Raw genomic sequence first — 115343 nt, 5'->3', positions numbered from 1 at the left:
GGTCCCGAGGGCGCGGACGATGCCTTCGATGACGCGCAGATCCGCGAGGCCTTCCTCGCCATCGGGCTCGGGCTCCCGGTCATCAAGGATGCAGGACGAGAAGTACTTCAGTTCGCCGCCGAAATGGTCGGTGTTCTTGAAGCTGGCGTGGCTCTTGTCCTCGCCGATGGTGACCGTGTGCTCCAGGGACTTGCCGTACATGTAGGCCGGGTTGACCTCGACGCTGCCCTTGGTGCCGACGACCGAATAGCTGTCGAGGGTATTGCCGTAATAGGACAGCACGAACTGCGCGATGCGGTCCTGCGGAAACCGGAGCGTCACCGCGACGGTATCGTCGAAATCGCCCAAGCCGGCTTCCGGGTGACGGATGCCCACGGCCGAGACCACCTCCGTCGGCTCGTCGCCGAAGATGTAGCGGGCGGCGTTGATCGGATACGGACCCATATCGAAGATCGGGCCCGCCTCGATGCCGCTCGTCGCCCGGTGGTTCTCGGGCGAGACCATCTGGGTGAAGGTCGAGGAGAAGGTCAGCAGCTCGCCGAGCTGGCCTGACCGGATCAGGTCGATGGTCGCCAGGGTGCAGGGCTCGAAATGCAGCCGGTAGGCCACCATGAGCTTGGCGCCCGAGGCCTTCTGCGCCGCGATGATCTCTCCGGACTTCTCCGCCGAGATTTCCAGCGGCTTCTCCACGAGGACATGGATGCCGGCCTTCAGGGCGGGGACCGCGAATTCGGCGTGGCGCCAGTTCGGGGTGGCGAGATAGATCGCATCGATCGTACCCGAGGCCAGCAGGGCGTCGAACTCCTCGTAGCCGTAGGTGTCGGTGACGCCGTATTGCGCGCCGACGCCGCGCGCCTTCTCCGGATCGCCGGTGACGAAGGCGACGATCTCCGAATTGCCGGTGTGCTCCACCCCCGGGCAGCATGGCTTCCTGCGTGATGTCGCCGAGGGCGACGAAGGCGTAGCGGACCTTTTTCGACGATGTCAGGCCGAGGGCGGAGGCGATGCTCATGCGGATGTCCGTGCGGTTGTGCGTGTCGTGCGGCTTTGGCCGGCATGGAAGGGCGGGCCAGATGGGGGCTGCCGGGAGGCCGGGCGAGGCGGTCCGCGCGACGGGAGAAGGCCCGGCCGAGCGCCGGGTCGGCCGCGCGCCGGTGTTCATGAGACAGCAACGTTGCACTGCAGCAGAGGTTGCCGCGTCGCCCGGTCGCGCCCGCCGGGCGGACCCTCGGCCTCAGCGCGAGACGGCGAGCCGCAGGATGCGCGACAGGTCGGCCACCGAATAGGGTTTGCGCAGGAGTTCGAACCCGTGGCTGCCCTCCTCGGCGAGGACGTGGCTGTAGCCGGAGGTGAGCACGACGGGCAGATCGGGCCATTCGCGGCCGATGGCGTGGCCGAGATCGATGCCGTTCATGCCCGGCATCACCACGTCGGAGAAGACCACCTCGAAGCCGGCGGGGGCGCGGGTCAGGGCGTCGAGGGCCTGCTGCGCATCCGTCACCCAATGCGTGACGTAGCCGAGTTCCTGCAGGGCCTGGGTGGCGAAGGCGCCGACCTCCGCGTTGTCCTCCACCACGAGGACGCGGGTGCCGTGCCGCTCGGCCAGGGGCGCGGGCTCCTGCACCGGCTCGGCCGCTACGGCCTCCCCCGCCGCGCGCGGCAGATAGAGGGTGAAGGTCGTCCCTTGGCCGAGGCGGCTCTCCACCACGACCTCGCCGCCCGATTGCTTGGCGAAACCGAAGACCTGGCTGAGGCCGAGGCCGGTGCCCTGCCCCACGCCCTTGGTGGTGAAGAACGGCTCGAAGATCCGGTCCAGCGTCTCCGGGGCGATCCCCGAGCCGGTATCGGAGACCGAGACGGCGACGAAATCGCCCCGGATGCGGGGATGCGCCCGGACGGGCGGGATGATCGAGGCGCGCCGGACCCGGATGGTCAGCTTGCCTTCCCCGTCCATGGCGTCGCGCGCATTGACGACCATGTTGACGAGGGCCGTGTCGAACTGGCTCGGATCGGCATCGATGAGGCAGGCCAGCGGCTGCCCCTCCGCGTCCCGGCCGGTCTCGATCTGGGTCACCACCTGGATACGGGCGCCGGTGAGGGTGCCGACCATGTCGGCCACGGAGGCCACGCCCTTGGCGACGTCGAAGACTTCGGGCGTCAGGGATTGCCGCCGGGCGAAGGCCAGGAGTTGGCCGGTGAGCTTGGCCGCACGCGTCACCGTGTCGGAGATGGCGTCGACATAGCGCCGCCGGCGTTCCTCGGGCAGGTCGGGGCGGCGCAGGAGGTCGGTGGAGGACCGGATCACGGTCAGGAGGTTGTTGAAGTCGTGCGCGACGCCGCCCGTGAGCTGGCCCACGGCTTCGAGCTTCTGCGACTGGCGCAGCTGGTCCTCTAGGGCCTTTCGCTCGGTGACGTCGCGGCCGGCGGCATAGAAATGATCGCCCTGCGGGATCGCGTTCCACGAGATCCAGCGCTCGCCGCCATCCGCCGCCAAATGCCGGATGTCGAGGTTGTCGAGGATCGCGCCGCTCCGCAGGCGGTCCATGGCCTCCTCGGCCGCCTTCCGGTCCTCGGGATGCACGAAGGCGTCGAACCGCGCGCCGACGAGGGCGTCGGCGGGCCAGCCCAGCATCTCCCGCCAGGCCGGATTGACCGACCGGTAGATCCCGTCGAAGCCGCAGATCACGAGGAGGTCGCGGCTCGCGCGCCAGACGAGATCGCGCTCCGTGGTGCGCTCGCGGGCCGTGGTCATCAGCACGGTCTCGGCCTCGCGCCGGTCGGTGATGTCGTTGAACAGGATGGCGACGCGCCGCTGGACCGGCTCCCCGATGCGCAGGGCGTGCACGTCGAACCAGCGCCCCAGCGTCACCGCCCCGCTCTCGAACCGGACGGGTTCACCGGTCAGGGCGACCTCGCCGTAGACGTCGAGCCAGCGCGGCTCGATGCCGGGAATGACCTCGCTGACCCAGCGGCCCTCGACGTCCCCGAGGCCGGCCTGCCGCGCGAAGGCCGGATTGACCTCGACGAAGCGGTAGTCGATGGCGCGGCCCGTGGCGTCGAACCGCATCTCGACGATGCAGAAGCCGGCGTCGATGGCGTCGAACAGCGTCCGGTATCGGGCCTCGCTCTCGGCGAGCTTGCCCTCCTCGGTGCGAAACCGGGTGATGTCGAGCTGGCTGCCGAAGAAGTAGCGCAGGTGCCCGTCCCGGTCGAAGACGGGACTGACATAGAGTTCGTTGCGGAACGTCGTCCCGTCGCGGTGGTAGTTGATGATCTCGACCACCACGTCGCGCCGCGCGGCGATGGCGTCGCGCAGGCGCGCCACGTCGGCCGGGTCGGTTCCCGGCCCCTGCAGGAACCGGCAATTGTGCCCGACGAGTTCCTCCGCCGAGTAGCCGCACAGGTCCTGAAAGGCGCGGTTGGCGAAGACGATGGGATTGTCGGGCAGGTTCGGGTCGGTGATGATCTGCGGCATGCGGGTCTTCTCCGCCGCCGTGAACAGCAGGTCCGGCCCCGCCGCGGAGGTCTTCTGGCCCCTGTCCGGCGCACGGATGGCGGATGCGATCTCCGCTTTCAGCCGCGCGACCTCGGCTTCGAGGTCGGCCTCGCGCCGCCGCAACCGGTCGATCTCGTCCTCCATACCGCCCGTTCCCATCCGGCCGCCGCGTTCACTCGAACTCGAACGTGCCCAACGGTCGAGACGGCGGTCGGCTCCCTAACCCATGATGGGGCGGCTGTCGCGTATCCGATGAGGCCCGGTCCGCCCTCACGATCGGGCGTCGCTCGCGATGGAGTGCTGGAGCAGCCTGTCCGGTGACGCCATCGCGCGGACCGACGCAGCGGAGGTCCGGGGCGGGGCCGCGATCAGCCGATGACGTCGTCGTCCCATTCCACCCGGGGATAGGAGACCGGCGGTTCGCGCAGCGCCCAGAGCCCCAGGCATCCCACGGTGCAGACGGAAGCGCTGATGTAGAGGATGAGGTCGAGCACGAACGAGGCCCTCGCAGCAGGGTAGTAAGCCCGCATTCTCCGATGGCACGGCTAAGAAAGCCTGAACGCCCGCGAGACGACGGCCCATGCCGCCCGCTCGCCGTGTCGAAGCGGCCAGGGCCCATCTGCGTGGATGTGCGCCGGCGCAACCCGCCGGCCCGCTTTCGGGCGTAGAGCCCTCCCCTCTCCCCCGAGAAGGAAAAGGGCGATGGCCGCCAAATGGGTCCTTGCGTTGACGGTCCTGGTCTTCCTGACCACCGGCCGGGCGCCGGGAATGCGCGAGTTGAGAAATCCCGACGCCGAATCCGGCCATTCCCGCATCGTCCACATGGTCAAGCGCGTGTCCGAGTGAGGAAGCGCGGTCTGCCGTCCGCCACGCCGTGCCGGCGCGGCTCGGTCCCCGGACCGCCGCGCTACGGCGCGCTGGCGCGCCGGGTGGCGGCGAGCGCCGCCGCCTTGCCCCCGGCCGCGTAGAGGTCGAGGCGGGAATACAGGCCGAAGACCGAGCCGTCGTCGAGGAAGCCGCCGGCCGGACCGAGGGTGTCGGTGAGGATGGCGTTGGCCTCGGCGAGGGTCAGGGCCGGAAACGCGGCGGTGAGGAGATGGCCCGCCTCCGGCGCGGTTGTCGCCACATCCACCGCCTGGCCCGACCGGCCCTGATGCACCACCGGCAGGCCGTAGGTCTGGGTGGAGGCGTAGAAGGCCGCGTTGGCGGCGCCATCCTTGAACCGGCTCCGGTCGGCGGCGGCGCAGGCGGCCACCGCCTCGCCGCAGCGCTCGCGAAGGAAGGCCTGGAGTTCCGCGCGCGCCGCCTTCAGGGCCTCCGGATAGTCGGTGATGGTCACCGCGTCGTCGGTGGCGCGGCTCATCTCGTTGACGATGGCCGGGTTCGCGCGGGTCTGTCCGACATAGGCCGGGTCGTTGGCGAGCAGATGGGCGACGGCGTGGAGGGCCACCGCCCTGCCCCCGAGCACGTCCATGGCGTAATGGGCGCCGACGACGATGCGGTTGTTGCCGTACTCGGCCCCGCGCGCGACCATCTGCTGGTAGCGCTCGGGCACCAGCAGGGCGAGGAGGAGCGATTCCGTGTAGCCGTAGGTGGTGTGGCCGCTCGGATAGGACGGGCTGTCCGTCAGGTTCTGTTTCGGGCCGCGCAGCCAGTCCATGCTGTGCGAGGCGGCGCCGAAGTAATCCTTGCCCCGATACGAGAGGACACTCGGTTCGGTCTGGAACGGACGGGAATTGCCGAAGGCGTCGGCACCGGGCGTTCCGGCTGGGCGGCCATAGGCCTTGCCGAAGACATCCGTCGTGCCGCCGATCCGGGTGAGGATGGCGCGGGCGGGTTCGGAGACGGGCGCCTCGCCATTCGTCGTCGCATTGGCGAAGAAATACTTCCCCGCATTCGAATCCGACTTGGTGATGTTGTTGGTATAGCCGATCAGCCGCGCGAGGCTGCCGGAGACGCTGGTGAAGGTCTTGAAATCCTCGTAGCGCGCTTTGGCCTGGTAGGCCTCCCCGAGGGACGTGCCGAGGCCGTCGGCGAGCTGGGTGGCATTGCCGTCGGTGATGAAGCAGTCGCGCAGGGCGAGTTGCTGCTGCTCGGCGAAGGACAGCAGCAGGGGCTGGTCGTGCCGTCCCATCTGGATGTCGCCGGTGACCTTGAGGTTCGCCGCCAGCGCGGCCTGGCCTTCCGGCGTCGTCGCCAGGGCGCTCACCGGCGCCAGCCCGCGCAGGGCTTCGAGATTCGTCGCCGACTGGGCCTGCGCGTGAGCGGGCGCGAGGGCGAGGAAGGCGATGAGCCCGAGCGTGCGGGCCGCGTTCGTGCGTGGTCTGGTCATGGCACCGGAATCAGGCTGTCGTGGCGGTGACGCAGGCTAGCAGAGTGCTCGTCCAATCGCCGCCGGTTTTCGCGGCGGACCACGCGCACCGTTCCGTGACGCCCGCGTGACCGTTCTCCGGCGGCCGGTCGAGGACCGCCCCTCGCGGCATGTTCCTCGGAGACAGATCCGCGCTTGGCTCCGATGGTGCATCTCGGCCCCGACCGAGCCACAGCCCACCGGGACCGATGACCGCCCACCCTCTGCCTTTCTCGCACGCTCGCCCGATCCTTCGCCTTGCCGGACCGCATCCGGCTCCCGGACGCGGGGACCGGGCGTGAGCGAACTCGACGCCTGGGCCGAGCGCCGCCGCATCGCCGAACAGGCGCGCGGCGAGCGCGCATGGTCCCTGTGGGGGCCGTATCTCGCCGAGCGCCAATGGGGGACGGTGCGGGAGGATTACAGCCGCGACGGCAATGCCTGGCGCTCGCTGCCGCATCAGGAGGCCCGCTCGCGCGCCTATCGCTGGGGCGAGGACGGGCTCGCCGGCCTCTGCGACGAACGCGGGCAGATGTGCCTGTCCCTCGCCCTGTGGAACGGCCGCGACGACATCCTCAAGGAGCGGCTCTTCGGCCTCACCAACGAGGAGGGCAACCACGGCGAGGACGTCAAGGAGGTCTATCACTACCTCGACGCGACCCCGAGCCATGCCTACCTGAAGTTCCTCTATCGCTATCCGCAGGCGGCCTATCCCTATGACGAACTCGTCCGCGAGGGACTGCGCCGGGGGCGCGACCAGCCGGAATACGAGATCGAGGAGACGGGCGCCTTCGCCGAGGACCGCTTCTTCGACGTCACCGTGGAATACGCCAAGGAGGAGATCGACGACATCCATGCGGTGATCACGGCGACCAACCGTGGCCCCGAGGCGGCGGATCTGCGCCTGGTGCCGCAGCTCTGGTACCGTAACATCTGGTCGTGGCGCGAGGGACCGGCGGAATCGCGCCCCAGGATGGCGGTCCAGCCCGATGGCAGCATCGCCTGCGAGCATCCGCGCCTCGGCCGGTACCGGCTCTCCTATGACGGCGAACCGGAGGTCCTGTTCTGCGAGAACGACACCAACCTGCGCCTCCATGGCTGCCAGCCCGACGCCCCCGGCCCGTTCAAGGACGGGCTCCACGCGGCCATCGTCGGGGGCGACGAATCCGCCGTGCGGCGGGATGGCGGGACCAAGCTCGGCCTGCACTACGCCCTTCGCCTCGCGCCCGGAGAGTCGAAGCGGGTCACCCTGCGGCTGTCGGCCGGCGCGCGGCCCCGCCCCGTCGACCGCGAGGGCGCCATCCTGCTGCGCCGGATCGCCGAGGCGGACGCCTTCTACGACGCCCTTCAGGACGGCATCCCCGACGCGGATTCGCGCGCCATCTTCCGCCAGGCCGCCGCCGGGCTGATCTGGTCGAAGCAGCTCTACTGTTACGACGTGCGGCTCTGGCTGAAGGGCGACCCGCTCCAGCCGGCCCCGCCGCGCGAGCGCGACGGCGGACGCAACGTCCACTGGCGCCACTTCGCCGGGGCCGACGTGCTCTCCATGCCCGACACATGGGAATATCCCTGGTTCGCGGCCTGGGACCTCGCCTTCCACTGCATCCCGCTGGCGCTCCTCGACCCGGATTTCGCCAAGAAGCAGCTGCTGCTCCTCACCCGCGAATGGTATATGCACCCCAACGGCCAGCTTCCGGCCTACGAGTGGGAGTTCGGCGACGCCAACCCGCCGGTCCATGCCTGGGCGACCTACCGGGTGTTCGAGATCGACCGCGACCGGCGCGGCGGGCGCGGCGACCTCGCCTTCCTGGAGGGCGTCTTCCACAAGCTCCTCATCAACTTCACCTGGTGGGTGAACCGCAAGGATGCGGAGGGCCGCAACGTCTTCCAGGGCGGCTTCCTCGGCCTCGACAATGTCGGCGTGTTCGACCGGTCGCGCCCGCCCCCCGGCTTCGGCCGCATCCATCAGGCCGACGGCACCGCCTGGATGGCGATGTATTCCCTCAACATGATGCGCATCGCCCTCGAACTCGCGCTCCACAACGACGTCTACGAGAGCACCGCCTCGAAGTTCTTCGAGCATTTCCTGCTCATCGCCGAGGCGATGACCGACATGGGCGGCGAGGGCTTCGGCCTGTGGGACGAGGAGGACGAGTTCTACTACGACGAGGTCGACATCCCCGGCGGCGGCATGCTCCCCTTGCGCGTCCGCTCCGTGGTGGGGCTGGTGCCGCTCTTCGCCGTGGAGGTGATCGAGCCCTCGATGCTGCAGCGGCTGCCGGACTTCGCCCGCCGCCTGAACTGGCTCCTCGAGAACCGCCCCCATCTCGCCCGCCTCGTCTCGCGCTGGGACGAAGGCGGCGTCGGCGACCGCAAGCTCCTGTCGCTCCTGCGCGGGCACCGGATGAAGGCGCTGCTGCGGCGCATGCTCGACGAGGCCGAGTTCCTCTCGGACCACGGCGTGCGCTCCCTGTCGAAGGCGCATCTCGACCGGCCCTATTCCCTGAACGGGTTCGGCGACGCGTTCACCGTGCGCTACGACCCGGCCGATTCCACCTCGAACATGTTCGGCGGCAATTCGAACTGGCGCGGCCCGGTGTGGATGCCGGTCAACTACCTCGTGGTGGAGGCGCTGCGGCGGTTCCACTCCTATTACGGGGACGACTTCCTGGTGGAGTATCCCACCGGATCGGGCACGTTCCTCACCCTGAACGCCATCGCCGACGCCCTCACCGATCGCCTGATCGCCCTCTTCGCCAAGGGCGAGGACGGACGCCGGCCGGCCCTCGGGGACCGCCCGCCCATCGCCTCGGCCCCCGGCGCCGAGGAGGCCCTGCTGTTCCACGAGTTCTTCGACGGCGATACCGGCCGCGGCCTCGGCGCCTCCCACCAGACCGGCTGGACGGCGCTGATCCTCAACCTGCTGCACCAGAAGGCACATCGAACGAATCCGGATGGGACTGGAGCGGCGGAGTGACGGGCGACGCCGGGGCGAACCGTGGTTCTCGAGCCGCCCGGAAACCCGTTCGCCCGGGTTCGGGACGTAGATTGCCGTGGGCAATCGTCCGATCGGCCTAAGCGACGTGCAACTCCATTTCGGAACGGAGTGGGATCTCCCTTGGGGTTCGGGTTTGATCTTGAACGGCTCTGTCCTCCACACGGGGCGGCAGCTCGTCGATACGGCTAACGCCCAGGCCCTGCCGGATTGGGCGCGTCGCGATCTCGGACTCCGCTACTCGACCCTGTTGGAATGGCGCCGGACGACGTTCCGCGCCAACGTTATGAACTTAACAGGGACGAATTACTGGACCGGCGTGGCGTCGTTCGGCACGTTCTTCTAGGAGGCGCCGCGCACCTAGCGGTAAGTGCTTCAGAGTTCAGGCGCTTTTAACTCGGCTTCCCAAGCTTGAAGTGCTTTGCGCAAAAGCTTGAACACCTCTCGTTGTGTTCCATCGTTAAGAATGACGGCCAAACCTTCGTAGGGCGTGAGTGGTCCATTTGATAGGGTATGGTCTGCGAAGAACCCGAAGTCCGTCGTTGGCTCCAATCTACCCTCGGCCATGCCTTTCGGATTGTTTACAGCCGACTTTCGCGCAAGCTTGCCGTGTTTGTGGCAGTCGTGAGAGCCGTGACTGTCCCAAAAACGGGCCATTTCCGTCGTAGTAGTCGCGATACTTGCCAGCTTCACCGCGTTTCACCTCCGTACGATCAGGGGGCAACTTGTACGCGGTGACCGCCTCGGCGAGGTTGTCGATTTGGGAGATGGCATTTGCTGCCAAGTGCTTCTCAAGCCGGTGCTCGCTATAGTGCTAGAGCGCGGGCCAAACGTACTCGCCCATGAACTCACGAGGACGGATGGACGATAAGACAGCCTCTCTAACGATCGTAGTATTTGCCGCCGGTGCTGATGCCATACAGCGTTGAGGAGTAGGGCAGTCGGGCAATGATGGTTGCTTGGTTCGCTACCCTACCGGCGACCATACCTCGGCATAGGAGGTTCACACTCCCCATTTCACGCTCGCAGAATGCATCCGGGCTGTCGATAAAGTTCAGCTTCGTCAGCCGTGAGATGAGGATGGTTCGCCCTTCCGGAATGGCGCCGATAGGCTGGACGACGAAGATCGTCACGAACTGTGCGGCAATGACAAGCGCGACAGCCATAATAGCGAGGATGGCTAACGCTTTCTTCAAGAGACCGCTCCTCGAAGTATGGTCTCCAGGTCCTCACGGTTTTTGAACTTGATCGTTCGACCATTGACGATTGCCACCACGCCACCGTCTGGCTCGTTCCGATAAGGCGTGCTTCCGATTACTCCATCAGCCGCGAAATCTACTGCCGACTCACGCACAGGGGTGAACCCCTTGCTGGCCAATTCAAGGGCTTTTTGCTTGTTAGCCTCTTCGCTCCCCTCGGCGGGTTTCATGATGAGCGCGTGAGGCAACGCAACAATAAAAAGGGCGGCGCCGTAGATCCACCACAGCCCGAACGAGTGCCCCTTTTTCTGGGCGATGAAAGCCGGGATCAACCCAATCAGAGCTGCGATAACGAGGACTTCCACTTTCTACCCCTGACTGCCTTTATCAGCATTCTACCGAAGGTGGTGGCATCTGCTAGGTACAAAGGCAAACGGACGACGTGAGGGCCAATCGCTTGTGGTATTAATGTCATATTGTCTCGGCTCTCGTGTCGATGTCGATCGACCTGTGATCCGCGACGGTGCGTTCCGCGCGCGTTCCTAATCGAGCGAGAAACGAAAGCCCGTTCCCATGCTCCGACAACTTGCCGGACGAGCCGAGCGCTGTCAGGCGTATCCCATGCCGGACACCTCCCCCGCCCGTCGCCCCGTCTCCGCCCTGCGCAACGCCCTCCGGAGCGAGGCCACCGGCGGGGTGATCCTGATGGCGAGCGCCGTGCTCGCCCTGATCGTCGCCAATTCGCCCCTCGCGCCGGGCTATTTCGCGGTGCTGGGGGCCCATGTCGGCGGCCTCTCCGTCCTGCACTGGGTCAATGACGGCCTGATGGCCCTGTTCTTCCTGCTCGTCGGCCTGGAGATCAAGCGCGAGGTGCTCGACGGGCGCCTGCGCACCTGGCCGGACCGTGTCCTGCCGGGGGTGGCGGCGTTGGGGGGCATGGTCGCCCCGGCGCTGATCTACGTCCTCGTCAACCGCTCCTCGCCCGAGACCCTGCGGGGCTGGGCGATCCCCACCGCCACCGATATCGCCTTCGCCCTCGGAATCCTCGCCCTGCTCGGATCGCGCGTTCCGGTCTCGCTGAAGGTGTTCCTCACCGCGCTCGCCATCCTCGACGATCTCGGCGCGGTGCTCATCATCGCCGCCTTCTACACCGCCGACCTGTCCCTGCCGAGCCTGGCGGGGGCGGGCGTCACCGTCGCGATCCTGTTCGGGCTCAACCGGGCGGGCGTCAGCCGCCTCCCGCCCTACCTCGCCCTCGGGGCGGTCCTGTGGTTCCTCGTCCTGACATCGGGCATCCACGCCACCATCGCGGGGGTGCTCCTGGCTCTCGCCATTCCCCTGCGCCCGAGCCCCGCCAGGCCGGACGATCCGGCCTCGCCGCTCCACAGGCTGGAACATGCGCTCCACCCCTGGTCGGCCTATCTCGTCCTGCCGGTCTTCGGATTCGCCAATGCCGGCGTCTCGCTCGCCGGCATGTCGCCGGGGATGCTGTCCGATCCGGTGACGCTGGGCGTGGCGCTCGGCCTCTTCGCCGGCAAGCCGGTCGGCGTGTTCGGCGCCGTCGCCGCCGCCGTGAAGCTCGGCCTCGCCCAGCGCCCGGCGCATGCCGGCTGGTGGCAGGTCTACGGCCTGTCGCTCCTCTGCGGCGTCGGCTTCACCATGAGCCTGTTCATCGGCCTCCTCGCGTTCGCGGACAATCCCGACCTCGGCACGCAGACCAAAATCGGCGTGCTCCTCGGATCCGTGACCTCCATGATCGCCGGGGGGCTCGTCCTGATTCTCGCGCCCCGTCCGGCTCGGGAGAGTGGTCCCGCGGCGTGAGGACGCGCCCCGTTCAAAATCATGTGACACAAGATAATCTTAATCGGAGCCCCCAACCCTCGGCAGTCGGAGAGCAGGATGACACGGAAGGCGGGCGCGGCGTTCGGTAAGGCGGCATTGACGGTTTTCGTCGCGGCAGCGGTCGGCGGGAGCCTGTTCGCCACCCGTGGCATGACCGACGACGCCGAAGCGTGGCGCAGCGCCTTCGCGCGACCGGCCGAGTTGCCCGCGCCCGAGGGCGGTCCCGATACGGAGGCGCAGGTCGATCTCGGCCGGACGCTGTTCTTCGATCCGATCCTCTCGCGATCCCGTACCATCGCCTGCGCGTCATGCCACGACCCGTCGCGCCACTGGGGCGACGGGCGCATGCGGGGCATCGGCGAGCCCGGGATCGAACTGAAGCTGCGCACACCCACCCTGCTCAACGTCGGATGGATCGCTCCGCTCGGCTGGGACGGCAAGTTCCCGGATCTCGAATCCGTCGCCTTCACGCCGATCACCGGCCCCAACCTGATGAATCTGCCGGAGGACGAACTCATCGCCCGCCTGCGCGCCGATCCGGATTACGTCGCCGCCTTCGCGGCGACCTTCGCGGATCGCGAGATCACGCGGGGCGGGATCGAGCGGGCGCTGGCCGCGTTCCAGCGCACCATCGTCTCGGGCAGCGCGCCGTTCGACCGCTGGCGCGAGGGCGACGCCACGGCGGTGGGAGCCTCCGCGAAGGCGGGATTCGCGCTCTTCAACGGCAAGGCCGGGTGCCACGAATGCCATGGCGGCTGGGCGTTCACCGACGGGTCATTCCACGATATCGGCGTCGGCCGGGGCGACGATATCGGGCGGGGACGCCTGTTCCCGACGTCGAAGGGTCTGCAATACGCCTTCAAGACCCCCACCCTGCGCGACGTCGCGCAGCGCGGCCCCTACATGCATGACGGTTCGGTGGCGACCCTGCGCGACGTGATCGATCTCTACGATCGCGGCGGCATCGACCGCCCGAGCCGGTCGCCCAAGATCAGGCCGCTCCACCTCTCCGAGACCGAGAAGGCCGATCTCCTGGCTTTCCTGGACACGTTGACGGCCGAGGAGCCCAAGGGGAAGGCCGCATCGCGTTAAGTCTTGGGCACGGGCTCCGCAGTCCCGAAGCCCGTCGCTGAAGTCGCTGCCGACTGCGCCGACAGGTTACCGTACGGTTCTGCTTCGGTTTCAGCGAAACAGCGTCAGGCCGACGCCGGCGAGCGACAGGCCGACGATCATCAGCGATCCGCCCCAGGTCTCGTAGATCGCGGCCCGCGCCGCCACCCGCGTCGAAGCATAGGCGAAGCTACCGCCTGCGATCAGGATCGACAGACTGAGTGCTGTAATCACGCGAGAGCCTTTCTGCTTGATGCGAAGGGAGGGCTTGGGCGCCACCCTTCCATGAAGATCAGCGTTTGCCGGATTATCCCGTCGATCGTCTCGACGAACGGTTACGCGGTTGCTCGGGGTTGACTTTGCCGTCCCTCGTCCACCCCCACGCATACGCCGATCGCCCGTCATCCGCGAGCGTCCGCTGGCGGCGGGCGCCGGAATCACGACCGGGGCGCCGAACGGCCGAACGCGTTAACGATGCTTAAAATTCATTAACGAAATCCTTCCAGGATCACTCAAAACTACGTAGAACGATGTCGCTGCCGCCGTCCGTCGGCGTTTCAGCTTTCGCCGAGGCTTCATCACATGAGTCTGCGTAGTCAGTTGCCCGGCCCCGGTGCATTGTCTGCCGCCCTGTTCGTGCTCGTCGCGGGCTCCACCGGGGCGAGCGCTCACGTCAAATGGTTCTGTGCTTTCGACGTCGCTGGCTCGCCGGTCGGCCTTGCCGAGGTATTGTGCGACAGCTTCGAGCAGCTCGTCATGGTCTCGTTCCTGGCCCTGTTCGTCGGCGCGTTGCTCGAGCGGACGATCCTCGGCGAGGCGATGATGCGGTCCCTCGACCGGGTCACCGCCTGGGCGCGGGAGAACACCGAGCTGATGTTCCGGGCCGTCTGCGGCGGCTTCTTCGTGTCGCTCTGGACGCTCGGCGGTATCATCCTCACACCCGAACTCACCACCACCAGCACCGTCCTGCCCTGGTTCCAGCTGGCGATCGCCGCCGGGTTCCTGTGGCGGCAGACGATGCCGCTCTCGGCCCTGGGCATCGTCATCCTGTTCGGGATCGCGGTGGCGAATTACGGCGTCTTTCATCTGGCGGATTATCCCGTCTTCCTCGGCGTCGCCGCCTATCTCGTCCTCACGGGGCTCCGGCGGGACCTGTTCGGCATCCGTCCCCTCGACATCGTCCGTTACTCCGCCGCTGTGACGCTGATGTGGGCCTCGGTGGAGAAATGGGCCTTTCCGCAATGGTCGTTCCCGCTCTTCATCGACCGCCCGGAACTGACCATGGGCTTCGACGGCGCCTTCTTCATGAAGGCCGCCGGGGCGGTGGAGTTCGCCCTCGCCTTCGCGCTGCTCTGCACGCCGCTGGTCCGCCGCGTCTCGGCGATCATGCTCGCGGCCGCCTTCGTCTCGGCGATCTTCGAGTTCGGCAAGGTCGACGCGATCGGCCATGCACCGATCATCGTGGCGATGGTCGCCATCGCCGCCGACGATGTCAGGGTTCCCCTGCGGGTGCGCCAGCTGGCCGCGCTGCCCCTGGGATACGGGGCCGCCCTCGCGAGCTTCATCGGACTCTATTACGGCGCCCATTCCGTCCTGTCCGCGGCCGGCGCCCTGTAGGGCCCCGGCGGGGCGCTCAATTGCCGTCGACGCGGACGGCCAGCTTCATCTTGGGATGGATGCCGCACAGGACCGCGAAGGTTCCGCTCACGGGGAAGACGATCTCGGCCTTGCCGCCCGGCTCCTGATCGCCCGAATCGTAGCGGAACGTCGGCGAGTCGACATAGGCGTGATGCAGGAGATCGCCGTCGTCGTTGACGATCTGCACGGTCTCGCCTTTCTTGATCACCAGCGCGCTCGGTTGGAACGCCCGGCCCTTCTGCGAGATTCGATAGACCTGTCCCGCTGCGGAAGCATGGAGGGCGAAGGCGGCCACACCGGTTGCGACGACGGCGAACGCGAGACCGAGTGAAGTGATGCGTCTCATGCAACCAGCCAGTACGATCCCGCCCGATCTGATCCTCGCCGCGGCAAGTAAACAGCTTGTTAATGGGATAAAATTTGTGAAGATTTCAAGCCCAGCTTAACTATTGCAGGCGAACCATTTACGATGGGCTGGATGAGACGGACTGGATGACTTCTATCCACGGTTGGAAAACCGCAAAGGCAGGCGAGAGGAGGTGGTCGAAGCCGGTCGCCGCGGCTGTCTCCTTCGCCGGCACCATCCGCGGTCGGATTCTGATCGCCTTTCTCATCATGAGCGCCATCACGGGCATCCTCGGCCTGTCGGCGGCGTCAGGGATTCGCCGGGCCGACGAACTCGTGAGCCGGACCTTCGACCAATCGCTCATGTCGATCAACTACGCGCGGGCCGCCGCCGCCGATTTCGCCAACATGCGCTCCCTGGAGGCCCGGCGGCGGATGAGCACCGATCCCGTCGCGAAGGGGGAGCTCGAAAGCCGGCTGGATAGCCTTCGCCATGTCTTCGCCGAGGATCTCGCCGTGGCGGTCGAGCGCGCCCAGTCCGGCCGTGCGACCCAGGCGGCGCAGGCCGTGGAGCGGGCGGTGAAGGATTGGGACGCCGCCCGCTCGGTCCTCGCCGGTCGCGAGTCCACGGATGCGGATTGGGACGCCGTGGACCGGCATGCCGGCGCCGTCGAGGAGCATCTCGACCTTTTCATCAACCACACCGCCGGCGACGGTTTCATCTACCGGCAGCAGGCCAGGGCCGTCGTCGCCCGCGAGACCCAGATCAACCTCTTCGGCACCCTGCTCGCCCTGCTCATGTCCGCCTCCGTCGCCTTCCTGCTGGCGCGCCGCATCATCAGGCCGGTGGCGGATGCCTCCATGGTCGCGTCGCGGATCGCGGCCGGCGACCTCAGCGTGACGATCCCCTCCGGCAGCGCGGACGAACTCGGCGCCCTCCTCGCCTCCATGGGCGTCATGCGCGACAACATCCGCCGGGCGATGGAGCAGGAGGTCGCCCAGCGCATCTCGGCGGAGGCCCACCTCGCCGACGCCCTCGAGACCTCCCTCGAAGGCATCGTCGTGGTCGACGAATCCGGCCGGATCGCCCTCATCAACGGGCAGGCGGAGGATTTCCTCGGGTTCGGTCGCGAGCCCCTGCCGCGGGACACGTCGATGGCCCGCGTCGCCGTTGAGGGCAACGCCCTTGCCCGCACCCTCCTGTCCGAGGACGACGACTGGACGACGCCGCGCGAGACGCAGCTCTCCGACGGGCGCTGGCTCCGGATCAGCCGCAGCAGGACGCGCAGCGGCGGCTTCATTGCGGTCTGCAGCGACATCACCCTGCTCAAGGTCCAGAAGGCCCATCTCCAATCCACCAACCTCCGCCTCGACACCGCCCTCGACAACATGTCCCAGGGCCTGTGCCTGTTCGATGCCGAGGGGCACCTCACCGTCGTCAACCGGCGCTATTGCGAGCTGTTCGACCTCGCGCCGGAAGACCTGCCGCTCGGCACGCCCTACGAGGACGTGGCCGCGCTCTACCTGGCCTCGGCGGAGGAGGGCACGGTCTTCGAGATCGAGGGACGGCAGATCTCGGCCGCCGGTTCCGGGTTCCGCCAGATGGGCAACGGACGCGTCCTGGCCGTCACGCACAAGCCGGTGGCCGGGGGCGGCATGGTCTCCACCTACGAGGACGTCACCGACCGGCGCCAGGCCGATGCCCGGATCGCCTTCATGGCCCGCCACGACGTCCTGACCGGCCTGCCCAACCGCGCCATGTTCGGCGAGCGGATCGAGGAGGCCCTGGCCCATCTCGGGCGCGGCGGCATGTTCGCCGTACTCTGCCTCGACCTCGACCGGTTCAAGGAGGTCAACGACACCCTCGGTCACCCGGTGGGAGACGAACTCCTGAAAGCGGTGGGCAACCGCCTCACCGCCTGCCTGCGCGAGGTCGACACCGTGGCCCGGCTCGGTGGCGACGAATTCGCCATCATCCTCGCGGGCGTGACCTACCCGGAAGAGGCCACCATCCTGGCGCGGCGGATCGTGGACGTGGTCAGCAACACCTACGAGCTCGACGGCCAGCAGGTCGCCGTCGGCGTCAGCATCGGCATCTGCCTCGCCCCCGGCGACGGCACGAGCTGCGACAAGCTCCTGAAGAACGCCGACGTCGCCCTCTACCGCGCCAAGGCCGACGGGCGTGGCACCTGGCGCTTCTTCGAGGTGGAGATGGACATCCGGCTCCAGGCCCGCCGCGCCCTCGAACTCGACCTGCGCGAGGCCGTGGCCGAGGGCGCGTTCGAGATGTTCTACCAGCCGATCTACGATTTTCGCGGCCGCCGCGTCTGCGGGTTCGAGGCGTTGATGCGGTGGCGCCATCCGGAGCGCGGGCTCGTCTCGCCCGCCGAATTCATCACGGTCGCCGAGGAGATCGGCCTGATCGTGCCGCTGGGCGACTGGGCCCTGCGCACCGCCTGCATCGAGGCCATGCGCTGGCCCGACGGGATCCGGGTCGCGGTCAACGTCTCGGTGGCCCAGTTCCGGGACGGCATCGTGATCCAGTCCGTCAAGGACGCGCTGAGCGCCAGCCGCCTCCCCGCCGCGCGCCTGGAGCTCGAGATCACGGAATCGGTCCTGCTCAAGGACAACGCCGCGACCCTCGCCACCCTGCACGCCCTGCGTCGCCTCGGCGTGAGGATCGCCATGGACGATTTCGGCACGGGCTACTCGTCGTTGAGCTACCTGCGCAGCTTCCCCTTCGACAAGATCAAGATCGACCAGTCCTTCGTCCGCGACATCACGGCGGCGGACGAATCCGCCTTCATCGTCCGCGCCGTCATCGGCCTCGGCCTCAGCCTGAACATGCGCACCACCGGTGAGGGGATCGAGACCGAGATCCAGTTCGAGCGCCTGCGCCAGGAAGGCTGCGACGAGGGCCAGGGCTATTATATCGGCCGCCCCGAGGGCGCCGGGAGCATCCCCGAGGTGCTGGGCCGCTGGTCGGGACGGCGCGGCCTCGCCAAGCACGCCGTCGCCTGAGGGACTTGGCGACGACCTCGCCGACGCCTCTCACCGTTGATGGGGAAAGAACGTCGTCCTCCCCCTTGCCGGGAGGCGACGTGAGCCCGTCGGGGCGACGGTGAAGGGGGGGGTTCGGGGGAGGCCCGTTCGGCCGAGCCCCCTCACGGTCAGCTGCCGCCCCGCTGCGCCGTCGCGGCCCTCTCCCCGCGGACGGGGAGAGGGGATTGCGCACCGATCCCTATTGCGGAGCGGGGGTCGGCGCGGGGGCGGCGGGTGCGGGGTCTGCGGGTGCGGGGTCTGCGGGCGCGGGGTCCGCCGCGCTCGCCGTCTCGGTGGACTTCGCCAGTTCCGGATAGGCCTGGATCATCGTGGCGCCGTTGAGGGGCTTGCTCTGGCCGTTATGGCAGGTGGTGCAGTTGACCTTGGGCACGTCCCCGAGTTCCCCGAGGCGGGCCGTGGGGAAGGTCGAGGTCAGCGGCTCGAGGAAGTTGCCGTTGAGGTCCCGGACCATGCGGATGCCGTGCCAGGCGGTGGTGCGCTGGGGCGTGCTCTGCGACCAGTTCGAGATCGCCCTGGTGTTGTGGCAGAAGGTGCAGTTCACTCCCAGACCTTCCGACATGTGGATCATCAGGCCGTAGGTCTTCTCGGCATCCTGGATCGGCTTGCCCTTGGTGGTGGGGAGCGCCGTGGTGGCGTTCACCCGGATGGCGTTGTTGTCGATGTTCTTATCGGCGAGGTATTCCGTCAGGGTGTCGTAGGGCAGCGAGGCGAGGCCCACAGAGGCCTTGGCCAGGTTCTGCCCGTTGTTGCGGGGGGTGAAGCCGCCGGGCCGGTTCGGGCCGGGATCGGTGAACCAGACGTTGGCCGGCACCGGCTGGCCGCGGTGGCAGGTGAAGCAGGTGACGCCGGTGCCCCCCACATGGTTGTCCTTCCAGCTCTCGTTGATGTGCTGGGTCATCTGCAGCATCCGGCGGGCGACCTTCTTCTGGTAGAGGCTGTCGTCGGCCATGTTCTCGGTGTTGTGGCAGTAGGTGCAGCCCTGTTCCGGGCTGACCCATTCGGTCATCGAGACCATCAGGCGGTTGAACTCGTTGACGCTGACGTTCTTGAGGACCTGGACGTTCTCGTAGGTGGCGCCGGCGAGATCCTCGCCGGGCTCGGCCGGGTCGGCCGGCGCCGGGGCGACGTTGGCCGCCTTCGTCTCGGCCACCCCGTCGCGGGTATGGATCTGGTCCATCCCCGTGCCGCGAAAACCGTTCTGGGTGGCCTGGAGCGGCGGCCGGTCCCAGCCGGACGTGCCGAACATCGCGATGGTGAGGAAGAAGGCGATCGAGCCGCCGAGAACAGTGAAGAACGTCTTCATGGGACCGCCCCCGGCATGTTCAAGGGATCGACGACCGGCGCATAGACCTGCGGATAGGACGGGGCGACGCCGTGCTTGACCGCCCAGAGGTACCAGTTGTCGACCACCGTGCCGGTGAGCAGGATGCCGATGCCGCCGGTGAGGGTGGTCAGCACCGCGAACCACCACGCCCAGCGATGGATCGATTCCATCGTGGCGTTGAAGCCCATGGTCCAGCGCCAGAACAGGGCGGCGCGCTCGGTGGCGGTGCCGCGATCGACGATCTGGTCGATCTCACGCTCGCCGCCGAAACGGCTCACCGCCAGGATGGTGGCGCCATGCATCGCGAAGAGCAGCGTCGACCCGTAGAGGAAGACGATCGAGAGCATGTGGAACGGGTTGTAGAAGAGGTTGCCGTAGCGGAGCGAGAAGGCGGCGGTCCAGTCGAGATGCGGGAAGATGCCGAAGGGGACCGCCTCGCTCCACGACCCCATCAGGATCGGCCGGATGAAGCCGAGGACCAGGTAGAGCCAGATGGCGGAGGCGAAGGCCCAGGGCACGTGGGTGCCGAGGCCGAGCGCCCGGGCGCGGCGATAGAGCCGGACCCACCACAGCAGGATCGAGGCGGTGAGGAAGAAGCCGGCGATCAGCCACCATCCGCCTTCCTGCAGGGGCGGCAGGATCTTGAGCCCGTATTGCGGTCGCGGCGGCTCGAGGGCGAGCCAGGGCAATTGGCGCACGAACTGGACCGGATCCCAGTTCACGCTCGCCAGCATGTTGAGGCCGACGATCTCGAAGGCGATGAGGAAGCACACGCCCGAGAGGGCGCCGAGATAGCCGATGTAGATCGGACCGACCTGGGCGTTGCCGAACAGGCCGAACAGGTAGCTGTGGAACGGCTTGCCCCAGCGCCGGTCGACATCGACGGGAACGCCGAGTTCCGGAATGGTGGAGCGGACTTGGACCTCGGTGAAGATGTTCTGATAATAGGCCATGGTCGTGCCCCCCTCTAGCGCCAGACCGGGAGATTGAGCCACCAGCCCCACCATTCCGGCCAGCCACGGGTCCAGAACGGGCCGCTGATGATGATGCAGACGGCGCTCCAGAAGCCCGCCGACAGGGCGAGGAACAGGCCGAGCCGGTGGATGCCCAGCGTGCCGATGGAGTAGCCGATCGTGTCGCGGAAGAAGGTGTCCTCGTGCTCGGGCGTCTTCACCACCTGGCCCTTGCCGGGATTGGTGGCCGAGAGGATCAGGGCGCCGTGCAGGGACAGGGCGAAGGTCGTCGTGAAGAAGAACGACACCGCCAGCATGTGCGCCGGGTTGTAGTGGAAGTGCAGGTACTGGTAGCCGGTGTTCGAGACCCAATCGAGATGGGAGAGGATGCCGTAGGGGAAGCCGTAGCCCCAGGCGCCCATCAGGAACGGCCGGATCACCACCAGCGAGACATAGGCGAAGATCGCCACCGAGAAGGCGAAGGGCACGTGGTAGCCGATGCCGAGCTTGCGGCAGATCTCGACCTCGCGCAGGGCCCAGGACGAGAAGGCCCCCACCGCGCAGAAGGTGATGATCTGCCAGAGGCCGCCCTCCTTGAGGGGGGCGAGGGCGAGCCCGTATTTGAGGTCGGGCGGCGCGATGTTGATCTGCCAGATGTTCCAGGTCGGCCCGAGCGCGGCGCCGTAGATGATCAGCGCGGTGCCGAGCACCGAGAAGAACAGCGTCGTGACGCCGAAGAACCCGACATAGAACGGCCCGACCCAGAAATCGAACAGGTCTCCGCCGAGGAGCGTGCCGCCGCGGACACGGTATTTTCGTTCGAAACTCAGCATCGCCATCGCGAATACCTCCCGGCCTCGTAGTCACGGTTCTTGCACTGTTCTTGATCGATCCGCGCATCCGCGCTTTCAGGCAGACGGCGTCCCTCCCCCCTAGTGGGGAGAGGTGAGGAGTGGGGGTGGCTCGCTCGCCTGCGCAGGCGTCGACCCTTGCGCAGGTGATCCCTCGTCAAAGCCGAGGGTCGCCCAGCCACCCCCACCTCCAGCTCCTCCCCGCAGGCGCGACGGATCTCGGGCGGGCCCGGGATCCGCCGGGGAGGAGGGGGGCCATCCCGCCGGTCAGGCGGGCATCGTCGGCAGGACCAGCGTCTGCGCATTGGCAGCGCGCGGGGCCTTGGGGCCTTCCAGCCAGTTGAACCGGTCGGTGCTGAGCAAGATGAAGTGGATCAGCAGCGCCAGAATGAACAGGAAGGTGAAGAGCGCCACCAGCGTGCGGCGCGGATCGAAGAGAAGCCAGACCTTGTGCATGGGTGCGTTCCTCCTCAGGAGATCATCGAGACGAGGCCGTGCGCGGCGCTCGTGACGGTGTCGAGGGCGGCGTAGCCCTTGGGGCCGGGCAGCCACGGGCGCCACATCCAGACGAGGATGTGTGCCACCACGGCGATGGCCGTGAAGATGATGAAGCTCGTCAGGAAGATCGCGTGGAACTCCTTAGCTTCGGGTTCGGTCAGCCCGGACAGGCTGCTCGCTTTCTCGATTCCACTGGACATGGTGTGAGCCTCCGCTTTCGTCTGGCCGTGCGTGCTCCACGCGCGGCGGGTGAGGTCGCGGGGGCCGGCAACGGCGCTCGCGACGGTCGTTCCCCCCTCGTCGGACGGGAGGTCGTTCGGGGTCCGGATCGGGCGGGCATCGGCCCGGGGCGATCCGGCCCCGGAAAGGGTCAGCCCATGAAGACGAAGGGGATCGCCGACACGGCCATGGCCTTGGCCTCGCCGAACACCGAGCGCCGGGCGATGAGGCCGTGACCGGCCGGAGCCCGTGCCGGGACGAGGCGCTGGAGCGCCGCCGCCGCGAGGAAGAAGGGGTAGGTCGCCACCAGGAGGAGGCGGAACTGCAGCTCGTGCCGCTGCAGGCGCGTCATCGGACGCGACGGGGCGGGACGGGATTGGATCGTGGGGGACATGATCGAAGACTGCATGGCGGAAAACTCCTGTCCGCAATCCGCGGCGGTCGGCCTCGCGAGGAGGCCGGTTCTCGACGGAAACGGCGCCGCGCCGCTCCAGCCGGAAAGAGGGTGCGGGGCGGGGGCGCTCACGCCGCCGCTCCGAGGGTCAGGTCCGCATGGGCGCGCTCGACCTCGGCCGGGCCGACCCGCTCCTGCCCGGCATTCCGCGTGGCCCGTTCGGCCGCGTCGCGCAGGCGCTTGGCCACCGAGATCCGCACGAGGACCGGATGGGCCTCGACGAGGTCGTCGAGGAGGGTGCGGGCGGCCTCGTCCCAGGGCAGTTCGCGATGGATCCGCGCCGGCGTCGCCTCGACCCGGTCCATGTCGCGGGCGAGCGGCAGGATGTGGAAGAGCATGTCGAACAGGGCGTTGCAGACCTCCTGGATGAGGTAGGTCGCGCCCGAGAAGCCCATAAACGGCGTGCCGGTATGGCGCCGGATGATGGCGCCCGGGAAGGAGGCCGGCACGAACACCGCCCGCGATCCGCATTCGGCCGCGTACATGCGCTCGTTGAACGAGCCGAACAGGACGAGGGGCGGGTTGGCCTTGATCGCCTCGCGCACCGCCGCGTTGTCGGTCTTGGCGCCGGGTCGGCGCGAGATCGCGAAGGTGCAGGGCAGGCCCATCTCGTCTTCGAGGAAGCGGCGGACGCCCCGCGCATAGGTGTCGGAGGCGACGATGCCGAAGCTCGCCGTGCCGAAGAAGTCCTGGGTCACCGAGCGCCACAGGTCCCAGACCGGCTTGATCGTGGTGTGGCGCTCGCGCTCGATGAAGGGCTCCGGATCGAGGCCGAGGATCTCGCCGAGCTTGCGCAGGAACTTGGTGGTGGCGTGCAGGCCGATCGGCGCCTGCAGGTAGGGCCGCTCGAGGGCTTCGCAGAGGAGGCGGCCGAACTCGCGGTAGAGGCAGATATTGGCGTCCGCGTTCACGAGCTTGGGCACGTCGGCGAGATGCGAGCCCAGCGGGAAGGCGAGGTTCACCTCGGCCCCGATCCCCTCCACCAGGCGGCGGATCTCGGCCAGATCCGAGGGCATGTTGAAGGTGCCGTAGGCCGGGCCGATGATGTTGACGCGGGGGCGCTCGCCCTCCTTGCGGGGCGGCCGGGCGGGGATGCCCTTCTTGGCGAATTTCCGCGCGCCGTATTCCTGCCAGAGCCAGGACATCGCCCGGTCGGCGGTCTGCCACTGGTCCTCGTCGATGGTGCGGGGCAGGAAGCGCTGGAGGTTGGTGCCCTCCGGCGTCACGCCGCCGCCGATCATCTCGGCGATGGAGCCGGTGACGACCACGCTCGGCATCCCCGGATCGAGGGTGGCGTGCGCCCGCTTCATCGCGGCCTCGGTGCCGTGGCGGCCGAGTTCCTCTTCGGCCAGCCCGGTGACCACGATGGGCAGTTCGTGCGGCGGCAGGGCGTCGGTGTAGTGGAGCACCGAGGTGACCGGCAGGTTCTCGCAGCCGACGGGACCGTCGATGACGACCTGCAATCCCTTGATGGCGGTGAAGACGTAGACGGCGCCCCAGTAGCCGCCGGCCCGGTCGTGATCGAGGACGAGCATCAGGCCATCTCCCCGATCGGGTTGTGGGAGGGTTTCTCGCGCTTGGGCGAGGCGACGTTCTGGCGGGTTTTCGGCACCTCTTCCCAGATGCCGGCGGCATGGCCCTCGCCGACCCCGTCGAAGAAGTCCCGCATGGCGTCGAACCGGTGCCGGTTGCCGAGGGCCGTGTTGATGACCTTGGCCAGCGACCCGGCTCCGGCGACGCCCATGAGCGGGCGGGCCGAGATCAGGTTGGTGAAGTAGAGGGCGGGGATCGCCCGCTCCTTGGCGGCCTGCACCACCGGCGTGGTGCCGATGGCGAGATCCGGGCGGAACTCGCGCATGGCGGAGAGGTCGTCTTCCAGCGAGGCGCGGAAGCGGACCATGACGCCGCGTGACTCGAGCCAGTCGCGGTCGGCGTCCGAATAGGGCGTGCGCGGGCAGGCGGTGCCGACGTAGCGGAGGTCGGCCCCGCTCTCGGCGAGGAGACGGCCCACCAGGAGTTCCGACCCCTCGTAGCCCGAGAGCGTGATCCGGCCCGTGATCGGTGTGGCGGCCAGCGCCCCCTTGATCATCGGCAGGTGCCGGTTCTTGGCGGCCTCCACCGTGGCGCGGGGCACGGCGCAGGCCTCGCCGATCCGGTCGAGCCAGTCGGCGGTGCCGTCATGACCCACGGGGGCCGAGCCGACGATCGGCCGGCCGGCGAGTTCGAATTCGCGGATCGAGGCGGTGTAGAACGGGTGGATCGCCGCCACCGCCGCGCCGTCGAGGGCCGCGTAGAGTTCGCGCCATTCGCGGGTCGGCACCACCGGGCCGGCGCTGAGGCCCAGGGGCTCCAGCAGGCCGCCGATCACCACCGGGTCGGCCGGGAACATCTCGCCCAGCAGCGTGACGCTGGGGCGCTCGGAGCGGCCGAGGCGCGGCGCCTGGACCGGACCCTGCTCGGCTTCCGAACGGGCGAATTTCAGCATGGCCCCGGCGAGCACGTCCTTGGCTTCCGCATGGGTCGGCACGCCGAAGCCGGGCACGTCGATGCCGATGATGCGGACGCCGTCGATCTCCTTCGGCAGCAGCCGCAGGGGCACGCCGGAGGCGGTGGGGACGCAGAGGTTGATGACGACGACCGCGTCGTAATCGGCGGGCTTGGCCACGTCGAACACCGCCTCGCGGATGTCCTCGAACAGCTTGCCGGTGACGAGGGTCTCGGAATTGAACGGGACGTAGCCGACCGAGCGCTTGGCCCCGTAGAAATGCGAGGTGAAGGTGAGGCCGTAGACGCAGCAGGCCGAGCCCGACAGGATCGTCGCCGTGCGCCGCATGCGCAGGCCGACGCGCAAGCTGCCGAAGGCCGGGCACATGCTCTGGGGCTGGTCGTGCGGCCCTTGGGGATAGTCCTGTCTGAGCTGCTCCAGCGTCTCCGACATTCCCGCGGCTTCGGCGGCCGCCCGCATCGCGTCCTTGCCGGAATGGCAGCCGAGCCCGTCGGATTGGGTGGCGGCGAGATTGACCGCCTCCGCAGGCGATGCGGCGGAGGCCAGGGTCGAGGCGGGGCGCTCCTTGCGGGCGCGCAGATCGGCGATGTCGAGGGAGACGGCCATGCGCGTCAGACCTCGTCGTAGACGACTTCGAGGGACGGCTTCACGATCTGGGTCGTGCCGCACATATCCTCGAAGGTGGCGGGGACCAGGGTCACGCCCCGGCCGACGGCCTCGCCCTTGAACAGGCCGAGCAACCCGTCCTGGGAGAGCGGCGTCGGGTGGTTGGCCGCCGCGTCGTGGACGTTCTGGGCCAGATCCGCGAAGAGCGAGCCCCAGGGGCTCTCGGGCCGGCCGATGATCTCGTAATTCGCGCTCTTCTTGCGGATGTCGTCATCGGCCGGGATCGAGGCCAGGACCGGGATGCCCACCGCGGCGGCAAAAGCCTGCGCCTCGCCGGTGCCGTCATCCTTGTTGATGACGAGGCCGCCCACACCGACATTGCCGCCGAGCTTGCGGAAGTATTCCACCGCCGAGCAGACGTTGTTGGCCACGTAGAGCGACTGCAGGTCGTTCGAGCCGACGACGATGACTTTCTGGCACATGTCGCGGGCGATCGGCAGGCCGAAGCCGCCGCAGACCACGTCGCCGAGGAAGTCGAGCAGGACGTAGTCGAAGCCCCATTCGTGGAAGCCGAGTTTTTCGAGGAGCTCGAAGCCGTGGATGATGCCGCGCCCGCCGCAGCCGCGCCCGACTTCCGGCCCGCCGAGCTCCATGGCGTAGACGCCGTCGCGCTTGAAGCAGACGTCGCCGATGGCGACCTGCTCGCCGGCGAGCTTCTTCTTGGTGGAGGTCTCGATGATGGTCGGGCAGGCGCGGCCGCCGAACAGGAGCGAGGTGGTGTCGCTCTTGGGGTCGCAGCCGATGAGCAGGACCTTCTTGCCCTGCTGGGCCATCATGTAGCTGAGATTGGCCAGGGTGAACGACTTGCCGATGCCGCCCTTGCCGTAGATCGCGATGATCTGAGTCTCCTTGGTGGCGGAGACGGGGGCCGCATCCGGCTCGATGGCGGCTTCGGCGCGCAGGAGTGCGGCTCCGTTCAGCTGCATGTTCATGAAGCGGCTCTCCAATCGAGGATCATCTTCAGGCACTCGGGCTCGCCGAACGCCGTGCGATAGGCAGACGGCGCGTGCGCCGCCGGTTCACGATGGGTGATCAGGCCGTCGAGGGAGAGACGCCCCCCCTCGATGAGGGTCAGGATCGCGGCGAGATCCTCCGGCCGCCACTGGGCGGCGACGCGGATGCGGGCCTCGCGCAGGAAGGCCGGCGGGAAGGCGAAGGAGAGCGGCGCCTCGTAGAAGCCGGCGAGCACGATCTCGCCGCCGGGCCTGAGCCGCCCGATCAGCGTGTCGAGGATCGCGGCGTCGCCGCTGACATCGGTGATGGAGCCGTAATCGCGGGTCTCGTCCGCATCGGGATGCAGGACGTCGTAGCCGTGGGTGCCCGCGGCCCGGATCGCGTTCGTCTCCCACACCACCGGCTCGCCGCCGGCGATGCGCGTGAGCCTCGCCAGCAGGCGCCCGAGCACCCCATGGCCGACGATGAGCGAGCGGCCTTCGGGACGCGCCGCGAGCGCGTGGTAGGCGGTGGCCGCCAGGGCGATGAGGATGCCGTGTTCGCGCAGGGCCGCATCGATGGGAACGAGGCGCGCGCCTTCGCTCACCAGGCGGGAGGCCGCGCCGCCGAACAGGCCGCGCACCGGCCCGAAACAGCGTGCGCCGGGCACGAAGACCCTCTGCCCCACGGCGAGACCGGAAGCGGGGCCGGCTTCCACCACTTCGCCCACCGATTCGTAGCCGGGGACCAGGGGATAGCCCATGCCCGGGAAGGGCGGCATCCGGCCCGACCAGAGCAGGCGCTCCGTGCCGGTGCTGATGCCGCTCCACAGGGTCTCGACCACCGCGTCGGCCGCGCCCGGAGCATCGATGGCGAGCTCGGCGAGAGACAGCTGTTCGGGGCGTTCGAGGAGGACGGCGAGTGCGTGCATCTTAATCGACCCTCCCCTGTCCCGTGCCTCGACCCGATGGCGGCGGGCTTGGCGCTTGTTCGATGTGTCATCCTAGATTGACACTTCTATTCGTCAAGCCTTACTTACGCTGCAGCGTGTCAATTCGTTGGCACACCAGCAATCGGGTCAGCAGCGGCCGCCGGGTCGGGATCTCGCGGCACCGGCCGAAGCCGGCCTCGTGGAGGAGCGCGGTGAGTTCGGCGGGGCGGCGGCAGCGCCCGCTCCCCATCGCCAGCAGGTAGAAGCCGAAATAGGCGTCGGTGACCGGCTCGGCCCCCGCCGTCCCCGCCATCGGCTCGGCCACCAGAAGGGTGCCGCCCTGGCAAAGCGCGTCGTGGGCGGCGCGCAGGAGCAGGCGGACGGTGTCGTCGTCATGGTCGTGGACGACCCGGACGAGGGAGATGGCGTCGGCGCCCGTCGGCAGGGGCGCGGTGCGGAAGTTGCCGCCGCAGGCCTCGGCGCGGTGGGACAGGCCCTCGGCCGCGAAACGCCCGGCGGCGCGGGCGGCCACCGCCGGCAGGTCGAACAGCCGAACGGCGAGGCCGGGCGTCGCCCGCATGACCGCGCGGAGGAAGGCCCCCTCGCCGCCCCCCACATCCATGAGCAGGCGGTGCCGGCGCATGGGATAGGCGTCGAGGATGTCCTCGGCGATGAGGGATTGGGAGGCGGCCATGAGGGCCGAGTATTCCGCCACCGCCTCGGCCGGGATCGCCGCGTCGCCGGCCGGTCCGGCATAGGGCCAGTAGGCGGCGAGGCGGCTCGTGCCCCCCTCCCCGCGCAGGAGCGCCACCGGGTCGCGCAGGTCCTCGTAGAGGAGCGCATGGTGTTCGATCATCGCGGCGACGGACGGATTGCCGATCAGCGCCGCGCCGAGATCGGCCAGGGCGAAGCGCCCGTCAGCGAGGCGCCGGACCAGGTTCAGGGAGGCGGCGGCGTCCAGCAGGCGCAGGGCCCGTTCCGGCCTCAGGCAGGTTCGCTCGGCCAGGGTTGCGACGCTGAGCGGGCCGGGGGCGAGGATCGCGAAGAGGTCGAGCCTGATGCAGGCGAACAGGGTCTGCGAATAGACGAAGCCGGCGCAGAGATCGAACAGCGCGCGGGTGTTCCGCCGGGCGATTCCCCGCGTCGGCGGAAACGCGGCGGCCCAGCGCTGGAAGCGCGGGCTGGCGATGGTGCGGTTGCGGAAGGACAGCCAGCGCTCCCGCCACGGCAGGGCGTGTTTCCCTCCCCCCGCACTACGTCGGGCCTGCCCGACTTGGCCAGCCAAAGACGGATCTCGGGCAAGCCCGAGGTCCGTGGGGGGAGGGTTTATGATCGGCGTCGCGTCAGGCGCGGAATCTGCCCGCAACATCGGGGCAGGCCCCGCTCACGCCAATTCCCGCGCGAGGCTCGCCGGCAGGAACAGGCGCGTCTGCGCCTCGATCTCGGCGCGGAGCTGGTCGGCGCCGGGGCAGGCCGGGATCACCTCCACGGCTTCGCGCACGAGGCGCTTGAGCCGGGAGAGCGCGCCGGCCATGCCGAGCAGGGCGGCGGCGTTGGGCCGGCCCAACGTGGCGTCGCGGCCCACCGGCTTGCCTACCTCTTCCTGCCGGCAGGCCACGTCGCGCAGGTCGTCGGCGACCTGATAGGCCTCGCCGAGGCATTCCCCGAGCAGCCGCCACGGCAGGGCCTGAGCCCCCGCCGCCGCCGCCCCGGTGACCGTGGCCGCCGCGAACAGCGCGCCGGTCTTGGCCTGCTGATACTCGGTGAGCCCCACATGGCGCTCCGATTCCCAGGCCTGCCCGGCGGCGATGCCGTTGGGCGAGCCGGCCGCGCGGGCGACGAGGCCGACGAGGGCGGCGAGCCGGGCCGGCGAGCGCGCCGCGCCCCGCGCCAGGGTCTCGAAGGCGGAGACGATGAGCGCGTCCCCGGTGAGCACCGCCAGGGGCTGGCCGAAGGCGGCATGGACCGAGGGTTTCTGCCGGCGCATCGGCGCATCGTCGAAACAAGGCAGGTCGTCATGGACCAGGGAGGCGCAATGCAGGAGTTCGATCGCCGCCGCCGCCGCGTCGGAGGCCGCCGGATCGTCGTCGCCGCAGGCCCGTGCCACCGAGAGGCAGAGGCGGGGCCGGATGCGGTGGCCGCCGGGAAAGACCGCGTAGCGGATGGCCTCGGCCAGGAGCGGCGGCGCGCCGGGCGCCTCCGCATGGGCGACGGCAGCGTCGAGAGCCTGCTCGATCCGGCGGTTGGCATCCATGGCGCCACTCCCTCATGTCTTTTGGACTTGCCATTTCAAAGTGTCAGATAATATTGACACTCGTCAAGGCGGAAACGGGTGACATGGCGGGTGCGCAGCGGGTTGCGGTGATCGGGGCGGGGATCGGCGGGCTGGTGGCGGCCCTGCGCCTCGCCCATGCGGGGCTCGACGTCACCGTGCTCGAGCGCGGCTCGGCGCCCGGCGGCAAGATGCGCAGCGTTCCGGCGGACGGGGCGCGGGTGGAGGCCGGCCCCACCGTCTTCACCATGCGCTGGGTCTTCGAGGAGATCTTTTCGGAATGCGGTGCCGACCTGTCGGACCGCGTGGCGCTGAGCCCGGCCTCCATCCTCGCCCGCCATGCCTGGGGGGCGGACCAGCGCCTCGACCTGTTCGCCGATCCCGAGGCCTCGGCGGCCGCGATCCGCGCCTTCGCCGGTGCCCGCGAGGAGGACGGCTATCGCCGCTTCTGCGCCCGCGCGGCGGAGGTCTACGGCACCCTGGAGGGACCGTTCATCCGGGGCGACCGGCCGAGCCCTATCGATCTCGGCCGCCGCGTCGGCCTGTCGGGGCTCGGCGGGCTGCTGCGCATCCAGCCCTTCACCACCCTGTGGGGGGCGCTCGGAGACTATTTCCGCGATCCGCGCCTGCGCCAATTGTTCGGGCGCTACGCCACCTATTGCGGCTCCTCCCCCTTCGAGGCCCCGGCGACGCTGATGCTGGTGGCGCATGTGGAGAGCCAGGGCGTCTGGCATGTGGAGGGCGGTCTCAGCCGCCTCGCCGCCGTCGTGGCCGACCTGGCGCAGGAGCACGGCGCCCGCATCCGCTATCGCGCGCCGGTGGCCGCCATCGCGGTGGAGAACGGGCGCGGCATCGTCGGCCTCGACCTCGCCGACGGCGAGCGGATCGCGGCCGATCTCGTAGTGGCCAATGCCGATGCGGCGGCCCTCGGCGCGGGCCTGTTCGGCGCGCGGGCGGCGCGGGCGGTGGAGGCGGTGCCGGCCGGCGCCCGCTCGCTCTCGGCGGTGACGCTCTGCGCCAGGGCCCGGACCTCGGGCTTCCCGCTGGTGCGGCACAACGTGTTCTTCTCGGGCGACTACGCCGCCGAATTCGCCGATCTCCGCGCCGGCCGGCTGCCCGAGGATCCCACGATCTATGTCTGCGCGCAGGACCGTGCCGACGACGATTCGGCCCTCGCGGCGCCCGAGCGCCTGCTCTGCCTCGTCAACGCCCCGGCCCTCGGCCTGGAACGTCCCCTCGCCCCCACGGAGATCGCCACATGCGAGACCACCCTGCGTCGCAAGCTGACGGAATGCGGGCTGACGATCGAGGCGACGCCCGGGACGGTGACCACCGATCCGGCGGGGTTCGAGGGGCTGTTTCCGGCGACGGGGGGCGCCCTCTACGGCCGGGCCTCGCACGGCTGGATGGCCTCGTTCAAGCGGCCGGGCGCGCGGACGGCGCTGCCGGGGCTCTATCTGGCGGGGGGCAGCGTCCATCCGGGGCCGGGGGTGCCGATGGCGGCGCAATCGGGGCGGATCGCGGCGGACAGCCTGCTGGCCGATCTCGGCGCGAAGGGCCGCGCTTCGACACGCCGGTGGCACGCGACGGTTACGTCTGGTGGTATGTCGACGCCCTGAGCGAGGACGGGCGCCAGGGCCTCACCATCATCGCCTTCATCGGCAGCGTGTTCTCGCCCTACTACGCCCTGGACCTCGGCCGCGACCCGTTCAACCACTGCACCATGAACGTCGTGTTCTACGGCGAGCGCGCCAACCGCTTCTGCATGACCGAGCGCGGCCGGGATTCCTTAAGCCGGGACGCGTCGCAGATCCGGATCGGCCCGAGCGGTCTGGCCTGGGACGGCACCACCCTCACCATCACCCTCGACGAGGTGACGGCGCCGATCCCCTCGCGGGTGCGCGGTACGATCCGCCTGCGCCCCAACGGCTTCACCGGCCAGACCTTCACCCTCGACGCCGAGGGCCGGCACCGCTGGTGGCCGATGGCGCCCTCCTCCCCCGTGGAGGTGACCCTCGACGCCCCGAGCCTGTCCTGGCGCGGCACGGCCTATTTCGACACCAACCACGGCGACACCGCGCTCGGCCGGTCCTTCAGCGACTGGACCTGGTGCCGGGCCGACCTCAAGGACGGATCGGCGATCCTCTACGACGTGCGCCGCCGCGACGGCAGCATCCAGAACCTGTCCCTGCGCTTTGCCGCCGACGGCACGCGCCGCGACATCCGCCCGCCGCTCCCCGCCGCGCTGCCGTCGACGCGGTTCTGGCGCATGCCCCGCTCCACGCGGAGCGACGACGGGGGGGCTAGCGTCGTCCGCACCTTCGAGGACACGCCGTTCTACGCCCGCTCGCTCCTCGCCTCGACCCTCGACGGCGAGCCCGTGCGCCCGGTCCACGAGAGCCTGTCCCTCACCCGCTTCGGCCACCCGCTGGTGCAGTTCATGCTGCCGTTCCGGATGCCGCGGCGGGCGGGGTGACGGGAATGCGGTGCCCCGTCCGCGTGCTTAAGGGAACATGCCCGTACCGGATGATTCCTACGGGCGATCGAAGGCCGCCGTCGAATCGGCTGCCGGCGGTGCGACGAGGGCCCTGTCCTGTCCGCTTTCGGCCAAGCCCTTCTCCACCAGCCCCGAGCGCTTGGCCTCCTCGATGAAGTCCATGAGGAACAGGAGGCCCGCTGGTCGGGCGGGGGCCATGCACATCGCCTGGTCGATGGCTGTGAACCGGCCTTCGATCACCCGCAACCCCTCGTCGTCGCGCGCGATCCGTTCGAGGGGCTGCCGGACGCCGGCCGCGGCGTCCAATCCGTGGCCGAGAAAGAGATCGACCGCCGCCGCCGAGGTCGGCGCCCGCACCAGTTCGGCATGCCGCAGGGTTCGAGTGAGGAACAGGTCGTAGGCGGCGTTCAAGCCCACGGCGATTCGGGTTCCGGCCCGGTCGAAATCCTCGATCCCACGCAGAGGTGAGCCGACGCGGACCAGGTAGGTCCCTTCGATGTTCACGTAGGGCGCCGTGAACGCGACCTCGGCGGCGCGTTCGGGCTCGCGGGCGAGGAATGCGACATCGGCCTCGCCTTCCTTCACAGCCTCGAACGCCTTTCCGGCCGCTTCGAAGAGCCGGAACTCGACCGGAACCTCGAGCCGACGCGCCAACTCCGTGGCAAGGACCACCGAGACGCCACGGGGCTCGCCCGAGACGGGGTCCCTCTGGGCCAGGACCGGATTGCCGAAATTGATGGCGGCCCGCAGGACGCCGCTCGGCGAGAGATCGGCCCGCGCATCCGTGAGATCGTTCGTGTCCATGCTGTTCCCAAAAACCTGCCCCGGGCCCATCCGGGATATCGGGCGGTCACCGGCGTCGACGCGGTACGTCCTGAAACGGTTCAACCAGCCGTCGTGACGTCGTTTTCATCGGCCTGTCGTCCAAAACAGCCTGCGCGGCGCATCGACCAGAACGACGCGGCGATCATTCGGATCCGGCACCCAGGCGTCCAACTCGCTCCGCACGCGGGCGTAGCTCGTCGCCGTCTCGAATTGGGTGTTCGGCCAGTCGCTCCCCCAAACGAGATGATCGAGACCGAAGTTCTCCCGCAGCCGTGGCATCGCCGCCGCCGGTAGGCCGGCGCCGTTGCGGTACGAGCCGGAGATCTTCACCCAGACGCGGCCCGTGTTCCCCGCGGCCAGCAATTGCCGGAAGCCCGGATCGTCGATGCCGAGCTTGGGGTCGGGCTTGCCGAAATGGTCCGCCACGACCTTCACGCCGCTCCGCAGCAAGAGGGGGAGCAGTTCCGGCCATCGACGGGCCTCCGCCTGGACCTCGACCTGCCAGTCGAGATCGGAAAGGCGCTTCAGGAACATCGGCCAGGGATCGGCATCGAGCGGCGGGGTCTGCGCGCCGATCAGGTTGAGACGGATTCCGACCACCCCGGCGGCGGCGAGCTCGCGCAAGGCCTCCCGTTGCATGTCGGGCTCCACCACGGCGATGCCGCGGAAACGGTCCGGGTAACTTCTCAGCGCCTCCAGCAGGTAGCTGTTGTCGGTTCCGAGGAAACTCGGCTGAACGAGGACGCCATCCGACAGGCCGTTGGCGTCCAGGTTCCGGATGTAATCCTCCGGCGTCGCATCGTAGTCGGGCGCGTACCGGCTCTTGGCGGCCAACGGCAGGCCGCGCCGGAAGACATGCGCGTGGGCGTCGACGGCCCTCATCGTGGCGTCCTGGGCCGTGCCGTGCCGCGGCCAGGCATTTGTCGTAGCCAGGCCCACGAGGGTGCCATGGAACATGCGTCGCGTGATCATCGCCGCTTCCTCGCGATCCCGGTTTCCATGCCAAGTCCCTGCCGCGTCCGGAAACCCGTCGGCACGGGCATTCATCGGGAGGGCGTCCGCGTTCCTTCGAAGCCGCACCACCACGGCGTCTTCGAAGGTGGGGACTATGGAGCGGCGGCCGGAGCGGGAGCGGCGGCCCGCGCACGCGAGCCGCGTCCGAGGATCAGGGTCATGATCGCGCCCGAACCGGTCAGGACGACGAGCGGCAGCAGCGCGAGGGGGAAGCTGCCGGTCTGGTCCTTGATCGCGCCGAGCAGCCACGAGGCGATGCCGGTGCCGAGATGCGAGAGCGTGTTGATCGCCGCGATCCCGGCGGCGGCCGTGCCCACCGAGAGCCATTCCGTCGCCATCGCCCAGAACGGGCCCTTGATCGCGTAGTTGCCCATCAGCACGAGGCTCAGCAGGACCGTCGTCACCGTGAGCGAGGAGGTGAAGTTGGTGGCGAACAGGCACAGGCAGGTCGCCGCCAGGGGCAGCGCCGTGCTCCACACCCGCTCGCCGGTCCGGTCGGCGCGCAGGCCCCAGAAGATCATGAACACCGAGGCGATGCCGAACGGGATCATGTTCAGGAGGCCGGTCTCCAGGTTGGACAGGCCGAACGCCTTGAGGATCTGCGGCTGCCACAGGGAGAGCGCGTTGCTGGTGGCCGACGACCCCGAGTAGATCAGTGCCAGTGCCCAGACGTACTTGTTCGTCAGCACCTTGTGCAGCGGCAGGTGGTGCGCGACCGGGGAAATTCCTGAGCGATCCGCCGCGAGTTGATCCTGCAGCCAGGCCCGCTCCTCGGGGGCGAGCCACTTGGCCTCCGCCGGCCGGCTCGGCAGCATGAACAGGGCGCCGAGCCCGAGCAGGACCGCCGGGATCGCCTCGACGATGAAGAGCCACTGCCAGCCGTGCAGCCCTGCTGCCCCTTCGAGCTGGAGAAGGGAGGCCGAGATCGGAGAGCCGAGGAAACTGGAGATCGGGATCGCGACCATGAACATGGCGACGATGCGGGCACGGTACGCCTTCGGGAACCAGTAGGTCAGGTACAGGAGCGCGCCGGGGAAGAACCCCGCCTCGGCCGCGCCCAGCAGGAACCGGCACAGATAGAAGCTGTAGGGGCCCACGATGAACGCCATCGCGATGCCGACCATGCCCCAGGTGATCATGATGCGCGCGATCCAGAGCCGCGCGCCGAACCTCTCCATCGCGATGTTGCTCGGCACCTCGAACAGCACGTAGGCGACGAAGAACAGGCCGCCACCGATGCCGAACATGGCCTGCGACAGGCCGAGATCCTTGTTCATGGTGAGGGCGGCGAAACCCGCGTTCACCCGATCGACGTAGGCGATGAAGTAACAGAGCACCAGGAACGGGACGATCCGCCATCCCACGCGCCGCATGACGGCGGCTCCGTCGACGGATCGATCTGGCAGTGCCGGTGTGGCGTCCATATCGGGTCTCCCACCATGATCGGATTTTTTTCTTGGTCTACTCCATACCGCCGATGTGAACCGTCTTGGAACCGTCGGTCGCGCTTTTCAGGATCGATACTCGAAAGTTGTAAGAGCCTGGTCGTGCGCGCGTTCGATCCGCCCGGGCATGGGTGTCCACGGATCGGCGAACCTCCGTCCGCCCTCGTCGAGGCCGCGCCTTGGCGACTGTCGGAGACGCGGCGTTCCCTGACGCGACGATCTCGACTGATTCCGGCCCCATGACGCTCCGAAGCGGAGGGACTGTTTCCCCCCGCCGGACACGCCATCGCGGGCGCTCGGAAATCAGCGCTTGCCTCCACGATTTTTCGCCTGATAGTGTCAGCTTATGTTGACACTCAGCGATGTGCCGACCTCCTCGTCCCGGCCGGCCCGGCGCCCCCATGCGGTGGTGATCGGCAGCGGATTCGGGGGGCTGGCCGCCGCCATCCGCCTCGGGGCGCGGGGCTACCGGGTCACGGTGCTGGAGCGGCTCGAGCAGCCCGGCGGGCGGGCGCGGGTGCATCGCCAGGACGGCTTCACCTTCGATGCCGGGCCGACCATCGTCACCGCGCCGTTCCTGTTCGAGGAGCTCTGGACCCTGTGCGGGCGGCGCATGGAGGACGACGTCGTCCTGGCGCCGATGCTGCCGTTCTACCGCATCCGCTTCGAGGACGGGGCGACCTTCGACTATAGCGGCGATCTCGACGCCATGCGCGCGGAGGTGGCGCGGTTCTCGCCCGGGGATGTGGCCGGCTACGAGCGCTTCATGGAGCGCTCGCGGGCGATCTGCGAGGTGGGGTTCGAGCGGCTCGGCCACGTGCCCTTCACGTCGGTCTCGGACATGCTGCGGATCATGCCCGATCTCGTGCGCCTCGGCGGGCACCGCAGCGTCTACGACGTGGTGGCGAGCCACATCCGCGACGAGCGCCTGCGGACGATCTTCAGCTTCCACCCCCTCCTCATCGGCGGCAGCCCGTTCCGGGCGAGCGCGATCTACTGCCTCATCGCCCATCTCGAACGGCGCTGGGGCGTGCATTTCGCGCTGGGCGGCACCGGCCGCCTGGTGGACGGGCTCGCCGGGCTGATCCGGGGCCAGGGCGGGTCGGTCCGCTGCGGGGCGGAGGTCGCGCGCATCCTCGTGGAGGACGGGGCCGCCACCGGGGTCGCCCTCGCCTCGGGCGAGCGCATCGCCGCCGACATCGTCGTCTCCAACGCCGATTCCGCCTTCACCCACCGCACCCTCCTCCCCGACGGGGTGCGGCGGCGCTGGACCGACCGCCGCCTCGACCGGTCGCATTCCTCCATGGGCCTGTTCGTCTGGTATTTCGGCACGAACCGGACCTTTCCGGACATCGCCCACCACACCATCCTGATGGGACCGCGTTATCGCGGGCTCATCGACGACATTTTTCGGCGCAAGGTTCTGTCGAAGGATTTCAGCCTCTACCTGCATCGCCCCACGGCCACCGATCCGCTGCTGGCGCCGCCGGGCTGCGATGCGTTTTACGTGCTCTCCCCGGTGCCCAACCTCGCCGGCGGCCAGGATTGGATGGCAGAGGCGGAGCCCTATCGCCGCGCCATCGAGCGCCATCTCGACGCCACCGTGATGCCAGGCCTGTCGGAGAGCATCGTCACCTCGAAGGTGACGCATCCGGGGGATTTCGCCGCCGATTTCCTGAGCTTTCGCGGCTCCGGCTTCGGCCTCGAACCCGTGCTGACGCAATCGGCCTGGTTCCGGCCCCACAACGCCTCTGAGGACGTGGCGCGGCTCTTCCTCGTGGGAGCCGGCACCCATCCCGGCGCCGGCCTGCCCGGCGTCCTCTCCTCCGCCCGAATTCTCGATACCGTGGTGCCGGATGCGCGCGTCTTCGCCTGACCTCTCCCGCCTCGACGATTCCCGGCCGCCCCTCTGGGCGATCCCCCATGCTGATGCGGCCGACCACGCCACCTGCCGGGCGGCGATCCGCACCGGGTCGCGCAGCTTCTTCGCCGCCTCCGCCCTGCTGCCGCCCTCCATCCGCCGGCCGGCCTACGGGCTCTACGCCTTCTGCCGCCTCTCCGACGACGCGGTGGACGACGTCGCCGAGAGCGGCCGCCGTCCCGCCGTGGCGCGGCTGCGGATGCGCCTCGCCCTCGCCTATGACGGCCGCCCTTGCGACGCCCCGGCGGACCGGGCACTGGCCGACATCGTCGCCGATCACGCCATCCCCCAGGCGCTGCCCGCCGCCTTGATCGAGGGGCTGGCCTGGGATGCCGAAGGCCGCCGCTACGAAACCCTCTCCGACCTCGCCGCCTACGCGGCGCGGGTGGCCGCCTCGGTGGGGGCGATGATGACCCTGGTCATGGGCGTGCGCGATCCCGACGTGCTCGCCCGCGCCTGCGACCTCGGCATCGCCATGCAGCTCACCAACATCGCCCGCGACGTCGGCGAGGATGCTCGGGCGGGCCGGCTCTACCTGCCGCGCGCCTGGCTGAGGGAGGCGGGAATCGACCCGGACCACTTCCTGCGCGCGCCCGGTTTCACCCCCGCCCTCGGCGGCGTCGTGGCGCGCCTGCTGGCGGCGGCGGAGCGCCTCTATGCCCGCTCGGAATCCGGCATCGCCGGCCTGCCCCCCGCCTGCCGCCCGGCGATCCGCGCGGCGCGGCTGATCTATGCCGAGATCGGCCGCGAGGTGGAACGGGCCGGCTACGATTCGGTCTCGCGCCGCGCCCGCGTGGACGGGCGCCGCAAGCTCGCGCTCCTCGCCCGCGCCCTGGTCGCGACGGACGACACGGCGACGTTGCGCGAAACACCCCTGCCGGAGATCCTGTTCCTGATCGAGGCCGTGGCCGCCCGGCCGTCGATGGCCCCCCGGATCCCGCCCTGGTGGAACGTGCCGGCGCAGGTGGCGCAGGTGCTGGACCTGGTGGAGACCCTGCGCGAGCGCGAGGCGCTCGGCCGCGCGCCGGCCCCCTCGTGAGCGACCGGCTCTTTGCCGCCTTCGACATCGGCCTCGTCTTCGCCCTGGCGCTGGGGCTGGCCCTCTGGCAGCTGATCGTCGTCCGGCGCAGCATCCGCAAGGACCGGGACGAGGCCGCCCGCCGCCCCCCGGACGATCCCGCCGCGTGACACCGGACCCCGCCGTCGTCGCCTCACCCCATCCCGCGCGGCGAGATCGCCGCTCTCATCGAAGGTCGCGCCGTCCTGACGATGCACCTGCATCCGCCCGCCGGGCCGATCGAGCCGCGTTTCTGGTTTGGTCGCGGTTTGGGGGCTGACCGGTTCCGACCCTGAGTCGTATGGGACGGTCCGCTCTCAGAACCCACGCTGTGGGCCCGCTTCGACATAGGGCGTTCCCGCTGCCGCGACTGCGGCGGCTTGGAAGCCTCGATCGATGAGACGAAGAAAGATTCGACCGGCGGCCGCGGTGTCCCCGTGCCTGTCAGCCACGTTATAGCCTTCGAAAAACGCCACGCTCCATGTGGCGACGAGCAAGCCCGCCAGGAGATGGGCGTCGGGATCCTCCGCCGGTCGATCGACCGATTCGGCCAGCATCGTTGCCAGAACCCGCGTGAACGCGCTGCACATCTGCCGGGCGCGCGCCTTCAAGGCCTCGCTGGCCAGCGCCGTCGCCACGAACCTCAGCGACGGACCGAACAGCGGCAGGAGCGGGTTCCGGTCCTCGATACAGCGGTCAGCGAGCAAGCGCAGCGCCGCGACCGGGCTCGTTCCGTCGTCCCGACCGTGGATGGCCGCGGACACCAATCCGCGCACCTCGTCCTCGCGGTCGAAGAACATGTCCTCCTTACGGGGAAAATGATTGAACACGGTCATGCGGCCGACATCCGCTGCCTCCGCGATCTGATCGACCGTCACCTGATCGAAGCCGTGCTCCATGAACAGGCGCGTGGCCGAATCGGAGATGGCCTGGCGCGTCGCCAGCCGCTTCCGCGTGCGCCTGTCCGGCGTGGGGCTTGCCTGGTCCTGCATATCAAAGTATACTCGGTATAGACTCGTATCGAGATTATCTTGAGGTGGCAGCATGCCTACGTCAACCATGATGTCAGGTCCGTCCCTTACCGAACCGCGATCCGTGCTCGTCAGCGGCGCGAGTTTCGCCGGCCTGGCGACGGCATTCAGGCTGAACAGACTCGGATACCGCGTCACGGTGATCGACGTCGCGCCGGGCCTCCGGCGTGGCGGGACGCCCGTCGACATCGAGGGCGAGACGATCGCCATTCTCACGCGCATGGGGTTGATGGACGCCGTTCGGGCCAGAACGCTTCCCCCTCGGCGCTTCGCCTTCAAGGATGCGAAAAACACGACACTGGGCGAGATGGGCCACCACCCGGACGACGAGGCGGGGCCGCGATACGAGATCCACCGCGACGACCTGTTGGATGTTCTGTCGGGCGCGATCGAGGGAGATGTGGAACTGCTGTTCAACCGCTCAATCGTGGCGATCGAACAGCGCCCGGAAGCGGTGTCGGCGACGTTCAGCGACGGCAGTCGGCATGAATTCGCACTGATCTTTGGCTGCGATGGAAACCGCTCCAACACGCGCAGGCTGATGTTCGGCGACGGTGAGCCGTTCACCTATTTCATGGGTGGGTATTTTTACCTAAAAGTTGTGCCAGACACCGGATTGCTCCCCCCGAATACGTCGGAGGTTTTCGCCGTTCCGGGACGAATGGCGATGCTGAACGGTTATGACGATCGTACGGATATCGGCTTCGGCTTCCGCACGGCCGGCGAGATCGAATACGATTACCGCGACAAGGATCAGCAACGTCGTCTGATCAAGGACCATTTTTCTGGTCTCGCGTGGAAAGTTCCGGACATGCTCGCCCAGGTGGGCGAGGACAATGACTTCTATTTCGATCGTATCACTCAGATCAGGATGCCGACGTGGTCGAACGGGCGCATCACGCTTGTCGGCGATGCCGGCTATTGCGTGTCGCCGTTCGCAGGCCTCGGTGGCTCGATGGCGATCATCGGCGCGGGACGGCTGGCCGAGGCCCTCGCACGGCACCCGGACGACCACGCCGCTGCATTTCACGACTATGAGGAAGGACTACGGCCGTTCGTGGAGCAGGTGCAGGAACGGGCCGCTATCGACAGCGTACAGATGCTGTTTCCCGGCGACGAGGCCGAAATCGCAGAGCGAGATCGAAAGCTGAGCATCGGAGAGATCGGCGTCTAATCATCATGACCGCGCCGAGCGGAACTGAATGGACGCTTAGCGCCAAGGAACGGGTCTTGGAAAGTACCCACTGACCTTGCCCCCTGGCCGTCCCCTCGTCCGTCACGGCGGAGCCGTTCTACGCAAAGCTGGGGTTCATCTCGGTTCGAGACAGCCACCATGGAGAGGAGCGCACAATTATCATGGAACGTCCGCCCCTAGATGACTCGAAGGACCGCTAGAGCATTTTCTAGCGAGGTGGATGCCGGCTCGCGTGAAGAAAATGCGACCACACAGCAGATTAGAGCATTTTCCGTGATCCGGAGATTACGGAAAATGCTCTAAGGGTGGGGAACAGAGGTTGAGCCCCAAGGGGGTTAGAGACCGCACAGCACGCTGAATCAGCCAGCCTATAGATAGACACTTATGCTGCGACCTAAAGCGCCTCAGCATCTGTCAATAATTTCAAGAAGCTGATAAATTTATCTCTTTCGTAATCGCTGGCGTCATTCATATAGCATTTGACTAACGCTATCATGTGATCCGCCCTTGCTTCCATCAAGGACTTCGATAAGCCTGAGTTGGAATCAGCAATAAAGGCCGATATGGGTACACCAACAGCTTGCGAAACACGCATGAGGGTTTCCCAATTTTTGACTGTAGGGTCGTCAATCCCGCTATTCTTGAATTTGCTTCCCAAAACAAATGCTCGAATTATATATCTCGCGCGCCGGTGAATGATGATTGCGCGAAACGTACTTCGGTTCCAATCAAATTTTTTGCGTAAGGTTTGGAGCGCCTAGCATAGAATTCATCAGGAACAAATCGACCGGCATTGTTATTGTTTTTCGATTTGAATTGCGTTTGGAAGTTGTACGAGAGGGCGGATGCGCGTCAATGCCATAGACGGTTTCTCCAATGATTTGGAGGATTTGCATGCCTCGCTTGAGGCCTCGTGCGTCGTTGGAACGTGGGACTGGGACCACGTCCGTGGGGTGGTAACCTACGACGAAGGAGCGGCACAGCTTCTGACTGGTGATCCCGAACTTGCAGACCGCGAGATCAGCGGAGCGGCCGCTGCCTCGGCCGTCCATCCGATGGATCAAGAGTGGCTGGCTGAGCATATGAGGCGCGCCGCTAAAGCCGGGGGGCTCGTACTGGCTGAGTATCGCGTGCTGGCAGCCAACGGGTCCGTCCGATGGCTCCTTAATCGCGGGCGGACGCATCTTGACGACGTTGGGCGCCCCTTACGATCGCGGGGCATCCTGATCGATATCACAGAAATTCGCGACGGGGGTGAGCGCTACATTCTCAACCAGGCTCCGAAGCTGCATGACCCTCTCATTCGTGCCGCCAATCTTGCCCTTTCGCTCAAGGAGACGCTTGGCACCGATGCGCCGTCCGACGTGAAAATCTTGGCTGATTTGCTGCTGTTCAGCCTAGGACGAGCTCTCGGCCAGCGATAATCGTTCTCAAGCGTCTGCGTTGGGTCGGATGCAGAGTGTCCGCTTCGCGGCAAAAGGTCGGGGCCGGGTGGCCGGCCGCGACAGACCTCGTCCCCGAATTCAAGCCTGAGACATCACCGGCTCGCCATCACGGCGATACACCGGCCCCGATCGCCTCCCCAGCCGCTGGCGCCATCGCCGCAAAGATCACCGCCGCCACCTTCTCCGGCGCCTCCTCATGAGCGAGATGGCCGAGGCCGCGCAGGAGCTCCATGCGGGCGTGGGGCAGGCGCTTCTGCAGGGCGAAGGCGGTGTCGGGGGAGATCGCCTTGTCCTCGCTGCCGACCACGAGGAGCGTCGGCGTGGCGAGGCGGGGGATGGCGCGGTCGAGGCTGGCGAGGTCCCAGTTCGCCATCATGCCGAGCGCCCCGGCCACATGGCCGGGGGTGCGGAACAGGCGGCGGTAGAGGTCGAGCCCCTGCGGGTCGAGGCGGGAGCCGGTGCCGCGAATCAGGCGCTCCACCGCCGGGCGGTCGGCGGTCCAGGCGAAGAGTTTCGGGGTCACCGGGTTGAGGAAGAGCAGCCGCGCCATGCTCGGGAACAGCACCGAGGCGAGGCCGGGGAACGGGGTCAGCGCCCCGTTGAGCGCCACCAGGAGATCGGGGGTGACCCGCCCGTCGAGGCAGAGCCGGACCAGGATCGCCGCCCCCGCCGAATGGCCGACGACCAGGGTCGGGCGGAGGGCGAGGCTGTCGAGGAGGTCGCCCACGGCGCCAGCCATCCCCGGCAGGGAGAGCCGGGCGGCGGGGAGCGGGTCGGTGAAGCCGTGGCCCGGCAGGTCCGGGGCGACGATGCGGAAGCGTGTCGCCAGGAGCGGCATCAGCCCGCGCCAGGAATGCGTGGCGGCCCCCGTGCCGTGGAGGAGGAGCACGGTCGGTGCCCCTTCCTCCCCCATCTCCTGGATGTGCCAGGACAGGCCGGAGGCCGTGACGAAGCGGCTCGCCTCCCGGTGCGGCCAGTCGGCGCCCTCGCGCTCCCATCGGGGTCGTTCGGCGGGCGCGCGCATGCTGGAACCCTCTATTCCCTCGCCGACCGGATCGCGGCGCTCATCACCCCGGCATCGGCATGGGGCAGGGGCAGATAGCGTGCGCCCATGGCGGCGGCGAGGCGGCGCGCCGAATCCTGCGGCCGCTGCGCCGTGTCGATGAGGATGGCGCGGAAGGCCGCCTCGCGGAAGAGGCGGGCGGCGTTGAGCGAATCCTCGCCCGCCCGCTCCCGCCCGGCGATCCCCGACCGGGCGACGTTGGCCCGGCCGTCGGTGAGCATCACCACCACCGGCGTCCCGCCCCCGCGCCTGACCCCGAGGGCCACCTCGCCGGCGGTGTCGATGCCGGTGGCAAGCGGCGTCCCGCCCCCACCCGGCAGGGCGGCGAGCCCGCGCCTCGCCCGCACCAGGGAGCGCGTCGGCGCGAGGACCAGCTCCGCGCCCGCGCCGCGAAAGGCGACGAGGGCGACCTTGTCCCGCCTCGTATAGGCCTCGGCCAGAAGCAGTTCGACGGCCCCCTTGGCCTCGGCCAGCCGCTCCAGGGCGGAGGAGCCCGAGGCGTCGACGGTGAAGATCGTCGTGGTCTCGGTCCGCTGCCGGAACCGGGTGATTCGGATGTCGTCGGGGCGGATCATGAGGCAGGTGCCGCCCCCCTCGGGGCCCCGGCGGAGGCCCTGCCAGGGGGCGGCGGCGCGGAGCGTCGCGATGAGATCGAGGCGGCCCCGTCGCGGATCGCCCGGCCGCGCGCCCATGGGCCGGCCGGAGCGGGCGGAGACGGCCTTCGCCCCGGCCTTGCCGGCCTTCGGCATCCGCAGGCGCGGGCCGTCCCGCAGCAGCATCGCCAGGAGCCCGGCGGGGATCGCGGCGCGCGCGGCCTCGACGATGCGGTCGTCGGGGGGGGACGCGGTGCCCTCCTCCGGATCGGCGCCGGACTCCGCCCGTTCGGGGGGCGACGGGGCGTCCGGTGCGCCCTCGTCCCGTTCTTCGTCCCGCTCGTCCTCCTCGGGGGGAGCCTCGCGTTCGGGCAGGCGGGTGGCGCGGTGGCCGAGGACGAGGCGCGCGGCCTCCCGCGCATCCGCCTCGGCGATCCCGGCACGGCCGTCGAGGCGGGCGAGGAGGCGGGCGACCCGAAGGGCGAGGAGCGGCGCGCGCAAGGAGGCGATGCCGAGCCGGGCCGCGACCTCGCTCAGGTCGGCGACGGGATCGTGGCCGCTCCGCGCACCGCCATCCGACGGCCCTTCGGATTCCGGCGAACGGGCGTCGGATGGCGGTGGAAGCACCGGTCGCGTGGCGCTCGGCGGTACGGTCGTGAGATCGAGATGGAAGGCCAGCCGATCGGTGAGGGCGGCCGGGGCGGCCTCGTCCTCGCCGATCCCCTCGTCGAGGAGGATCAGCCCGAACCGGGCCGGCCGGGTCTCCGCCAGCCCGTCCCGCTCCACCCGCAGGCGCCCGGAATCGAGGGCGGCGGCGAGATGCGCGGCGGTGCCCGGCCCCATCCGCTCCGCCATCGCGGCGACGAGGAGACCCCCATGGGCCTCGGCCAGCAGCCCGGCCTGGGCCACCGGCCGCCCGGCGGAGAGGGTCGCCGCGAGGTCGAGCCCGCCGACGAGGCGGTCCTCGGCGATCCCCGCCGGCATCCGCCGCAGCGGGGTTCCGGGGCTCAGGTTGTTGCGCAGGACGTCGAGCCAGCGGTCGCGCACCGGCCCGGCCCCGGCGCGGACCACCACGCCGCCGCATCCGTGAGGGTCGGCGGCCACGAGCCGGGCGATGCGCAGGGCGTCGTTCCAGGTCGCCGGACCCTCGCTCACGACCCCAGCACCTCCGCCACCGCCCGCGCCACGCGGGCGGTGGAGCCCGATTCGTCGAGGGGGTTGCGGCGCAGGCGGTGGCGCAGGGCGGACGGCGCGACCTGCCGGAGATGGTCGATCCCCACGGTGTCGGCCCCCTCGTAGGCGGCCAGCGCCCGGGCGGTGCGCATCAGGGTCAGCTCGCCGCGCAGGCCGTCGGTGCCCAAGGCGAGGCAGAGCCGGGCGGCGGCCTCCAGGGTCTCGTCAGGGACGTCGAGGGCGGACAGGCGCGCGCGGGCGGCGGTGAGCCGCTTCTGGAGTGCGCGGTCGGCCTTGGCATAGGCGGCGCAGAAGCCCGCGGGGTCGCGCTCGTAGGCGTCGCGCCGGCGCACCACGTCGATGCGGGTGGGGAGATCCGTGGGCGTGGTCACCTCCACCGCGAGGCCGAACCGGTCGAGGAGCTGGGGCCGCAGCTCCCCCTCCTCCGGGTTGCCGCTGCCCACCAGCACGAATTTCGCCGGGTGCCGGACGCTCAACCCCTCGCGCTCCACGGTGTTGATCCCGGAGGCCGCCACATCGAGGAGGAGGTCGACGAGGTGGTCGTCGAGGAGGTTGACCTCGTCGATATAGAGGAAGCCGCGGTTGGCGCGGGCCAGCAGCCCCGGCTCGAACGCCTTCTCGCCGCGGGTGAGCGCCCGTTCGAGGTCGAGGGCGCCCACCACCCGGTCCTCGGTGGCGCCGAGCGGCAGGTCCACCACCGGAACCGGCGCGAGGTGGCTTCGCCGGGTTTCGGGGCGGCCGGAACAATGCGGGCACTCGCCGGCGGCCTTGGCGGGATCGCAGGAATAGGGGCAGCCGATCACCGCCTTCATCGGCGGCAGCAGGGCGGCGAGGCCCCGGATCGCCGTGGACTTGCCGGTACCCCGGTCGCCGAAGACGAGGACGCCGCCCACGGACGGGTCCACCGCCGCGATCATCAGGGCGCGCCGCATCTCGTCCTGGCCGACGATGGCGGAGAAGGGGAAAGTGACGGGCGGGGCCGGGGCCGCGATGGATGCTTCGTCGCCCCCGGGCTTCCGGAGAATTCCCTGGCTCGCGCCGCGCTCCGGTGATCCGGGACGGGGGAGAGGATGGGATGCTGATCCGGGAGACACCGTTCGGGTCGTTCCATTCAGGATCATAGGCCGTCTCCCGGTGTCTCGACAGGGTGTGCGCATCTCCCTCTCCCCATTGCGGGAGAGGGTGGCCCGCGAAGCGGGTCGGGTGAGGGAAGCGCCGGCTCCGGAAACGTCGCCCCCTCTCGCGCCTGCTCCGCAGGCACCCTCCCCCGCGATGGGGGGAGGGCTTCTTGCCATCACTCCGCCGCCGCCTGCTCCACGCCCATCCGCGTCCAGATCGCGGTCAGCGCCCCGACCAGGTGCTCGATATCGGCGTCCGAATGCAGCGGCGACGGGGTGATGCGCAGGCGCTCGGTCCCGCGCGGCACGGTGGGGTAGTTGATCGGCTGGACGTAGATGCCGAACTCGTCGAGGAGCGTGTCGCTGATCGCCTTGCACAGGACCGGGTCGCCGACCATCACGGGCACGATGTGGCTGTCGTTGGGAAGGTAGGGGATGCCGGCGGCGTCGAGGCGGGCGCGGACCTGGGCGACCCGCTCCTGATGCCGGGCGCGCTCGGTGCCGCTGGCCTTCAGGTGCTTGATGCTCGCCGCGGCCCCCGCCGCCACGGCAGGCGGCAGCGAGGTGGTGAAGATGAAGCCCGAGGCGAAGCTGCGGACGAAATCGCAGAGCTTGGCCGAGCCGGTGATGTAGCCCCCATGCACCGCGAAGGCCTTGCCGAGGGTCCCCTCGATGACGTCGAGGCGATGGGCGAGGCCTTCGCGCTCGGAGATGCCGCCGCCGCGCGGGCCGTAGAGTCCCACCGCGTGGACCTCGTCGAGATAGGTGAGCGCGCCGTGAGCGTCCGCCACGTCGCAGATCTCGGCGATGGGGGCGATGTCGCCGTCCATGGAATAGACCGACTCGAAGGCCACCAGCTTCGGCCGCGACGGGTCGATCATGCGCAGCTTGCGGTCGAGGTCTTCCGGGTCGTTGTGGCGGAAGATGTGGCGCTCGGCGCGGGACGCCTTGATGCCCTCGATCATTGAGGCGTGGTTCTCGGCATCCGACAGCACCACGCAACCCGGCAGCTTGCCGGCGAGCGTGCCGAGGGCCGCCCAGTTCGAGACGTAGCCGGAGGTGAAGAGGAGGGCGGCCTCCTTGCGGTGGAGGTCGGCGAGCTCCTGCTCCAGGAGCACGTGGTAATGGTTGGTGCCGGAGATGTTGCGGGTGCCGCCGGCCCCGGCGCCGCAGCGATCGAGCGCCTCGTGCATAGCCTCGAGCACGACCGGGTTCTGGCCCATCCCGAGATAGTCGTTGGAGCACCACACGGTCACCGGGCGCTGCCCGCCCGGGCTGTGGTGGGTGGCGTGGGGAAAGCGGCCGTTCTGACGCTCGAGATCGGTGAAGACGCGGTAGCGGCCCTCGCGGTGCAGACCGGACAAGGCATCGCCGAAGAAGTCTTCGTAGTTCATGGCCGTCCCCTTCCCTGTGGATCGCGATGTTTCGCGTTGGCTGCTTGAGACTCGTTTCACTGGAGCGTCAGAGAGCGGTCCCTCCCCCCTCTGCGGGGGAGGGTGGTCCTCGCGTGAGCGAGGGGCGGGAGAGGGGAATCGTCTCTCCGGAAAAGCCCGTGCCGATCCCTCGCCCGCCCGCTCCGCAGGCCCCCTCCCCCGCATAGGGGGGAGGGTTGGGGGTGCCGGCGGCCTTCGGCAGGCTCCAGGCCCACAGGGCCGCCGAGGGCAGGGGCAGCATCAGGAAGCCGTGCTCCAGGGTCGCCAGCGCCATCAGGGTGGTGACGATGGTGAAGCCGGCCACCTCGTGGGCGTCGACCCCCTCCCCCGTCGCGGCCCGCGCGAGCAGGATCGTCACCAGGGCGGCGACGGCCACGGAGAACGGGAACAGCGGGTTCATACGCCGGTTCCTGAGGAAGCAGGCGAGGTAGCCGAGGCGCTCGGGCAGGAACTCGGCGTTGAGGTTGCGCACGCCGAGGAACATGTTGAGCCGCGCCGAGAGGTTCATTCCCCAGAGGATCAGGTAGGTCCACAGGGCGAACCTGTTGGGCTCGCCCCAGGTCAGGGCGAGGATGCCGGCCATCCCGGCGACGATGGCCGCCTCGTGCCACAGGCTCGTGGCCGCCGCAGCCCGGAACAGGGCGAACCCCGTCGTCGCCGGCGGGCAGCCGGTTTTACGCGGCCCCGCGACGTAGCCCATGTAATAGCTCATCTCCTGCCAGCCCCAGACGAGGAGTGCCGCCGTGAACGCCGTGTAGGCGCCCGCCTCGCTGGTGTCCCCGGCGCTGGTGCCGATGGCGTAGAGCGCGGCCATCAGCACCAGGGTGCCGGCCGCCATGCTCCAGGGATGGGTGTGGCGGGGGCGGTGATCGAGCAGGATGATGAGCCCGGTGGAGAACCACCAGATCAGCACCGCGTAGAGCGCGGGAACGGCGTGGGCGGCCATCCTCCCGCGTCCTACCAGACCGGCTCGAGGCGGATTTCGGCGGGCATCGGGTTGTCGATGGTGGGCAGGGCGTAGAGCCGGGCGAAGTTCACCGCCGAGGCCGCGATCCAGGCGCCCTGTTTCAGCCTCCCCACGATCCCGCCCTGCGCCTTGGCGTCGGCGAGCTTGTTGGAGCAGACGAGGAGCCGGTCGAGGGCCGCCTTGAATTTCGGGTTGTCGAGGTCGAGGGTGAGCGGGAAGGTCTGTTTCGAGATGTCGGAGGTGATCTGGAACACCTTGAAGTCGTAATCGGTCGGATCAACCCCGAGCGCCTTGTGGAAATGCGGCCGGCAATGGTCGCGCACATACATGGTCGCGAAGACGGCGAGCAGGAAGAACTTGATCCAGTAGCGGTTGAGGCCCGTCGTCAGCTTGGGGTTGGCCCGCATCAGCAGCGCGAAGGCCTCGCCGTGGCGGAACTCGTCGTTGCACCACTTCTCGAACCACTTGAAGATCGGGTGGAAGCGCCGGTCCGGGTTGCGTTCCAGCTCCCTGAAGATCGTGATGTAGCGGGCGTAGCCGATCTTCTCGGAGAGATAGGTGGCGTAGAAGATGAACTTCGGCCGGAAGAAGGTGTATTTCTTGGACTTGGTCAGGAAGCCCAGGTCGACGCCGATGCCGAAATCCTTGAGCACGTCGTTGATGAAGCCGGCGTGGCGGGCCTCGTCGCGGCTCATGAAGCCGAACAGCTCGCGGATATCGGGGTTCTTGGCGCGCTTCCTCATCTCCGCGTAGAGCACGCAGCCCGAGAACTCGGCGGTGATCGACGAGACGAGGAAATCCATGAACTCCTTGCGCAGGTCCGGGTCGAGGCCGGACATGTCGAGGTCGAACTCCTCGTTGCGGATGAAGTGGCGCTTGTTCGGATCGGCGCGCAGTTCCGCGATCAGGATGTCCCATTGCTTGCGCACGGGCTCCACATCGGTGCGGTCGAGCTCCTCGAAATCCGTGGTGTAGAAGCGGGGCGAGAGGAAGGTCGTCTCCTGGGCGGCCTTGGTGCCCTCGTTCATGGGCAGCTTCGGCGTGACGGCCTTCGGGGCCTGGTGCTGGATCGAGACGTTCACAGGCGCCTCCTCTCTGAGAAGCTGACTTCGTAGAGTTCGGTGAGCTCGAAATGGCCGGCGAACCGGGTCCAGAGCCGCTCCAGGATGCCGGCACGGGTGACCGTGGCGGTGCGGCGGACCACGAGGCGCTCGCCGTAGGGAACGGAGGTCGGCGCGTCGTGGACCTGGACCTCGTCGCCCGGTTCGATCTCGAACGCGGCGTCCAGGGTCACGTGGGCGTGGAGCGTCTCGGGGGTCTGCTCGATCTCGACGGTGCAGGGCACCTCGACGGTGCGACGTCCGAACGACGCGATCATCGGGCGGCTCCGCTGTCGGCAAGCCTCGTCTCGGGGAGGAGCCTCGTGAAGGCGACGAAGTTCGACGGGCCGAAGGCCCCGAGATTGACGGCGCGGCCCGTCGACGGGTCGGAGAGTTCGAGGCCGCCATCGGCAAAGCGCGTCAGGCGGAAGGGCTGCTCCCGGCCGAGGCCGGCGCGCAGGCGGGCCTGGCCGAAGCCGCGCAGGGTGGCGCGGACGAAATTGTCCTGGCCGGGCTCGATCGTGGCGATGACGTTCTCTGAGCGCGCGTCCCTGATGACGATGGCGCCGTCGGCGCGGTCCTCGGGGTTCAGGTCGACAGAGCGGACGATCCGGGCCGGCGGCATGTGCGAGAGGCCGATCCCCTCGCTGCGGCCGACCCCCACCACGACGGTCACGAACCCCATGAGCCCAAGTGCTCCGATGACCAGCGGTCGCGGAATCCGGGCGGCATCAGCCTTCGCCGTCATCGCGTCTCCTCCCTGAGTTCAACTCGCGTTGGCGAGGCGCGGCGGGCGGACGGGCCGCTGCCGCGCGACCACCATAGGAGTCGCAGTTTCCTCCGTTGTGTCAAGTGCACTTGACAGTGCGCGGGCAAGGATTTCGGCGGCGAGCTTCGCATCCGGCACCGATCGCATCATCGGTTCGGGGTTCGTGATGGCCCAGGGACGGGCATGCGGCCAGAGATGGAGGTAGGCCACGCGGTTGCCCCCGCGCAGCCGTAAAGGCAGGTCACCACTCCCGTCCGTAAAGACCTTGCAACCCGCGCCCTCGATCAGGCCGAACGGCAGGTTGAGGGTCATCGGCAGGGCGATGCCGAGGCGCATCACCACCCGGCGGTTGGTGATGGTGTAGGTGGTCGAGCGCGCCGAGAGCCAGCCGAGGAGGCCGAGGAGCGCGACCGCGCCGGCGCCGACGAGGAGGGTCGGACCGGCCACAAGCGCGGCCTGTCCGAAGGCGCCTTCGCCGAGGGGCGGGATCGCCGCCCACAGGGCCAACCCGACGAACCAGAGGCCGACGAGGCGGGCATGCAGCGCCCGCGCCGTGATGCCGAAGGCGCAGGGGCGCCCCTGCCACAGGATGTGCTCGCCGGGCGGCAGCGGTGCGGGCAGGCCCGGCGGCGCGTCGAAGGCGTTGGCGGGTACGCCGAGGGGGGATCTCGCGGCGCCGCTCACAGGAACGGCTCCTGCCGCCCGGCCGTGGCGTAGAGGGTGCCCGCGCCGAAGAAGGCCATGATCCGCTCCTCCTCGTAGAGGGTCACCGAATCAGGGTCTTTTTGGCCGGGAATGTCGGCGAACTGGTGGGCGAGCAGGGCCTCGGTCTTCACCGTGCGCGAGAACCGCCCGGTCCGGCAGAAGGTGTTGGGCATGAGCACCCGGCGCCCGCCCGACCCGAGCTCGACCTCGATGTAGCGGACCATGGATTCGCCGCGGTCGATCCAGAGGTCGGTGACGGTGCCGGCCACCTGCCGGTCGGCGCCGAACACGGTCATGCCGATCGGGTTCGGGCCGTCCTCGTGGACCACGAAATGCTCGGCGACCCGCAGGGGGACGATCCGCTTCTCGTTGTCCCAGGTGCGGTCGTGGTTGTCGTCGCGATCAGCGTAGGAGCCGGGGCCGATGTGGTCGTGCAGGCCGTCGCTGTCCGGCTCCAGGGGCGAGCCGGGCCAGACTTCGCGCTTGTGGCCCTTGTAGTTCCAGGCCGGCTGCATGTCGGTCTGGGGGGCGGTCTTCACCAGGCCGTTGGAGAGCAGGAACTGCTTCGGGCTCGGGATGAGGATCGGGTCGGGGCGCTTGAGCCGGCCGGCCGCCTCACTCTCCAGGGGATAGCCTTCGCGGCGGTCCTCCTGGCGCAGGTAGAAGACGAGGCCGGCGAAGAAGATCCAGAACGCGTAGAGCACGACCTGGGCGACATCGACATAGCCCGTGATTTCACCTCTTGGCATGATCAGGCTCCTTGACCGGGAATGGAGGACGGCAGGAGGGCGCGTGCCTCCCTGTCGCGGGTGGCGGTGTCACGACCGGTGGTGTCGCGGACCAGCGGTCCGATGGCGACGAGGGTCGCGAACAGCAGGGCGATCTCGATGTGGTAGACGATGAGGTAGCCCACGGACGGATCGCTCATGGCCTCGCCGAGCGCCCCGGATGCCGAGAGGCTGGAGCCCACGTCCCGCAGGATGCCGCTCGCGGCGATGGCGATGCCCGCCGCACTGGCCTGGACCGCGCCCCAGGCGCCGAGCGCTAGGCCGGTATCCTCGGGTCCCGCCTTCGCCATGGAGGCGGTGAGCGTGCCGTGGGCGAACAATCCGCCGCCGAGACCGATGAGCGTGACGCCGGTGGTGAAGAGCTGGGCCGACGCGAGGGGGGCCGCGAAGATCACCGCCGAGAAGGCCATGATGCCGACTCCGCTGCCGGCGGCCGCCACCCGGAACGGATCGCCGCCCCGGTTGAGCCAGCGCGCGGCCAGCAGCAGCCCGACCCCGCCGCCGGCCGCGAGCATGGCGGTGAGCGCCGTGGTGGCGGCCACCGGCAGGTGCAGGATCTGGCCACCATAGGGTTCGAGCAGGATGTCCTGCATGGAGAAGGCCGCCGTGCCGAGCCCCGTGGCGACGAGGCGCCGGCGGGCGAGGCCGCTGCCGGCATAGGTGGCCCAGGATTGCGAGAAGTTCGGGCGCGGCAGGTCCGTCGCCGTGCGTCCGGGTTGCCGTGCCTCCTGCTTCCACAGGGCGATGCCGTTGAGCACGATGGTCACCACCGCCGCGCCCTGGATCACCTGGATCAGCCGCAGGGGCGAGAAGTTCGCCAGCAGCAGGCCGAAGGCGATGGCGCTGACCATCATGCCGGCGAGCAGCATGGCGCAGAGGAGCGCCACCACCCGGGGCCGGGCATGGGCGGGGGCGAGATCGGTGGCGAGCGCCAGCCCAACGGTCTGGGTGGTGTGGAGGCCGGCCCCCACCATGACGAAGGCGAGCGCCGCCGCCACATGGCCGGGCCAGACCGGGCCGGTGGTGTCGCCGGACAGGATCAGCAGGGAGAACGGCATGATCGCCAGCCCGCCGAACTGCAGCAGGGTGCCGAACCAGATATAGGGGACGCGGCGCCAGCCGAGCACCGAGCGGTGGGTGTCCGAGCGGAAGCCGACCAGGGCCCGCAGGGGGGCGAAGACCAGGGGCAGCGACAGCATCACCGCCACGATCCAGGCCGGGACTTCGAGCTCGACGATCATCACCCGGTTCAGCGTGCCGATGAGGAGCACGGCGGCCATGCCCACCGTCACCTGGAACAGCGACAGCCGCAGCAGCCGTCCCAGGGGCAGTTCCGGCGTCGCCGCATCGGCGAAGGGCAGGAACGGCATCAGGCCGGGGCCGAGGCGCGTGAGCAGGCGGGCGGTGAGGTCGGCGGGTTTCATGGGGCTGCTCCCGTCTCCCCTCTCCCGGTCGCCCCGCGACCACCCTCCCCCGCAGAGGGGGGAGGGTCGAGGCGCGCCAGCTCGACCGCGTTCGAGAGATAGAACCCGCTGTTGACCCGCCGCGTGCGCCCCACCGCGAACCCGGCGAGCGCGGCCTCCCCGCCGATCCGGCGGCGCAGGCCGCCTTCCGTGATCGGCACGATGGCGGGCGCCCGGTCGCCGCGCGGGAAAAGCCGGCCGGCGGCGTGCATCAGCGTGAGGAGCGCCGTGCGCGGGGCCACGGTGAAGACCAGCGATCCGTCGGTGCGAAGGCCGAGTTCGGCGAGCGCGCGGACGATGTCGCCGGCGCCGTAATGGATCAGCGAATCCATGGCGACCACATGGTCGAAGCGGCCGAGCCGGGGATCGAGCATGTCGCCGACGCGAAAATCGATGCGGTGGCCGCCGAGGAGCTCGGCGCTGCGCTCGCGGGCGAGAGTCACCAGGGTCGGCGAGACGTCGATGGCGACCACCTCCGCCCCGCGGCGGGCGGCCTCGACGCTGAGAGCCCCCGTCCCGCAGCCGGCATCGAGGACGCGCCGGCCGGTGAGGTCGTCGGGGAGCCAGGAGAGCAGGTTCGCCCGCATGGCGTCCCGCCCCGCCCGCACCGTGGCGCGGATCTTCGAGACGGGGGCGTCCGTGGTGAGACGTGCCCAGGCCTCCACCGCCGTGCGGTCGAAATAGGTGGTCAGTTGCGAGCGGCGCGCCGCATAGCTGGTGCTCGTCATGGCGCTTGACCCTCAATCGAACCCGAGGAACTCGAACAGGTCGCGGTCCTTCATCGGCATCGCCGAGAGCGGCTTGCCGCCGGCCCAGAGATGGGCGGCGAGACGCATGTACTCGTCGGTCACCGCGACGAGTTCCGGCGTCGGCTCCATCTCGAACAGGGTCGACTTCTTGAGGCGCGAGCGCCGGACCACGTCGAGGTCGGGGAAATGCGCGATCCGCTCCAGGCCGACGGCCGCGTTGAAGCGGTCGATCTCGTCGGTCTTGGCCGAGCGATTGGCGATGACGCCGCCGAGCCGCACCGGGTAGTTCTTCGACTTCGAATGGATCGCGGCGACGATCCGGTTCATGGCGAAGATCGAATCGAAGTCGTTGGCGGTGACGATCAGCGCCTGGTCCGCATGCTGGAGCGGCGAGGCGAAGCCGCCGCAGACCACGTCGCCGAGGACGTCGAAGATGACCACGTCGGTGTCTTCGAGAAGATGATGCTCTTTCAGGAGCTTCACCGTCTGGCCGACGACGTAGCCGCCGCAGCCGGTGCCGGCCGGCGGGCCGCCGGCCTCGACGCACATCACGCCGTTGTAGCCCTCGGCCACGAAATCCTCGATCCGCAATTCCTCGGAATGGAACTGCACCGCCTCCAGGGCATCGATCACCGTGGGGGCGAGGCGCTTCGTCAGGGTGAAGGTCGAATCGTGCTTCGGATCGCAGCCGATCTGGAGCACGCGTTTCCCGAGCTTCGAGAAGGCCACGGACAGGTTCGACGAGGTCGTCGACTTGCCGATGCCGCCCTTGCCGTAGACGGCGAAGACCTTCGCCGTGCCGATCTTCAGGCCCGGGTCGAGCTCGACCTGGAGGCTGCCTTCCTCGCGGCGCGCGGCCACGGGGTTTCGGATGGCGATGTTCATGCGGCGACCCCTGCGGTGATGCCTTCGAGACGGTCTTCGAGCTCCTCCTCGGCGCGGTCGAGCGCATCGCGCGTGGCCGCGTCGGGAGTCCAGAAACCGCGCTGGTGCGCCTCGATCAGGCGGTGGGCGACCTTGGCCGACGCGGTCGGGTTCAGGGCCGCCAGACGCTCGCGCATCTCCGGATCGAGGAGGTAAGTTTCGGTGATGCGCTGGTAGATCCAGGGCGCGACGGCGTTGGAGGTGGCCGACCAGCCCATGGTGTTGGTGAGATGCGCCTCGATCTGGCGCACGCCCTCGTAGCCGTGGCCGAGCATGCCCTCGGTCCATTTCGGGTTGAGCATGCGGGTCCGGGTCTCCAGGGAGACCTGTTCCGTGAGGGAGCGCACGACGCCCTCCCCCCTGGTCTGGTCGCTGATGAAGATCGGCACGGCCTCGCCCTTGGCGCGGGCCACCGCCCGGCCCATCCCGCCGAGACCGTCGAAGTAATGGTCGACGGAGGTCACCCCGACCTCCACCGAATCGAGGTTCTGGTAGGCGAGATCGACCTTGGCGAGCACGCTGCCCATCAGGGCGCGCTGGGCGGTGGGCCGGCCGTTGCGGCCATAGGCGAAGGACTTGCGCCGCGAGAAGGTCTCGCTGATCTCGTCCTCGTCCTCCCAGCGGCCGGATTCGACGAGGTTGTTGACGTTGGCGCCGTAGGTGCCCTCGGCGTTGGAGAACACCCGCAGGGCGGCGGTCTCCATGTCGATGCCGTGCTCCTCCATGTGGGCGAGGGCATGCTTGCGCACGAAGTTCCCCTCTGCCGGCTCGTCGGCGGTGGCCGCGAGATAGGAGGCTTCCGCCAGCAGCTTGGTCTGGAGGGGGAGCAGATCGCGAAAAATGCCCGACAGGGTCACCACCACGTCGATGCGCGGGCGGCCGAGTTCTTCGAGGGGGATCAGCGTCGCGCCGCAGAGGCGGCCGTAGCCGTCGAAGCGCGGGCTCGCGCCGATCAGGGCCAGGGCCTGGGCGATGGGGCCGCCCTCGCTCTTCAGGTTGTCGGTGCCCCACAGGACCAGGGCGATGCTCTCGGGAAGGGGCGCGCCCTCGTCGCGGTAACGGGCGAGGATGCGGGCGACCTGCCGCGTGCCGTCGGCCACCGCGAAGGCGGAGGGCAGGCGGTAGGGGTCGAAGCCGTGGATGTTGCGTCCCGTGGGCAGGACGGAGGGATTGCGCAGGAGGTCGCCGCCGGCGACCGGCGCGATGAAGCGGCCGTCGAGCGCCCGCAGCAGGGCGGGCAGCTCGTGGTCCACGGCCAGCAGGGCGTCGGTCTCGCGCAGGGTGGCGAAGGCGGCGCGGTGTTCCTCGTCGAGGGGCAGGTTTGCTGCGGCCAGCGCCCGGTCGAGGGGGGCCCCCGCCACCAGGGCCTCGATGCCGGCGCGGTCGGGCTTCAGGCCGCCCGAGGCGTCCGCCAGGGCCAGCAGCAGGTCGATCCGCTCCAGGGGCGGCGTCCCCTCCCCGACCACGTGCATTCCATGGGGGATCAGGGTGTGTTCGAGTTCGCCGAGGGCGCGTCCGAGGGCCAGGACCCTGCCGGACATGTCCCCGGACCAGGCCGGCTCGGCCGATGTCAGGTCGAGGGCGGCCCCCTGCGCCTGGATCATCTGGCCGAGGTCGCGGCGCTCGGCTTCCGCCTCCGGCTCCAGGCCGCGCCAGCGCTCGATGGAGGCCTTGAGGTCGATGAGGCCCCGGTAGAGCCCGGCCTGGGTGAGGCTCGGGGTGAGGTAGCTCACCATGGTCGCGGCCGAGCGGCGCTTGGCGATCATGCCCTCGGAGGGGTTGTTGGCGGCGTAGAGGTAGACGTTGGGCAGCGACCCGATCAGGCGCTCGGGCCAGCACGAATCCGACAGGCCGGTCTGCTTGCCGGGCATGAATTCCAGCGCCCCGTGGGTGCCGAAATGCAGAACGGCGTCGGCCCGGAAATCCTCGCGCAGGTAGCGGTAGAAGGCGGAGAAGGCGTGGGTCGGGGCAAAGCCGCGCTCGAACAGCAGCCGCATCGGGTCGCCCTCGTAGCCGAAGCCCGGCTGCACGCCGACGAAGACGTTGCCGAACTGCGCACCGAGCACGAAGATCTGCGACCCGTTGCTGTTCTGGCGCCCCGGGGCCGGGCCCCATTGCGCCTCGATCTCGGAGAGATGCCGCTCGCGGCGGACATGGTCGTCGGCCGGGATGCGGTGATGGACGTTGGCGCTGGTGCCGAAGCGGGCGGCGTTGCCGGCCAGCACCGCGTTGCGCAGGTCGTCGACGCTGTCGGGCACGGCGACGTCGTAGCCGTCGGCCTTCAGGCCCTTCAGCGTGTTGTGGAGGGACTGGTAGACCGAGAGGAAGGCGGCGGTGCCGATGCTCCCGGCATTGGGCGGGAAGCCGAACAGGACGATGGCCACCTTGCGCGCGGCCCTGTCCTTGCGGCGCAGGGAGACGAGGCGCTCGACGCGGGCGGCGAGCATGTCGGCCCGTTCGGGGTGGACGCTCATGTCGCGGGCATTGGCGCCGGGCGAGCGGCTGGAACGGCCGCCGAACACCATCGGCGCCGTGGCCCCGTCGAGTTCGGGGATCGCCACCATCATCGTGGCCTCCACGGGGGAGAGGCCGCGGTCCGAGGCCTCCCATTGCTCCACGGTCTGGAATTCGAGGGCGTGGGCGGCGAGGTAGGGGACGTCGAGGTCGCGCAGGGTGGTCTCGGCGGCGGGCGCGTCGTTGTAGGCCGGGCCGCCCACCAGAGAGAACCCGGTGAGCGAGACGAGGGCGTCGATGGCGGGCCGGCCGTTGCTCCGGAAGAAGGCGTCCACCGCCGGACGGTTGTCGAGGCCGCTGGCGAAGGCCGGCACGACACTGAGCCCGCGCGCTTCGAGGGCGGCGATGACGCCGTCGTAATGGGCGGTGTTCCCGGCGAGCACGTAGGAGCGCATCACCAGCAGGCCGACGCGGCCCTTCACCCCCGCCGACGGGACCGGCAGCCGCGAGGGATCCTCGCCGATCCGGCCCTTCATGCGCGGATGGTAGAGACCGGTCTCGGGGTAGCTCAGGGGGGCCGGCGCGGCGGCGATCCGGCGCCAGCTCTCGCGCGGCCCGGCGGCGTAGCGGCCGACGAGGAAGCGCACGAGGTTGGCGATGTTCTCGTCCGAGCCCGAGAGCCAGTATTGCAGGGTGAGGAAATAGGCCCTGACATCCTGGGCCGAGCCGGGGATGAAGCGCAGGATCTTGGGCAGCCGGCGGATCATCGCCATCTGGCGGGCGCCGTTGCCCTGGGCGCCGGTCTTGCCGCGCAGCTTCTTCAGGAATTCGAGGGCACCGCGCTTGGTGCCGTCCATGTCGAAGCGGTTGAGGCGGGTGGTCTTGACGATCTCGCTGGCCGAGAGGCAGCCGATCATCGCGTCGCAATGCGGGCGGCGGGCGAGTAGCGCCGGATGGATGGCGCGGACATGCTCGTCCATGAACAGCATGGTGGAGACCACGATGTCGGCGCGGGCGATGTCGGCCTTGCACGCGGCCAAAGCCGCCGGGTCGGTGTCCCATTCCGCCGCCGCGTGGAAGCAGAGCGTGAGCCCCGGCATCTCGTCGCGCAGCCGGTGGCGGGCACGCTCCAGGGCGCTCGCCATGTGATTGTCCATCGTCACGATGACGAGGCTGAGGGCGGGACGCTCAGCGTCCGAAATGCGCTTTGGCATCGTACAGCGTCTCGACGGTGATGAGGGGAAGCGCCCGCTCGCGGGCGAAGCGTTCGGTGTTGGCGCGGGCTTTGCCCCGCACGAAGAACGGGATCTTCTTCAGTTCCTTCTCGGCGTCTGGGGCCCAGGTGCTGTTTGCAGCGCCGGAACTCCCTCCCCCCTCTGCGGGGGAGGGTGCCTGCGGAGCAGGCGGGTGAGGGGGCGACCTCTCCGGACCCGGCGCTCCCCTCTCCCGACCCTCGCTGACGCGAGGGCCACCCTCCCCCGCAGAGGGGGGAGGGACGGGGTGGTGGCCGGGTCCGAGATGGGAGGGCGAGGCGTCGGCGTGGAACTCGGAATCCTCGCGGAACATGCCGAGCAGATGCTCTTCGAGCCCCATCATCAGGGGATGGACCCAGGTGTCGAACAGGACGTTGGCGCCCTCGAATCCCATCTGCGGCGAGTGCCGGGCGGGGAAATCCTGGACGTGGATCGGGGCCGAGATCACCGCGCAGGGCAGGCCCAGACGCTTGGCGATGTGGCGCTCCATCTGCGTGCCCAGAACCAGTTCGGCGGCGCTGGCCTGGATCGCCGCCTCCACGTCGAGGTAATCGTCGGTGATCGTCGCCTCGATGCCGTGGAGCGCCGCCTCGGCCCGGATCTCGCGGGCGAATTCGCGGGCATAGCTGCCGAGACCCACCACCTTGAAGCCGAGTTCGGTGGCGGCGACCCGGGCGGCGGCGAGGGCATGGGTGGCGTCGCCGAAGATGAAGACGCGCTTGCCCGTGAGATAGGTCGAATCGACCGAGCGCGAGTACCAGGGCAGCCGCGAGGGTGCGCCGGACAGGACCGGGGCCGGATCGACGCCGGCGATCGCCGCCACCTCCTCCACGAAGCGGATCGTGGCGGCGACGCCGATCGGCACGGTCTCGACCATCGGCTGGCCGAAGGTCTTTTGGAGGTGCTGCCCGGTGGCGCGCGCGATCTCGGGATAGAGCACCACGTTGAAATCGGCTTCGCCGAGGCGGCCGAGATCGGCGGGACTCGCACCGAGCGGCGCCACCAGGTTCACGTCGATGCCGAGGGCGTCGAGAAGCTTCCGGATCTCGACGAGGTCGTCGCGATGGCGGAAGCCCAGGGCGGTGGGGCCGAGGATGTTGCAGGACGGGCGTCGCCCGGCCTTCCCGACCGCCTCCGCCCTGGGGCCGCACAGAGTCCGGACCAGGCGATAGAAGGTCTCCGAGGCGCCCCAGTTCTCCTTCTTCTGGTAGGCGGGCAGGTCCAGCGGGATGACCGGGATCGGCAGGGCCAGGGCCTTGGCGAGACCGCCGGGATCGTCCTGGATCAGCTCCGCCGTGCAGGAGGCGCCGACGATCATCGCCTCGGGGCGGAATCGCTCGTAGGCGGCCGCGACCGCGTTCTTGAAGATCTCGGCGGTGTCGGAGCCGAGGTCACGTGCCTGGAAGGTGGTGTAGGTCACCGGCGGGCGGGCATCGCGCCGCTCGATCATGGTGAACAGCAGGTCGGCATAGGTGTCGCCCTGGGGGGCGTGCAGCACGTAGTGCAGGCCGCGCATGGCGGTGGCGACGCGCATGGCGCCGATATGGGGCGGTCCCTCGTAGGTCCAGACGGTGAGCTGCATCGGGCTACACCTCCAGCCGGGTACGGCGGACGAGGGGCCGGGCGAACAGCTCGGCGAGGTCGCCGGCCTGGTCGTAGCCCTGGATCGGGGTGAACAGCAGCTCGATCGACCATTTGGTGGCGAGCCCTTCCGCCTCCAGCGGGTTGGCGAGGCCGAGCCCGCAGACGGTGAGGTCGGGCCGGGCCTGCCGGCACCGGTCCATCTGGGCGTCGAGGCTCTGCCCCTCCACGATCCGGGTGCCGCGCGGCAGCAGGGCCATCTCGCGATCGAGATGCCCGCGATGGAGATAGGGGGTGCCGACCTCCACCAGTTCGGCGCCCATCTCCCGCGAGAGGAAGCGCGCCAGGGGGATTTCCAGCTGCGAATCGGGAAAGAAGAAGATCCGGCGTTGCGTCAGCATCGCCCGGTAGGGGGCGAGGGCCTGGTCGGCCCGGCGCAGCCCCGGCGCCGTGGCGGCAGCGAACCGTCCCGCCTCCACGCCGAAGGCATCCGCCGCCGCCTTGAGCCAGCCCGTGGTGCCCTCCGCGCCCAGGGGGAACGGCGCGGCGAGCCGCGTGGCGCCGCGCTCGTCCAGGACCCGCGCCGTGTCCGTCAGGAAGGGCTGGGCCAGGAGGTAGCGGGTGTTCGGTCCCACCGGGGGCATCGCGCCGGCCCGGCGCGCGGGCAGGAACCGAACGGGGCCGATTCCCATCTCCGAGAAGATCCGGGCGAACTGGTCCTCGACGACGTCGGCGAGCGCCCCGACCACGAGGAGCGCGGGCTCGGCCTGCTCCGCCTCGGCCGGCATCTCGGGCACGAGGGAGGCGAGGCAGGCATCCTCCCCTTGCGTGAAGGTGGTCTCGATGCCGCTGCCGGAATAGCTCAGCACCCGCACGTCGGGCGCGAGGCTGCGCGACAGCCTCTGGGCGGCGCGCGACAGGTCGAGCTTGATCACTTCCGAGGGGCACGACCCCACCAGGAACAGGAGCTTGATCTCGGGCCGGCGCGCCACGAGGCGGCCCACCACCGCGTCGAGTTCGTCGTTCATGTCGGCGAGGCCGGCGAGGTCGCGCTCGTCCATGATGGCGGTGGCGAAGCGCGGCTCGGCGAAGATCATCACCCCGGCCGCCGACTGGATGAGATGCGCGCAGGTGCGCGAGCCGACCACGAGGAAGAAGGCGTCCTGGATCTTGCGGTGAAGCCAGACGATGCCGGTGAGCCCGCAGAACACCGCCCGCTGGCCGCGTTCCTGCCGGATCTCGAGTCCGCGCTCGTTCTCGAAGGCCGTGAGGGGAGCGTGGGCATTCATCGTGCGCCCTCCGTGGAGAGGGTGCCGCGGGGCGAGGCCTGCAGCCGGGCGGCCCGCAGCTTCAGCAGGAACTGCGCGGCGTTGACGGCGTAGGAGGCGTAGGCCGCCAGCGCCAGGAGCATCAGCCCCGTCGTGTCGAGGGCGCCCGTGGCGAGCGCCGCGAGATAGGCGGTGTGGAGGGCCAGCACGAGCATGCTGACCATGTCCTCCCAGTAGAAAGCCGGGGCGAACAGGTAGCGCCCGAAGACGTCCTTCTCCCAGATCGAGCCGGTGACCATGATCGCGTAGAGGACGAGGGTCTTGACCACGATGGAGGCGTTGGCGGCCGACGCGCCCTCCCCCGTCGCCAAGGTGCGCAGGACGAGGCCGAGGCTGACGAGGAAGACCAGGAACTGCAGCGGCGCGAGGATGCCCTGCACCAGGGTCCAGGCGGAGGCGTCGCGCCGGGCGCGCTCGGCCGGCGAATAGAGAGGTCGTCTCGGCTGGCCTCCTCTTGCAGGCATCGGCTCCACCCCGTCTCGACCCGGCCCCGCATGGTCGGAGGCCTGTTGAGAGGGAGGTTATGAACCCGCCGGAAGAGTGTCAAGCTAGCTTTACGTCGTTTTCTTTTTACAAACTTGATGCAGAATAATGTGAGAGTCAGGATTGCCAAATCGTTGGTAAGCGGTATCGTCTAGGTCAAGGCCCGCTTGTAACGGTTTTCATGTCGCAGGCAGCGTCAGAGACATAGACAAGTCGATGATGCGAAGTTCGACACTTAAGATCGAGCTGGATCAAGAAGCCGTCAGCAACATTGGGAGGTTCCAATGGATGACGTCAGTTCGCTTCGGGCAGCCTCGATGTTTGAAAGATCGTCCGGCGAGGTCCATCCGCAACGCAATAATGAATTATATCCGGACCGGCCGTTTCTCGATCGGACTCGGGCCTGGAACAGCGATCTCGCCAGCGTGGTCGAAGCCGAGATCATCCCGCGGTTGATGCTGGCCCATCGGGCCGACCCGCGCTCGGAGCGCCCCGGCATCCTGCCGACACCGGACCAGATCGCCGAATTCGCCGCCCTGGTGCTCGAGCCCGATTGCGAGGACGTGGAGGGCCGGATCGTCGTCCTCATCGAGGACGGCCTCGCCCTCGACAGCCTGCTCCTCGACCTCCTCGCCCCCACGGCGCGCCATCTCGGCCACCTGTGGGAGGAGGATCTCTGCGATTTCGCGGAGCTCACCATCGCCATGGGGCGCCTGCAGCGCATTATGCACGACCTCACCGCCCGGTTCCGTTCGGAGCCGGCCCCGGACCCGCACGGGCGCAGCATCTTCCTGATGACCTGCCCGGGCGAGACGCACAGCTTCGGCCTTTCCCTCATCGAGCGCTTCTTCCGCGATGCCGGATGGGACGTCACGTGCGCGGCGCACGATCTCCATCCCGACCCGATCCGGACCGCCCGCACCGGCTGGTTCGACGTGATCGGGGTGTCGCTCGGGTCCGAAACCCTCCTTCCGGCCCTGGCGCGCATGGTGGCGGAGCTGCGGCGCGCCTCGCGCAATCCCTCGGTTCGTGTCATGGTCGGTGGGCCGATCTTCACCGAAAACCCCGATCATTCGGTTCTCGTCGGCGCTGACGCGACGGCGAGCGATGCCCGTGTCGCCATTTCCATCGCCGAGAGCTTGCTTGATCCGCGGGCCAGACCCTGCTGAAAGACCGGCTCGACGTCGTCACACCGTGGTGATCCTTGACCAGTCTGGCACTCCCTGCAGCGGCGGAAACGTTCGCAGCGCTTCGCAAAACCCTCGGTCCCCTCGATGCGGAGGCGGCCGGGCTCCTCGTCGCCGCGGCGACGGACCTCGCGTTGGTCATCGACGCGGATGGGGTGATCCGCGATGCGGCCTTCGGCAATGCCGACTTCACCGACGAGGGCTGCGAGACCTGGCTCGGCCAGCTCTGGATGGACACGGTCAGCGTCGAGAGCCGGCCCAAGATCGCCGCCCTCCTGCGTGACGCGGCCCCCGGCGCGGTCACGCGCTGGCGCCAGGTGAACCATCCCTCCGCCACCGGCATCGACCTGCCCGTCCGCTACTCGGCCCTGCGCCTGGAGACCGGCGGCCCGGTGATCGTCATCGGCCGCAACCTGCGCGCCATGGCGGCGCTGCAGCGCAAGCTCGCCGAGACCCAGCAGGCGCTGGAACGCGACTACCTGCGCCTGCGCGGCGCCGAGACCCGCTACCGCCTGCTGTTCCAGCTCGCCGGCGAGCCGGTCCTGGTGGTGGATGCCGCCACGCGCCGGGTCACCGAGGTGAACCCGGCCGCCGCCCGCCTCATCGGCCGCGCGGAGAAGCGCATCATCGGTCAGGACGTGGTGGACCTGTTCGATGCGGGCAGTACCCGCGAGCTCGAATCGCTCTTCGCCGGCCTGCGCGTGACCGGACAGGCGGGCGATCTCGTCGCCCGGCTCGGCAACGGTCGCGGCGAGACCCGCGTCGCCGCCTCGCTGTTCCGGCAGGAGAACGCCACCAGCGCCCTGCTGCGGCTGTCGGCCGAGCCTTCCGACGCGGCTCCCCCGAGCCGGACGGGGGCCTCGGCCCTCGACGTGATCCAGAGCCTGCCGGAGGGCTTCGTCGTCACCGACCCGCAGCGGCGCATCCTCGCGGCCAACGCCGCATTCCTCGATCTGGTGCAGCTCGCCACCGAGGAGCAGGTGCGCGGCGAACCCCTCGACCGCTGGCTCGGACGCGAGGAGACCGAGGCCGCCGCTCTGTTCTCCACCCTCGGCCACCATGGCTCCGTACGCCACTACGCCACGAGCCTGCGCGGCGAGTACGGGTCGGTGGAGGAGGTCGAGGTCGCCGCCGTGTCGGTCCCCGACGGCGGTCAGCCCTGCCTCGGCTTCACCATCCGCTCCACCCCCCGCCGCACCGCCGCCGCCCCCGGCGGGCGGGAGCTGCCGCGGTCCGTCGAGCAGATGACCGAGCTGGTCGGGCGGGTTTCCATGAAGAACCTCGTGCGCGAATCGACGGATCTGATCGAGCGCCTCTGTATTGAGGCCGCCCTGCGCATCACCCGCGACAACCGCGCCTCGGCCGCCGAGATGCTGGGCCTCAGCCGGCAGGGACTCTACGCCAAGCTGCGCCGCTACGGGATCGGCGATCTCGACGGGCCGGAGGCGGCCGACGACGAATGACCCGGTCCGACCGGCGACCTGCGTCCGACTGTCGCCTTTATTTGTCGGCCTCCGTGTAAATCAAACTTGACACACCGCGACGACGGAACCTAGCTTCGACGTCATGGCAACGTCGGTTTCCCCCGCTTCTTCCGCCATCCGCGGACTGCCCGCCCCCAGCGCCCTGCTGGAGCTGTTGAAGCCGATCACCTGGTTCGCGCCGATGTGGGCCTTCGCCTGCGGGGTGGTCTCCTCAGGGGTGCCGGCGAGCGGGCACTGGCCGGTCATCGTCGCCGGGATCGTTCTCGCCGGCCCCCTGGTCTGCGCCACCTCCCAGGCGGCCAACGACTGGTACGACCGCCATGTCGACGCCATCAACGAACCGAACCGGCCGATCCCGTCCGGCCGCATGCCGGGGCGCTCCGGCCTCTACGTCGCCCTGGCCTGGACCGGGCTGTCGCTCCTCGTGGCGGCGGTCCTCGGCCCCTGGATCCTCGGGGCGGCGATGTTCGGGCTCGTCCTCGCCTGGGTGTACAGCGCGCCGCCCCTGCGGCTGAAGCAGAACGGCTGGTGGGGCAACGCCGCGGTGGGGCTCTGCTACGAGGGCCTGCCCTGGTTCACCGGTGCGGCCGTGATGGCCGGGGCGCTGCCGGACGGCCGCGTCCTGATCCTGGCCCTGCTCTATTCCCTCGGTGCCCACGGCATCATGACCCTCAACGACTTCAAGTCGGTGGAGGGAGACCGGCGCATGGGCCTCGCCTCGCTGCCGGTGCAGCTGGGAACGGATTGGGCGGCCCGCCTCGCCTGCCTGGTGATGGCGCTGCCGCAGGTGGTCGTCATCCTCTGTCTCTCCGCCTGGGACCGGCCCTGGCACGCCACCATGATCGGGCTCCTCCTCATGATGCAGCTCGTCCTGATGGTGCCCCTGCTCCAGAGCCCCCGCGAGAAGGCCGCCTGGTACAACGGCACCGGCACCACCCTCTACGTGCTGGGCATGCTGGTGGCGGCCTTCGCCGTGCGGGCCCTCGCGCAGGCGGGAGCCGCGTGATGGCGTCGACCATGGGCTGGCTCGCCATCGTCCGCCTCGGCCTCGTGCAGACGGCGCTGGGTGCCGTGGTCGTCCTCATGACCTCGACCCTCAACCGGGTCATGGTGGTGGAACTCGCTTTGCCGGCGATGATTCCCGGCGCCCTCGTGACCCTCCATTACGCCGTGCAGGTCCTGCGCCCGCGCTGGGGCTACGGCTCGGATGTGGGCGGGCGCCGCACGCCCTGGATCGTCGGCGGCATGGCCGCGCTCTGCCTCGGCGGCTTCGGCGCGGCGGCGGCGACCGCCCTCATGGAAACCCATCTCTCCGCCGGCATCGCCCTCGCGATCCTGTCCTTCCTCACCGTGGGCATGGGTGCGGGTGCCGCGGGCACTTCCCTCCTCGTGCTCCTGGCGGGCGGCGTCGAGGCGCGCCGCCGGGGGGCTGCGGCGACCATCGTCTGGGTGATGATGATCGCGGGCTTCGCCATCACCGCGCCGATCGCCGGACATTTCCTGGATCCGTTTTCCGGCGCCCGGCTGGTGGCCGTGTCGGGGACGGTCTCGCTCCTCGCCTTCCTCCTGGCCGTGCTCGCGGTCGGCGGCATCGAGCCGGAGCGGGCGCCTCCGGGCCATGCGGAGAGAGCCCCGAAGCGGCCGTTCCGCGAGGTGCTGGCACGGGTTTGGTCCGAGCCGGCCTCGCGCCGCTTCACCGTCTTCATCTTCGTGGCGATGCTGGCCTACAGCGCGCAGGAGCTCATCCTCGAACCCTTCGCCGGCCTCGTCTTCGCGATGACGCCCGGCGTCACCACCAAGCTTTCGGGCCTGCAGCATGGCGGCGTGCTCGCCGGCATGCTCACGGTGGCCGGCCTCACCATGGGGATCGGCGGCCCGTATCTCGGCTCGCTCAAGCTGTGGACCGCCACCGGCTGCGCCGGTTCGGCCCTGGCGCTGGCGGGAATCGCCGGCGGCGGCCTCATCGGGCCGGACTTTCCCCTGCCCGTCGCGGTCTTCGCCCTCGGCCTGTTCAACGGCATGTTCGCCGTGGCCGCCATCGGCTCGATGATGGGTCTGGCGGGGGCCGGCGGCGAGGCCGAGCGCGGCACCCGGATGGGGGTCTGGGGCGCGGCCCAGGGCGTCGCCTTCGGGGCCGGCGGCTTCCTCGGGACCATGGCGGTGGACCTCGCCCGCCTCGTCAGCCCCGAGCCGGTCCATGCCTATGCCGCCGTGTTTTTGGCCGAGGCGGCCCTGTTCCTCGTGGGAGCCCTCCTCGCTCTCAGGATCGAGCACGCGAGCGCCACGCTGTTGCGGCGTGCCGCCCGCCCGCGACGGCCCGTGCTTCAACCCCGCTATCGCTGAGGTGAGTCCCATGCCGGAGCCGGAGACCTTCGACGTCGTGGTGGTGGGGGGCGGCCCGGCCGGGGCCACCGCCGCCACCGATCTCGCCCGGATGGGGCGCCGCGTCCTGCTCCTCGACAAGCCGGGCCGGATCAAGCCCTGCGGCGGCGCGATTCCTCCGCGCCTGATCCGCGACTTCGCGATTCCCGACCATCTGCTCGTCGCCCGCGTGCGCTCGGCGCGGATGGTCTCGCCCAAGGACAAGCGGGTGGACATGCCCATTGGCGACGGCTTCGTCGGGATGGTCGACCGCGAGCATTTCGATCCCTGGCTGCGCGACCGCGCCGCCCTGGCCGGAGCCGACCACCGCCCCGGCAGCTTCACCCGCATCGTCCGCGACGACGACGGCGGGGCGGTGGTGCATTACCGCTCCGGCGATGCGGAGCACCGGGTCCGCACCCGCCTCGTCATCGGCGCGGACGGCGCGAGTTCCGTGGTCGGGCGGGCCGAGATTCCCGGCCACGCGGCGATGAAACAGGTTTTTGCCTATCACGAGATCGTCCGGCGGCCGGCGGATGGGAGCGGCGATGTCGAGGGGACGCGCTGCGACGTCTACTATCAGGGCAAGCTCTCGCCGGACTTCTACGCCTGGGTCTTCCCCCATGGCGACACGATCAGCATCGGCACCGGCAGCGCCCGCAAGGGCTTCTCCCTGCGCGGGGCGATCCGCTCGTTACGCGCCTCCACCGGCCTCGATGCCGGGGAGACCCTGCGCCGCGAGGGCGCGCCGCTGCCGCTGAAACCCTTGAGGCGCTGGGACAATGGCCGCGACGTGCTCCTCACCGGGGACGCCGCCGGCATCGTCGCCCCGGCCTCGGGTGAGGGCATCTACTACGCCATGCTCGGCGGCCGTCTCGCGGCGGAGGCGGCCGACACCTTCCTCGCCACCGGCAAGGCCGCCTCCCTGGCCCTTGCCCGGCGCCGCTTCATGCGCCTGCACGGTCGCGTCTTCCTGATCCTGCGGATGATGCAATGGGTCTGGTATCGCAACGATTCCCTGCGTGAGCGCTTTGTCTCCATCTGTAAGGACAAGGACGTCCAGCAGCTCACCTGGGATTCCTACATGAACAAGGAGCTGGTGCGGGCAAAGCCCGCCGCCCATGTGCGGATCTTCTTCAAGGATCTGGCGCACCTGTTCCGGTGGGTCTCCCCGTGATCGGCGGGTTCGAGACCGGCCCGATCGTGGTCGCGGCGGGTGCGGCCCTCGTCACCGCCCTGGCCGGCGGGCTCCTGACGACGACCGGCCCCTGGTATCACTCCCTGCGGCGTCCGTCATGGAAGCCGCCGGACTGGGCCTTCGGCCCGGTCTGGACCACGATCTTCACCCTCACGGCGATCTCCGCCGTGATCGCCTGGCATGCGGATGCCGGAACCTCGGCGCGCGCCGCCTTGCTGGCCGCCTATGGCGTCAACCTCGTCCTCAACATCGCCTGGAGCGGTCTCTTCTTTCGCCTGCGCCGGCCGGATTGGGCCTATCTCGAGGTGATCGCCCTGTGGCTCTCCATCGTGGCGCTGATCGCGGTGACGGCCCAGGTCTCGGGGATCGCGGCGCTTCTGCTCGCGCCCTACCTCGCCTGGGTCAGCGTCGCGACCCTGCTCAACCGGGCGATCGTGCGGCTGAACGGGCCGTTCGGCGAGGCCCGGCCCGCTCGCGGCATCGGGAGCCGGGCATGATTCCGGATGGGGCGACCATGACGGCTTTGTTCGCCTCCGGGCGGATCATCGACGCCATCCTCGGTCTCGTGGCCCTGGAGGCCGCGACCCTCGTCGCGTGGCGCGTCCACCGGGGAGGCCGCTTCGCCCTCACGCCCCTGATCTGCAGCCTCGCCTCGGGCGCGGCGCTGATGCTGGCGGTCCGCGCCGCGCTGATCGGGTCGGATTGGACGGTGGTGGCGCTCTGCCTCTTTGCCTCTCTGATGGCGCATCTCGGGGAGGTCGCGTGGCGCATGTTCGGGGGGTCGCGTGGCGCATCCGATCCGGCCATGCCCGATCTTCGCCAACCGGGCAGACCGGTCACGAGGCGTGCCTGAACGACAGATGTTCCGTCCTGGGTTTCATGAGTGGAGAACCGGCTTCATGCGTCGCATATCTGCCTTCCTGCTCGGTTCGGCCGGTCTCCTCGCCGCCGCGACCGGTGTCTCCTCCCAAGCATCGGCCCAGGATGCGGAACAGATCAAGCGGGGCGAATACTTGGCGACGGCGGGCGATTGCGTCGCCTGCCATTCCGCGCCGGGCGGCAAGCCCTTTGCCGGGAACTACGTCCTCAACACGCCGATCGGCAAGATCCGCACGCCGAACCTCACACCGGACGATGAGACCGGGCTCGGCAAATGGACCGCCGACGACTTCTACCGCGCCCTGCACGAGGGGATCGACAACGAGGGCAGCTACCTCTACCCGGCCTTCCCCTTTGCTTGGTACACCAAAGTCACGCGCGACGATTCCGATGCGATCTTTGCTTACCTGCGCTCCCTCGAACCGGTGAAGGAGCCACGCAAGCCTTCCGAAATCCCGTTCCCGTTCAATATTCGGACCGCACTCATCACCTGGCGCACCGCGTTCTTCACCGCGGGCGAGTTCAAGCCGGACCCGAACGCCAGCGCCGAGGTCAATCGCGGCGGCTACCTCGTGGAGGGGCTCGGCCATTGCGGCATGTGCCACAACGCCAACAAGATCGTCGGAAACAGCGGGCTGGCCGGAAAACTCGGCGGCGGCGTGATCGACGGCTGGTATGCCCCCAACATCACCCCCGACGACCACACCGGCATCGGCTCCTGGACTGACGAACAAGTGGTCACATACCTCAAAACCGGCGCCGCTCCGGGCAATCAGCCGGGCGTCGCCGCCGGGCCGATGCGTCAGACCATCGAGGAATCCCTCTCCAAGCTGACGGATGCCGACCTGAAGGCGATGGTCGCCTACCTGCGCACGCAGAAAGCCAAGGAAAGCTATAAAGTCAAGGATATTCAGGCCTTTAACCAGGCTGATGCGCCGGGCGCGGCGACCTATCTCAGCTATTGCTCCTCCTGCCACAAGCCGGACGGCAGGGGTGTCGAGGGGGCGATCCCGGCGCTCGCCGGCAACACCTCCGTCCAGGCGGAAGGCCCGGAGACGGTGATCCGCGTCATCCTCGGCGGACTCGCCGCCCAGAACGGCTACGCGCCGATGCCGGCGGTGGGGGCGGGCATGACGGACCAGGAGGTCGCCGACGTGACCGATTACATCCGCAACGCCTGGGGCAACAACGCCCCCGTCATCGCCGAGCGCGGCATCGTCGGCACCGCCCGCGCCGCCACGCAGACCATGCTGGCGGGAACGGCATCCTGCGCCGCCATCGCCCAACCGGATGTGGCCAAGGCCATCGCCGACGCGGGCGCCGCCACGGGCCTGAAGGGGTTGGCGCAGGAGAACTTCATTCCGGTCGTCGACGCTCTGCTCCCCAAGGTGAAGGCCGCGGCCGGAGGCGCCAAGGACGATGACATCGTCAACGGACTGACCACGGCGTTCTGCCAAGCCGCCCGCGACGACCCGGCCTACGGCAAGCCCGGCTGGCACGCGGTGATCGGAAGCTTCTCCAGCGTCGTTTACAGCCAGATCAGGAACCCCGAAAAGCGAGCTGCCCTGCCGGCTCCCGCCGGTGCCGTGCCGACGCCGTGATCGATACGGGGCGTCGGCGTCCTCTTCGGCGCAAATTGAAGACTGCGTGCCTGCCGATGTTGATGATGGCAGAGCGGTCGAAGTGGCCGCAGGTGATAATACAGACAGATAAGTCCTCAGGTGGAATGATGGCTGGCGGCTTTATCGTCCGTCGACTTGATCGTCGAGCTATGGTCTATACGAATGTGACCTTTGGGTAACAGCTGACGTCACGATTAGGAGGCCGAGGGAATGGGATCCGGTGCTGGTGCGTCGATGAAGGAGAGCTTGCTCGAATGCGGCGCTTTCCCTGTCGCGCTCCCGGAAGAGGCACTGGATGATTCACGGTTTCCGCTACGCGACCTCCACGCTTGGTCTCACTCTGTTCGTCGGCATTGGCCTGACGACCGTCGCCTCCGGGCCGGCTCAGGCCGGTTCGGCGGCGCAACCCGGGCAGACGGTCGGCCTTCCCGTCGGCGCCCAGCTCCCCGTCGGCCTGTACTTCGTCAACACGTCGAGCTTCGGCGTCCGTGACACCCGACCGCTCGATTCGGAATCAAACATCAACCTGCCCACCTTCCTCTGGGCGACGCCGTGGAATCTGCTGGGTGCGCGGCTCAACCTTGCGGCGATCCAGCCGGTGGTGGCCTCGAGTCCACGCGGCACGCCATACCAGAGCGGCATCGGCCAGCCCCTGCTTGCAGCCCAGCTCGCTTGGAATCTCGGCAACGATGTCGGGGTGAGCTATCTCTTCGGCGGATACTTGCCGATCGAGACGGATTTTCTAACCCAGAACGCGTCGCTGAGCCACCGTTTTGCCGCGACCTATAGCGGCAACGGCTTTAACCTAACCGCGAACCTGCTCTACGGGATCTTCGTTGATCCCGTGACCGCGCAGGGCGTGGTCTATCCCGACTATCTCAACCTGGATCTCACCGCGACGAAAAAGTTCGGAAAGTGGGAGGTCGGTCCGGTGGCCTTCGCCTCCACCGATCTTCCCACGCGCTTCCCCGGCTATCGCCGTCAGGGCCAGATCGCGGTGGGCGGCCTCGTCGGCTATAACTTCGGGTCTGTGAACGTGCAGGCCTACGTCACCCGGGATGTGGCGGAGCGCAATTACGGCGGAAGGGAAACCCGCGGCTGGCTGCGCTTGATCGTGCCGATCTACAAGGAGAGCACAAACTCGGCGGCGCCCTCCATCCCGCTGAGTGGACGGCAATCCCTGCGGTAGGCATCGTCACGGCGTAATGACGGGAACGTGGCGCGGCCCCGCCACCCCGCGCCGCGGGCAAGGGTGGCACCTTCGAGACACGTCCGGGGGTTACCGTAAACTGCCCATTAATCCGACTCGTCGAAACCTAGTGATCGTGTCCGGGCCGTAGCGGCGTCCGCTGGTCCCCATGCGTGGTTTCAAGGGTAACGGTGTATGCGTAGCGTTCACACGGCGGTCGACAATGTGGTCCCCTTCCGACGCCCCGGCAGGACTCAGCCCCAGGCTCCGGTCGTTTCGCCCTCCCTCGCTGCGAGACGGGTGGATCAGCGCGCACTCATGGATGCGGTCTATGCCAGCGGTACGCTCGCGGTCGCTGCCGGCGACCGCGAGACCAAGCTGATCGCCGCACGCCTGCAGGTCTACGGCTTTCTCACCGTGGAGGAACTGGGAGAAGACGGGGCATTGCGGCGCCTGCGTCCGTCCGAGGCCATCCGTGCCCAGGTCGATCGGCCGTGGCGCCTGTCGAAGGCTGCCTACGGCTCAGGGCTGTCCGTTACGGTCCCGGCCGCCGACGATTTCCTGTTCGATTCGTCCGCCGGCGTCTCGGCCTGATTTCTCCTCGCGAAACCGCGGCTCTCACGGTCCGCCGAGGCAGACTCGTCGGCGCGATCCCGCCGGGGCCGGAACGACGAGCTGGCGAGCGGGCGCGCTCGCTCCAAATGACCTGGGAAAGCATCGCGCCCCCGATCGACGATGCTTTACCGTCAGCCAACCGACCCTGGCGAACTGATCGGACACACGTCATCTGAGCTGGTGTCGTGGCCGGTAACAAAATCATCCTGCACGAGGATGACATCGTCGAAGCTCGAACGGTCTAAAGTGACCTGTTCACGTTCGGCGCCTGGTCATCCTTGAAACGACTGTCCTCACGAGGAACGATGTCACCTGCCCGGCTCGTATTGAGGCGGGTCTTTCGCTCAAGTTTTTCGAAGGCCCGACCCTGTCGAAGCATCGAGCCGGGGGCATGGATCGAACGGGATCATGGAATTGGTCTGAGCCCGGCATCGAACAACTTGCATTGCCGCCCCCCCCCCCTCGCCAGGGCGTGCTCTCAGCGGTCGCGCTTGTCCACCACGGCGCATCCGGTCATTGGTCCTCGGCTTCCGGTCATCACCGAGCAGGTGACAAGGGCTGTCCCCGCGTCAGCATGGCTATGACGGGTGACGACCGCCTGCTCGCGGGCGCGTCGCGCTGCAATCTCGATCGAATCGGCTTCGATGCCGGTGGCGATCCGACCGGCCCGGCCGAATAGACCATAATAGGCATCACCCGGCGTCTCGCCCTTGAACTGTACCCCCACCGCGGAGGGGTCGCCGCAGGCGAGGGTCAGAGTCATCCCATCTGTCGCCGACATCTCGGCAAAATCGACGGTACGGTTGACGAGAGTGGCCTTCGTCTCGGCCACCACGCTGTCGATGAGATCACCACAGGAATCGGCTCGGGCCGACAGGACTGAGAGTGAGAGTACGGTGGCGGTCAGGATGGAGAGGCGCATAACTGGTAAACTAGGCGCACCGCCGCTCCTGTCGAGGTGGTCCATCGCACACGCCGCCAAAGCTATTGAACGGTCGTTCATTGACATGTGAATGAACGTTCAATAGGCATGGATGGACAGGAGGTCGCGATGGGCGAATTCGGTTGGTATGACGATGTCGATGCGCCGCGCGGCTGGGATGCCCGACGCGTCATAACGTCGATCCGCTCCGTCTGGCGGCCGTCCACCCTATTGCCGGGACTGCTGATACTGTTCGGCTGGCTCGCCTTCCTGGGTTGGACCGGTGCGGGCTCCGACGGCTGGCAGGCGCGGGTCTGCGCCGATCACGCCGAGCAATCCTGGTCCTGGCAGCCACGGTCCTGCGGGACGACTCATTCAGACGGCGCGGACGGCAGGTCGGCATCGTGAGCGCCGGTGCCACCATCGAAGTCAGGTCCGGCCCTTCGGCCCGACGCCAGGACATCCTCGATGCCGCCGAGACCTGCTTCGTGCGGAACGGCTTCCATCGTACGACGATGCAGGACCTCGCACGTCAGGCCGGCATGACGGCCGGCAACATCTATCACTATTTCAAGTCGAAGGAGGCCGTGGTGCTCGGGCTCGCCGAGCGTGAGCGCGGGCATGGCATGATCCTCGTCGAGGAGATGGAGCGGGCCGGCGATCGCCGCGGCGCCCTGATGAGCATCCTTGAACGCTACTTCGCCCGAGCTACCCGCGAGAGTGCGGTCCTGCGGGTCGATCTTTGGTCCGAGGCCACCCGCAATCCCGACATCGCCGCCATGATCGATCGGGGCGAGACCGAGGCCCGCCTCTGGTTCGTCGAGACCCTCTCGTCCCTGGCCACCTCGCAGGCCTGCGATGCTGCTACCCTCTATGACGAGACGCTGAACCCGCTAATGAAGGGTATTCTCGTCAACCTGGCCTTGCGGCCGGCCTTCGATCCGGCCCCGGCCGTGGCACATCTGTGCGCCCTGATCGAGGCAGGTCTGGCGGGACGGCTGCCAGCGGTCTTGCTGGAAGCGGAATCCGGCGCCCTTCCCGCTTCCCTAGGTCTTCCATCCCGCTCCGTCCTGGAGAACAGCCGATGAGTGCCGTCCTCAAGGTCGTCCGTCCCGTGGTCCTCGTCTTCGTCCTCGGCTTGGCGTCGGGGACGGCCTTCGCCGAGGTTGCGCCGGCCCCGGCCAGATTGGCGCCGGCGGTGAGCACCGTCGAGGCCCGGCGCCGCGAGATCGTCGAACAGGTCGTCGTCACTGGAACCCTCGTCCCCCGCGATGAGATCCTGGTGACCCCCGAGATCGAAGGTTATCGGGTCACCGAAGTCCTGGTCGAAGAGGGAATGCGCGTGGAGAGCGGTCAGGTTCTAGCACGACTCTCGCGCGACCTGATCGACCGCCAGATCGCCCAGCAGAACGCACTCGTCGACAAGGCCGCCGCCGTCGTGCCTCAGGCTCAGAGCAGCATCGAGCAGGCGGAAGCCGCCGAGATGGAGGCGCGACTCTCCCACGACCGGGCAAAGCAGCTCATGCAGAGCGGCAATGGCACGGCGGTGATCATGGAGGGGCGCACCTCGACCCTGCGTCAGGCCGAAGGCAAGCTCGCCTTCGCCCGCAACGGCCTCATCATCGCCAGGGCCGAACTCGCCCAGGCGAAAGCCTTGCGCGACGAACTCGACCTGCGTCTCGCCCGCACCGACATCCGCGCGCCCGAGGCCGGCATCGTCAGCCGCCGCATCGCCCGCGTGGGCATGGCCGCCACGTCCTCCGCCGAGCCCCTGTTCCGGCTGATCGCCCGCGGAGAGATCGAGCTCGAAGGCGAGGTCATCGAGACCAAGCTGCCTCTGCTGCGCGAGGGTACGCCTGCCTCGATGGAGCTCCCCGATGGCGAGCGCGTGCGGGGCAGCGTGCGCGCAGTCTATCCGGAAGTCGACAAAGCGAGCCGCCTCGGGAAGGTCCGCGTCAGGCTCGATCCCGATCCGCGCCTGCGCATCGGCACCTTCGCCCGCGGCGCCATCGAGATCGCCCGGACGCGCGGCGTGACTGTGCCCCAGGCCTCCGTCCTCTATGGCGGGCCGAAGCGCAGCAGCGTCCTCGTGGTCACGGATGGGGTGGTGGAGGCACGCGAGGTCCGTGCCGGCCTCTCCGACGATGACGACATCGAGATCCGCGCCGGTCTCGCCGAAGGCGAGGCCGTGGTCGCGCGCGCCGGCAGCTTCCTGCGCGACGGCGACCGGGTCCGCGCCGTCCCCGTCGCGCTATCGGCACCGGCCATGGTCACCGCTCCATCGCCCAAGGAGACCGCGGAGGCGGGCCAGCCCTAGGGCTCATCCCGCCTTCCTCCCCTCCCGCACCATCAGAACGGGTTGCCGTGATGCGCCTCAACATCTCCGCCTGGGCGATCCGCAAGCCGATCGGCCCGCTGGTCCTGTTCCTCGTCCTGATCGTGCTCGGCCTCGTGAGCTTCCGGGGGCTGCCGGTCACGCGGATGCCCAATATCGACGTTCCCATCGTCTCTGTGGCGATCACCCAGTCGGGGGCGGCTCCCTCCGAGTTGCAGACCCAGGTGACGAAGTGGGTCGAGGATTCGATCGCCGGCGTGCGTGGGGTGAAGCACATCACCTCCGCCATCACCGAGGGCTCGTCCGTCACCACGGTAGAGTTCCGCCTCGAGGTGAACACCGACCGCGCCGTCAACGACGTGAAGGACGCGGTTTCCAAGATCCGCATCAACCTGCCCCGAACCATCGACGAGCCGGTGATCAGCCGCGTCGAGATCGCCGGCTTGCCGATCCTGATCTACGGTGTGAAGGCGCCGGCCATGACCCCCGCCGAACTGTCCTGGCTGGTGGAGGACAAGATCGCCCGCACCCTCCAGGGGGTGAAGGGCGTCGGCGGCGTCGAGCGAGTGGGCGGTGTCGCCCGCGAGATGCGGGTGGTGCTCCAGCCCGACCGGCTCCTGTCGCTGGGCATCACCGCTGCGGAGGTCAACCGCCAGCTGCGCCTCACCTCCGCCGATATGGCGGGCGGGCGCGGCGAGGTCGGCGGGCGCGAGCAGTCGATCCGGACCCTGGCCGCCTCGCGCACCGTGCGCGATCTCAAGGCGACCTCCATCGTCCTCGCCGGCGGCCGCAAGGTCCGCCTCGACGATTTGGCCCTGGTGCAGGACGCGATCGAGGAGCCGCGCACCTTCGCCCGCTTCAACGGCGAGCCGGTGGTGGCCTTCGCGGTGTCGCGCGGCTTGGGCGCCAGCGACGCCGAGGTGGCGGCGGCGGTCGAGAAGCGGATCGCGGAGTTCCGCCAGACCTATCCCGACCTCGACTTCGAGACGATCGATTCCTCGGTCTCGGCCACCATCGGCAGCTACGATTCCGCCATGCACACGCTGATCGAGGGCGCCGTTCTCGCTGTCATCGTGGTGTTCCTCTTCCTGCGTGACTGGCGCGCCACCCTCATCGCCGCCGTCGCCCTGCCGCTCTCGGTCTTCCCGACCTTCTGGGCCATGGACGCAATGGGTTTCACCCTCAACGGCATAAGCCTCCTCGCCATCACCCTCGTCACCGGCATTCTGGTCGACGACGCCATAGTCGAGATCGAGAACATCGTCCGGCACATGCGAATGGGAAAATCCGCTTACCGCGCCGCCCTCGAAGGCGCCGACGAGATCGGGCTCGCCGTCATCGCCATCACCGCGACCCTCATTGCTGTGTTCGCTCCGGTCTCCTTCATGGGCGGTATCGCCGGGCGCTACTTCATGCAGTTCGGTCTCACCATTGCGGTCTCGGTGTTCATGTCGCTGCTGGTGGCGCGCCTGATCACGCCGATGCTCGCCGCCTACTTCCTGCGCGACCACGGCCACCATGACGAACGTGAGGGATGGGTGATGCGCGCCTATGGCCGGCTGGTGGGCTGGTCCGTGCGCCACCGGGTGATCACGCTGATCGTCGGCCTCGCGCTCTTCGCCGCGTCGCTGGCCTCCACCGGGCTGCTGCCCTCGGGCTTCGTCCCGAAGCAGGACAACGCCCGCACCCTGTTCATGGTGGAGCTCGCCCCCGGCGCCCGGCTCCCCGACACGATCGCCGTGTCCGACCGCCTCGTCGCCCGCATCCGCGCCCTGCCGGAAGTCACCTCGGTCTTCGTCGATGGCGGCCGCCAGGTCGGTGGCAAGAAGGAGACGCGGCTCGCCACCCTGATCGTCAACCTCACCCCGAAGAACAGCCGCACGAAGAAGCAGGCGGCCGTGGAGACCGATATTTCGGCCCTTATTGCCGAGGAGCCCGACATCCGCTCCTGGTTCCTGCGCGATTCTGGCCAGCGCGACCTTGCCCTGGTGGTCGGCGGCCCCGATGCCGAAGTGGTGGCCGAGGTGGCCGCCCGCCTCCAGCGCGACATGGCGGCGATCCCCCACCTCGTCTCGGTAATGTCCACCGCTCCCCTCAACCGCACGGAGGTTCGGATCCGCCCCAAGGAGGGATCGGCCGCCGATCACGGCGTCTCCACCGACACCATCGCCGAGACGGTGAGGGTCGGCACCATCGGCGACATCGGCCTGAATCTCGCCAAGTTCAATGCTGCCGACCGTCAGATACCGATCCGGGTGCAATTGCCCGAGAGCGCGCGGGGCGCGGTCTCGCGCCTGGAGAACCTCAAGGTCCCGGCCAAGAATGGCACTGCCGTGCCGCTCGCTGCCGTAGCCGATATCGAACTCGACCAGGGCCCTGGTGCCATCGAGCGCTACGATCGCGTGATCCGCGTGGCGGTGGAGGCCAACATGGAGGGCTCGGACGCGCTGGGCTCGCTTATCCAGCAGGCCCTGGAGACGCCGACCGCCAAGACCCTGCCGACGGGCGTCACCATCCGCCAGACCGGCGACGCCGAGATCATGGGCGAGGTGTTTTCCGGCTTCCTCCTGGCGATGGGCGCCGGGATCATGATGGTCTATGCCGTGCTGGTGCTGCTGTTCGGCAATTTTCTGCAGCCGCTCACGATCCTGTTCTCCCTGCCCCTCTCCATCGGCGGGGCGATCCTCGGCCTCCTCATCTTCAACATGCCCATCTCGATGCCCGTGGTGATCGGCATCCTGATGCTGATGGGTTTGGTGACGAAGAACGCGATCATGCTCGTGGACTTCGCCGTCGAGGAGATGGCGCGGGGCGTCGACCGGGTCACCGCCATCGTCGATGCCGGCCGCAAGCGGGCGCGTCCCATCGTGATGACCACCATCGCCATGGCGGCCGGCATGGTGCCCTCGGCACTGGCGTTCGGTGTCGGTGGCGAATTCCGCGCGCCGATGGCGGTGGCGGTGATCTCCGGCCTCATCGTCTCGACCCTGCTGTCCCTGGTCTTCGTACCGGCCGTCTTCCTGCTGATGGACAGCCTCGGCACGTTCATCGTGCGCCTGTTCGGTCGCTTCGTCGGCGCCCGCGACGAGGCGGTCCCCGGCCCTGCCCCGAGCGCCGCCCGCTGATGCGGCGGCGGAGCCCGGATCAGGAACTTTCCCGAACGCTCCGTCGGGCGAGATCTCCGGCCTGCAGATCGTAAGACATTTGGAAGCACATTCCGTACGCCCTCGCCTATAGTCCGGCTTGTCAACACGTCTATCGGCCCGTTGCCGACGCGAGGGCGAAATGAAGAGCCTCAACCTCAAGCACAGTCGTTGCCGCCATGCGTGTCTCGCCGATTTCGGCGGCGCTCATCATGGGACGATTCTGACGAAGAGGGTTGATGGTCATGGGTTATCACGACACGCGATTTGAGGCGGTTGGGTCCGGCCCCGCATGGGCTTTCGGCGGCGCCATCGCGCCGAGGCACTTTCGCCGCGCCTATGGCAGGGCGGCGGTGGCGGCTGCCTTCGAGAACGGGCTGATGCCCGAGGAACTGTCCGAAGTGCTGGGCGGCCGCCGCGTCGTCGAGGCCTTCCCGGTCGATGGCGGCGAGAGCGTCGACGACTACGCCCATCGGGCGGTGGCCGAGATGATGGTCGCCTATCTCAGCTACGCCCCGGCCTGACCCGCCGAGGCCTCCCCGACAGTCCATCGATCCATGAAGGCGGGCCACTCGCGGTCCTGGAGACGAGCATGACCGACGACCTGCTGTCCCGACGCCGCCTGCTGAGAGCGGGCGCCACCGTCGCGGCCGCCCTGCCCCTGGGCCTCACCGCGACGGCGGGGCGTGCCTGGGTTCCCGGCCCCGCCGCGCCCTTCGATCCCGGTCCCCCCTGCGCTCCGGCGGCGGCCACCGCGGCGTGGAGCGGCCCGCTCCGCCCCATCAAGCTCGCCTGGAACGCCAACGCCGTCTGCACGGCCGCCGCACCCGTCGCCAAGGAGCGCGGAATCTTCGCCGCCCACGGGCTCGACGTGGAGTTCATCAATTTCGGCGGGTCCACGGAGGCCCTGCTGGAGGCCATCGCCACCGGCAAGGCCGATGCCGGCATCGGCATGGCCCTGCGCTGGCTGAAGCCCCTGGAACAGGGTTTTGACGTCAAGATCACCGCCGGCCTCCATGGCGGCTGCCTGAGGCTGCTCGGCGCGAAATCCGCCGGCATCAGCGACATCGCTTCCCTGAAGGGCAAGACCATCGCCATCAGCGACCATGCGAGCCCGGCCAAGAACTTCTTCGCCCTGCTGCTGTCCGATGCCGGCATCGATCCCGACCGGGAGGTGGAGTGGCGGCAATACCCGGCCGATCTCCTCAACCTCGCCGTTGAGAAGGGCGAGGCCCAGGCCCTGGCCGATGCCGACCCGCGCACCTTCATCTGGCTCAAGGACCCGCGCTTCACGGAAGTCGCCACGAACCTGACGGGCATCTTCGCCACGCGCTCCTGCTGCGTCGTGGCCCTGCGCGGCAGCCTGATCCGCAACGACCGGGCGGTGGCCACAGCCCTCACCCGCGCCATCCTCGAGGGCGGCCACCGCGTCGCTACCGATCCGCTGGACGCCGCCGGCATCTTCTCGAATTACGGCGGCAAGGGCTCGGTGGAGGATCTAGCGGCGATGCTGCGCAGCCATACCCACGATCACCGGCCCGTGGGCGTCACCCTCAAGCAGGAGATCGCCCTCTACGGCGACGAGCTGAAGCGCGTGAACGTGATCCGCCGCTCCACCGACACGGCCAAATTCGCCGACCGGGTCTATGCCGACGTCCTGAGCTGAGGGGCATCCATGTCGAGTTCACTGACGGGGGCGTTCGCCGGCGGTGTCCGCCGGGCGGCCGAGGCGGAGGATGCGTCTTCGAACGGCTCCGCATGGCGGACCCGTCTCGCCGCCCTGTGGTGGGTCGGCCTCTTCGCCGGTTTCGTCTGGCTCGTCCTCGCGGGCCTCACCCTCGGCCTGCCGGAGAACGGCGACTTTCCCTATTCCGCCACGTTCGGCCATGGCGCCGGACTGATCGGGGCCGTCCTCCTCCTGGCGAGCCCCCTCCTCCCGGTCCTTGGCCGGGTCGGCGCCCGCCTGCGTCATTGGGGGCCGTGGATCGTCGCCCTCGCCCTCGCTTTCACCATCTGGGAACTGGCGACGGCCAAGCTCGAATGGCTGCCGATGCCATTCTTCCCGCCGCCCCAGGCGATCCTCGAAGTCTTCGCCGAGGATTGGCCGAAGCTCGGCGGCAGCATCGTCAACTCCCTGATCCTGCTGTCGGGCGGTTACTTCATCGGCGCCGCCGTCGGCTTCGTCCTCGGTGTGGCGGTGGGCTGGTCGCGGGCCGCCGGCTACTGGGTCCATCCGGTCCTGCGCTTCGTCGGGCCGCTGCCGGCCACCGCCTGGCTGCCGCTGGCCTTCTTCGTGTTCCCCTCGTCCTGGTCGGCGAGCACCTTCCTCGTGGCCCTGGCGACGGGTTTCCCGGTGACGGTGCTGACCTGGTCGGGGATCGCGGCCGCCAACAAGTCCTATTACGACGTCGCCCGGACGCTCGGCGCCTCGCAGAGCTTCCTCATCCGCAAGGTCGCGATCCCGGCGGCCCTGCCCCACGTCTTCGTCGGCCTGTTCATGGGGCTCGGCGCCTCCTTCGCGGTCCTCGTCGTCGCCGAGATGCTGGGCGTGAAATCCGGCCTCGGCTGGTACCTGCAATGGGCGCAAGGGTGGGCGGCTTATGCCAACATGTATGCCGCCCTCATCGCCATGGCGCTGATGTGCTCGACCCTGATCACCCTGCTGTTCCGCCTGCGCGACCGCGTGCTGTCCTGGCAGAAGGGGCTCGTCCAATGGTAGCGGCCACCCTCGAAGCTTTGGCCGGCGCCTCCGCCATCGACCGGGGCGGGGCTCTCACCGTCAGGAGCGTTTCCCACGCCTTCGACATCGGCGGCACGCGCCTGCCCGTCCTCGACAATATCGACCTTTCCATCGCGCCGGGCTCCTTCGTCGCCCTGCTGGGCCCCTCGGGCTGCGGGAAGTCCACGCTGCTGCGCCTCGCCGCCGGTCTCGAACCGCCGGAATCCGGCACGCTCGCCCTCGACGGGGAGACGATCACCGGCCCCGATCCGGAGCGGCTCCTCGTGTTCCAGGACCCGACGCTCTATCCCTGGCGCACGGTGCGGGGGAACGTCTCCCTGGGCCTGGAGGCACGCGGCCTGCTCCGGCGGCACCGCCACCGGATCGACGAGGCCCTGGACCTCGTCGGGCTCGCCGACTTCGCCGAGGCCTATCCGCACCAGCTCTCCGGCGGCATGGCCCAGCGCACGGCGCTCGCCCGGGCCCTGGTCAACGATCCGCGCCTGCTCCTCCTCGACGAGCCGCTGGGCAAGCTCGACGCCCTGACCCGCCTCGCCATGCAGGGCGAACTCGTCCGGCTCTGGCAGGAGAGCCGCTTCACGGCGCTCCTCGTCACCCATGACGTGGAGGAGGCCCTCATCCTCGCCCAGCGGGTGATCGTGCTGAGCGACCGCCCGGCCCGAATCAGGACCGAGATCGCGGTGGACGCCCCCTATCCCCGCCGCCGCGACGACCCGCAGCTCCTGAGCCTGCGCACCGAGATCCTCGGCATCCTCGGCGAGAAATGAGCGCCATCCGAGGGTGCGAACGACCGCCATCGGAGGGGGGAAACATGCGCCATCGGAGGGGGTGAACGTCCGCCATCGGAAGGGCAAACATGCGCCATCCGGCGGCTTTACTCCAAATCGGGCGATCCGCATGATCCACCGTGTCCCGCGCTCGAAAACGGCCGGGTTTCACGCGGGCGGAGGGTTGGCATGGGCGACAGGTCGAGCACGGGCCGGCGACGGCTCCCTCCCCTCCTTCTTGCGTCCCTGCTGATCGGGGCCATCCTCCTGCCGGGCGGTGAGGCCGAGGCGGGTTCCTGCGCGCGCGGCATCGACCGGATGCAGGCGCGGCTGGACCGTGCCTTGGAGAATCGTGCGGCGGCCGGACCCTTCGCGCCCGAAAGCGCACGCGCCATGCGGAGCCGGCAACCGACCCCCGCCACCATCGCGGCGGCCGAGAGCCGCTACGACGGCTGGCCGGCCGGTGGACGCGCCGTCGCCGCGCTGGCACGGGCACGCCGGGCGGATGCCGCCGGCGATCACCCTGCCTGCCGGACCGCGTTGCGTGTCGCCGAGCGAGAGATCGTCGGGCGCACGCACTGAACCGGGGATCGATGCGACAAACTGGGGACAGGCCGGGATTCGACGGAGCCGAGTCGCATCGGTCCACGTTTGCCGAGTCCCGACACCAGTGATGGGCAGCGCACTTCCCGATGGCAAAACGCCGGACCAGGACGTCTCCCGACAACGCCTCCGAGGAGCCGGTCGCCCCCCTCGTTCCCATCGGTGCCCTGGCGGTGGCGCTCCTCGACCTCGTGGCCGAGAACAAGCCGCTGATCCATATGGTGCGCGAGACGCACCGTCAGGACGCCATCGCCGCCATCCTGCGCGCCCTGGCCCCCGCCCGCAGCGTCGCGATCTATCCGGAATGGGATTGCCTGCCCTTCGACCGGACCTCGCCGTCACGCGGCGTCATGGGGCAGCGCACGGGCGTGTTGCGCTGGCTGACGGATGCTGCCGCCCTTCCCGACATCGTCCTGACGACCGCCCCTGCCCTGATCCAGCGTGTTCCGCCGCCCGAGACCTGGGCCGAGGCGCATCTCGAGATCCATGTGGGCGACGCCTTCGATCCGGCCGCGATCACCGCGACGTTGCAGCGCCTCGGCTACATCCTCGACGACCGGGTCGACGAGCCGGGCGAGGTGGCGGTCTGGGGGCGAACGGTCGACGTCTTCCCCGCCGCAGCGCCGCGCCCCTGCCGGATCGAGCACGAGGGCGGCCGCGTCACCGCCATCCGGTCTTACGATCCGGTCTCCCAGCGCTCCCTGGCGGAAGCCGAGTGCCTGGTCGTCGACCCGGCCACGGAGATCCTGCTTCCCGAAGGATCGGAGACCCGGCTGCGGCCCTTCACCGGCCAGGAGCATCAGCTTCCCCGCTTCTATCCCACCCTGACGACGGTGCTCGATTACGTCCCCGATGCCCGCCTCGTGGTGGAGACCGGCGCCGAGGAGCGCGCCGCCGCCTTCTTCGAGCAGATCGCCGAGGGGCAGGACACCGGCAGTCGTCACGGCGATTTGGGCGAGCTCTACCTCGATCCCCGGAGCTGGGCCTCGCTCCAGGCGGCGCGCCGCGTCGCCACCGCGACGGCGGAGGAATCCGAGGACCTCGCGATTCCCGCCTTCGTGCGGAAGGCCCGTCCCAACGCGGCCCTGGCCGAGACCCTGCGCCGGCACCTGGAGGCGGGCGACCGCATCCTGCTGACGGGCCCGGAGGAGCCCCTCGGCCGCCTGATCCGCGTCGCCGAGCGGGTGATGGGGCGAAAGGCCCGGCGCGTGGCGGGCTGGATGGAGGTTGCGCGTGCCAGGCCCGGCGCGATCCTGGCGCTGGCCGCGCCCATCGAGGCGGGGTTCCGGGTGCCGGGACAGGGTGTCTGCGTCATCGCCGCCGCCGATCTGTTCGGGAGCCGGGCCGCCGTCGAGGAGGGCGAGCCCGTCGCGAGCCTTCCCATCGGCGAGGTGGAGCTGCGCGTCGGCGATGTGGCGGTGGACCGCGACAACGGTCTGTGCGTCTTCGAAGGCCTGGAGCGCGTCGAGACCGGAGAGGATGGCGGCGAGGACGCCCTCCGGCTGCGCTTTGCCGGACAGGCGATCCTGATGGTCCCGGTCTCCCAGGCCGACCGGATCTGGCGCTACGGCTCGGAGGTCGAGGCGGTCACCCTCGACAAGCTCGAAGGCGGGTCATGGGGCCGTCGGCGCCTCGAAGCCGAGGCGTGCATGGCCAAGGCCGCCCGCATGATGCTCGCCGCCGCCGAGGCGCGCCGGGCGGTCGAGGCGCCGGTCCTGTCGCCCCCGCTGCGGGAGATGGAGCGCTTCGCCGCCGGGTTCGGGTTCAACCTCACCGCCGACCAGGCCCGAGCGGTGAACGGGGTCCTGGGCGATCTCGCCTGCGGACGGCCGATGGACCGCCTCGTCTGCGGCGATGTCGGCTTCGGCAAGACCGAGGTGGCCCTTCGGGCCGCCGCCGCCGCCGTGTTCTCCGGCCGCCAGGTGGCGGTGGTGGCGCCCACCACCGTTCTCGCCCGCCAGCACGTGCAGACCTTCACCCGGCGCTTTGCCCGTTTCGGCATCGAGGTCGCCCATCTCTCGCGGCTCGTTTCGCCGTCCGAGGCCAAGCGGGTGAAGGCGGGACTCGCCGACGGCAGCATCCGCCTCGTCGTCGGCACCCATTGCCTGGCCGCCAAGGGCGTGGCCTTCGCCGATCTCGGCCTCGTGGTCATCGACGAGGAGCAGCGCTTCGGGGCGAAGATGAAGGAGACGCTGCGGAAGACGGCCGGAGACGGCCACGTCCTCACGCTCACGGCGACGCCGATCCCCCGGACCCTGCAATCCGCCCTCGTGGGCCTCCAATCCCTGAGCGTCATCGCGACACCGCCCGCGGTGCGCCAGCCCATCCGCACGGTGATCGCGCCGTTCGAGGCCGAATCCCTGCGGGCCGCGCTCCTGCGCGAGCATCGCCGGGGCGGCCAGAGCTTCGTCGTCTGTCCGCGCATCGAGGATATCGGCACGATGGCGGAGCGCCTGGCCAAGCTCGTCCCCGGCCTGCACACGATGATCGCCCATGGCGACCTCAAGGCGGCGGAGATGGACGATGTGATGGTGCGCTTCGCCGATGGCGAGGGCGACGTGCTGCTGGCGACCAGCATCATCGAGAGCGGCCTCGACGTGCCGCGTGCCAACACGATGCTGGTCTGGGACGCGGAGCGATTCGGCCTGTCCCAGCTGCACCAGTTGCGGGGCCGGGTCGGGCGCGGCCAGCGCCGGGGCGTCGTCCACCTTCTGCACCAGCCGGAGAGGCCGCTGAGCCCGGCGACGGAGAAGCGCCTGCGCACCCTGGAGGCCCTGGACCGGCTCGGTGCGGGCTTCGCCATCAGCGCCCGCGACCTCGACCTGCGCGGAGCGGGGGACCTCGTGGGCGAGAACCAGGCCGGCCACGTCAAGCTGATCGGACTCGGCCTCTATCAGCACCTCCTCCACCTCGCCCTGAGGGCCGCGAAGGGGGAAGTCGCGGAGGATTGGACGCCGGAGATCCGGATCGGCCTGTCCGGTGGCGTGCCGGCCGATTACGTGCCGGAGCCGGACGTACGCCTGAGCCTCTACACCCGTCTCTTGCGCCTCACGACCCCGGACGAGGTCGAGGCGCTCCGCCACGAGGTGGCCGACCGGTTCGGTCCGCCGCCGGAGGCGTTCGAAGCCCTCGTCACCCTGGCCCGCCTCCGGGTCGGGTGCCTCGAACTCGGGATCGCCCGCTTGAGCGGCGGCCCGCAGGGCCTGGCGGCGGATTTCCGTGCCAATGCCCCGCCGATCCTGCTGCCGGTCAACGCGCATATCGAGCGTCGCGACCGCCGTGTCCTGCTGCGCGCCACATGCGAGGACGCGGCCGAGCGCGGTCGCCTCGCCGCCCGCTTCCTCGAACGCCTGCGGGAGGCCAGCACGCGGCGACCGGCTGGGTGAGATCGCCGCTCGCCGTCTCCACCGAGCGGCGCCGGCGGAGTTGCGGCTACGGCGTCGGCGAGGGCGCGTGGCGGCGGTGGCCGGGGCGGTGGAGGCCGAGATTCTCGCGCAGGGTGGTGCCCTCGTATTCCGTGCGGAACAGGCCGCGCCGCTGCAATTCGGGGATCACCAGGGTGGCGAAATCGTCGAGCCCGCCCGGCAGGGTCGGGGGCATGATGTTGAACCCGTCGGCGCCATGGGCCTCGAACCGCTCCTGAAGGGCGTCGGCGATCCGGGAGGGCGTTCCGATCAGGGTCCAGTGCCCGCGCGCTCCGGCGATGCGCAGATAGAGCTCGCGGATCGTCAGGCCTTCGCGCCGGGCGATGGTGACCAGAAGGTCCTGCCGGCTCTTGCCGCCCTCCGTCCCGGTGGCCTCCGGAACGGGCGCGTCGTCGGGAAGGCCGGAGAGGTCGATTCCGGCGAGCTGTTCCAGGAGCGAGCGGCCGACGACGGGGTGGATCAGCTCCTGCAGCGCGCCGTACTTGTCCTCGGCCTCGGCCATCGTGCGGCCGACCACCGGGAAGGCGCCCGGCAGGATCTTGAGCGCGTCGGGCTCGCGGCCGTGCCGGCCGAGCCGGCCCTTCACGTCGGCATAGAAGGCGGTCGCGTCCTCCAGGGTGGCCTGGGCGGTGAAGATGACCTCGGCGGTGCGCGCCGCCAGGGCCCTGCCGGCCTCGGAGGAACCCGCCTGCACCACCACCGGGTGGCCCTGGGGCGGCCGGGGCACGTTGAGGGGCCCGCGCACGGAGAAATGCTCGCCCTCGTGCCCGAGCACGTGCAGCTTGGCCGGATCGAAGAAGCGGCCTTCCTCGCGGTCGCGGACGAAGGCGTCGTCCTCGAACGTGTCCCAGAGCCCGGCGACCACGTCCACGAATTCCTCGGCGCGGGCGTAGCGGCGCGCATGGGCGAGATGGCTCTCGCGGCTGAAATTGTAGGCTTCGCGCGGGTCCGCCGAGGTGACGAGGTTCCAGCCCGCCCGGCCGCCGCTGAGATGGTCCAGGGAGGCGAACTTGCGCGCCACGTGGAACGGCTCGTTGTAGGTGGTGGAGGCGGTGGCCACGAGGCCGATGCGCTCCGTCACCGCCGAGAGGTGCGAGAGCAGGGTCAGCGGCTCGAACTGCCCGACATAGCGGATCGCCGTGCGGCTCAGGGCGTCGATGTCGTCGCCGCGGATGCTGACCCCGTCGGCGAGAAAGATCAGGTCGAACTTCGCGGCCTCGGCCACCCTGGCCAGCCGCCGGTAATGGGCGGGGTCGACCCCCGCATCCGCCTGCGACGAGGGGTGCCGCCATGCCGCGACGTGGTGCCCGCCCGGATAGAGGAAGGCACCGAGGCGCATCGTGTCCCGGCGACGTGGCATGGGTCTGTCCTTGGTCTCTCGTTCGAGGGCGGGCGTCAGGCCGAGCCGACCCGGTACTGGCGCGGCGGGGCGGTGCCGTTCACCGCGAAATCGCCCACCGTGCGGTCGCGGTAGATCCGGGGATTGTGCGAGGCGATGGTGCGGGCGTTGCGCCAGTGCCGGTCGAGGCCGAGACCGCTCGTCACCGCCGAGGCGCCGAGCGCATCGAACAGGGTCGTGGTGGCGTCGAGAACGAGAGTGGTGACGACGGTCACCGCCTGGTTCACCTCGATGTCGGCGATGGCCGCCGCATCGTCCGCCGCGTCTCCCGTGCGGTGAGTGTCATAGGTCCGCTGCAGGGATTCGGCGGCCTTGAGGACGATGGCGCCCGCCGCATAGGCCGCGCCGCGCACGCGCCCGACCACCTGCTGCACCTGGGGATCGTCGCCGGCCCGGCTGCCGTTGCCGTGGCTGTAGACCCGCTTGCGCTCGGCCACGAGCCGCGACACGTCGATGGCGGCGGAACGGCCGATGCCGGCCAGCGTCGCCAGATGGACGAGCTGGAAGAACGCCATCGCGTAGGGGAAACGCTCGGGGTCGGGCTTGATCAGGTCCGGGGTGAGGACGACGTCCGTGAAGATCGCCGTGCCGCTCGCGGTGAGCGACTGGCCGAAACCGTCCCAATCGTCGACGATCTCGACACCCGGCGCCCGGACCGGCACGGCCGCCACCAGGGAGGCGCCTGCCTCGTCCTGGGCCGAGACGTGGATCCAGTCCGCGAAGAGGGAGCCGGTGGTGTAGAATTTCCGGCCGTTGAGCAGCCATCGCTCGCCCTGGGGCCGCAGGACCGTGTCGAACTGCCCGACCTTGGCCTCGCCGGTCTCGGACACGCCGCTGCCGACGGTCTGGCGATCGCCGATCCGCCCGGTCCAGCGCGCCCGCCATTCCGGCGAGGACGAGCACAGCATGTCCTCGGTGAAGCCGAAATGCGCGCGGAGCGCATTGGTGACGTTGGGGTCGGCCTGGGACAGCTCGATGAGCAGGTTGAACAGTTCGGGCAGGTTCGCGCCGTGGCCCTCCTCCTCGCGGGCGAGGCGCAGGGTGGTGAAGCCCGCCTCTCTCAGCCAGCCGATCTCGTCATGGGGCAGGGTGTGCGCGAGATCGCGGGGGATGGCGGTGGCGCGGATCCGTGCGAAGACCGGCCGGAAACCGGCCGCGAGCGCCTCGTAGCCCGCGCTCGGCCCCGCGCCCCATCCCGCTTCCGTCTGAGACATTCCATCCATCCCATGCCTGTGATGCCGTCATGCCGAAGGGGCTCTCGCCCGACGGCCCCTGGCATCGCCGTCGTCCTGATCGTCAATCCGGGCAGGGCAGACAAGTATAAATCATGGTTCGATATGCGATTTGGAGATGTCGTTTTCCAATTCATCGAATAAGAGACGATGTGTTCTTGGGAAAGACGATCGTTGAAAGATCATTCTCGTTGACCGGATCCGGTCGGCGGCTAGGCTCATGCGCATGAAGGCCTCGCGCATCGCGTCACCGAGGCTCCTCTTTCCCCATCGCACGATACCGTCGCCCCGGATTGCCTGGATCTGTCAATTGCCTGGATCTGCCATGAGCGCACGCCGCGAATTGAGGCTGAACGCCTTCGAGATGGGGGCGCCGGGCCATACCTGGGCCGGGCTGTGGCGGCATCCGCGCGACACGGCGGCGCGCTACAACAGTCTCGATTACTGGGTGTCGCTGGCCCGCACCGCCGAGCGCGGCCTGTTCGACGGGATCTTCCTCGCCGACGTGGTCGGGGTCTACGACGTCTACGGCGCTTCGCCCGCCACGGCCGTCGCCCGGGCCGCGCAGGCGCCCAACCTCGATCCGTTCCTGCTGGTGCCGGCGATGGCCCATGCCACGACGCATCTCGGCTTCGGGGTGACGGCGAACCTCACCTACGAGCATCCCTACACCTTCGCCCGCCGGCTCTCGACCCTCGACCATCTCACCGATGGCCGGATCGGCTGGAACGTGGTCACCGGCTATCTCGAGAGCGGCGCGCGCGGCATGGGCCTGCCCGAAGCCCGCGAACACGATGCGCGCTACGATGCCGGCGAGGATTTCCTGGAGGCCGCCTACAAGCTCTGGGAGGGAAGCTGGGAGGACGGCGCAGCCCGGCGGGACCGGGCGGCGGGCCTGTTCACGCAGCCGGGCCGGGTCCACCGCGTCACCCATGACGGGCCGAGCTACCGGGTCGACGGTCAGCATCTCAGCGAGCCGTCGCCGCAGCGCACGCCCGTGCTCTACCAGGCCGGGGCCTCCTCGCGCGGACGTCTCTTCGCCGCCCGCCATGCCGAGAGCATCTTCCTCAACGGCCAGACCAGGGCCATCGCGGGCAAGGCCGTGCGCGCCACGCGGCAGGCGGCCAGGGAGGCGGGCCGCGATCCCTACGACATCCGGATGTTCCTCGGGGCCACCGTGATCGTGGCGCCCACCCGCGCCGAGGCGCTCGATCTGCGCGACGAGTACGCCCAGTATCTCGACGTGGAAGGCCAGCTCGCCCTCGTCTCCGGCTGGACCGGCATCGACCTGTCCGAACTCGATGCCCATGAGGGGCTCGCCTACGTCAAGACCAATGCCATGCAGTCGTTGCTGGAGAACCTGACGCTGCCCGGCGAACGCCCCTTCACCCGCACCGATTTCGCCGAATTCGGACCGCGTGGCGCGCGGACGCCCTTTATCGTCGGATCTCCCTCCGAGGTCGCCGACGACCTGCTGGCCTGGGCGGACGAGGCCGATCTCGACGGATTCAACCTGAACCGCGTCGTCGCGCCCGAGACCATCGAAGCCTTCGTCGACCTCGTCGTGCCCGAGTTGCAGGACCGGGGCGCGTTCAAGACGCGTTATCGCGAGGGCACGCTCCGCGAAAAGCTGTTTCCGGAGGGCGGCGCCCACCTGAAGGCGAGCCATCCCGGCGCCCGCTTCCGTCGGGCCGGCGGCGAGGCCCGCGCCTCCGCCGCCTGACCGGCACCCTCTCCCCCTCCCCGATCACAGGTGTCCACGATGCCCCCGCTCCGTACCCGCCGCAGCCTCCTCGGCTTCGCGGCTGTCCTGTTCTCCCTGGCGACCGGCCCCGCCTCCGCGGAAAAACCCCTGCGCATCGGAGCGACGCCGGGACCGGTGGGACAGACCCTGGCCTTCGCCGCCGATCTCGCCCGCAAGCAGGGGCAGAATGTCGAGATCGTCGAGTTCACCGATTGGGTGACGCCCAACGAGGCCGTGGCCTCGGGCGATATCGACGCCAACCTGTTCCAGCACGTGCCCTACCTCCAGAGCGCCATCCGCTCCCGGGGCTACAAGCTGGTGGCCGTGGAGGGGGCGATCGTCCTGCCCGTGGGCCTGTTCTCGAAGACGGTGACCAGCCTCGACAAGGTCCCCGACGGCGCCTCAGTGGCCATCGCCAACGACCCCGTCAACGCGGCGCGGGGATTGCGCCTCCTGGAGACCGCCAAGCTGCTCACCCTGAAGCCGGGCGTCGGCGACGAGGCCTCCGTGGCCGACATCGTCGCCAATCCGAAGCACCTGCGGATCCTCGAACTCGAAGCGGCGCAACTGCCGCGCGCGATGGACGACGTGACCCTGGCGCAGGTGAGCTTCACCTACCTGATCGCCGCGGGCGGCGACCCCAAGACCTCCCTCATCACCGACGGGGTCGGGGACCGGCGCTATACGCTGAGCTTCGTCGCGCGGCCCGACAATCGCGACGATCCGCGTCTCGCCGCCTTCATCCGCAGCTTCCGTTCGGCGCCGGTGCGGGACTACATCGAGCGGACCTACAAGGGTTTCCTCGAACCGGTCTGGTAGCGCGGCCCCGAATTTCAGCTGCAGTCCCGACCCGTTTTTCGCAGGCGCGAGCCCGCCCTCCGGACGAGCCCGGCGCTCCCGAACAGACAGAGCATCCATGTCCCTGACCCGTCGCGCCCTGCTGGGCGGCACGCTTCCCCTGCTGGGCGGCACCCTCGCTTTGCTCACGGCCTCCGCGGCCCGGGCCGCCGCACCCCTCAGGGTGGTCGCCTCCTCGGTGCCGCATGCCGAGATCCTGACCTACGTCCAGGACAAACTCGCTCCGGACCTGCCCTTGCGGATCATCGAGATCAGCGGCGACATCCGCCCGAACCGCCTCGTCATCGACGGCGACGCCGACGCCAACTTCTTCCAGCACGTGCCCTATCTGCGCAGCGAGGAGGCCGAACTCGGCGTCCGCTTGGCCGTGACGGCGAGCGTGCATGTGGAGCCCCTCGGGCTCTATTCCCGCCGCGTCCGCAGCCTCGCCGACCTGCCGAAGGGGGCGACCGTCGCCCTCTCGAACAACATGACCAATTTCAGCCGGGGGCTGAAGCTGCTGCAGGAGAACGGCCTCATCCGTCTCCGGCCCGGCGGCGACGGCACCTTCGCCACGGCCGGCGACATCGCCGAGAACCCGAAATCCCTGAGCTTCATCGAGGTGGCGCCGCCGCAATTGCCGCGCTCCCTCGAGGACGTCGCCCTGGCGGTGATCAACGGCAATTACGCCCTTGAATCCGGCCTCGACCCGGCCAAGGATGCCCTCGGTCTCGAGCGGGCGGAGGGCAATCCCTACGCCAACGTGCTGGTGACGACAGAGGCCCTGGCCCAGGATGCACGCATCCTGACGCTCTCCACCCTCCTGCAATCGGCGGAGGTCGCCGGCTTCATCCGCGCGCGCTATCGCGGGGCGGTGATCCCCGTGAGAGGGGCCTGACCGGCGCGCACCGGCACGTCGGGGCGGCTGTCCGTGGTGAAGCCGTCCCGGTTCGGCATCCGCACCTTCGGCAGGGAGCCGGCATCGAGCTCGGCTCCCTCCGGCAGGATGCCGTTGAGATGCAGGACATAGGCGCTGAGGGCGTAGGTCTCGTCGGCGCTCAGGGATTGCGGCGCGTCGTAGGGCATGGCGCGGCGGATATAATCGAACAGGGTGGTGGCATGGGGCCAGAAGCTGCCCACCGTCCGCACCGGCTTTGCCGTCGCGAGGGTTCCCTGGCCGCCAACCAGCCGGTCCGCGGATCCTCCTTCCCCTTGCGCCCCGTGGCAGGCGGCGCAGCGCACTCCGAACAGGGCTTCGCCCTGGCGCACGCTGCCATGGCCGGCGGGCAGGCCCTGCCCGTCGGCGCGCACGTCGATGTCCCAGAGGGCGAGGATCTGCGGGGTCGCGGGGCGGCCGATCCCGGACAGGGAGACGGGCCCGGACGGGTCCGCCAGGGCGGCGCCCGTCGCCATCAGGCAGGCGAGAAGGCCGATGCCGCTAAACCGCATGGCTCACGCCTCCCTCGGCGGCGACGTGCCAGCCGGCAATCCCGTTGTTGTGGTAGAAGGACTGGGTGCCCCGGACCGAGACCAGGGCCGCGCGCGGCGGCTGGACGTAGCCCGTCTCGTCGGTGGCCCGGCTGAGGAGATGGGCCGGGCCGCCCTCCCAGCGCCAGGGCAGCCGGAACCGGGTGAGGCATCTGGGCAGGATCGGACCCTCCAGACTGGCCGCCTGCCAGCGCGCCCCGCCATCGGTGGAGACCTCGACGCCTGCGATCCGGCCGCGCCCCGTCCAGGCGAGGCCGCGGATCTCGCGAAAACCCGGCGTGCGCAACTGCTCGCCGCCCGACGGCGTGGTGATGACGGATTTGGCCTCCATCACGAAGGTGAACTGGCGCGCCGACCCGTCCGGCATCAGGTCCGTGTATTTCGAGGTTTCTTCGCGGGTCTGGAACGGCTGGTCCCCGACCTTGAGCCGGCGCAGCCACTTGATGCTGAGATTGCCCTCGACCCCCGGCACGAACAGGCGCAGCGGGTAGCCCTGCTCCGGGCGGAGCCGTTCCCCGTTCTGGGCATAGGCCAGGATCGCGCCGTCCCGCGCGAGGTCGAGGGGAAGGCTCCGGCTCATCCCGGCCGCGTCCGCGCCCTCCGCCAGGATCCAGGCGGCGCCGGGCTTCACCCCGACCTCGTCGAGGAGGGTGCTCACCTCCACGCCGGTCCATTCGGCACAGGAGAGGAGACCGTGGCTTTCCTGGATGGTCCAGCCCGGCTTGGCCCCGAGCCACGGCGTGTTGCCCGAGCATTCGAGGAAATGGATGCGCGAGACCGACGGCATCCGCACGAGATCGTCCATGGTGAGGACGAGGGGCCGTTCCACGAGGCCGTGGATCGCCAGCCGGTGGCGCTCCGGGTCGATGGCCGGCACCCCGGCATGGTGGCGCTCGAAATGCAGGCCGTTGGGCGTGATGATGCCGTGCAGGTGCTGGAGCGGCGTGCCGGTGGAGGAGGCGCCGGGAAAGGCCGGCGGCGTCCGCGATCGGCGGCCCAGAGTCTCGTAGGGCGAGGGCCGGCCATAGGGGGGAGATGCCGAAGGCGCGCCGGGCGTGCGGCTCCATTCGGGGATGGCGAGAGGTTCGCCGCTCTCCAAAGCGTGGGCGGCGGTGGCGATCCCGCCCGCCGCGCCGCCGGCCAGCCGAAGGAATCCGCGCCGGCTCGAAGACCGGCGCGGTGCGCGCGATGTGTCAGACGGCATCAAGACGGGTCCGAATGGGCGTTCGGAGAAGAACGCGAAGCGAGATGTCAGGCTGATGGCGAAAGAGGACCGTGGCTTCGTCTCTCTCGACGAGCGTCATTGGACCGTATCCGGCCTTCGCAATCAACGGCATGAATTTCTCATTTCTTGTAGAGACGCGAACAGGTCTTCCCCCGAACCTGGATGCCGAGGGGCGAATGTTCCGGATCGCATGGTGCCGGTCGAGCTCTGCCGGAATCGCCGCGCCCGATGCCGCCCATGCGGCCCGGCCTGGATGTCGGGACGTCTGGAGGATTGTTCTCTCGCTATGAGTTCGCGGGGATCGATTTCGCTCGATGGGCGAACAATTCGACAATCGATTTCATTGAATGCGCCAAGTATAGTTCATAGAACTACGGGATAGACGATCATCATAAAGATCAACCGCCCGGCACCTGCACGTGCCGGGCGCATGAGGTTTAGCGAGTGACTGGAATTCCCATCGACCGCGGCGGCGATGCCGTCCCGCCGCCGCCGGATGCGCTGATCCGTTTCGAGCAGGTGGCGAAGACCTACTCCACCCGCGACGGCGCCGGCGTGTCGGCGCTGAGCGGGATCGACCTGTCGGTGACGGCCGGTTCGGTGCTCGGGGTGATCGGCCGGTCGGGTGCGGGGAAATCGAGCCTGATCCGGCTCATCAACGGGCTGGAACGCCCGAGCGCCGGTCGTGTCAGGGTCGGGGATGCGGAAGTCTCGTCCCTCGACGAGCGCGCGCTGCGCCGGATGCGCCGCGGCATCGGCATGATCTTCCAGCATTTCAACCTGCTGTCCTCGCGCACGGCCTTCGGCAACATCGCCCTGCCCCTGGAGATCGAGGGCCGGGGCAAGGCCGCGATCCGCGCCCGTGTCGAGGAATTGCTGGCCCTGACCGGCCTCGAGGAGCAGCGCGACCGCTATCCCGCCGAACTCTCGGGGGGACAGAAGCAGCGGGTCGGCATCGCCCGGGCCCTGGCCACGGGACCGGGCGTCCTCCTCTCCGATGAGGCGACCTCCGCCCTCGACCCCGAGACCACCCGGTCGATCCTGGCGCTCCTGCGCCGCATCAACCGCGACCTCGGCCTCACCATCGTGCTCATCACCCACGAGATGTCGGTGATCCGCGCCGTAGCGGACCGCGTCGCCGTGCTGGAGGCGGGCCGCATCGTCGAACAGGGCGACGTGTTCGAGGTCTTCACCCGGCCGCAGGCGGAGATGACGCGCACGCTGCTCGCCGGGGAGATGGGGCTGACCCTGCCGGCGGCGCTCCGCGCCGGGATCGAGACCCGACCGATCGCGGGCGGCCGGGCGGTCCTGCGGATCGCCTTCCGCGGGCCTCACGCCAACGACCCGATCGTCGCGCGGCTCGCGCGCGAGACCGGCATCGAGGCCAACATCCTGTCCGGCACCGTCGACGAGATCGCGGGCCAGCCCTTCGGCTCCCTCACGGTGGGCCTGCCCGCGGGGCCGGACGTCGTCGGCCGGGCCCGCGCCTTCCTCGACGCCCACGGCCTCGTCTCCGATCTCCTGGGCTACCTGCCGGCCCACAGCGCGGAGGATCGCCGTGTCGCCTGAGATGATCCGCCTGCTGCTCCAGGCCACCGGCGACACCCTGTCCATGGTGGCCGTGGCGGCTGGTCTGGGCACGCTGTTCGGCCTTCCGCTGGGCGTCTTCCTGGCCACGAGCCGGCGCGGGGAACTGCTCGCCGCACCCTGGCTCAACGGCGTGCTGGGCCTCGTCGTCAACGCCACCCGCTCGACGCCCTTCATCATCCTGGTCGTGGCCATCATCCCCTTCACCCGCCTCATCGCCGGCACCTCCATCGGGATGTGGGCCGCCACGGTGCCGCTGACGGTGGCGGCGACGCCCTTCATCGCCCGCCTCGTGGAAGCGGCGATCCGCGAGGTCGATGCGGGCCTGGTGGAGGCGGCGCGCGCCTTCGGGGCCGGCCCGCTCACCATCATCCGCAAGGTGCTGATCCCGGAGGCGCTGCCCGGCATCCTCCTCGGCCTGACCCTCGCGGTGGTGTCGCTGCTCGGCTACTCGGCCATGGTCGGCGCCGTCGGCGGCGGGGGCCTCGGCGATCTCGGCATCCGCTACGGCTACCAGCGCTTCCGACCCGAGATGATGCTGGCCGTCGTCGTCGTGCTCATCGTCCTGGTCCAGGCGGTGCAGACCATCGGCGAGCGCCTGGCCGCCCGTCTCAACCGGCGCATCCGCCGGGTGTGATCCCGCTCCGGCAGGTTTCGTGAGAACACCCGTCGGTCAACCGGCTTGGAATGTCCCATAAAACGAACGATGGGTGCGACGGGATAAATCGACGTTCTCCGACATCCCATCGCTCGGCCGGAAACATTCTTCGCGTTGCTGCGAACGAATTGATAATGACTACAGATCGACCGTCAGAGAGACGGATCATCTCCTTTATTCGTTCTATAAAGAGAACGATTTCATTGACGGCGGGGGCGCCGCCGAGCAGATTCGCAGGACACTTTCTCTTCCCGGCGCCGCGTCCCGCGTCCGAGTTCGACAGCAGGTTTTCCATGACGACCCGACGCCCTTCCCTCTCGCGCCGGAACGCCGCGGCACTTCTCGGTGGAGTCGCCCTCACCCTGGCGGGTCTCGTCCCGGCCGCCGCCAACGAGGGCCAGCTGCGCATCGCCAAGCAATTCGGCGTGGTCTACCTGCTTCTCAACGTGGTCGAGGACCAGAAGCTCATCGAGAAGCACGGCAAGCAGGCGGGCCTCGACATCAAGGTGGAGTACGTCCAGCTCTCCGGTGGTTCGGCCGTCAACGACGCGCTCCTGTCCGGCAACATCGAGATCGCCGGTGCCGGCGTCGGCCCGCTCTTCACCCTCTGGGACCGGACCCGGGGACGGCAGAACGTCAAGGGCGTCGCGTCGCTCGGCAACTTCCCCTACTACCTCGTCACCAACAATCCCGACGTGAAGACCATCGCCGACTTCACCGAGAAGGACCGCATCGCGGTCCCGGCCGTGGGCGTCTCGGTCCAGTCGCGCATCCTGCAGCTGGCCTCCGCGAAGCTCTGGGGCGACAAGGACTTCGCCAAGCTCGACAAGATCAGCGTCGCGGTCCCGCATCCGGAGGCCGCCGCCGCGATCATCAAGGGCGGCACCGAGATCTCCGGCCATTTCGGCAACCCGCCCTTCCAGGAGCAGGAGCTCGCCGACAACCCGAAGGCCCGGATCGTCCTCAATTCCTATGACGTCCAGGGCGGGCCGGCCTCCTCGACCGTGCTCTACGCCACGGAGAAGTTCTACAAGGACAGCCCCAAGACCTACACGGCCTTCCTCGGCGCCCTCGACGACGCCGCGAAGTTCATCACCGCGAATCCGGAGAAAGCGGCCGAGATCTACCTTCGGATCAACGGCAGCAAGATCGATCCGGCCCTCCTGACGACGATCATCAAGAATCCCGCCGTGTCGTTCAAGGTGACGCCCGAGAACACGATCGGTCTCGGCAAGTTCATGCACCGTGTCGGTGCGATCAAGGCGGAGCCGAAGACGATCGGCGACTACTTCTTCGATGACCCGCGCATCAGCAACGGCAGCTGAGCGGCGCGCCATGATCTCCACGGCTCCCCGCTCCGACTTTTCCATCACAGGGCTCCCCGATCCCCGCGCATGGGCATCCGCGCGGCGTGAGGAGGCGCGCGCCCATGCCCATGCCCCGGTCGCGGCCGAGGCGACGCCGCTGCTGCGGATCAGGGGGGTGACCCTCGAGTACCGCACGCCGGAGCGGGTGGTGCGCGCCACCCATCGCATCGATCTCGATATCCATCAGGGAGATCGGTTCGTCCTGCTCGGGCCCTCCGGCTGCGGCAAGTCCACCCTGCTCAAGGCGGCGGCCGGTTTCCTCCGCCCGGTGGAGGGGGAGATCACCCTCGGCGGCGTGCCGGTTCGCGAACCCGGCCCCGACCGCATCGTCGTGTTCCAGGAATTCGACCAGCTGCCGCCCTGGAAGACGGTCGCCCAGAACGTCGCCTTTCCCTTGCGCGCGGCACGGGCCCTCGGCCGGCGCGAGGCCGCCGAGCGGGCGCGGCACTACATCGACAAGGTCGGGCTGACTCCCTTCGCCGACAGCTACCCGCACCAGCTATCGGGCGGCATGAAGCAGCGCGTGGCGATCGCCCGGGCGCTGGCGATGCAGCCGAAGGTTCTGATGATGGACGAGCCCTTCGCGGCCCTCGACGCCCTGACCCGGCGCCGGATGCAGGAGGAGTTGCTGGCCCTCTGGGACGAGGCCCGCTTCACCCTGCTCTTCGTCACCCATTCCATCGAGGAGGCCCTCGTGGTCGGCAACCGGGTGGCGCTGCTCTCGCCCCATCCGGGCCGGGTGCGGGCCGAGATCAACAGCCATGCCTTCGATCTGACCAGCATCGGCAGCCGTGATTTTCAAGGTGCGGTGCAGCGACTGCATGACCGCCTGTTCGAGGCCGCCCCCGAACCCGAAGGATCCGCGAGGGCCTCCGCATGAGCGACGCCAGTCTCGCCGGCCGGCCCCTCGTGCCGCCGATCCGTCCCGAATACGACCATGTGCTCGCCCCCTTCTTGGAAGCACCGGTGGAGCGGGTGCTGCCGTTCTCGACCCGGCTCTGGCAGCAGGATTGGCTGCGCAAGGGCCTGATCATCGTCGCCCTTGTCCTCGTCTGGGAGGGGCTGGCGCGCTGGCAGGACAACGACCTGCTGCTGCCCGGTTTCGGCGCCACGATGTCCGCCCTGGTGGAAGGCCTCGTGAACGGCGAGCTGCTGGACCGGGTGCGGATCTCCCTCGTCGTGCTGCTGCAGGGCTACGTCTGCGGCATCGTCCTGGCCTTCCTGCTGACCACCCTTGCCGTCTCGACCCAGTTCGGCCGCGACCTGCTCTCGACCCTGACGGCGATGTTCAACCCGCTGCCGGCGATCGCCCTTCTGCCGCTGGCCCTGCTCTGGTTCGGCCTCGGTTCCGGCAGCCTGATCTTCGTCCTGATCCATTCGGTGCTGTGGCCGATGGCGCTCAACACCTATGCGGGCTTCCAGGGCGTGCCCGAAACCTTGCGCATGGCCGGTCGCAACTACGGCCTGCGCGGCCCGTCCTACGTGATCCAGATCCTCATCCCGGCCGCCCTGCCGGCGATCCTGTCCGGCCTCAAGATCGGATGGGCCTTTGCCTGGCGCACGCTGATCGCGGCCGAGCTCGTCTTCGGTGCCTCCTCGGGGCGCGGCGGCCTCGGCTGGTACATCTTCCAGAACCGCAACGAACTCTACACCGACCGCGTCTTCGCCGGTCTCGTCCTCGTCGTCGTCATCGGCCTCGTCATCGAGAACGTCGTGTTCGCGGCCTTCGAACGGCTCACCGTGCGGCGCTGGGGCATGGCGCGATGATCGTCGGGCGGTCTTTCATCGCGGCGGAACGGGCAGGCCCCCGAGATGCGGCCGGATGATCGTCAGCATCCGTTCGGCCGAGGTGCCCGGCGGGAAGAAGCCGAGATAGGCCCCCGACCGGTCCATCAGGTAGATGAAGGCCGAGTGGTCGATCGTCCTGTCACCGTTCGTCCCCGCTCCCGCCTCGAAGAACACCCGGTAGGCATCGGCGGCCTGACGGATGGCCGCAGGATCGCCCGTCAGGCCGACGAGCCGGGGTGAGAAGTTCGGGACGTATTCGGCGAGATGCGCGACCGTGTCCCGCTCCGGATCGAGGGTGACGAACAGCGGCTGGACCGAATCGGCCTCCGCGCCCAGCAGGGTGAGCGCACGCGCGATCTCCATGAGGTCGGTCGGGCAGATATCGGGGCACGAGGTGTAGCCGAAATAGACGAGGAGGAGCTTGCCGCGAAAGTCGGCCTCCGTGCGTGTGCGTCCCTCGTGATCGACGAGGGTGAAGGGCCCGCCCACCGGCTCGCGGTTCCACATCAGCACGTCCATCAGCTCCGCCGCCGAGCGTCGCGCCGGCTCCGTGCCCTTGACTGGCTCCGCGCCTTTGGCCGGCGCCATGGGGTGCCAGGCCAGGAGGGACAGGAGCAGCGCCGCGGCTTTGGACCTACGCACCGAAGGTGAGACGGCTGCCCGTGGTCGGCACGATCACGTTGGCGGGCATCTGCGCCTGGGCTTCCAGGGCGAAGTTGAGGCCGCTGCAATGCATCGGGATGACCACGTCGGGGTCGAGCTTTCGAATCTCGGCGACGATCTGGGTGAGATAATCCTTCGGCGCCGGCCCGAGATGGAACCCGCCGACGATGGCGTGGACCTTCTCGACGCCCGAGACGGCCTGCGCCTGCCGCACCGAATTGACGATCCCCACATGGCCGCAGGAGCTGATGACGACGAGGCCCTTGCCCTTCACGTTGAAGCAGGTCGCGTGTTCGTGGACATGCTCGTCGGGAATGATCTGTCCCTGCAGTTCGGCCGGCGAATAATGGGTGGCATCGCAGCCGAGACCGTCCTTGATCCCGCGCTCCACGAAGGTGTTGGGCAGGATGCGCTCGATGGAGGAACGCTTGATCTGGCCGGTGGTGAAGGCGTGCCCGGCCACCACCGTGGGCGTCTCGCACAGGACGGTCCTGATCTTCTGCGCCGTCAGTTCGCGCCGGTCGAGCTGGCCGAAATCCGTGAACTGCCCCTGCACCTTGCTCGGGCTGACGCGGTGACAGAAATTGTCCTCGCCGCCGGCATAGAGCGTCAGGTCGGCGGGGAGCGAGGCGCGGTACTTGTCCAGGAACCCGTTGAGGCCGCCGTAATGGTCGTGATGGCCGTGGCTGACGATGAGGGCGTCGATCCTGGACGGGTCGACCTGCAGGATCTCGATGTTGTTCAGGAGCGCGTCGGGGCTGTAGCCGAAATCGAGCAGGATCGTCCGCGCCTCCTCCGCGCGCTGCGATTCCACGAAGAGCGACAGGCCCCATTGGTTGTGCAGGACCTTGCGGTAGTCGCTGCCGCGCCCGTTGCCGGGCGGCTGGTGGACGACGCCCTGCACCGTCGCCGGCTTGAGGAACTGGTCGTGGGAGGAATCGATCAGCACGCGCAGGCTGAGCCTGTCCACCGTCGGCACGTCGATGCCTGCGGCATTCGCGATCTCGATGCAGGAGAACCCCGCGGTCGCGCCCGCGGCAAAGGCCGCCGAGGCTCTCAGAAAGCCCCGCCTGTCGATTTCTCGGGCCATGCCATCCTCCCCGACGCCGACGCGTCGCATTGCTCACTATGGTGACGTTATAGCCGAGCTCGTCCTGACTGGTATGCTGTATTTCCAAGGCGGCGAAGGTAATCGTTCTGCATTCGGTGACGGTGATGAAATTCCATTTCTTCGGGATGCTGCTCCCGCTGCATGGTCGGCGCTCCACCCCGACAGGGTTCCTCGCCTCCATGTCGCATGCGTCCCGGCTCCCCCTTGGACGGTAGGAGCGTCCCGCGTCCGGCCCGTGGACAGCGAGCCACGCGCCTCCATGCGGCGCGGGTCCGGCATGAAGGCGAGGAAAAGCCACGGCGCACACGAAAGTCGGAATGGCGTTCCCGCCTTTGCAAGAACAACGGAAGCTCATTCTGTCGCTGTCGGACTATACAAGCGTCTTCACAAGACGAAGCCGGGCCTGCCCGGTCCGTCATCGACGGGGCGGCGGGCCGATGGGCGACATAGACTCGTATCTCGTGGAGAAGCGTCGCGCGCTCGACCTCCGCACCAAGCGAATTCGCGAAGGCGCGGTCTCCGCCGTGTCCCTGGCGGCACGCGCGACGGTGGAAGGCGGCAGCGGCGTTCGCCGAATCGGGATCCGCCGGCACGCCATCGTCAGCGATAGCGGTCCCGACCTCGCCGGTTTCGATCTCGGGCCGAGTTCGCCCGAACTGCAGCTCGGGGTCCTCGGGTCGTGCCTCGCGCATACGGTGCTGATCCAGGCCGCCCTTCAGGACGTGCCGATCACGTCCCTGGAGGTGGAGGTCTCGGGGACCTTCGATCCCCGTGCCGGCGCCGAGGGGTACGAGGACGTCCCCGTCCATCCCCATGACCTGTCCTACGAGGTGCGTCTCGAGTCGCCGGCCGATCCGGCCCGGATCGCGGTGCTCCACGCGCGGGTCGAGAAGGCCTGCCCCATCCTCAACCTCTTGCGCCTGCCTCAGGGCGTGAGCGGCCGCTTCACCGATGCCGCACCGGTTCGCCGGGCGGATGCATGACACAAGGGAGATCAATCCGTGACGATCACCAGACGCCGCGTGCCGAGCCTGCTCCTCGCGCTCGGAGCCGGCCTCGCCGCCCTCACCGGCGCCGTCGCCGCGCAGGCCGCGCCGAAGGAGTTCCGGATCGGTTACCAGAAGATCGGTCTCATCGTCGTCGCCCGGCAGCAGGGGGTGATCGAGAAGCGCCTGGCCGCGCAGGGGACCAAGGTGCAGTGGGTCGAGTTCCAGGCCGGGCCTCCCCTGCTCGAAGCCCTGAGCGCGGGCAGCATCGATTTCGGCTATACCGGTGACGCCCCGCCGATCTTCTCGCAGGCGGCGGGCGGCAACCTCGTCTATGTCAGCGCCGCGGCGCCCTCCGGCGACGGTGAGGCGATCCTGGTCAAGGAGGCGTCGCCGATCCGGTCGGTCGCCGAGCTGAAGGGCAAGAAGGTCGCGTTCGGTCGCGGCACGAGTGCGCACAACCTCATCATCGCCGCCCTGGAGAAGGCCGGCCTGACCTTTTCGGACATCACGCCCGCCTACCTGACGCCGGCGGATGCCGGCTCGGCCTTCGCGAACGACAGTGTCGACGCGTGGTCGATCTGGGATCCCTATTTCGCCGTCGCGCAGGCGCGGAACAAGACCAGGGTGCTGACGACCTCCGGCGAGACCCTCGACGTGTCGGCCTATTTCCTGGCCAACCGAACCTTCGCCGACCAGCATCCGGACGTCATCGTCCAGAGCCTGGCGGGGCTCTCCGAGGCGGCGGCCTGGGCCGACGGGCACCGCGACGAGGTCGCCAAGGCGCTGAACGCCGTGACGGGCATCCCCTACGAGATCCAGAAGGTCGCGGCGGACCGCACCCGTTTCGGGGTCCGGCCCCTCACCGACGCGATCCTGTCGGGACAACAGGCGACGGCGGACCGCTTCCACCGTCTCGGGCTCATCCCCCGCGCCATCCAGGTGCGTGACGCCGTCTGGACCCCGCCGCGCACCTGATCCCGCAAGCCCCGGCCCCCCCACATCGTGACCACCCGCGCCGACGGCCCGCGCATCGTCATCGGAGTGACCGTCACCGATCACCGGGGCCGGGTCTGACGGGGCGACCGCGGCGCTTCCGGCAGACGGGGTCGGTACGGTCGACGCGGAGTGGCGCGGGCCAGCTCCCGTCTCGACGCCGTCTTAGGCCCCGTCCTGGCTTCTGCCTTGCGCGACGGGGCCGGCCCCCGGATCAGACCACGAAGATGTCGAGGTGGCCGAGATCCGCCTTGTTGGTCAGGACGGCGAAGCGCATCGCATCGGCGGTGCCGCTGCCATACGCATCGTAGGAGAGCGCGCCCGTCTCGTGGTCATAGAGGATACGGTCGTCGGCATCGAGCCGGGCGCCGGGAACGCCCAGGTCCTTGAACGCGCCGGCGGCGAGGCGGCCGGGTGCCAGGGCCGCGAAGATGGCGTCGTCCAGCCGGATGCGGTCCTCGCCGACGGTGAAATCGGTGATGCGGTCGACGTTGCCCGCCCCGAGGGTGGTCGAGAAGGCGAAGACGTCCCGGCCGCCCATGCCCCTCGAGACGTCGGAGCCCGATCCCCCGTCGAGGGTGTTGGCGCCTTCGTTGCCACGCAACAGGTTGTCGAACGCGTTGCCGGCGAGGTGCAAACGGGCCGTGCCCGTGGAGACCGCGAGCTTCAGCACCTCGATCTCCTGCCCGGCGGCCAGGGCATAGCTCGCTGAGGCGACGACCGTGTCGCGACCTTCTCCGCCCGTCTCGAAGACACGGTCGGCGTGCCGGTCGACGATGTAGGTGTCGTCGCCGGCGCCGCCATGGAGACTGTCCGTGCCGCCCTTCCCGTTCAGGACGTTGTCTCCGGCATTGCCGCGCAGCACCTGATTGATCTCGTTGCCCACGAGCTTGAGGGCATCGGTGGCGGTGGCGTCCCGTGCGGCCAGGAACTCGATCGACTGGCCGGTGCCGAGGGCGTAGCCGACCTCCGCGAGAACCCGGTCGTAGCCCTGATGGGCCAGTTCGAAGACGCGATCGGCCCTGGTATCGACGATGTAGGTGTCTCCGCCTGTGAGACCGTAGAGGAAGTCGGACCGGTCGCCTCCGTCGAGGAGGTTGGCGGCCCCGTTGCCGACGATGGTATCGCGCCCGCTTCCGCCGATGGCGGTCTCGATCACCGTGCCTTGCGCGATGGCGATGTTGTTGGTCAGCCCAGCGACGCTGCTGATGGCCCCCGACCGGAGGTCCACGAAGGCGGCCTTCGCGAAACCCGACAGGTCCAGGCTATTGTGGCGGCCCTCGTTGTAGAGGGTCAGCACGGGCTGCGTGTTGAGGCTGAAATCGTAGATCTTCTCCAGGGGACCGGCGATCGAGCTGTTGAAGCCGTAGGTCTGGCCGCCCGAGAACGGCGTGTCGGCCGGCGACGCGGCGCCGTAGAGTTGCTGGATCGCCAGGATGTCGAGCTGCATCAGCGATTGGCTGGATTTGCGGGTTTCGCCGTCGGCGCGGCCCCAATCGGTGCCGGCGAGCGCATCGTTCGCGCGGTACTTGGCGTCCTCTGCCTGGGTCCAGTCGATGTAGGACATGACCGACCATTCCCGGTCGTCATAGGCGCTGAATTGCTGCGTGGCGGGATCGACGTTGCCGTTATAGGGGCCGCCATGGCCGAGGCCGAGGACGTGGCCGATCTCGTGCACGATGGTCCCGAATCCGTATCCGGCGGCCTCGTGGAGGGAGCCCGACAGGTCGAATCCATGCCTGCTCGTATCGATGGAGACCACGACCTGGCTCTGAGGCGTGCCCAGGGTGCTTCCGCTGCCGCGTGAGCTCGTGTTGCTCGTATCCGCCCGGCCGTCGTTCCCGCGATGGATCAGGACATCGGCACCCGTGCTCGACGCCGCCGCCACGAAGCGGACATCCGCCACGCCCGACCAGGTCGCGAAGGCCCGCAGGACGGTGGCCTGCTCGTTCGCGGAGAACGACGAGTCCGGATCGAAGGCATAGGTCACCATCGCCCCGGTTCCGGCGGTGGGCGCCCCCCATTTATGGGCGGTCCTCCCCTCCCAGCCGGCGAAGCTCACATCCGTCAGGGTTCCGTCGGGCGAGAGCCCGTTGATGAAGGACACCTCCTCGGTCATCGTCGGAGAGACCGGCGCGCCGTCGGTCCTGAAGGCGACGAGGCCGTGATCCGCGTCGTAGACGTAGCTGTGGTCCCGGAAGAAATGGGCTCCGGTGTTCATGAACGATTCCGAGCCGTGGAAGGCGCGGTTCTCCCAGACGTTGGACGGCGTCTCCGCTCCCTCGTCCCCGAGGACGAAGCCGTAGCTGGTGGCTGCGCCGTTCGCGCCGGGAACGGTCACGGACAGGATGCTGCCATCGGGCATCAGGTGGCCGGGCTTCGTGATGCCGGGATAATGGACGAAGGCTTCCGGCGTGCCGGTGTCGAAGAGCAGATCCATGCCGTTATGGACCCTGCCGTCGATCACCACGGTGCCGGTCGGCGAGAGCCAGTCCTGCGGGCTGCCCGCCAACGGGGTCGAGGGGGCCTCGTCGAGGGCCTGAACCGTCCAGCCCGCGTCCCCGTCGCCGAGGGACCAGCCGAGATGCATCCCCTGACCGTCGATCATGTAGCTGTGGGCCATCTCCCCGCTCTTCATCTCGGCGAGGTTCAGGACGGCGTTGTTCGCCGAGGTGAGCGTGGTCCCCACGACGTTCGTGGCGTAGCCGGTGTTGAAGCCGATGCCGAGCATATGCGTCTTGCTGTCGCCGCCGCGGACGAGGGCGGTGACCGTCGTCGTCGGCACGCTGCCGTCCGGCAGGGTCGCATCGGGGAAGGCGAGGATCAGCGGAACCCAGTGGCCGGATTCCACGGTGCCGTCGCTGCTGTATTCCAGGCTCCCCGTTTTATATTGCGGATAGAGCGTCCAATCGATCGCACCGACCGCGGCCTCGACGAGCGCCTGCGGAAGCACGGTGGCCCAGGATCCCGTATCCACCTGGAACGTGCCGGTGGCGGGCGGTACCTCGACGCCGGTCATGTGGGTCGCATCGGGAGTGGAATGCGTCGCCGGCCGGGTCTGGCTCAGGGCCGCGGGAACGGGCTGCCCGTCGGTCCCGGCGATGCCGACCACGGAGACATGGGCGAACAAGCCGTTCTGAAGGCCCGCCGTCTCCAAGGGGCGGTAATCCGGTGGCGTGTTTCCGGTCTCCGCACCCGGCGGGGGCGGCAACGCCGTATAGAGCGGGACGAGGACTTGGGAGTTCGGCGGTGGGGTCGTCATCGTGCGGGCTTGGGACCGAGGTGAGTGCGGTGACGACCCGCCCCCGATGCCGGATATCGACGGGGCCGAGGCGTCAGCCAACGAGGGGATCGCCCCGGATCATCGAATGAGTTCGTGAAGAAACTCATCTCCTTCCCGCTGGAACGGGCCGGGTGTCCGAGGTTCCGTCCCGCTGTCGTAGTCCGGTGCACCGACGCTCCAGCCACTCGGGCCTCGATCCTACGGACCAGGCCCTGAGCGGATCCCGTTCGAGAACGGAGCGGTTCGAGGGGCCGGGCCGATCGGGAGCCCGGGCTCGCCGCGCCGGCGCTGAAGCGCTCTCCGCCGAAGTGGATGCCGTTTCGGCGAAAAAGAGTGCAACACAACAAGGGTCGAGAGCTGTGCCCCGACCCGACGTGGTCGGCCGCAGCTCTAGACCGACCCGGCCGCGTGCGTCATCGCCGCCGCCGCTGCCGCCAGTCCCCAGCGGACCATCTCCTCGGCCTGCGCGGCCGTTTCCGCCTCCGCGTAGCAACGCAGCTCGGGCGCATTGCCAGATGCGCGGAAGTGGATCGTTCGGCCCCCGTCGAGTCCGACCCTGACACCGTCCTGTTCGTCCACGGCCTGCGGCGTACCGAGCGGGCGGAAGAAGTCCGCGCGGAACGCTGCCTGACCGAGTCGGCGCAGCAACGTGCCGCTCCGCTCCGCGGGCGTGTCGGGCAGACGGTCGCTGGCGGTCTCGCCGACATTCAGGGAGAGGACGAGCTCGGCGAGCGTCAGGCCGGCGTCCCGTGCCGCCGCCAGGGTCGCCACGATCGGAAGGATCGCGTCGCGCGTGGGCAGGGCGGGGAGGATCTTGTCGCCGACGGCAACGTCCGAACCGAGGAGGAATCCGCCATTGGCCTCGAAACCGACGACCGTCGTCGCTCCCTCGCTCTGCGCCCGGCCCATCCCGGCGATGACGAACGGCGAGCCGACCTTGGTGCGCAGCACGCGCCGGAAACCGCCCGCATGCTCGATGGCCGAACCCGCCGTGACGGGAACGACCACCGTGTCGACCCCGAGATGACGGGCGGTGATCAGTCCGAGCACATCGCCCCGGACGATCCGGCCGGCGGCGTCCGCGAGCAGTGGCCGGTCCGCGTCGCCATCGGTCGTCACCAGCGCGTCGAAGCCGCCCGATGCCATCGCGTCGCGGATGAATGCGATGTCCTCGGGGCGGTGGGCCTCCGTGTCGATGGGCACGAAACTGTCCGAGCGGCCGATGGCGACGACCTCGGCCCCGAGGGCGGCCAACACGTCGGAGAGGAGATCGCGCGCCACGGAACTCTGCTGGTAGACCGCGATCCTCTGGCCGGCCAGGATGGTGGACGGGAAGGCATCGGTGTAGCGCCGGCGGTAGCGGTCGATCGCTCCCGGTTCCCGCATGGCGGCATCGACCGGCGGCATGTCGCCGACCTTGGTGACGTCGCCCAGGGCGGCGAGGATCGCGACCTCGTCGGACTTCGTGATCTCGCCGTCGGGCCGATAGAATTTCAGGCCGTTGCGATCCGATGGAATGTGGCTGCCCGTGACCATGACGGCGCAGGCCCCGCGCCGGAAGCCTTCGAGGGCGAGGGCCGGTGTCGGCAGTGCTCCGCAATCGAACACCGTGAAGCCGGCCCCTGCCGCGGCGGCGGCCACCGTCGCCGCGATCCCCTCGCTGCTGTCACGCAAATCCCGCCCGATCACGACGTCGCGGCTGGCGCCGGTCGTGGCGGCGATCGCACGGAAGAACGCGCTGGCATAGGCGTAGCTCGGCCATCCCACGAGGTCGCTCACCAATCCGCGCAGGCCACTGGTCCCGAATTTCAGACTGCTCATGAGCTTTCCACGTGTGATGGGCGCGCTCGGCACGCCGAGCGGCAGGACAAGCCCCGCTTTTAGGGGGAGTGCGCCGTCGTCTCAATCGGTCGCGACGAGACGTTTCCGCCCTGTTCGGGCGCAGGGTCGGACGGCCGCCCGAGCACCGGGCTCGCGCGGGGTCAGGTTGCTGGGTGGGCGGGTGGATGCCGCATCACGCGATAGCGGTGATTCGATGGAGAAGCGACATCAGATCCGATTGGCGGCGTGTCTGCGTCTTGGAGAAGATCGACGCCAGATGTGTCCGGACAGTCCAGAGCGTGATACGCTTGTCGGATGCGATCTCCGCAAGTGTCTTCCCGTAGCAGATCTGCTTGGCGATACTGGATTCCGTCAGGGTCAGGCCGAACATTTTCTGCATGACTTCGTTGCTGGGATCTGGATTCTCATCCAGATCGACAATCGTCACGAGCGTATAGCCATAGGCATCTTTTTCGTCGCCGGCCGGCATCGCGTGGATGGCCAGGGATCGTTTTCCGACGCGCGGTACCATGATCCACGATTCGGACCTGTGCCGGAATCGTGTTCCGCCCGCTTCGAGCACGCTCTTGAAGCCGGACCTCAGATCGGTGATCTTCGCCGTCTGATCCTGGTTGAACTCCTGGATGGCCCGGATCGCGGCCTGATTGGACTCGACGACATCCCCGTCGGAATCCAGCAGAAGCGCGCCGCAGCCCATGCGATCCAAAACGCCGAAGAACCGGCTGTTGATCGACACGATCGTCCCCCTCTGAATATTATTCTTCTTCAATATTCTAACGAGACAGGGTTTTTTCCTGCGCTCTCCCCTTCGCTTCGCCGGCCGAACCCAATTCGGCGGGAAGCGGATGTGCAATGCGACCGGACATCCCCAAGACCCGAACTCCCTCAGCGCGCCCAAACTCGCAATGATGACGGCGGCCCCTCAAAAGTTCGCGGCCCCGTGAACCGATGTATGTGGTCTTACAACGCCAGAGTCCGCTGCAAAATGAACACGTTCACAATTCGCATTTCTGTCGATGGTTCCTCGTCCAGTTCCGAGGCGGAGCGGACATTCCGATTCCCCGAGATAACCAATTGTCAGGCGTAAGGAATTTCAGATTTTCCAAAGTCAGGCCGCCGGGGCGCCGCCTCTCGCCGATAAATTATCTCGGTTTGTCATCCCTCATATGAGGGAGGCCGGAGGGTTTTTATTTTCGGGGCTCTCCCTCAAACGAGGGATGTGAGTCGCTTTCCCGCCCCTTAGAGGTTGCCGCGAAGGCGGGACCAAAACCCGCTTCGTATTTTGAATTCAGGCTGGCACTCGAAGGTCAGCCAAAGGTGGATCGTTTCTGCCAACCTTTGTGCGGCGGTACAGCGGCTGCTGATGCTCACCCACTTTCGTGTCGCGTCTGAATTTTCAAATAATCAGCACGTCAGCGTCGATCGCTGCCCAGGGGAATTGCCATGCCGTCACTCGTCTCCGAGCTGCCCACGATCAATGAGAACACCCTCGTTGTCGGGTATGTTGGTGATACCGATGCAAATTCTGCGACGGGTGAATCGACGACGGGCATCACCTATGCGATCTCGAAGAGCTTCGACGGCGCCAAGTTCCAGATCGACTCGAATGGACTGCTGAGCTTCCGCCAGGGCCAAGCCCCGAACTTCGAATCCCCGACGGACAGCGACAATAACGGCGTCTACCGCGTGACGGTCACCGCGCGGGACAGCAGCGGCGTCCTCACCTCGAAGACCTATAATGTCAACGTCGCCGACGTGAACGAGAATCCCGTCGCGGTCCTGGACACGGCTACCGTCAGCGACACCGCGGCTTCGGATGACGGTGTCGGCAAGCTCGACGTGCTCGCCGGCGCTGGCGTGCTCAAGAACGATACCGACCCGGATGCCAACAGCACGCGGACGGTCACGTCCGGCTCGTTCGGCCAGAACGGGACTCAGGCCGTCGTCGACGGCAAGGTCACGCTGTCGGGCACGTATGGCACCCTGACCCTCTTCGCGGATGGGAGCTACCAGTACGTCGCCAACGTGGAACTCGACAAGCTGCAGGCCGGGTCCAATCCCGTTGACGTCTTCAACTACACCATCACCGATAACGGTGGCCTGACCAGCTCCTCGACGCTGACGATCAACCTCAAGGGCGCCAACGATGCGGCCGTGGTGGCGGGTGACGCTGCGGCAGCGTGACCGAGGCGGGCGGGGTCTCGAACGGCACCGCGGGGACTGCCACCGCGACCGGCCATCTGACCAGCACCGACGTGGACAACGACACGAGCTTCACCGCGGTCACCACCGCGACGGGGAGCGTCAAGGGCTACGGCACCTTCACGGTCGCCTCCGACGGCACCTGGACCTACACGCTCAACGACGACAATTCGACTGTCCAGGCGCTCAAGGCGTCAAGCGATCCGATCTCCGACAGCTTCGTGGTCAAGACCATCGACGGCACCGAGAAGACGGTCATCGTGACCATCAACGGCGCCGACGATGCGGCCGTCGTGGCGGGTGTCGCGACGGGCAGCGTGACGGAGGCGGGCGGGGTCTCGAACGGCACGGCGGGCACTGCCACCGCGACCGGCCATCTGACCAGCGCCGACGTCGACGATGCGAACATCTTCCAGGTGGTCTCCACTGCGACGGCGAGCGCCAACGGCTACGGCACCTTCACGGTCGCCTCCGACGGCACCTGGACCTACACGCTCGATAACACCAACGCGACGGTTCAGGCGCTCAACACCGACAGCGTCCCGCTCTCCGACAGTTTCGTGGTCAAGACCTTCGACGGCACCGAGAAGACAGTCACCGTGACCATCGCGGGCGCCAACGACGCGGCCACCGTAAGCGGGACCATCGCGGGCAGCGTGACCGAGGCGGGCGGGGTCGCCAACGGCACTGCGGGCACTCCCACCGCGACCGGGCAATTGACCAGCGTCGATGTCGACAACGACACGAACTTCACCGCGGTCACCACCGCGACGGGGAGCGTCAAGGGCTACGGCACCTTCACGCTCACCTCCGACGGCAACTGGACCTACACGCTCGATAACAGCAACGAAACCGTCCAGGCGCTCAAGGCCGCCAGCAACCCCCTGACCGACAGCTTCGTCGTGCACACCACTGACGGCACCGAGCAGACGGTGACGGTCACCATCAACGGCGCCGACGATGCGGCCGTCGTGGCGGGTGTCGCGACGGGCAGCGTGACCGAGGCGGGCGGGGTCTTGAACGGCACGGCGGGCACTCCCACCGCGACCGGCCAGCTGACCAGCACCGACGTCGACGATGCCAACACCTTCACCGCGGTCACCACCGCGACGACGAGCGCCAACGGCTACGGCACCTTCACGGTGGCCTCCGACGGCACCTGGACCTACACGCTCGATAACACCAACGCGACGGTTCAGGCGCTCAACACCGACAGCGCCCCGCTCTCCGACAGTTTCGTGGTCACGACCGCCGACGGCACCACGAAGACGGTCACCGTCAGCATCGCCGGCGCCAACGATGCGGCCATCGTGACGGGTGACGCTAAGGGCACCGTTACCGAGGCCGGCGGCGTCAACGACGGCGAATTGAATGATCCCGCGGCGGCTGGCCAGCTGATCAGTGGCGACGTCGATAATCTGAGCACCTTCAAGGTGGTCTCCGATGCGGACAGCGTGAAGGGCTATGGCACTTTCACAGTCGATTCGAACGGCGAGTGGCTCTACACGCTCGACAACGACAATTTGACCATCCAGGCACTCAACGTCGGCGACACGCTGACCGACAGCTTCGTGGTCACGACCATCGACGGCACCGAGAAGACGGTCACGGTGACCATCGAGGGCGCCAACGACGCGGCCACCGTGAACGGGACCAGCACGGGCAGCGTGACCGAGGCGGGCGGGGTCTTGAACGGCACGGCGGGCACTCCCATCGCGACCGGGACATTGACCAGCGTCGATGTCGATAACGACACGAGCTTCACCGCGGTCACCACCGCGACAGGGAGCGCCAGCGGCTACGGCACCTTCACGGTCGCCTCCGACGGTACCTGGACCTACACGCTCAACAACGACAATTCGACCGTCCAGGCGCTCAACGTCAGCGGCCAGCTGACCGACAGCTTCGTGGTCGAGACCATCGACGGCACCGAGAAGACGGTGACGGTGACCATCCATGGCGCCAACGATGCGGCCACTGTGACGGGTGTCGCTGCGGGCAGCGTGACCGAGGCGGGCGGGGTCTCGAACGGCACGGCCGGGATTGCCACCGCGACCGGCCAGCTGATCAGCACCGACGTGGACAACGCGAACACCTTCACCGAGGTCTCCACCGCCACGGCGAGCGCCAACGGCTACGGCACCTTCACGGTCGCCTCCGACGGCACCTGGACCTACACGCTCAACGACGGCAATTCGACCGTCCAGGCGCTCAACGTCGGCGACAAGCTGACCGACAGCTTCGTCGTCACGACCGCCGACGGCACCGCGAAGACGGTCACCGTCAGCATCGCGGGCGCCAACGATGCGCCGGTCATCACGAGTTCCGCTTCCTTCTCGGTGGATGAGAACAGCACGGTCGTCGGAGCGGTCCATGTCTCGGACACCGACGACACCGCGTTCACCTATTCGATCCTGACGGGAGGCTCCAACGGCGCCGATGGCGGGATGTTCGCCATCGACGCGAGCGGGAACCTGTCCTTCAAAGTGGCCCCGGATTTCGAGGCGCCGACCGATGCCGGCGCGAACAACGGCTATGTCGTGACGGTCCAGGCCCTGGACAGCCATGGCGGCGTCGTGACCCAGACCGTGACCGTCACGGTCAACGACACCACTCCGGTCGCGGCCAATCTTTCGGGTAACATCAACGAGAACACGAAGGACCTCGGCAGCGTGATCGCACCGGGTGGCGACACCTCCAGCGTCACGTTCGACATCATCTCGTTCGGCGACGACGACGCGGACCTGTTCCAGATCGACGAAGCAGGTCATCTCTCCTTCAAGACCGCGCCGAACTTCGAGGCCCCCACCGACCAGGGGGGCGACAATACCTATAAAGTCACCGTCCAGGTCACGGACTTCGCCGGTAACGCAACGCCGAAGACGTACATCTTCACCGTCAAGGACGTGAACGAAGCGCCCGTCGCGCTGGCCAATGTCAACTCCGCCGCGGATACCTCCGGCACCGATGCCGGCGTGACCAAGCTCACGGCGCCCGCAGGGACCCTGCTCGCCAATGACACGGATCAGGATGCCGGTGCCAACGGTACGTTCACCATCGTTTCGGGTGCGGCCGGCAACGGTGCGGATCAGGCGCTCACCAACGGGAGCGTCACGCTCACCGGAACCTACGGCACCCTGACCCTCCATGCCGATGGCAGCTACGAGTACGTCGCCAACGCCGCCTTCGACGCATTGCATGCGACCGATACCCCGACGGACGTCTTCACCTACACGATCCGGGACGGCGGCAATCTCACCGCCTCGTCGACGCTGACCATCAGCCTCACGGGCACCAACGATCTGGCGTCGATCACCGGAACGGCGACCGGCGCTCTCACGGAGGACGCGACCCCGAACTCCATCGGTGGACAGCTCGCCGTCGCCGACGCCGATGCCGGCGAAGCCTCGTTCAAGGCTCCCGCGTCTCTGGCGGGCACCTACGGCACCTTCACCTTCGACACCACGACCGGAGCCTGGACCTACGCCCTCGCCAACGGCACGACCCCCGTCGATAAGCTGTACGGCGGCCAGTCCGTGACGGACCGTCTCACGGTCGTGTCGTCCGATGGTACGGCTACGCAGGACATCGCGGTCACGATCACCGGCGTTAACGACAAGACGGTCCTCAGCGCGATCACGCCCGCCTCGTCCTCGGTTACGGAAGCTGGGACCGCGACTGCCCAGGATCTGGGCGCGATCACCGGCACGCTGACCTTCACCGATCTCGACGCGGGCGACACGCTCGCGGCATCCATCGAGGGAACTCCGACCCTCAAGCTGAACGGCGTTGCTCTGACGGGCAGCCAGGCAGCTATCCTCGAGGCGGCCCTCGTTGACGGTAAGCTGACCTTCGGCTCAAGCGTCACCTCGAATGGCGGGGAGCAGACGCTCGGCTACACCTACGATGCGGCGGCCGCCAACCTCGACTTCCTCAACGCGGACGACTCGCTGGTCGTCAGCTACCAGGTGAAGGTCGGTGATTCCGACACGCGCACCCTCAGCTTCACCATCACCGGCACCAACGATGCCCCGACGGTGGCGGCGGCGCTGACGGTCTCGGCCGTCGAGGGCGCTGCGTCCTTCACCAAGAACCTGCTTGAGGGTGCGTCCGACCTCGACAACGGCGCCGTGCTGACGGTGACGGGCGTCACCTACAAGGTGGGTTCGGCCGATGCCTCGACGACGGCTCCGGCCGGGATCAGCCTGTCCGACCATAGCCTGACGGTCGATCCGACCAACGCGGCCTTCGACCACCTCAAGGCGGGTGCGACCGAGACCATCCTGGTGAGCTACGAGGTGAGCGACGGCAAGGTCACGGTCGCCCAGACCGAGACCATCACCATCACCGGCACCAACGACAAGACGATCCTCAGCGCCATCACCTCCCCGGCCAGCGTGGCCGAATTGGGCGATGCGAGTGCCC

At 68.8% G+C, this 115343-nt stretch carries 99 protein-coding genes (1 of these 99 running past the window's edge); 46 read left to right on the top strand and 53 right to left on the bottom strand.

All coding sequences use genetic code 11. The features are described from left to right. From MKK51_RS27350 to MKK51_RS03340, 3 genes are all read right to left on the bottom strand, one after another. Positions 1-912 carry the 5' portion of a Gfo/Idh/MocA family protein gene (locus MKK51_RS27350; RefSeq protein ID WP_243974949.1) on the bottom strand. The gene continues 147 nt to the left of window position 1, outside the view, so the window shows 912 of its 1059 coding nt (coding positions 1-912); the start codon lies at positions 910-912; the stop codon falls past the left edge of the window. A gap of 322 nt (positions 913-1234) precedes the next feature. After that, complete coding sequence (locus MKK51_RS03350) at positions 1235-3640, bottom strand: PAS domain S-box protein (RefSeq protein ID WP_279600945.1); 2406 nt, start codon at positions 3638-3640, stop codon at positions 1235-1237. A 224-nt stretch (positions 3641-3864) separates the two neighbouring features. Continuing rightward, positions 3865-4026 carry a hypothetical protein gene (locus MKK51_RS03340; protein ID WP_243974947.1) on the bottom strand — a complete coding sequence of 54 codons (162 nt, stop codon included), beginning with the start codon at positions 4024-4026 and terminating at the stop codon, positions 3865-3867. Between the two features lie 172 nt (positions 4027-4198). Between MKK51_RS03340 and MKK51_RS03335 the strand changes: the two genes are divergently transcribed. Next, positions 4199-4342, top strand: a complete 144-nt coding sequence (locus tag MKK51_RS03335) for a hypothetical protein (protein ID WP_197031039.1) — start codon at positions 4199-4201, stop codon at positions 4340-4342. Positions 4343-4403: 61 nt separating this feature from the next. Here MKK51_RS03335 and MKK51_RS03330 read toward each other — a convergent pair whose 3' ends face one another. Then, complete coding sequence (locus tag MKK51_RS03330) at positions 4404-5828, bottom strand: phosphatase PAP2 family protein (RefSeq protein ID WP_243974945.1); 1425 nt, start codon at positions 5826-5828, stop codon at positions 4404-4406. Between the two features lie 316 nt (positions 5829-6144). Here MKK51_RS03330 and MKK51_RS03325 point away from each other — a divergent pair, with 316 nt between their 5' ends. Further along, positions 6145-8823: an MGH1-like glycoside hydrolase domain-containing protein gene (locus tag MKK51_RS03325; RefSeq protein WP_243974944.1), complete on the top strand. Its 2679-nt coding sequence runs from the start codon at positions 6145-6147 to the stop codon at positions 8821-8823. Positions 8824-8983: 160 nt separating this feature from the next. Further along, positions 8984-9187 (top strand): ferric siderophore receptor protein, encoded by a 204-nt coding sequence (locus MKK51_RS03320; protein WP_243974943.1) that lies wholly within the window; start codon positions 8984-8986, stop codon positions 9185-9187. 29 nt (positions 9188-9216) lie between these two features. Here the strand turns inward: MKK51_RS03320 and MKK51_RS03315 are convergent, their stop codons facing one another. The 3 genes from MKK51_RS03315 to MKK51_RS03305 all read right to left on the bottom strand — a co-directional run bounded on the left by MKK51_RS03315 (position 9217) and on the right by MKK51_RS03305 (position 10405). After that, entirely contained in the window at positions 9217-9534 is a 318-nt protein-coding gene (locus tag MKK51_RS03315; protein WP_243974942.1) for a hypothetical protein, read from the bottom strand. Positions 9535-9722: 188 nt separating this feature from the next. Continuing rightward, positions 9723-10037: a hypothetical protein gene (locus MKK51_RS03310; protein WP_243974941.1), complete on the bottom strand. Its 315-nt coding sequence runs from the start codon at positions 10035-10037 to the stop codon at positions 9723-9725. Beyond that, positions 10034-10405 carry a hypothetical protein gene (locus MKK51_RS03305; protein ID WP_243974940.1) on the bottom strand — a complete coding sequence of 124 codons (372 nt, stop codon included), beginning with the start codon at positions 10403-10405 and terminating at the stop codon, positions 10034-10036. The genes MKK51_RS03310 and MKK51_RS03305 overlap by 4 nt, the downstream gene beginning before the upstream one ends. 256 nt (positions 10406-10661) lie before the next feature. Here MKK51_RS03305 and nhaA point away from each other — a divergent pair, with 256 nt between their 5' ends. After that, positions 10662-11861 carry a Na+/H+ antiporter NhaA gene (gene nhaA, locus MKK51_RS03300; protein ID WP_243974939.1) on the top strand — a complete coding sequence of 400 codons (1200 nt, stop codon included), beginning with the start codon at positions 10662-10664 and terminating at the stop codon, positions 11859-11861. Between the two features lie 78 nt (positions 11862-11939). Then, entirely contained in the window at positions 11940-12974 is a 1035-nt protein-coding gene (locus MKK51_RS03295; protein WP_243974938.1) for a cytochrome-c peroxidase, read from the top strand. A gap of 90 nt (positions 12975-13064) precedes the next feature. Here the strand turns inward: MKK51_RS03295 and MKK51_RS03290 are convergent, their stop codons facing one another. Next, on the bottom strand, positions 13065-13226 hold the full coding sequence (locus MKK51_RS03290; RefSeq protein ID WP_243974937.1) for a hypothetical protein: 162 nt from the start codon (positions 13224-13226) through the stop codon (positions 13065-13067). 348 nt (positions 13227-13574) lie between these two features. Here MKK51_RS03290 and MKK51_RS03285 point away from each other — a divergent pair, with 348 nt between their 5' ends. Then, positions 13575-14609, top strand: a complete 1035-nt coding sequence (locus MKK51_RS03285; protein ID WP_243974936.1) for a hypothetical protein — start codon at positions 13575-13577, stop codon at positions 14607-14609. A 16-nt stretch (positions 14610-14625) separates the two neighbouring features. On the opposite strand, the gene MKK51_RS03280 is transcribed toward MKK51_RS03285, so the two are convergent. Then, complete coding sequence (locus tag MKK51_RS03280; protein WP_243974935.1) at positions 14626-14976, bottom strand: hypothetical protein; 351 nt, start codon at positions 14974-14976, stop codon at positions 14626-14628. 146 nt (positions 14977-15122) lie between these two features. Here MKK51_RS03280 and MKK51_RS03275 point away from each other — a divergent pair, with 146 nt between their 5' ends. After that, positions 15123-17996, top strand: a complete 2874-nt coding sequence (locus tag MKK51_RS03275; RefSeq protein ID WP_409565602.1) for an EAL domain-containing protein — start codon at positions 15123-15125, stop codon at positions 17994-17996. A gap of 220 nt (positions 17997-18216) precedes the next feature. Here the strand turns inward: MKK51_RS03275 and pufC are convergent, their stop codons facing one another. The 12 genes from pufC to MKK51_RS03215 all read right to left on the bottom strand — a co-directional run bounded on the left by pufC (position 18217) and on the right by MKK51_RS03215 (position 29627). Continuing rightward, positions 18217-19341, bottom strand: a complete 1125-nt coding sequence (pufC, locus tag MKK51_RS03270) for a photosynthetic reaction center cytochrome PufC (protein ID WP_243974933.1) — start codon at positions 19339-19341, stop codon at positions 18217-18219. Continuing rightward, positions 19338-20315 (bottom strand): photosynthetic reaction center subunit M, encoded by a 978-nt coding sequence (pufM, locus tag MKK51_RS03265; protein WP_243974972.1) that lies wholly within the window; start codon positions 20313-20315, stop codon positions 19338-19340. The genes pufC and pufM overlap by 4 nt, the downstream gene beginning before the upstream one ends. Positions 20316-20329: 14 nt before the next feature. Beyond that, positions 20330-21154, bottom strand: coding sequence for a photosynthetic reaction center subunit L (gene pufL, locus MKK51_RS03260; RefSeq protein ID WP_243974932.1), 825 nt, complete (start codon positions 21152-21154; stop codon positions 20330-20332). Positions 21155-21433: 279 nt separating this feature from the next. After that, positions 21434-21622: a light-harvesting antenna LH1, alpha subunit gene (pufA, locus tag MKK51_RS03255; RefSeq protein WP_018043293.1), complete on the bottom strand. Its 189-nt coding sequence runs from the start codon at positions 21620-21622 to the stop codon at positions 21434-21436. A gap of 14 nt (positions 21623-21636) precedes the next feature. Then, complete coding sequence (gene pufB, locus MKK51_RS03250) at positions 21637-21864, bottom strand: light-harvesting antenna LH1, beta subunit (RefSeq protein WP_018043292.1); 228 nt, start codon at positions 21862-21864, stop codon at positions 21637-21639. A 170-nt stretch (positions 21865-22034) separates the two neighbouring features. Continuing rightward, positions 22035-22292, bottom strand: coding sequence for a hypothetical protein (locus MKK51_RS03245; RefSeq protein ID WP_409565601.1), 258 nt, complete (start codon positions 22290-22292; stop codon positions 22035-22037). Positions 22293-22405: 113 nt separating this feature from the next. Beyond that, positions 22406-23872, bottom strand: a complete 1467-nt coding sequence (gene bchZ / locus MKK51_RS03240) for a chlorophyllide a reductase subunit Z (protein ID WP_027173816.1) — start codon at positions 23870-23872, stop codon at positions 22406-22408. Next, positions 23872-25449, bottom strand: a complete 1578-nt coding sequence (gene bchY, locus MKK51_RS03235; RefSeq protein WP_243974931.1) for a chlorophyllide a reductase subunit Y — start codon at positions 25447-25449, stop codon at positions 23872-23874. The genes bchZ and bchY overlap by 1 nt, the downstream gene beginning before the upstream one ends. Before the next feature lie 5 nt (positions 25450-25454). Then, positions 25455-26441 carry a chlorophyllide a reductase iron protein subunit X gene (locus MKK51_RS03230; protein ID WP_243974930.1) on the bottom strand — a complete coding sequence of 329 codons (987 nt, stop codon included), beginning with the start codon at positions 26439-26441 and terminating at the stop codon, positions 25455-25457. Continuing rightward, the gene (bchC, locus tag MKK51_RS03225; RefSeq protein ID WP_243974929.1) at positions 26438-27373 is read right to left on the bottom strand and encodes a chlorophyll synthesis pathway protein BchC; all 936 of its coding nucleotides are present in this window, start codon (positions 27371-27373) and stop codon (positions 26438-26440) included. Before bchC ends, MKK51_RS03230 begins: the two co-directional genes overlap by 4 nt. 100 nt (positions 27374-27473) lie before the next feature. Continuing rightward, positions 27474-28658, bottom strand: a complete 1185-nt coding sequence (locus tag MKK51_RS03220) for an acetylserotonin O-methyltransferase (RefSeq protein ID WP_243974928.1) — start codon at positions 28656-28658, stop codon at positions 27474-27476. Positions 28659-28757: 99 nt separating this feature from the next. Beyond that, a complete protein-coding gene (locus tag MKK51_RS03215; protein ID WP_243974926.1) occupies positions 28758-29627 on the bottom strand; it encodes a polyprenyl synthetase family protein in 870 nt (289 codons plus the stop codon). Between the two features lie 83 nt (positions 29628-29710). On the opposite strand from MKK51_RS03215, the gene crtD reads away from it, so the two are divergent. Further along, complete coding sequence (crtD, locus tag MKK51_RS03210; RefSeq protein ID WP_243974925.1) at positions 29711-31264, top strand: 1-hydroxycarotenoid 3,4-desaturase CrtD; 1554 nt, start codon at positions 29711-29713, stop codon at positions 31262-31264. Then, complete coding sequence (locus tag MKK51_RS03205) at positions 31222-32121, top strand: carotenoid 1,2-hydratase (protein WP_243974924.1); 900 nt, start codon at positions 31222-31224, stop codon at positions 32119-32121. Before crtD ends, MKK51_RS03205 begins: the two co-directional genes overlap by 43 nt. A 57-nt stretch (positions 32122-32178) precedes the next feature. Here the strand turns inward: MKK51_RS03205 and MKK51_RS03200 are convergent, their stop codons facing one another. The 3 genes from MKK51_RS03200 to MKK51_RS03190 all read right to left on the bottom strand — a co-directional run bounded on the left by MKK51_RS03200 (position 32179) and on the right by MKK51_RS03190 (position 35354). Continuing rightward, positions 32179-32946, bottom strand: coding sequence for an ABC transporter substrate-binding protein (locus MKK51_RS03200; protein WP_243974923.1), 768 nt, complete (start codon positions 32944-32946; stop codon positions 32179-32181). A gap of 105 nt (positions 32947-33051) precedes the next feature. Continuing rightward, positions 33052-33939 carry an amidohydrolase family protein gene (locus MKK51_RS03195; protein WP_243974922.1) on the bottom strand — a complete coding sequence of 296 codons (888 nt, stop codon included), beginning with the start codon at positions 33937-33939 and terminating at the stop codon, positions 33052-33054. 134 nt (positions 33940-34073) lie between these two features. After that, positions 34074-35354, bottom strand: a complete 1281-nt coding sequence (locus MKK51_RS03190; protein WP_243974921.1) for an MFS transporter — start codon at positions 35352-35354, stop codon at positions 34074-34076. A gap of 418 nt (positions 35355-35772) precedes the next feature. Here MKK51_RS03190 and MKK51_RS03185 point away from each other — a divergent pair, with 418 nt between their 5' ends. From MKK51_RS03185 to MKK51_RS03175, 3 genes are read left to right on the top strand one after another with little or no spacing between them, the layout of a single operon-like run. Beyond that, positions 35773-37302, top strand: a complete 1530-nt coding sequence (locus tag MKK51_RS03185; protein ID WP_243974920.1) for a phytoene desaturase — start codon at positions 35773-35775, stop codon at positions 37300-37302. After that, positions 37283-38386: a phytoene/squalene synthase family protein gene (locus MKK51_RS03180; protein WP_243974919.1), complete on the top strand. Its 1104-nt coding sequence runs from the start codon at positions 37283-37285 to the stop codon at positions 38384-38386. The genes MKK51_RS03185 and MKK51_RS03180 overlap by 20 nt, the downstream gene beginning before the upstream one ends. Next, positions 38383-38535: a hypothetical protein gene (locus tag MKK51_RS03175; protein ID WP_243974918.1), complete on the top strand. Its 153-nt coding sequence runs from the start codon at positions 38383-38385 to the stop codon at positions 38533-38535. Before MKK51_RS03180 ends, MKK51_RS03175 begins: the two co-directional genes overlap by 4 nt. 186 nt (positions 38536-38721) lie before the next feature. Here the strand turns inward: MKK51_RS03175 and MKK51_RS03170 are convergent, their stop codons facing one another. Next, the gene (locus MKK51_RS03170; protein ID WP_243974917.1) at positions 38722-39573 is read right to left on the bottom strand and encodes a TetR/AcrR family transcriptional regulator; all 852 of its coding nucleotides are present in this window, start codon (positions 39571-39573) and stop codon (positions 38722-38724) included. Between MKK51_RS03170 and MKK51_RS03165 the strand changes: the two genes are divergently transcribed. Beyond that, positions 39464-40609 (top strand): FAD-dependent monooxygenase, encoded by a 1146-nt coding sequence (locus tag MKK51_RS03165; protein ID WP_313898788.1) that lies wholly within the window; start codon positions 39464-39466, stop codon positions 40607-40609. The genes MKK51_RS03170 and MKK51_RS03165 overlap by 110 nt on opposite strands. Before the next feature lie 415 nt (positions 40610-41024). Here the strand turns inward: MKK51_RS03165 and MKK51_RS03160 are convergent, their stop codons facing one another. After that, on the bottom strand, positions 41025-41225 hold the full coding sequence (locus MKK51_RS03160; protein WP_243974916.1) for a hypothetical protein: 201 nt from the start codon (positions 41223-41225) through the stop codon (positions 41025-41027). Between the two features lie 250 nt (positions 41226-41475). On the opposite strand from MKK51_RS03160, the gene MKK51_RS03155 reads away from it, so the two are divergent. Beyond that, entirely contained in the window at positions 41476-42054 is a 579-nt protein-coding gene (locus MKK51_RS03155; RefSeq protein ID WP_243974914.1) for a PAS domain-containing protein, read from the top strand. Between the two features lie 127 nt (positions 42055-42181). On the opposite strand, the gene bchO is transcribed toward MKK51_RS03155, so the two are convergent. The 17 genes from bchO to bchF form a co-directional block, all read right to left on the bottom strand. Beyond that, a complete protein-coding gene (gene bchO, locus MKK51_RS03150; RefSeq protein WP_243974913.1) occupies positions 42182-43099 on the bottom strand; it encodes an alpha/beta fold hydrolase BchO in 918 nt (305 codons plus the stop codon). A gap of 11 nt (positions 43100-43110) precedes the next feature. Then, a complete protein-coding gene (locus tag MKK51_RS03145; protein WP_243974912.1) occupies positions 43111-44886 on the bottom strand; it encodes a magnesium chelatase subunit D in 1776 nt (591 codons plus the stop codon). Further along, entirely contained in the window at positions 44883-45857 is a 975-nt protein-coding gene (gene bchI, locus MKK51_RS03140) for a magnesium chelatase ATPase subunit I (RefSeq protein WP_243974911.1), read from the bottom strand. The genes MKK51_RS03145 and bchI overlap by 4 nt, the downstream gene beginning before the upstream one ends. Positions 45858-46219: 362 nt before the next feature. After that, on the bottom strand, positions 46220-47437 hold the full coding sequence (hemA, locus tag MKK51_RS03135) for a 5-aminolevulinate synthase (RefSeq protein WP_243974910.1): 1218 nt from the start codon (positions 47435-47437) through the stop codon (positions 46220-46222). Between the two features lie 67 nt (positions 47438-47504). After that, positions 47505-48422, bottom strand: a complete 918-nt coding sequence (gene puhE, locus MKK51_RS03130; RefSeq protein WP_243974909.1) for a putative photosynthetic complex assembly protein PuhE — start codon at positions 48420-48422, stop codon at positions 47505-47507. Positions 48423-48433: 11 nt separating this feature from the next. Beyond that, complete coding sequence (gene acsF, locus MKK51_RS03125; RefSeq protein WP_243974969.1) at positions 48434-49471, bottom strand: magnesium-protoporphyrin IX monomethyl ester (oxidative) cyclase; 1038 nt, start codon at positions 49469-49471, stop codon at positions 48434-48436. Positions 49472-49521: 50 nt separating this feature from the next. Further along, entirely contained in the window at positions 49522-49821 is a 300-nt protein-coding gene (locus MKK51_RS03120; RefSeq protein WP_243974908.1) for a hypothetical protein, read from the bottom strand. Beyond that, positions 49818-50291, bottom strand: a complete 474-nt coding sequence (gene puhC, locus MKK51_RS03115; RefSeq protein WP_243974907.1) for a photosynthetic complex assembly protein PuhC — start codon at positions 50289-50291, stop codon at positions 49818-49820. The genes MKK51_RS03120 and puhC overlap by 4 nt, the downstream gene beginning before the upstream one ends. A gap of 18 nt (positions 50292-50309) precedes the next feature. Then, the gene (gene puhB / locus MKK51_RS03110; RefSeq protein ID WP_243974906.1) at positions 50310-50996 is read right to left on the bottom strand and encodes a photosynthetic complex putative assembly protein PuhB; all 687 of its coding nucleotides are present in this window, start codon (positions 50994-50996) and stop codon (positions 50310-50312) included. Then, a complete protein-coding gene (puhA, locus tag MKK51_RS03105; protein WP_243974904.1) occupies positions 50993-51766 on the bottom strand; it encodes a photosynthetic reaction center subunit H in 774 nt (257 codons plus the stop codon). The genes puhB and puhA overlap by 4 nt, the downstream gene beginning before the upstream one ends. A 2-nt stretch (positions 51767-51768) precedes the next feature. Continuing rightward, on the bottom strand, positions 51769-53229 hold the full coding sequence (locus MKK51_RS03100; RefSeq protein WP_243974903.1) for a BCD family MFS transporter: 1461 nt from the start codon (positions 53227-53229) through the stop codon (positions 51769-51771). Next, on the bottom strand, positions 53226-53996 hold the full coding sequence (gene bchM / locus MKK51_RS03095) for a magnesium protoporphyrin IX methyltransferase (protein ID WP_243974902.1): 771 nt from the start codon (positions 53994-53996) through the stop codon (positions 53226-53228). The genes MKK51_RS03100 and bchM overlap by 4 nt, the downstream gene beginning before the upstream one ends. Before the next feature lie 12 nt (positions 53997-54008). Continuing rightward, positions 54009-54902 (bottom strand): ferredoxin:protochlorophyllide reductase (ATP-dependent) iron-sulfur ATP-binding protein, encoded by an 894-nt coding sequence (gene bchL, locus MKK51_RS03090; protein ID WP_243974901.1) that lies wholly within the window; start codon positions 54900-54902, stop codon positions 54009-54011. Continuing rightward, positions 54899-58609, bottom strand: a complete 3711-nt coding sequence (locus tag MKK51_RS03085) for a magnesium chelatase subunit H (RefSeq protein WP_243974900.1) — start codon at positions 58607-58609, stop codon at positions 54899-54901. The genes bchL and MKK51_RS03085 overlap by 4 nt, the downstream gene beginning before the upstream one ends. Continuing rightward, positions 58584-60230 carry a ferredoxin:protochlorophyllide reductase (ATP-dependent) subunit B gene (gene bchB, locus MKK51_RS03080; RefSeq protein WP_243974899.1) on the bottom strand — a complete coding sequence of 549 codons (1647 nt, stop codon included), beginning with the start codon at positions 60228-60230 and terminating at the stop codon, positions 58584-58586. The genes MKK51_RS03085 and bchB overlap by 26 nt, the downstream gene beginning before the upstream one ends. Before the next feature lie 4 nt (positions 60231-60234). Beyond that, positions 60235-61518, bottom strand: a complete 1284-nt coding sequence (locus MKK51_RS03075) for a ferredoxin:protochlorophyllide reductase (ATP-dependent) subunit N (protein WP_243974898.1) — start codon at positions 61516-61518, stop codon at positions 60235-60237. Beyond that, the gene (bchF, locus tag MKK51_RS03070; protein ID WP_243974897.1) at positions 61515-62021 is read right to left on the bottom strand and encodes a 2-vinyl bacteriochlorophyllide hydratase; all 507 of its coding nucleotides are present in this window, start codon (positions 62019-62021) and stop codon (positions 61515-61517) included. The genes MKK51_RS03075 and bchF overlap by 4 nt, the downstream gene beginning before the upstream one ends. A gap of 444 nt (positions 62022-62465) precedes the next feature. On the opposite strand from bchF, the gene MKK51_RS03065 reads away from it, so the two are divergent. The 10 genes from MKK51_RS03065 to MKK51_RS03020 all read left to right on the top strand — a co-directional run bounded on the left by MKK51_RS03065 (position 62466) and on the right by MKK51_RS03020 (position 72554). Then, complete coding sequence (locus MKK51_RS03065; protein WP_243974896.1) at positions 62466-63209, top strand: B12-binding domain-containing protein; 744 nt, start codon at positions 62466-62468, stop codon at positions 63207-63209. A 35-nt stretch (positions 63210-63244) separates the two neighbouring features. Further along, a complete protein-coding gene (ppsR, locus tag MKK51_RS03060) occupies positions 63245-64690 on the top strand; it encodes a transcriptional regulator PpsR (RefSeq protein ID WP_243974895.1) in 1446 nt (481 codons plus the stop codon). A 103-nt stretch (positions 64691-64793) separates the two neighbouring features. Then, entirely contained in the window at positions 64794-65717 is a 924-nt protein-coding gene (gene chlG, locus MKK51_RS03055; protein WP_243974894.1) for a chlorophyll synthase ChlG, read from the top strand. After that, a complete protein-coding gene (locus MKK51_RS03050) occupies positions 65717-67054 on the top strand; it encodes a BCD family MFS transporter (RefSeq protein ID WP_243974892.1) in 1338 nt (445 codons plus the stop codon). Before chlG ends, MKK51_RS03050 begins: the two co-directional genes overlap by 1 nt. A gap of 10 nt (positions 67055-67064) precedes the next feature. Then, positions 67065-68249: a geranylgeranyl diphosphate reductase gene (locus MKK51_RS03045; protein ID WP_243974891.1), complete on the top strand. Its 1185-nt coding sequence runs from the start codon at positions 67065-67067 to the stop codon at positions 68247-68249. Beyond that, positions 68246-68767 (top strand): TspO/MBR family protein, encoded by a 522-nt coding sequence (locus MKK51_RS03040; protein ID WP_243974889.1) that lies wholly within the window; start codon positions 68246-68248, stop codon positions 68765-68767. Before MKK51_RS03045 ends, MKK51_RS03040 begins: the two co-directional genes overlap by 4 nt. A 17-nt stretch (positions 68768-68784) precedes the next feature. Beyond that, a complete protein-coding gene (locus MKK51_RS03035) occupies positions 68785-69123 on the top strand; it encodes a hypothetical protein (protein WP_243974887.1) in 339 nt (112 codons plus the stop codon). Positions 69124-69169: 46 nt separating this feature from the next. Then, positions 69170-70750, top strand: a complete 1581-nt coding sequence (locus MKK51_RS03030; protein ID WP_243974886.1) for a c-type cytochrome — start codon at positions 69170-69172, stop codon at positions 70748-70750. A 316-nt stretch (positions 70751-71066) separates the two neighbouring features. Continuing rightward, entirely contained in the window at positions 71067-71960 is an 894-nt protein-coding gene (locus tag MKK51_RS03025; protein WP_243974885.1) for a transporter, read from the top strand. Positions 71961-72155: 195 nt separating this feature from the next. Next, complete coding sequence (locus MKK51_RS03020; protein WP_243974884.1) at positions 72156-72554, top strand: hypothetical protein; 399 nt, start codon at positions 72156-72158, stop codon at positions 72552-72554. 499 nt (positions 72555-73053) lie between these two features. On the opposite strand, the gene MKK51_RS03015 is transcribed toward MKK51_RS03020, so the two are convergent. Next, positions 73054-73542, bottom strand: a complete 489-nt coding sequence (locus MKK51_RS03015; RefSeq protein ID WP_243974883.1) for a hypothetical protein — start codon at positions 73540-73542, stop codon at positions 73054-73056. A gap of 84 nt (positions 73543-73626) precedes the next feature. Between MKK51_RS03015 and MKK51_RS03010 the strand changes: the two genes are divergently transcribed. From MKK51_RS03010 to MKK51_RS02965, 10 genes are all read left to right on the top strand, one after another. Continuing rightward, entirely contained in the window at positions 73627-73905 is a 279-nt protein-coding gene (locus tag MKK51_RS03010; protein ID WP_243974882.1) for a hypothetical protein, read from the top strand. Next, complete coding sequence (locus tag MKK51_RS03005) at positions 73902-74585, top strand: TetR/AcrR family transcriptional regulator (RefSeq protein WP_243974881.1); 684 nt, start codon at positions 73902-73904, stop codon at positions 74583-74585. Before MKK51_RS03010 ends, MKK51_RS03005 begins: the two co-directional genes overlap by 4 nt. Continuing rightward, positions 74582-75814: an efflux RND transporter periplasmic adaptor subunit gene (locus MKK51_RS03000; protein WP_243974880.1), complete on the top strand. Its 1233-nt coding sequence runs from the start codon at positions 74582-74584 to the stop codon at positions 75812-75814. Before MKK51_RS03005 ends, MKK51_RS03000 begins: the two co-directional genes overlap by 4 nt. 50 nt (positions 75815-75864) lie before the next feature. Then, complete coding sequence (locus tag MKK51_RS02995; RefSeq protein WP_243974879.1) at positions 75865-78957, top strand: efflux RND transporter permease subunit; 3093 nt, start codon at positions 75865-75867, stop codon at positions 78955-78957. Positions 78958-79220: 263 nt separating this feature from the next. Beyond that, positions 79221-79499, top strand: coding sequence for a hypothetical protein (locus MKK51_RS02990; protein WP_243974877.1), 279 nt, complete (start codon positions 79221-79223; stop codon positions 79497-79499). Positions 79500-79567: 68 nt separating this feature from the next. Continuing rightward, positions 79568-80641, top strand: coding sequence for an ABC transporter substrate-binding protein (locus tag MKK51_RS02985; RefSeq protein ID WP_243974876.1), 1074 nt, complete (start codon positions 79568-79570; stop codon positions 80639-80641). Between the two features lie 9 nt (positions 80642-80650). Then, positions 80651-81694, top strand: a complete 1044-nt coding sequence (locus tag MKK51_RS02980) for an ABC transporter permease (RefSeq protein WP_243974875.1) — start codon at positions 80651-80653, stop codon at positions 81692-81694. After that, entirely contained in the window at positions 81688-82482 is a 795-nt protein-coding gene (locus MKK51_RS02975; protein WP_243974874.1) for an ABC transporter ATP-binding protein, read from the top strand. Before MKK51_RS02980 ends, MKK51_RS02975 begins: the two co-directional genes overlap by 7 nt. Before the next feature lie 189 nt (positions 82483-82671). Then, entirely contained in the window at positions 82672-83064 is a 393-nt protein-coding gene (locus MKK51_RS02970) for a hypothetical protein (RefSeq protein WP_243974873.1), read from the top strand. A gap of 110 nt (positions 83065-83174) precedes the next feature. Further along, the gene (locus MKK51_RS02965; protein WP_243974872.1) at positions 83175-86471 is read left to right on the top strand and encodes a helicase-related protein; all 3297 of its coding nucleotides are present in this window, start codon (positions 83175-83177) and stop codon (positions 86469-86471) included. A gap of 46 nt (positions 86472-86517) precedes the next feature. Here the strand turns inward: MKK51_RS02965 and MKK51_RS02960 are convergent, their stop codons facing one another. Both MKK51_RS02960 and MKK51_RS02955 read right to left on the bottom strand, forming a co-directional pair. After that, complete coding sequence (locus tag MKK51_RS02960; protein WP_243974871.1) at positions 86518-87870, bottom strand: LLM class flavin-dependent oxidoreductase; 1353 nt, start codon at positions 87868-87870, stop codon at positions 86518-86520. Between the two features lie 35 nt (positions 87871-87905). Next, positions 87906-89123, bottom strand: coding sequence for an acyl-CoA dehydrogenase family protein (locus MKK51_RS02955; RefSeq protein WP_243974869.1), 1218 nt, complete (start codon positions 89121-89123; stop codon positions 87906-87908). 343 nt (positions 89124-89466) lie between these two features. Here MKK51_RS02955 and MKK51_RS02950 point away from each other — a divergent pair, with 343 nt between their 5' ends. The 3 genes from MKK51_RS02950 to MKK51_RS02940 all read left to right on the top strand — a co-directional run bounded on the left by MKK51_RS02950 (position 89467) and on the right by MKK51_RS02940 (position 92620). Next, a complete protein-coding gene (locus MKK51_RS02950; protein WP_243974867.1) occupies positions 89467-90864 on the top strand; it encodes an LLM class flavin-dependent oxidoreductase in 1398 nt (465 codons plus the stop codon). A 39-nt stretch (positions 90865-90903) separates the two neighbouring features. Beyond that, complete coding sequence (locus MKK51_RS02945) at positions 90904-91704, top strand: MetQ/NlpA family ABC transporter substrate-binding protein (RefSeq protein ID WP_243974866.1); 801 nt, start codon at positions 90904-90906, stop codon at positions 91702-91704. 97 nt (positions 91705-91801) lie between these two features. Further along, on the top strand, positions 91802-92620 hold the full coding sequence (locus MKK51_RS02940; RefSeq protein WP_243974865.1) for a MetQ/NlpA family ABC transporter substrate-binding protein: 819 nt from the start codon (positions 91802-91804) through the stop codon (positions 92618-92620). Here MKK51_RS02940 and MKK51_RS02935 read toward each other — a convergent pair. Both MKK51_RS02935 and soxC read right to left on the bottom strand, forming a co-directional pair. Then, the gene (locus MKK51_RS02935; protein WP_409565600.1) at positions 92584-93171 is read right to left on the bottom strand and encodes a c-type cytochrome; all 588 of its coding nucleotides are present in this window, start codon (positions 93169-93171) and stop codon (positions 92584-92586) included. The two genes, MKK51_RS02940 and MKK51_RS02935, sit on opposite strands and share 37 nt — an antisense overlap. Then, entirely contained in the window at positions 93161-94414 is a 1254-nt protein-coding gene (gene soxC / locus MKK51_RS02930) for a sulfite dehydrogenase (protein ID WP_243974864.1), read from the bottom strand. The genes MKK51_RS02935 and soxC overlap by 11 nt, the downstream gene beginning before the upstream one ends. A 465-nt stretch (positions 94415-94879) precedes the next feature. On the opposite strand from soxC, the gene MKK51_RS02925 reads away from it, so the two are divergent. The 5 genes from MKK51_RS02925 (at position 94880) to MKK51_RS02905 (ending at position 99814) form a co-directional block, all read left to right on the top strand. Then, complete coding sequence (locus MKK51_RS02925; RefSeq protein ID WP_243974863.1) at positions 94880-96004, top strand: methionine ABC transporter ATP-binding protein; 1125 nt, start codon at positions 94880-94882, stop codon at positions 96002-96004. Further along, complete coding sequence (locus MKK51_RS02920) at positions 95994-96659, top strand: methionine ABC transporter permease (protein ID WP_243974862.1); 666 nt, start codon at positions 95994-95996, stop codon at positions 96657-96659. Before MKK51_RS02925 ends, MKK51_RS02920 begins: the two co-directional genes overlap by 11 nt. Positions 96660-96973: 314 nt before the next feature. Beyond that, on the top strand, positions 96974-98005 hold the full coding sequence (locus MKK51_RS02915; RefSeq protein WP_243974861.1) for an ABC transporter substrate-binding protein: 1032 nt from the start codon (positions 96974-96976) through the stop codon (positions 98003-98005). Between the two features lie 10 nt (positions 98006-98015). Then, positions 98016-98927 carry an ABC transporter ATP-binding protein gene (locus MKK51_RS02910; protein ID WP_243974860.1) on the top strand — a complete coding sequence of 304 codons (912 nt, stop codon included), beginning with the start codon at positions 98016-98018 and terminating at the stop codon, positions 98925-98927. Beyond that, a complete protein-coding gene (locus tag MKK51_RS02905; RefSeq protein ID WP_243974858.1) occupies positions 98924-99814 on the top strand; it encodes an ABC transporter permease in 891 nt (296 codons plus the stop codon). Before MKK51_RS02910 ends, MKK51_RS02905 begins: the two co-directional genes overlap by 4 nt. A gap of 15 nt (positions 99815-99829) precedes the next feature. Here MKK51_RS02905 and MKK51_RS02900 read toward each other — a convergent pair whose 3' ends face one another. After that, positions 99830-100477, bottom strand: coding sequence for an SCO family protein (locus MKK51_RS02900; RefSeq protein ID WP_409565599.1), 648 nt, complete (start codon positions 100475-100477; stop codon positions 99830-99832). After that, on the bottom strand, positions 100470-101588 hold the full coding sequence (locus MKK51_RS02895; protein WP_243974857.1) for an MBL fold metallo-hydrolase: 1119 nt from the start codon (positions 101586-101588) through the stop codon (positions 100470-100472). Before MKK51_RS02895 ends, MKK51_RS02900 begins: the two co-directional genes overlap by 8 nt. Positions 101589-102046: 458 nt before the next feature. On the opposite strand from MKK51_RS02895, the gene MKK51_RS02890 reads away from it, so the two are divergent. Both MKK51_RS02890 and MKK51_RS02885 read left to right on the top strand, forming a co-directional pair. Continuing rightward, on the top strand, positions 102047-102592 hold the full coding sequence (locus tag MKK51_RS02890) for an OsmC family protein (protein WP_243974855.1): 546 nt from the start codon (positions 102047-102049) through the stop codon (positions 102590-102592). An 18-nt stretch (positions 102593-102610) separates the two neighbouring features. Beyond that, positions 102611-103573 carry a sulfonate ABC transporter substrate-binding protein gene (locus MKK51_RS02885; RefSeq protein ID WP_243974853.1) on the top strand — a complete coding sequence of 321 codons (963 nt, stop codon included), beginning with the start codon at positions 102611-102613 and terminating at the stop codon, positions 103571-103573. Positions 103574-103805: 232 nt separating this feature from the next. Here the strand turns inward: MKK51_RS02885 and MKK51_RS02880 are convergent, their stop codons facing one another. The 3 genes from MKK51_RS02880 to MKK51_RS27345 form a co-directional block, all read right to left on the bottom strand. Then, the gene (locus MKK51_RS02880) at positions 103806-106853 is read right to left on the bottom strand and encodes a M10 family metallopeptidase C-terminal domain-containing protein (RefSeq protein WP_243974852.1); all 3048 of its coding nucleotides are present in this window, start codon (positions 106851-106853) and stop codon (positions 103806-103808) included. Positions 106854-107264: 411 nt separating this feature from the next. Continuing rightward, entirely contained in the window at positions 107265-108695 is a 1431-nt protein-coding gene (locus MKK51_RS02875; protein ID WP_243974851.1) for a phosphomannomutase, read from the bottom strand. A gap of 193 nt (positions 108696-108888) precedes the next feature. Beyond that, entirely contained in the window at positions 108889-109452 is a 564-nt protein-coding gene (locus MKK51_RS27345) for a helix-turn-helix transcriptional regulator (RefSeq protein ID WP_243974850.1), read from the bottom strand. Positions 109453-110159: 707 nt separating this feature from the next. On the opposite strand from MKK51_RS27345, the gene MKK51_RS02865 reads away from it, so the two are divergent. Further along, positions 110160-110900, top strand: coding sequence for a VCBS domain-containing protein (locus MKK51_RS02865; protein WP_243974849.1), 741 nt, complete (start codon positions 110160-110162; stop codon positions 110898-110900). Then, the coding region (locus MKK51_RS02860; protein ID WP_243974848.1) for a beta strand repeat-containing protein at positions 110897-115343 on the top strand (4447 nt) is incomplete at its 3' end. The genes MKK51_RS02865 and MKK51_RS02860, both read left to right, overlap by 4 nt.

This window comes from Methylobacterium sp. E-045, assembly GCF_022829685.1.
Taxonomy (GTDB): Bacteria; Pseudomonadota; Alphaproteobacteria; order Rhizobiales; family Beijerinckiaceae; genus Methylobacterium.
The sequence above is the reverse complement of the archived record's forward strand: the minus strand, read 5'-3'. Positions and strand labels throughout refer to the sequence as shown.

What these genes read in the sequence shown, in the direction of transcription:
- bchI (WP_243974911.1), bottom strand. Translation starts at nt 45,857, where the DNA reads ATGCGGCGCGCCCTGATGATCGCGGCGGTGGACCCGTCCGTGGGCGGC.
- MKK51_RS02890 (WP_243974855.1), top strand. Translation starts at nt 102,047, where the DNA reads ATGGGCGACATAGACTCGTATCTCGTGGAGAAGCGTCGCGCGCTCGAC.
- puhA (WP_243974904.1), bottom strand. Translation starts at nt 51,766, where the DNA reads ATGCCAAGAGGTGAAATCACGGGCTATGTCGATGTCGCCCAGGTCGTG.
- MKK51_RS03280 (WP_243974935.1), bottom strand. Translation starts at nt 14,976, where the DNA reads ATGAGACGCATCACTTCACTCGGTCTCGCGTTCGCCGTCGTCGCAACC.
- MKK51_RS02875 (WP_243974851.1), bottom strand. Translation starts at nt 108,695, where the DNA reads ATGAGCAGTCTGAAATTCGGGACCAGTGGCCTGCGCGGATTGGTGAGC.
- MKK51_RS03215 (WP_243974926.1), bottom strand. Translation starts at nt 29,627, where the DNA reads ATGGATGCCAACCGCCGGATCGAGCAGGCTCTCGACGCTGCCGTCGCC.
- bchY (WP_243974931.1), bottom strand. Translation starts at nt 25,449, where the DNA reads ATGGCCGTCTCCCTCGACATCGCCGATCTGCGCGCCCGCAAGGAGCGC.
- MKK51_RS02935 (WP_409565600.1), bottom strand. Translation starts at nt 93,171, where the DNA reads ATGCGGTTTAGCGGCATCGGCCTTCTCGCCTGCCTGATGGCGACGGGC.
- MKK51_RS03245 (WP_409565601.1), bottom strand. Translation starts at nt 22,292, where the DNA reads ATGCAGTCTTCGATCATGTCCCCCACGATCCAATCCCGTCCCGCCCCG.
- pufC (WP_243974933.1), bottom strand. Translation starts at nt 19,341, where the DNA reads ATGAAGACGTTCTTCACTGTTCTCGGCGGCTCGATCGCCTTCTTCCTC.
- soxC (WP_243974864.1), bottom strand. Translation starts at nt 94,414, where the DNA reads ATGCCGTCTGACACATCGCGCGCACCGCGCCGGTCTTCGAGCCGGCGC.
- crtD (WP_243974925.1), top strand. Translation starts at nt 29,711, where the DNA reads ATGGCGGGTGCGCAGCGGGTTGCGGTGATCGGGGCGGGGATCGGCGGG.
- MKK51_RS02865 (WP_243974849.1), top strand. Translation starts at nt 110,160, where the DNA reads ATGCCGTCACTCGTCTCCGAGCTGCCCACGATCAATGAGAACACCCTC.
- MKK51_RS03030 (WP_243974886.1), top strand. Translation starts at nt 69,170, where the DNA reads ATGCGTCGCATATCTGCCTTCCTGCTCGGTTCGGCCGGTCTCCTCGCC.
- pufM (WP_243974972.1), bottom strand. Translation starts at nt 20,315, where the DNA reads ATGGCCTATTATCAGAACATCTTCACCGAGGTCCAAGTCCGCTCCACC.
- MKK51_RS03100 (WP_243974903.1), bottom strand. Translation starts at nt 53,229, where the DNA reads ATGAAACCCGCCGACCTCACCGCCCGCCTGCTCACGCGCCTCGGCCCC.
- MKK51_RS03015 (WP_243974883.1), bottom strand. Translation starts at nt 73,542, where the DNA reads ATGGACCACCTCGACAGGAGCGGCGGTGCGCCTAGTTTACCAGTTATG.
- MKK51_RS02970 (WP_243974873.1), top strand. Translation starts at nt 82,672, where the DNA reads ATGGGCGACAGGTCGAGCACGGGCCGGCGACGGCTCCCTCCCCTCCTT.
- MKK51_RS02910 (WP_243974860.1), top strand. Translation starts at nt 98,016, where the DNA reads ATGATCTCCACGGCTCCCCGCTCCGACTTTTCCATCACAGGGCTCCCC.
- MKK51_RS03160 (WP_243974916.1), bottom strand. Translation starts at nt 41,225, where the DNA reads ATGCGTGTTTCGCAAGCTGTTGGTGTACCCATATCGGCCTTTATTGCT.
- MKK51_RS02985 (WP_243974876.1), top strand. Translation starts at nt 79,568, where the DNA reads ATGACCGACGACCTGCTGTCCCGACGCCGCCTGCTGAGAGCGGGCGCC.
- bchZ (WP_027173816.1), bottom strand. Translation starts at nt 23,872, where the DNA reads ATGCTCGTCCTCGATCACGACCGGGCCGGCGGCTACTGGGGCGCCGTC.
- MKK51_RS03020 (WP_243974884.1), top strand. Translation starts at nt 72,156, where the DNA reads ATGCGTAGCGTTCACACGGCGGTCGACAATGTGGTCCCCTTCCGACGC.
- MKK51_RS03045 (WP_243974891.1), top strand. Translation starts at nt 67,065, where the DNA reads ATGCCGGAGCCGGAGACCTTCGACGTCGTGGTGGTGGGGGGCGGCCCG.
- MKK51_RS03340 (WP_243974947.1), bottom strand. Translation starts at nt 4,026, where the DNA reads ATGCGGGCTTACTACCCTGCTGCGAGGGCCTCGTTCGTGCTCGACCTC.
- pufL (WP_243974932.1), bottom strand. Translation starts at nt 21,154, where the DNA reads ATGGCGATGCTGAGTTTCGAACGAAAATACCGTGTCCGCGGCGGCACG.
- MKK51_RS02945 (WP_243974866.1), top strand. Translation starts at nt 90,904, where the DNA reads ATGCCCCCGCTCCGTACCCGCCGCAGCCTCCTCGGCTTCGCGGCTGTC.
- MKK51_RS03200 (WP_243974923.1), bottom strand. Translation starts at nt 32,946, where the DNA reads ATGGACACGAACGATCTCACGGATGCGCGGGCCGATCTCTCGCCGAGC.
- MKK51_RS03050 (WP_243974892.1), top strand. Translation starts at nt 65,717, where the DNA reads ATGGCGTCGACCATGGGCTGGCTCGCCATCGTCCGCCTCGGCCTCGTG.
- MKK51_RS02960 (WP_243974871.1), bottom strand. Translation starts at nt 87,870, where the DNA reads ATGCCACGTCGCCGGGACACGATGCGCCTCGGTGCCTTCCTCTATCCG.
- MKK51_RS03230 (WP_243974930.1), bottom strand. Translation starts at nt 26,441, where the DNA reads ATGAACATGCAGCTGAACGGAGCCGCACTCCTGCGCGCCGAAGCCGCC.
- nhaA (WP_243974939.1), top strand. Translation starts at nt 10,662, where the DNA reads ATGCCGGACACCTCCCCCGCCCGTCGCCCCGTCTCCGCCCTGCGCAAC.
- chlG (WP_243974894.1), top strand. Translation starts at nt 64,794, where the DNA reads ATGGCAACGTCGGTTTCCCCCGCTTCTTCCGCCATCCGCGGACTGCCC.
- MKK51_RS03350 (WP_279600945.1), bottom strand. Translation starts at nt 3,640, where the DNA reads ATGGAGGACGAGATCGACCGGTTGCGGCGGCGCGAGGCCGACCTCGAA.
- MKK51_RS03185 (WP_243974920.1), top strand. Translation starts at nt 35,773, where the DNA reads ATGTTGACACTCAGCGATGTGCCGACCTCCTCGTCCCGGCCGGCCCGG.
- acsF (WP_243974969.1), bottom strand. Translation starts at nt 49,471, where the DNA reads ATGAACGAGGGCACCAAGGCCGCCCAGGAGACGACCTTCCTCTCGCCC.
- MKK51_RS02965 (WP_243974872.1), top strand. Translation starts at nt 83,175, where the DNA reads ATGGCAAAACGCCGGACCAGGACGTCTCCCGACAACGCCTCCGAGGAG.
- MKK51_RS02880 (WP_243974852.1), bottom strand. Translation starts at nt 106,853, where the DNA reads ATGACGACCCCACCGCCGAACTCCCAAGTCCTCGTCCCGCTCTATACG.
- MKK51_RS03335 (WP_197031039.1), top strand. Translation starts at nt 4,199, where the DNA reads ATGGCCGCCAAATGGGTCCTTGCGTTGACGGTCCTGGTCTTCCTGACC.
- MKK51_RS03155 (WP_243974914.1), top strand. Translation starts at nt 41,476, where the DNA reads ATGCGCGTCAATGCCATAGACGGTTTCTCCAATGATTTGGAGGATTTG.
- MKK51_RS03275 (WP_409565602.1), top strand. Translation starts at nt 15,123, where the DNA reads ATGACTTCTATCCACGGTTGGAAAACCGCAAAGGCAGGCGAGAGGAGG.
- MKK51_RS03195 (WP_243974922.1), bottom strand. Translation starts at nt 33,939, where the DNA reads ATGATCACGCGACGCATGTTCCATGGCACCCTCGTGGGCCTGGCTACG.
- MKK51_RS03295 (WP_243974938.1), top strand. Translation starts at nt 11,940, where the DNA reads ATGACACGGAAGGCGGGCGCGGCGTTCGGTAAGGCGGCATTGACGGTT.
- hemA (WP_243974910.1), bottom strand. Translation starts at nt 47,437, where the DNA reads ATGAACTACGAAGACTTCTTCGGCGATGCCTTGTCCGGTCTGCACCGC.
- MKK51_RS03075 (WP_243974898.1), bottom strand. Translation starts at nt 61,518, where the DNA reads ATGAATGCCCACGCTCCCCTCACGGCCTTCGAGAACGAGCGCGGACTC.
- bchB (WP_243974899.1), bottom strand. Translation starts at nt 60,230, where the DNA reads ATGCAGCTCACCGTCTGGACCTACGAGGGACCGCCCCATATCGGCGCC.
- MKK51_RS02975 (WP_243974874.1), top strand. Translation starts at nt 81,688, where the DNA reads ATGGTAGCGGCCACCCTCGAAGCTTTGGCCGGCGCCTCCGCCATCGAC.
- bchO (WP_243974913.1), bottom strand. Translation starts at nt 43,099, where the DNA reads ATGCGCGCGCCCGCCGAACGACCCCGATGGGAGCGCGAGGGCGCCGAC.
- MKK51_RS03025 (WP_243974885.1), top strand. Translation starts at nt 71,067, where the DNA reads ATGATTCACGGTTTCCGCTACGCGACCTCCACGCTTGGTCTCACTCTG.
- MKK51_RS02915 (WP_243974861.1), top strand. Translation starts at nt 96,974, where the DNA reads ATGACGACCCGACGCCCTTCCCTCTCGCGCCGGAACGCCGCGGCACTT.
- bchF (WP_243974897.1), bottom strand. Translation starts at nt 62,021, where the DNA reads ATGCCTGCAAGAGGAGGCCAGCCGAGACGACCTCTCTATTCGCCGGCC.
- puhC (WP_243974907.1), bottom strand. Translation starts at nt 50,291, where the DNA reads ATGACGGCGAAGGCTGATGCCGCCCGGATTCCGCGACCGCTGGTCATC.
- MKK51_RS02990 (WP_243974877.1), top strand. Translation starts at nt 79,221, where the DNA reads ATGGGTTATCACGACACGCGATTTGAGGCGGTTGGGTCCGGCCCCGCA.
- MKK51_RS02995 (WP_243974879.1), top strand. Translation starts at nt 75,865, where the DNA reads ATGCGCCTCAACATCTCCGCCTGGGCGATCCGCAAGCCGATCGGCCCG.
- MKK51_RS03180 (WP_243974919.1), top strand. Translation starts at nt 37,283, where the DNA reads ATGCGCGCGTCTTCGCCTGACCTCTCCCGCCTCGACGATTCCCGGCCG.
- bchL (WP_243974901.1), bottom strand. Translation starts at nt 54,902, where the DNA reads ATGAACATCGCCATCCGAAACCCCGTGGCCGCGCGCCGCGAGGAAGGC.
- MKK51_RS03120 (WP_243974908.1), bottom strand. Translation starts at nt 49,821, where the DNA reads ATGATCGCGTCGTTCGGACGTCGCACCGTCGAGGTGCCCTGCACCGTC.
- pufB (WP_018043292.1), bottom strand. Translation starts at nt 21,864, where the DNA reads ATGTCCAGTGGAATCGAGAAAGCGAGCAGCCTGTCCGGGCTGACCGAA.
- pufA (WP_018043293.1), bottom strand. Translation starts at nt 21,622, where the DNA reads ATGCACAAGGTCTGGCTTCTCTTCGATCCGCGCCGCACGCTGGTGGCG.
- MKK51_RS03165 (WP_313898788.1), top strand. Translation starts at nt 39,464, where the DNA reads ATGATGTCAGGTCCGTCCCTTACCGAACCGCGATCCGTGCTCGTCAGC.
- MKK51_RS02955 (WP_243974869.1), bottom strand. Translation starts at nt 89,123, where the DNA reads ATGTCTCAGACGGAAGCGGGATGGGGCGCGGGGCCGAGCGCGGGCTAC.
- MKK51_RS02895 (WP_243974857.1), bottom strand. Translation starts at nt 101,588, where the DNA reads ATGGCCCGAGAAATCGACAGGCGGGGCTTTCTGAGAGCCTCGGCGGCC.
- MKK51_RS03285 (WP_243974936.1), top strand. Translation starts at nt 13,575, where the DNA reads ATGAGTCTGCGTAGTCAGTTGCCCGGCCCCGGTGCATTGTCTGCCGCC.
- MKK51_RS03010 (WP_243974882.1), top strand. Translation starts at nt 73,627, where the DNA reads ATGGGCGAATTCGGTTGGTATGACGATGTCGATGCGCCGCGCGGCTGG.
- MKK51_RS02905 (WP_243974858.1), top strand. Translation starts at nt 98,924, where the DNA reads ATGAGCGACGCCAGTCTCGCCGGCCGGCCCCTCGTGCCGCCGATCCGT.
- bchC (WP_243974929.1), bottom strand. Translation starts at nt 27,373, where the DNA reads ATGCACGCACTCGCCGTCCTCCTCGAACGCCCCGAACAGCTGTCTCTC.
- MKK51_RS02950 (WP_243974867.1), top strand. Translation starts at nt 89,467, where the DNA reads ATGAGCGCACGCCGCGAATTGAGGCTGAACGCCTTCGAGATGGGGGCG.
- MKK51_RS03190 (WP_243974921.1), bottom strand. Translation starts at nt 35,354, where the DNA reads ATGCGGCGCGTGGGATGGCGGATCGTCCCGTTCCTGGTGCTCTGTTAC.
- puhE (WP_243974909.1), bottom strand. Translation starts at nt 48,422, where the DNA reads ATGGCCGCCCACGCCGTTCCCGCGCTCTACGCGGTGCTGATCTGGTGG.
- MKK51_RS03085 (WP_243974900.1), bottom strand. Translation starts at nt 58,609, where the DNA reads ATGCCAAAGCGCATTTCGGACGCTGAGCGTCCCGCCCTCAGCCTCGTC.
- bchM (WP_243974902.1), bottom strand. Translation starts at nt 53,996, where the DNA reads ATGACGAGCACCAGCTATGCGGCGCGCCGCTCGCAACTGACCACCTAT.
- MKK51_RS03035 (WP_243974887.1), top strand. Translation starts at nt 68,785, where the DNA reads ATGACGGCTTTGTTCGCCTCCGGGCGGATCATCGACGCCATCCTCGGT.
- MKK51_RS02940 (WP_243974865.1), top strand. Translation starts at nt 91,802, where the DNA reads ATGTCCCTGACCCGTCGCGCCCTGCTGGGCGGCACGCTTCCCCTGCTG.
- MKK51_RS03000 (WP_243974880.1), top strand. Translation starts at nt 74,582, where the DNA reads ATGAGTGCCGTCCTCAAGGTCGTCCGTCCCGTGGTCCTCGTCTTCGTC.
- MKK51_RS03330 (WP_243974945.1), bottom strand. Translation starts at nt 5,828, where the DNA reads ATGACCAGACCACGCACGAACGCGGCCCGCACGCTCGGGCTCATCGCC.
- MKK51_RS02980 (WP_243974875.1), top strand. Translation starts at nt 80,651, where the DNA reads ATGTCGAGTTCACTGACGGGGGCGTTCGCCGGCGGTGTCCGCCGGGCG.